The sequence below is a fragment of the Nocardia sp. NPDC051833 genome (genome assembly GCF_040681225.1).
Taxonomy (GTDB): domain Bacteria; phylum Actinomycetota; class Actinomycetes; order Mycobacteriales; family Mycobacteriaceae; genus Nocardia.
Window position 1 is genome coordinate 1,946,246 of the sequence record NZ_JBFAYK010000001.1, and the last position, 110,604, is coordinate 2,056,849.

Annotated in this window: 119 protein-coding genes and 4 tRNA genes (2 of these 123 only partly in view); 36 read left to right on the plus strand and 87 right to left on the minus strand. The window is 68.9% G+C overall.

Going from position 1 to position 110,604, the window contains the following annotated elements; genetic code table 11:
- Positions 1 to 567: the 3' portion of a hypothetical protein gene (locus AB0L91_RS08505; RefSeq protein ID WP_357342620.1), read on the plus strand. Its footprint begins 120 nt before the window's first position; 567 of the gene's 687 nt are visible here — the last part of the coding sequence; the start codon falls outside the window, past its left edge; the stop codon is at positions 565 to 567.
- Here AB0L91_RS08505 and AB0L91_RS08510 read toward each other — a convergent pair.
- Positions 564 to 1,094, minus strand: a complete 531-nt coding sequence (locus tag AB0L91_RS08510) for a CGNR zinc finger domain-containing protein (RefSeq protein WP_355273809.1) — start codon at positions 1,092 to 1,094, stop codon at positions 564 to 566. The genes AB0L91_RS08505 and AB0L91_RS08510 overlap by 4 nt on opposite strands.
- 38 nt (positions 1,095 to 1,132) lie before the next feature.
- Between AB0L91_RS08510 and AB0L91_RS08515 the strand changes: the two genes are divergently transcribed.
- Positions 1,133 to 2,125, plus strand: a complete 993-nt coding sequence (locus AB0L91_RS08515; protein ID WP_365008317.1) for a DMT family transporter — start codon at positions 1,133 to 1,135, stop codon at positions 2,123 to 2,125.
- Position 2,126: 1 nt separating this feature from the next.
- On the opposite strand, the gene cynS is transcribed toward AB0L91_RS08515, so the two are convergent.
- Complete coding sequence (gene cynS, locus AB0L91_RS08520; protein WP_365008320.1) at positions 2,127 to 2,576, minus strand: cyanase; 450 nt, start codon at positions 2,574 to 2,576, stop codon at positions 2,127 to 2,129.
- Positions 2,577 to 2,732: 156 nt separating this feature from the next.
- Between cynS and AB0L91_RS08525 the strand changes: the two genes are divergently transcribed.
- Entirely contained in the window at positions 2,733 to 3,557 is an 825-nt protein-coding gene (locus AB0L91_RS08525) for a formate/nitrite transporter family protein (RefSeq protein WP_365008322.1), read from the plus strand.
- A 9-nt stretch (positions 3,558 to 3,566) separates the two neighbouring features.
- On the opposite strand, the gene AB0L91_RS08530 is transcribed toward AB0L91_RS08525, so the two are convergent.
- The 6 genes from AB0L91_RS08530 to rplJ form a co-directional block, all read right to left on the minus strand.
- Complete coding sequence (locus tag AB0L91_RS08530) at positions 3,567 to 4,106, minus strand: hypothetical protein (RefSeq protein WP_365008325.1); 540 nt, start codon at positions 4,104 to 4,106, stop codon at positions 3,567 to 3,569.
- A gap of 135 nt (positions 4,107 to 4,241) precedes the next feature.
- A complete protein-coding gene (locus AB0L91_RS08535) occupies positions 4,242 to 8,195 on the minus strand; it encodes a DNA-directed RNA polymerase subunit beta' (protein ID WP_365008327.1) in 3,954 nt (1,317 codons plus the stop codon).
- 100 nt (positions 8,196 to 8,295) lie between these two features.
- A complete protein-coding gene (locus tag AB0L91_RS08540) occupies positions 8,296 to 11,796 on the minus strand; it encodes a DNA-directed RNA polymerase subunit beta (RefSeq protein WP_355273827.1) in 3,501 nt (1,166 codons plus the stop codon).
- A gap of 531 nt (positions 11,797 to 12,327) precedes the next feature.
- Positions 12,328 to 13,398, minus strand: coding sequence for an ABC transporter ATP-binding protein (locus tag AB0L91_RS08545; protein ID WP_355273829.1), 1,071 nt, complete (start codon positions 13,396 to 13,398; stop codon positions 12,328 to 12,330).
- Between the two features lie 243 nt (positions 13,399 to 13,641).
- A complete protein-coding gene (rplL, locus tag AB0L91_RS08550; protein ID WP_355273832.1) occupies positions 13,642 to 14,028 on the minus strand; it encodes a 50S ribosomal protein L7/L12 in 387 nt (128 codons plus the stop codon).
- A gap of 60 nt (positions 14,029 to 14,088) precedes the next feature.
- Positions 14,089 to 14,619 carry a 50S ribosomal protein L10 gene (gene rplJ, locus AB0L91_RS08555; protein WP_218719611.1) on the minus strand — a complete coding sequence of 177 codons (531 nt, stop codon included), beginning with the start codon at positions 14,617 to 14,619 and terminating at the stop codon, positions 14,089 to 14,091.
- Between the two features lie 403 nt (positions 14,620 to 15,022).
- On the opposite strand from rplJ, the gene AB0L91_RS08560 reads away from it, so the two are divergent.
- A complete protein-coding gene (locus AB0L91_RS08560) occupies positions 15,023 to 16,636 on the plus strand; it encodes an MFS transporter (protein ID WP_365008333.1) in 1,614 nt (537 codons plus the stop codon).
- Positions 16,637 to 16,714: 78 nt separating this feature from the next.
- Here the strand turns inward: AB0L91_RS08560 and rplA are convergent, their stop codons facing one another.
- From rplA to AB0L91_RS08610, 10 genes are all read right to left on the minus strand, one after another.
- A complete protein-coding gene (gene rplA / locus AB0L91_RS08565; RefSeq protein ID WP_336084266.1) occupies positions 16,715 to 17,428 on the minus strand; it encodes a 50S ribosomal protein L1 in 714 nt (237 codons plus the stop codon).
- Between the two features lie 80 nt (positions 17,429 to 17,508).
- The gene (gene rplK, locus AB0L91_RS08570; RefSeq protein WP_019049397.1) at positions 17,509 to 17,943 is read right to left on the minus strand and encodes a 50S ribosomal protein L11; all 435 of its coding nucleotides are present in this window, start codon (positions 17,941 to 17,943) and stop codon (positions 17,509 to 17,511) included.
- 239 nt (positions 17,944 to 18,182) lie between these two features.
- The gene (nusG, locus tag AB0L91_RS08575; protein ID WP_355273838.1) at positions 18,183 to 18,977 is read right to left on the minus strand and encodes a transcription termination/antitermination protein NusG; all 795 of its coding nucleotides are present in this window, start codon (positions 18,975 to 18,977) and stop codon (positions 18,183 to 18,185) included.
- Positions 18,978 to 19,089: 112 nt separating this feature from the next.
- On the minus strand, positions 19,090 to 19,461 hold the full coding sequence (gene secE / locus AB0L91_RS08580; RefSeq protein ID WP_357342609.1) for a preprotein translocase subunit SecE: 372 nt from the start codon (positions 19,459 to 19,461) through the stop codon (positions 19,090 to 19,092).
- Between the two features lie 31 nt (positions 19,462 to 19,492).
- Positions 19,493 to 19,565, minus strand: a tRNA-Trp gene (locus tag AB0L91_RS08585).
- A 197-nt stretch (positions 19,566 to 19,762) separates the two neighbouring features.
- A complete protein-coding gene (locus tag AB0L91_RS08590; RefSeq protein ID WP_365008338.1) occupies positions 19,763 to 20,830 on the minus strand; it encodes a fused (3R)-hydroxyacyl-ACP dehydratase subunits HadA/HadB in 1,068 nt (355 codons plus the stop codon).
- 144 nt (positions 20,831 to 20,974) lie between these two features.
- Positions 20,975 to 21,145: a 50S ribosomal protein L33 gene (gene rpmG, locus AB0L91_RS08595; protein WP_019049401.1), complete on the minus strand. Its 171-nt coding sequence runs from the start codon at positions 21,143 to 21,145 to the stop codon at positions 20,975 to 20,977.
- 36 nt (positions 21,146 to 21,181) lie between these two features.
- Positions 21,182 to 21,257 (minus strand) — tRNA-Met (locus tag AB0L91_RS08600).
- A 58-nt stretch (positions 21,258 to 21,315) separates the two neighbouring features.
- Positions 21,316 to 21,388: transfer RNA gene (locus AB0L91_RS08605), tRNA-Thr, on the minus strand.
- 309 nt (positions 21,389 to 21,697) lie between these two features.
- Positions 21,698 to 21,780, minus strand: a tRNA-Tyr gene (locus tag AB0L91_RS08610).
- Between the two features lie 177 nt (positions 21,781 to 21,957).
- Here AB0L91_RS08610 and AB0L91_RS08615 point away from each other — a divergent pair.
- Positions 21,958 to 22,449 (plus strand): YajQ family cyclic di-GMP-binding protein, encoded by a 492-nt coding sequence (locus tag AB0L91_RS08615; RefSeq protein ID WP_316576178.1) that lies wholly within the window; start codon positions 21,958 to 21,960, stop codon positions 22,447 to 22,449.
- A 19-nt stretch (positions 22,450 to 22,468) separates the two neighbouring features.
- Here the strand turns inward: AB0L91_RS08615 and htpX are convergent, their stop codons facing one another.
- On the minus strand, positions 22,469 to 23,332 hold the full coding sequence (gene htpX, locus AB0L91_RS08620) for a zinc metalloprotease HtpX (RefSeq protein ID WP_365008343.1): 864 nt from the start codon (positions 23,330 to 23,332) through the stop codon (positions 22,469 to 22,471).
- A gap of 37 nt (positions 23,333 to 23,369) precedes the next feature.
- Positions 23,370 to 24,392, minus strand: coding sequence for a polyprenyl synthetase family protein (locus tag AB0L91_RS08625; RefSeq protein WP_355273851.1), 1,023 nt, complete (start codon positions 24,390 to 24,392; stop codon positions 23,370 to 23,372).
- A gap of 145 nt (positions 24,393 to 24,537) precedes the next feature.
- On the opposite strand from AB0L91_RS08625, the gene AB0L91_RS08630 reads away from it, so the two are divergent.
- Genes AB0L91_RS08630 through AB0L91_RS08640 form a run of 3 tightly spaced genes read left to right on the plus strand, consistent with a single transcriptional unit; the run spans position 24,538 to position 26,698 of the window.
- A complete protein-coding gene (locus AB0L91_RS08630; RefSeq protein ID WP_365008346.1) occupies positions 24,538 to 25,803 on the plus strand; it encodes a geranylgeranyl reductase family protein in 1,266 nt (421 codons plus the stop codon).
- A 7-nt stretch (positions 25,804 to 25,810) separates the two neighbouring features.
- Positions 25,811 to 26,272 carry an AraC family transcriptional regulator gene (locus AB0L91_RS08635; RefSeq protein ID WP_365008349.1) on the plus strand — a complete coding sequence of 154 codons (462 nt, stop codon included), beginning with the start codon at positions 25,811 to 25,813 and terminating at the stop codon, positions 26,270 to 26,272.
- A gap of 9 nt (positions 26,273 to 26,281) precedes the next feature.
- Positions 26,282 to 26,698: a VOC family protein gene (locus AB0L91_RS08640; protein WP_365008352.1), complete on the plus strand. Its 417-nt coding sequence runs from the start codon at positions 26,282 to 26,284 to the stop codon at positions 26,696 to 26,698.
- Positions 26,699 to 26,740: 42 nt separating this feature from the next.
- Here the strand turns inward: AB0L91_RS08640 and AB0L91_RS08645 are convergent, their stop codons facing one another.
- Positions 26,741 to 27,238 carry a DUF2505 domain-containing protein gene (locus AB0L91_RS08645; RefSeq protein ID WP_355273860.1) on the minus strand — a complete coding sequence of 166 codons (498 nt, stop codon included), beginning with the start codon at positions 27,236 to 27,238 and terminating at the stop codon, positions 26,741 to 26,743.
- Positions 27,239 to 27,277: 39 nt separating this feature from the next.
- Here AB0L91_RS08645 and AB0L91_RS08650 point away from each other — a divergent pair, with 39 nt between their 5' ends.
- The 4 genes from AB0L91_RS08650 (at position 27,278) to AB0L91_RS08665 (ending at position 34,074) form a co-directional block, all read left to right on the plus strand.
- Positions 27,278 to 27,703 carry a DUF3592 domain-containing protein gene (locus AB0L91_RS08650; RefSeq protein ID WP_355274640.1) on the plus strand — a complete coding sequence of 142 codons (426 nt, stop codon included), beginning with the start codon at positions 27,278 to 27,280 and terminating at the stop codon, positions 27,701 to 27,703.
- Between the two features lie 72 nt (positions 27,704 to 27,775).
- On the plus strand, positions 27,776 to 28,918 hold the full coding sequence (locus tag AB0L91_RS08655; protein ID WP_355273863.1) for a glycosyltransferase family 1 protein: 1,143 nt from the start codon (positions 27,776 to 27,778) through the stop codon (positions 28,916 to 28,918).
- A 33-nt stretch (positions 28,919 to 28,951) separates the two neighbouring features.
- A complete protein-coding gene (locus tag AB0L91_RS08660; protein WP_365008355.1) occupies positions 28,952 to 29,665 on the plus strand; it encodes a demethylmenaquinone methyltransferase in 714 nt (237 codons plus the stop codon).
- Positions 29,666 to 29,850: 185 nt separating this feature from the next.
- Positions 29,851 to 34,074, plus strand: a complete 4,224-nt coding sequence (locus AB0L91_RS08665; protein WP_365008357.1) for a bifunctional nitrate reductase/sulfite reductase flavoprotein subunit alpha — start codon at positions 29,851 to 29,853, stop codon at positions 34,072 to 34,074.
- Here the strand turns inward: AB0L91_RS08665 and AB0L91_RS08670 are convergent, their stop codons facing one another.
- Positions 34,075 to 35,118, minus strand: coding sequence for an aldo/keto reductase (locus tag AB0L91_RS08670; protein WP_365008358.1), 1,044 nt, complete (start codon positions 35,116 to 35,118; stop codon positions 34,075 to 34,077). It abuts the gene before it with no gap.
- Positions 35,119 to 35,200: 82 nt separating this feature from the next.
- Between AB0L91_RS08670 and AB0L91_RS08675 the strand changes: the two genes are divergently transcribed.
- Entirely contained in the window at positions 35,201 to 35,812 is a 612-nt protein-coding gene (locus AB0L91_RS08675) for a TetR/AcrR family transcriptional regulator C-terminal ligand-binding domain-containing protein (RefSeq protein ID WP_355273874.1), read from the plus strand.
- 6 nt (positions 35,813 to 35,818) lie between these two features.
- Here the strand turns inward: AB0L91_RS08675 and AB0L91_RS08680 are convergent, their stop codons facing one another.
- Together AB0L91_RS08680 and AB0L91_RS08685 are read right to left on the minus strand one after the other, a co-directional pair.
- Positions 35,819 to 36,577 carry a hypothetical protein gene (locus AB0L91_RS08680; protein WP_365008361.1) on the minus strand — a complete coding sequence of 253 codons (759 nt, stop codon included), beginning with the start codon at positions 36,575 to 36,577 and terminating at the stop codon, positions 35,819 to 35,821.
- 43 nt (positions 36,578 to 36,620) lie between these two features.
- Positions 36,621 to 37,220 (minus strand): TIGR03086 family metal-binding protein, encoded by a 600-nt coding sequence (locus AB0L91_RS08685; RefSeq protein ID WP_365008363.1) that lies wholly within the window; start codon positions 37,218 to 37,220, stop codon positions 36,621 to 36,623.
- Positions 37,221 to 37,376: 156 nt separating this feature from the next.
- Between AB0L91_RS08685 and AB0L91_RS08690 the strand changes: the two genes are divergently transcribed.
- Positions 37,377 to 37,613 (plus strand): hypothetical protein, encoded by a 237-nt coding sequence (locus AB0L91_RS08690; protein WP_365008365.1) that lies wholly within the window; start codon positions 37,377 to 37,379, stop codon positions 37,611 to 37,613.
- A 10-nt stretch (positions 37,614 to 37,623) separates the two neighbouring features.
- Here AB0L91_RS08690 and menD read toward each other — a convergent pair whose 3' ends face one another.
- From menD to AB0L91_RS08705, 3 genes are all read right to left on the minus strand, one after another.
- Positions 37,624 to 39,255: a 2-succinyl-5-enolpyruvyl-6-hydroxy-3-cyclohexene-1-carboxylic-acid synthase gene (gene menD, locus AB0L91_RS08695; protein WP_365008367.1), complete on the minus strand. Its 1,632-nt coding sequence runs from the start codon at positions 39,253 to 39,255 to the stop codon at positions 37,624 to 37,626.
- A 264-nt stretch (positions 39,256 to 39,519) separates the two neighbouring features.
- Complete coding sequence (locus AB0L91_RS08700) at positions 39,520 to 39,831, minus strand: hypothetical protein (RefSeq protein ID WP_365008370.1); 312 nt, start codon at positions 39,829 to 39,831, stop codon at positions 39,520 to 39,522.
- Positions 39,832 to 40,209: 378 nt separating this feature from the next.
- The gene (locus AB0L91_RS08705) at positions 40,210 to 40,656 is read right to left on the minus strand and encodes a hypothetical protein (RefSeq protein WP_218719592.1); all 447 of its coding nucleotides are present in this window, start codon (positions 40,654 to 40,656) and stop codon (positions 40,210 to 40,212) included.
- A gap of 141 nt (positions 40,657 to 40,797) precedes the next feature.
- On the opposite strand from AB0L91_RS08705, the gene AB0L91_RS08710 reads away from it, so the two are divergent.
- The 5 genes from AB0L91_RS08710 to AB0L91_RS08730 all read left to right on the plus strand — a co-directional run bounded on the left by AB0L91_RS08710 (position 40,798) and on the right by AB0L91_RS08730 (position 45,395).
- Positions 40,798 to 41,691: a 1,4-dihydroxy-2-naphthoyl-CoA synthase gene (locus tag AB0L91_RS08710; protein ID WP_302875141.1), complete on the plus strand. Its 894-nt coding sequence runs from the start codon at positions 40,798 to 40,800 to the stop codon at positions 41,689 to 41,691.
- A 14-nt stretch (positions 41,692 to 41,705) separates the two neighbouring features.
- Positions 41,706 to 42,098 carry a VOC family protein gene (locus AB0L91_RS08715; RefSeq protein WP_365008374.1) on the plus strand — a complete coding sequence of 131 codons (393 nt, stop codon included), beginning with the start codon at positions 41,706 to 41,708 and terminating at the stop codon, positions 42,096 to 42,098.
- A gap of 279 nt (positions 42,099 to 42,377) precedes the next feature.
- Complete coding sequence (gene menE / locus AB0L91_RS08720) at positions 42,378 to 43,511, plus strand: o-succinylbenzoate--CoA ligase (RefSeq protein WP_357344191.1); 1,134 nt, start codon at positions 42,378 to 42,380, stop codon at positions 43,509 to 43,511.
- Between the two features lie 76 nt (positions 43,512 to 43,587).
- On the plus strand, positions 43,588 to 44,574 hold the full coding sequence (locus AB0L91_RS08725; RefSeq protein ID WP_365008376.1) for an ATP-binding cassette domain-containing protein: 987 nt from the start codon (positions 43,588 to 43,590) through the stop codon (positions 44,572 to 44,574).
- Positions 44,571 to 45,395 (plus strand): ABC transporter permease, encoded by an 825-nt coding sequence (locus AB0L91_RS08730; protein WP_365008378.1) that lies wholly within the window; start codon positions 44,571 to 44,573, stop codon positions 45,393 to 45,395. Before AB0L91_RS08725 ends, AB0L91_RS08730 begins: the two co-directional genes overlap by 4 nt.
- A gap of 30 nt (positions 45,396 to 45,425) precedes the next feature.
- Here AB0L91_RS08730 and AB0L91_RS08735 read toward each other — a convergent pair whose 3' ends face one another.
- Complete coding sequence (locus AB0L91_RS08735; protein WP_365008379.1) at positions 45,426 to 49,205, minus strand: BTAD domain-containing putative transcriptional regulator; 3,780 nt, start codon at positions 49,203 to 49,205, stop codon at positions 45,426 to 45,428.
- A gap of 116 nt (positions 49,206 to 49,321) precedes the next feature.
- Between AB0L91_RS08735 and AB0L91_RS08740 the strand changes: the two genes are divergently transcribed.
- Positions 49,322 to 49,780 (plus strand): SRPBCC family protein, encoded by a 459-nt coding sequence (locus tag AB0L91_RS08740; protein WP_365008382.1) that lies wholly within the window; start codon positions 49,322 to 49,324, stop codon positions 49,778 to 49,780.
- Between the two features lie 28 nt (positions 49,781 to 49,808).
- Positions 49,809 to 50,678 carry a 1,4-dihydroxy-2-naphthoate polyprenyltransferase gene (locus AB0L91_RS08745; RefSeq protein WP_365008385.1) on the plus strand — a complete coding sequence of 290 codons (870 nt, stop codon included), beginning with the start codon at positions 49,809 to 49,811 and terminating at the stop codon, positions 50,676 to 50,678.
- On the opposite strand, the gene AB0L91_RS08750 is transcribed toward AB0L91_RS08745, so the two are convergent.
- The 6 genes from AB0L91_RS08750 to AB0L91_RS08775 all read right to left on the minus strand — a co-directional run bounded on the left by AB0L91_RS08750 (position 50,675) and on the right by AB0L91_RS08775 (position 53,973).
- Complete coding sequence (locus AB0L91_RS08750) at positions 50,675 to 51,061, minus strand: phage holin family protein (protein WP_218716646.1); 387 nt, start codon at positions 51,059 to 51,061, stop codon at positions 50,675 to 50,677. The genes AB0L91_RS08745 and AB0L91_RS08750 overlap by 4 nt on opposite strands.
- A gap of 62 nt (positions 51,062 to 51,123) precedes the next feature.
- Positions 51,124 to 51,699: a Clp protease N-terminal domain-containing protein gene (locus AB0L91_RS08755; protein WP_365008388.1), complete on the minus strand. Its 576-nt coding sequence runs from the start codon at positions 51,697 to 51,699 to the stop codon at positions 51,124 to 51,126.
- Complete coding sequence (locus tag AB0L91_RS08760) at positions 51,699 to 51,920, minus strand: helix-turn-helix domain-containing protein (RefSeq protein WP_355273913.1); 222 nt, start codon at positions 51,918 to 51,920, stop codon at positions 51,699 to 51,701. Before AB0L91_RS08760 ends, AB0L91_RS08755 begins: the two co-directional genes overlap by 1 nt.
- A gap of 50 nt (positions 51,921 to 51,970) precedes the next feature.
- Entirely contained in the window at positions 51,971 to 52,513 is a 543-nt protein-coding gene (locus AB0L91_RS08765; protein ID WP_365008390.1) for a dihydrofolate reductase family protein, read from the minus strand.
- A 51-nt stretch (positions 52,514 to 52,564) separates the two neighbouring features.
- On the minus strand, positions 52,565 to 53,650 hold the full coding sequence (locus AB0L91_RS08770) for a PLP-dependent cysteine synthase family protein (RefSeq protein WP_365008392.1): 1,086 nt from the start codon (positions 53,648 to 53,650) through the stop codon (positions 52,565 to 52,567).
- Positions 53,647 to 53,973, minus strand: coding sequence for a DUF4229 domain-containing protein (locus AB0L91_RS08775; RefSeq protein WP_355273922.1), 327 nt, complete (start codon positions 53,971 to 53,973; stop codon positions 53,647 to 53,649). The genes AB0L91_RS08770 and AB0L91_RS08775 overlap by 4 nt, the downstream gene beginning before the upstream one ends.
- Positions 53,974 to 54,138: 165 nt before the next feature.
- Between AB0L91_RS08775 and AB0L91_RS08780 the strand changes: the two genes are divergently transcribed.
- The 4 genes from AB0L91_RS08780 to AB0L91_RS08795 all read left to right on the plus strand — a co-directional run bounded on the left by AB0L91_RS08780 (position 54,139) and on the right by AB0L91_RS08795 (position 56,242).
- A complete protein-coding gene (locus AB0L91_RS08780; protein WP_019049435.1) occupies positions 54,139 to 54,348 on the plus strand; it encodes a BldC family transcriptional regulator in 210 nt (69 codons plus the stop codon).
- 115 nt (positions 54,349 to 54,463) lie between these two features.
- The gene (locus AB0L91_RS08785) at positions 54,464 to 54,658 is read left to right on the plus strand and encodes a hypothetical protein (protein WP_355273925.1); all 195 of its coding nucleotides are present in this window, start codon (positions 54,464 to 54,466) and stop codon (positions 54,656 to 54,658) included.
- Between the two features lie 70 nt (positions 54,659 to 54,728).
- Positions 54,729 to 55,385 carry a hypothetical protein gene (locus AB0L91_RS08790; RefSeq protein WP_365008398.1) on the plus strand — a complete coding sequence of 219 codons (657 nt, stop codon included), beginning with the start codon at positions 54,729 to 54,731 and terminating at the stop codon, positions 55,383 to 55,385.
- A gap of 188 nt (positions 55,386 to 55,573) precedes the next feature.
- Positions 55,574 to 56,242 carry a Clp protease N-terminal domain-containing protein gene (locus tag AB0L91_RS08795; RefSeq protein ID WP_365008401.1) on the plus strand — a complete coding sequence of 223 codons (669 nt, stop codon included), beginning with the start codon at positions 55,574 to 55,576 and terminating at the stop codon, positions 56,240 to 56,242.
- An 8-nt stretch (positions 56,243 to 56,250) separates the two neighbouring features.
- Here AB0L91_RS08795 and AB0L91_RS08800 read toward each other — a convergent pair whose 3' ends face one another.
- The 9 genes from AB0L91_RS08800 to hemL all read right to left on the minus strand — a co-directional run bounded on the left by AB0L91_RS08800 (position 56,251) and on the right by hemL (position 63,367).
- A complete protein-coding gene (locus tag AB0L91_RS08800) occupies positions 56,251 to 56,556 on the minus strand; it encodes a hypothetical protein (RefSeq protein ID WP_365008403.1) in 306 nt (101 codons plus the stop codon).
- Positions 56,557 to 56,675: 119 nt separating this feature from the next.
- Complete coding sequence (locus AB0L91_RS08805; protein ID WP_365008405.1) at positions 56,676 to 56,891, minus strand: hypothetical protein; 216 nt, start codon at positions 56,889 to 56,891, stop codon at positions 56,676 to 56,678.
- 122 nt (positions 56,892 to 57,013) lie between these two features.
- Positions 57,014 to 57,979 carry a c-type cytochrome biogenesis protein CcsB gene (gene ccsB / locus AB0L91_RS08810; RefSeq protein WP_365008409.1) on the minus strand — a complete coding sequence of 322 codons (966 nt, stop codon included), beginning with the start codon at positions 57,977 to 57,979 and terminating at the stop codon, positions 57,014 to 57,016.
- Positions 57,979 to 59,613 (minus strand): cytochrome c biogenesis protein ResB, encoded by a 1,635-nt coding sequence (locus AB0L91_RS08815; protein WP_365008411.1) that lies wholly within the window; start codon positions 59,611 to 59,613, stop codon positions 57,979 to 57,981. Before AB0L91_RS08815 ends, ccsB begins: the two co-directional genes overlap by 1 nt.
- Positions 59,613 to 60,425, minus strand: coding sequence for a cytochrome c biogenesis CcdA family protein (locus AB0L91_RS08820; RefSeq protein WP_357342562.1), 813 nt, complete (start codon positions 60,423 to 60,425; stop codon positions 59,613 to 59,615). Before AB0L91_RS08820 ends, AB0L91_RS08815 begins: the two co-directional genes overlap by 1 nt.
- Positions 60,425 to 60,592, minus strand: a complete 168-nt coding sequence (locus tag AB0L91_RS08825) for a hypothetical protein (protein ID WP_355273943.1) — start codon at positions 60,590 to 60,592, stop codon at positions 60,425 to 60,427. Before AB0L91_RS08825 ends, AB0L91_RS08820 begins: the two co-directional genes overlap by 1 nt.
- Before the next feature lie 56 nt (positions 60,593 to 60,648).
- Positions 60,649 to 61,290, minus strand: a complete 642-nt coding sequence (locus AB0L91_RS08830) for a TlpA disulfide reductase family protein (protein WP_365008414.1) — start codon at positions 61,288 to 61,290, stop codon at positions 60,649 to 60,651.
- Complete coding sequence (locus AB0L91_RS08835) at positions 61,287 to 61,913, minus strand: histidine phosphatase family protein (RefSeq protein WP_355274646.1); 627 nt, start codon at positions 61,911 to 61,913, stop codon at positions 61,287 to 61,289. Before AB0L91_RS08835 ends, AB0L91_RS08830 begins: the two co-directional genes overlap by 4 nt.
- 107 nt (positions 61,914 to 62,020) lie before the next feature.
- Entirely contained in the window at positions 62,021 to 63,367 is a 1,347-nt protein-coding gene (hemL, locus tag AB0L91_RS08840; RefSeq protein ID WP_355273949.1) for a glutamate-1-semialdehyde 2,1-aminomutase, read from the minus strand.
- A 205-nt stretch (positions 63,368 to 63,572) separates the two neighbouring features.
- Between hemL and AB0L91_RS08845 the strand changes: the two genes are divergently transcribed.
- Complete coding sequence (locus tag AB0L91_RS08845) at positions 63,573 to 63,959, plus strand: hypothetical protein (protein WP_365008417.1); 387 nt, start codon at positions 63,573 to 63,575, stop codon at positions 63,957 to 63,959.
- On the opposite strand, the gene AB0L91_RS08850 is transcribed toward AB0L91_RS08845, so the two are convergent.
- The 6 genes from AB0L91_RS08850 to AB0L91_RS08875 all read right to left on the minus strand — a co-directional run bounded on the left by AB0L91_RS08850 (position 63,956) and on the right by AB0L91_RS08875 (position 67,953).
- Positions 63,956 to 64,177 (minus strand): hypothetical protein, encoded by a 222-nt coding sequence (locus tag AB0L91_RS08850; protein ID WP_355273954.1) that lies wholly within the window; start codon positions 64,175 to 64,177, stop codon positions 63,956 to 63,958. The genes AB0L91_RS08845 and AB0L91_RS08850 overlap by 4 nt on opposite strands.
- A gap of 83 nt (positions 64,178 to 64,260) precedes the next feature.
- A complete protein-coding gene (locus AB0L91_RS08855) occupies positions 64,261 to 64,530 on the minus strand; it encodes a hypothetical protein (protein ID WP_365008420.1) in 270 nt (89 codons plus the stop codon).
- Complete coding sequence (locus AB0L91_RS08860; protein WP_365008422.1) at positions 64,527 to 64,967, minus strand: hypothetical protein; 441 nt, start codon at positions 64,965 to 64,967, stop codon at positions 64,527 to 64,529. Before AB0L91_RS08860 ends, AB0L91_RS08855 begins: the two co-directional genes overlap by 4 nt.
- A 278-nt stretch (positions 64,968 to 65,245) precedes the next feature.
- A complete protein-coding gene (locus AB0L91_RS08865) occupies positions 65,246 to 65,758 on the minus strand; it encodes a hypothetical protein (RefSeq protein ID WP_365008424.1) in 513 nt (170 codons plus the stop codon).
- A complete protein-coding gene (hemB, locus tag AB0L91_RS08870; protein ID WP_355273966.1) occupies positions 65,755 to 66,732 on the minus strand; it encodes a porphobilinogen synthase in 978 nt (325 codons plus the stop codon). The genes AB0L91_RS08865 and hemB overlap by 4 nt, the downstream gene beginning before the upstream one ends.
- A gap of 42 nt (positions 66,733 to 66,774) precedes the next feature.
- Positions 66,775 to 67,953: a serine hydrolase domain-containing protein gene (locus AB0L91_RS08875; RefSeq protein ID WP_365008430.1), complete on the minus strand. Its 1,179-nt coding sequence runs from the start codon at positions 67,951 to 67,953 to the stop codon at positions 66,775 to 66,777.
- A gap of 222 nt (positions 67,954 to 68,175) precedes the next feature.
- Here AB0L91_RS08875 and AB0L91_RS08880 point away from each other — a divergent pair, with 222 nt between their 5' ends.
- Entirely contained in the window at positions 68,176 to 68,460 is a 285-nt protein-coding gene (locus AB0L91_RS08880; RefSeq protein ID WP_357342547.1) for a hypothetical protein, read from the plus strand.
- Between the two features lie 56 nt (positions 68,461 to 68,516).
- On the opposite strand, the gene AB0L91_RS08885 is transcribed toward AB0L91_RS08880, so the two are convergent.
- The 5 genes from AB0L91_RS08885 to AB0L91_RS08905 all read right to left on the minus strand — a co-directional run bounded on the left by AB0L91_RS08885 (position 68,517) and on the right by AB0L91_RS08905 (position 73,983).
- Positions 68,517 to 70,088, minus strand: coding sequence for a bifunctional uroporphyrinogen-III C-methyltransferase/uroporphyrinogen-III synthase (locus AB0L91_RS08885; RefSeq protein WP_355273975.1), 1,572 nt, complete (start codon positions 70,086 to 70,088; stop codon positions 68,517 to 68,519).
- Complete coding sequence (gene hemC / locus AB0L91_RS08890; protein WP_355273976.1) at positions 70,085 to 71,155, minus strand: hydroxymethylbilane synthase; 1,071 nt, start codon at positions 71,153 to 71,155, stop codon at positions 70,085 to 70,087. The genes AB0L91_RS08885 and hemC overlap by 4 nt, the downstream gene beginning before the upstream one ends.
- Positions 71,152 to 72,549, minus strand: coding sequence for a glutamyl-tRNA reductase (locus AB0L91_RS08895; protein WP_355273979.1), 1,398 nt, complete (start codon positions 72,547 to 72,549; stop codon positions 71,152 to 71,154). Before AB0L91_RS08895 ends, hemC begins: the two co-directional genes overlap by 4 nt.
- A gap of 76 nt (positions 72,550 to 72,625) precedes the next feature.
- The gene (locus AB0L91_RS08900; protein ID WP_355273982.1) at positions 72,626 to 73,495 is read right to left on the minus strand and encodes a redox-sensing transcriptional repressor Rex; all 870 of its coding nucleotides are present in this window, start codon (positions 73,493 to 73,495) and stop codon (positions 72,626 to 72,628) included.
- A 206-nt stretch (positions 73,496 to 73,701) separates the two neighbouring features.
- The gene (locus tag AB0L91_RS08905; RefSeq protein ID WP_355273984.1) at positions 73,702 to 73,983 is read right to left on the minus strand and encodes a glutaredoxin family protein; all 282 of its coding nucleotides are present in this window, start codon (positions 73,981 to 73,983) and stop codon (positions 73,702 to 73,704) included.
- 184 nt (positions 73,984 to 74,167) lie between these two features.
- Here AB0L91_RS08905 and AB0L91_RS08910 point away from each other — a divergent pair, with 184 nt between their 5' ends.
- The gene (locus AB0L91_RS08910) at positions 74,168 to 75,097 is read left to right on the plus strand and encodes an HAD-IB family hydrolase (RefSeq protein WP_365011223.1); all 930 of its coding nucleotides are present in this window, start codon (positions 74,168 to 74,170) and stop codon (positions 75,095 to 75,097) included.
- Between the two features lie 6 nt (positions 75,098 to 75,103).
- Here AB0L91_RS08910 and AB0L91_RS08915 read toward each other — a convergent pair whose 3' ends face one another.
- The 9 genes from AB0L91_RS08915 to AB0L91_RS08955 form a co-directional block, all read right to left on the minus strand.
- Positions 75,104 to 75,988: a lysophospholipid acyltransferase family protein gene (locus AB0L91_RS08915; RefSeq protein ID WP_357342544.1), complete on the minus strand. Its 885-nt coding sequence runs from the start codon at positions 75,986 to 75,988 to the stop codon at positions 75,104 to 75,106.
- A 128-nt stretch (positions 75,989 to 76,116) separates the two neighbouring features.
- The gene (locus AB0L91_RS08920) at positions 76,117 to 77,151 is read right to left on the minus strand and encodes an NAD-dependent epimerase/dehydratase family protein (RefSeq protein WP_357342542.1); all 1,035 of its coding nucleotides are present in this window, start codon (positions 77,149 to 77,151) and stop codon (positions 76,117 to 76,119) included.
- A gap of 236 nt (positions 77,152 to 77,387) precedes the next feature.
- Positions 77,388 to 77,489 (minus strand): AURKAIP1/COX24 domain-containing protein, encoded by a 102-nt coding sequence (locus AB0L91_RS08925; protein WP_003402602.1) that lies wholly within the window; start codon positions 77,487 to 77,489, stop codon positions 77,388 to 77,390.
- A 184-nt stretch (positions 77,490 to 77,673) separates the two neighbouring features.
- Positions 77,674 to 77,943: a helix-turn-helix domain-containing protein gene (locus tag AB0L91_RS08930; protein ID WP_355273993.1), complete on the minus strand. Its 270-nt coding sequence runs from the start codon at positions 77,941 to 77,943 to the stop codon at positions 77,674 to 77,676.
- Positions 77,944 to 78,105: 162 nt separating this feature from the next.
- The gene (proC, locus tag AB0L91_RS08935) at positions 78,106 to 78,924 is read right to left on the minus strand and encodes a pyrroline-5-carboxylate reductase (protein WP_355273996.1); all 819 of its coding nucleotides are present in this window, start codon (positions 78,922 to 78,924) and stop codon (positions 78,106 to 78,108) included.
- 28 nt (positions 78,925 to 78,952) lie between these two features.
- Positions 78,953 to 79,819 (minus strand): thioesterase family protein, encoded by an 867-nt coding sequence (locus AB0L91_RS08940; RefSeq protein ID WP_365008437.1) that lies wholly within the window; start codon positions 79,817 to 79,819, stop codon positions 78,953 to 78,955.
- 93 nt (positions 79,820 to 79,912) lie between these two features.
- Positions 79,913 to 80,752 carry a sugar phosphate isomerase/epimerase gene (locus tag AB0L91_RS08945; RefSeq protein ID WP_357344188.1) on the minus strand — a complete coding sequence of 280 codons (840 nt, stop codon included), beginning with the start codon at positions 80,750 to 80,752 and terminating at the stop codon, positions 79,913 to 79,915.
- Positions 80,753 to 80,794: 42 nt separating this feature from the next.
- The gene (locus AB0L91_RS08950; protein WP_365008439.1) at positions 80,795 to 82,588 is read right to left on the minus strand and encodes a hypothetical protein; all 1,794 of its coding nucleotides are present in this window, start codon (positions 82,586 to 82,588) and stop codon (positions 80,795 to 80,797) included.
- Entirely contained in the window at positions 82,585 to 83,568 is a 984-nt protein-coding gene (locus AB0L91_RS08955) for a Ppx/GppA phosphatase family protein (protein WP_357342535.1), read from the minus strand. Before AB0L91_RS08955 ends, AB0L91_RS08950 begins: the two co-directional genes overlap by 4 nt.
- 65 nt (positions 83,569 to 83,633) lie before the next feature.
- Between AB0L91_RS08955 and AB0L91_RS08960 the strand changes: the two genes are divergently transcribed.
- Complete coding sequence (locus tag AB0L91_RS08960) at positions 83,634 to 84,512, plus strand: hypothetical protein (RefSeq protein ID WP_357342533.1); 879 nt, start codon at positions 83,634 to 83,636, stop codon at positions 84,510 to 84,512.
- Positions 84,513 to 84,582: 70 nt separating this feature from the next.
- On the plus strand, positions 84,583 to 84,912 hold the full coding sequence (locus tag AB0L91_RS08965; RefSeq protein ID WP_357342531.1) for a hypothetical protein: 330 nt from the start codon (positions 84,583 to 84,585) through the stop codon (positions 84,910 to 84,912).
- Positions 84,913 to 84,971: 59 nt separating this feature from the next.
- On the opposite strand, the gene AB0L91_RS08970 is transcribed toward AB0L91_RS08965, so the two are convergent.
- The 3 genes from AB0L91_RS08970 to AB0L91_RS08980 all read right to left on the minus strand — a co-directional run bounded on the left by AB0L91_RS08970 (position 84,972) and on the right by AB0L91_RS08980 (position 87,411).
- On the minus strand, positions 84,972 to 85,661 hold the full coding sequence (locus tag AB0L91_RS08970; protein WP_019049472.1) for a response regulator transcription factor: 690 nt from the start codon (positions 85,659 to 85,661) through the stop codon (positions 84,972 to 84,974).
- The gene (locus AB0L91_RS08975) at positions 85,658 to 86,896 is read right to left on the minus strand and encodes an ATP-binding protein (protein ID WP_355274013.1); all 1,239 of its coding nucleotides are present in this window, start codon (positions 86,894 to 86,896) and stop codon (positions 85,658 to 85,660) included. The genes AB0L91_RS08970 and AB0L91_RS08975 overlap by 4 nt, the downstream gene beginning before the upstream one ends.
- Before the next feature lie 128 nt (positions 86,897 to 87,024).
- Positions 87,025 to 87,411 carry a helix-turn-helix domain-containing protein gene (locus AB0L91_RS08980; protein WP_365008446.1) on the minus strand — a complete coding sequence of 129 codons (387 nt, stop codon included), beginning with the start codon at positions 87,409 to 87,411 and terminating at the stop codon, positions 87,025 to 87,027.
- 111 nt (positions 87,412 to 87,522) lie between these two features.
- Between AB0L91_RS08980 and AB0L91_RS08985 the strand changes: the two genes are divergently transcribed.
- On the plus strand, positions 87,523 to 88,263 hold the full coding sequence (locus AB0L91_RS08985; protein ID WP_365008449.1) for an NAD(P)-binding domain-containing protein: 741 nt from the start codon (positions 87,523 to 87,525) through the stop codon (positions 88,261 to 88,263).
- A 40-nt stretch (positions 88,264 to 88,303) separates the two neighbouring features.
- Here AB0L91_RS08985 and AB0L91_RS08990 read toward each other — a convergent pair whose 3' ends face one another.
- The 7 genes from AB0L91_RS08990 to AB0L91_RS09020 all read right to left on the minus strand — a co-directional run bounded on the left by AB0L91_RS08990 (position 88,304) and on the right by AB0L91_RS09020 (position 93,014).
- On the minus strand, positions 88,304 to 89,008 hold the full coding sequence (locus tag AB0L91_RS08990) for an ESX secretion-associated protein EspG (RefSeq protein WP_365008451.1): 705 nt from the start codon (positions 89,006 to 89,008) through the stop codon (positions 88,304 to 88,306).
- Positions 89,005 to 90,372 (minus strand): hypothetical protein, encoded by a 1,368-nt coding sequence (locus AB0L91_RS08995; RefSeq protein ID WP_365008453.1) that lies wholly within the window; start codon positions 90,370 to 90,372, stop codon positions 89,005 to 89,007. The genes AB0L91_RS08990 and AB0L91_RS08995 overlap by 4 nt, the downstream gene beginning before the upstream one ends.
- A gap of 3 nt (positions 90,373 to 90,375) precedes the next feature.
- A complete protein-coding gene (locus AB0L91_RS09000) occupies positions 90,376 to 90,999 on the minus strand; it encodes a DUF3558 domain-containing protein (protein WP_365008455.1) in 624 nt (207 codons plus the stop codon).
- Positions 91,000 to 91,012: 13 nt separating this feature from the next.
- Entirely contained in the window at positions 91,013 to 91,375 is a 363-nt protein-coding gene (locus AB0L91_RS09005) for a hypothetical protein (RefSeq protein ID WP_365008457.1), read from the minus strand.
- Positions 91,376 to 91,554: 179 nt separating this feature from the next.
- Entirely contained in the window at positions 91,555 to 91,986 is a 432-nt protein-coding gene (locus AB0L91_RS09010) for a hypothetical protein (RefSeq protein ID WP_365008460.1), read from the minus strand.
- A 34-nt stretch (positions 91,987 to 92,020) separates the two neighbouring features.
- The gene (locus AB0L91_RS09015) at positions 92,021 to 92,449 is read right to left on the minus strand and encodes a hypothetical protein (protein ID WP_365008462.1); all 429 of its coding nucleotides are present in this window, start codon (positions 92,447 to 92,449) and stop codon (positions 92,021 to 92,023) included.
- A 217-nt stretch (positions 92,450 to 92,666) separates the two neighbouring features.
- Complete coding sequence (locus AB0L91_RS09020; RefSeq protein ID WP_365008465.1) at positions 92,667 to 93,014, minus strand: DoxX family protein; 348 nt, start codon at positions 93,012 to 93,014, stop codon at positions 92,667 to 92,669.
- 193 nt (positions 93,015 to 93,207) lie between these two features.
- On the opposite strand from AB0L91_RS09020, the gene AB0L91_RS09025 reads away from it, so the two are divergent.
- Positions 93,208 to 94,329: a serine hydrolase domain-containing protein gene (locus AB0L91_RS09025; protein ID WP_365008467.1), complete on the plus strand. Its 1,122-nt coding sequence runs from the start codon at positions 93,208 to 93,210 to the stop codon at positions 94,327 to 94,329.
- 57 nt (positions 94,330 to 94,386) lie between these two features.
- On the opposite strand, the gene AB0L91_RS09030 is transcribed toward AB0L91_RS09025, so the two are convergent.
- Together AB0L91_RS09030 and AB0L91_RS09035 are read right to left on the minus strand one after the other, a co-directional pair.
- Entirely contained in the window at positions 94,387 to 95,124 is a 738-nt protein-coding gene (locus AB0L91_RS09030) for a phosphoglyceromutase (protein WP_355274046.1), read from the minus strand.
- 71 nt (positions 95,125 to 95,195) lie between these two features.
- Positions 95,196 to 96,089 (minus strand): ROK family protein, encoded by an 894-nt coding sequence (locus AB0L91_RS09035; RefSeq protein ID WP_365008471.1) that lies wholly within the window; start codon positions 96,087 to 96,089, stop codon positions 95,196 to 95,198.
- Positions 96,090 to 96,290: 201 nt separating this feature from the next.
- On the opposite strand from AB0L91_RS09035, the gene AB0L91_RS09040 reads away from it, so the two are divergent.
- A complete protein-coding gene (locus AB0L91_RS09040; protein ID WP_365008473.1) occupies positions 96,291 to 97,466 on the plus strand; it encodes a lipase family protein in 1,176 nt (391 codons plus the stop codon).
- A 74-nt stretch (positions 97,467 to 97,540) separates the two neighbouring features.
- Here AB0L91_RS09040 and AB0L91_RS09045 read toward each other — a convergent pair whose 3' ends face one another.
- From AB0L91_RS09045 to AB0L91_RS09065, 5 genes are all read right to left on the minus strand, one after another.
- Positions 97,541 to 98,035 (minus strand): YbjN domain-containing protein, encoded by a 495-nt coding sequence (locus tag AB0L91_RS09045; RefSeq protein ID WP_355274055.1) that lies wholly within the window; start codon positions 98,033 to 98,035, stop codon positions 97,541 to 97,543.
- Positions 98,032 to 99,390, minus strand: coding sequence for a D-inositol-3-phosphate glycosyltransferase (gene mshA, locus AB0L91_RS09050; RefSeq protein WP_355274654.1), 1,359 nt, complete (start codon positions 99,388 to 99,390; stop codon positions 98,032 to 98,034). The genes AB0L91_RS09045 and mshA overlap by 4 nt, the downstream gene beginning before the upstream one ends.
- A 154-nt stretch (positions 99,391 to 99,544) precedes the next feature.
- Positions 99,545 to 100,489, minus strand: a complete 945-nt coding sequence (locus AB0L91_RS09055) for an alpha/beta hydrolase family protein (protein ID WP_365011225.1) — start codon at positions 100,487 to 100,489, stop codon at positions 99,545 to 99,547.
- 391 nt (positions 100,490 to 100,880) lie between these two features.
- Complete coding sequence (locus AB0L91_RS09060; RefSeq protein ID WP_365008475.1) at positions 100,881 to 101,903, minus strand: alpha/beta hydrolase family protein; 1,023 nt, start codon at positions 101,901 to 101,903, stop codon at positions 100,881 to 100,883.
- Between the two features lie 128 nt (positions 101,904 to 102,031).
- Positions 102,032 to 102,856, minus strand: coding sequence for an alpha/beta hydrolase (locus AB0L91_RS09065; protein ID WP_365008477.1), 825 nt, complete (start codon positions 102,854 to 102,856; stop codon positions 102,032 to 102,034).
- An 81-nt stretch (positions 102,857 to 102,937) separates the two neighbouring features.
- Between AB0L91_RS09065 and AB0L91_RS09070 the strand changes: the two genes are divergently transcribed.
- A complete protein-coding gene (locus AB0L91_RS09070; RefSeq protein ID WP_365008479.1) occupies positions 102,938 to 103,672 on the plus strand; it encodes an SDR family NAD(P)-dependent oxidoreductase in 735 nt (244 codons plus the stop codon).
- Between the two features lie 207 nt (positions 103,673 to 103,879).
- A complete protein-coding gene (gene mscL / locus AB0L91_RS09075) occupies positions 103,880 to 104,317 on the plus strand; it encodes a large conductance mechanosensitive channel protein MscL (protein WP_357344183.1) in 438 nt (145 codons plus the stop codon).
- On the opposite strand, the gene AB0L91_RS09080 is transcribed toward mscL, so the two are convergent.
- Complete coding sequence (locus AB0L91_RS09080; protein WP_365008482.1) at positions 104,314 to 105,753, minus strand: DHA2 family efflux MFS transporter permease subunit; 1,440 nt, start codon at positions 105,751 to 105,753, stop codon at positions 104,314 to 104,316. The genes mscL and AB0L91_RS09080 overlap by 4 nt on opposite strands.
- 5 nt (positions 105,754 to 105,758) lie before the next feature.
- Positions 105,759 to 106,361, minus strand: coding sequence for an NAD(P)H-dependent oxidoreductase (locus AB0L91_RS09085; RefSeq protein ID WP_357342496.1), 603 nt, complete (start codon positions 106,359 to 106,361; stop codon positions 105,759 to 105,761).
- Positions 106,362 to 106,538: 177 nt separating this feature from the next.
- Between AB0L91_RS09085 and AB0L91_RS09090 the strand changes: the two genes are divergently transcribed.
- The gene (locus AB0L91_RS09090) at positions 106,539 to 107,897 is read left to right on the plus strand and encodes an MFS transporter (RefSeq protein ID WP_365008484.1); all 1,359 of its coding nucleotides are present in this window, start codon (positions 106,539 to 106,541) and stop codon (positions 107,895 to 107,897) included.
- Between the two features lie 14 nt (positions 107,898 to 107,911).
- Here AB0L91_RS09090 and AB0L91_RS09095 read toward each other — a convergent pair whose 3' ends face one another.
- The 5 genes in view from AB0L91_RS09095 to AB0L91_RS09115 are tightly spaced (at most 60 nt apart) and all read right to left on the minus strand, a layout consistent with a single transcriptional unit that may run on beyond the window.
- Positions 107,912 to 108,208: a hypothetical protein gene (locus AB0L91_RS09095; RefSeq protein ID WP_365008487.1), complete on the minus strand. Its 297-nt coding sequence runs from the start codon at positions 108,206 to 108,208 to the stop codon at positions 107,912 to 107,914.
- A gap of 7 nt (positions 108,209 to 108,215) precedes the next feature.
- Positions 108,216 to 109,490: a hypothetical protein gene (locus AB0L91_RS09100; RefSeq protein WP_365008488.1), complete on the minus strand. Its 1,275-nt coding sequence runs from the start codon at positions 109,488 to 109,490 to the stop codon at positions 108,216 to 108,218.
- 8 nt (positions 109,491 to 109,498) lie between these two features.
- Positions 109,499 to 109,789 (minus strand): WXG100 family type VII secretion target, encoded by a 291-nt coding sequence (locus AB0L91_RS09105; protein ID WP_365008489.1) that lies wholly within the window; start codon positions 109,787 to 109,789, stop codon positions 109,499 to 109,501.
- A complete protein-coding gene (locus AB0L91_RS09110) occupies positions 109,786 to 110,121 on the minus strand; it encodes a WXG100 family type VII secretion target (protein ID WP_365008491.1) in 336 nt (111 codons plus the stop codon). The genes AB0L91_RS09105 and AB0L91_RS09110 overlap by 4 nt, the downstream gene beginning before the upstream one ends.
- Positions 110,122 to 110,181: 60 nt before the next feature.
- Positions 110,182 to 110,604: the 3' portion of an Ig-like domain-containing protein gene (locus AB0L91_RS09115; RefSeq protein WP_365008493.1), read on the minus strand. It continues 753 nt past the right edge of the window; the window shows 423 of its 1,176 coding nt (coding positions 754–1,176); its start codon lies beyond the right edge, outside the window — the gene reads right to left on this strand; its stop codon occupies positions 110,182 to 110,184.

Sequence of the window (110,604 nt, forward strand, 5' to 3'; positions counted from 1 at the left end):
GGCCACGGCGACCGGATCCCGTCCACCGCGACCAGGGTCCGGCTCGATCCCGGCGAGATCTGCTTCGCCGACGGCGGCGTGCAGTGGTTCACCTGGCGTGGACCGGGCACCGGCAAGTGGGTGCGCGGCCAGGTACGGGCCGACGGGCGGACCCCGCTCGGCGCCGTCGCGCACCTGGGCAACGCGGTGCGCAACGAGTCACGGCGGCTGCGGGCCGAGGCCGCGGCGCAACCGCGCTGGGTGGCCGAGCGCCCCGGGTCGGCGATGATCTCCGATCGGCGGATCCACCTGGCCAATCCGGAGCGGTCGTTCTCGCTGCACTGGTCGGCGCTGGAGAGCGTCGACCTGACCGCGCCCGATCTGGTCGGCTGCCGGTTCCCCGACCGCGGCGGGGCCATGCAGCAGTTGCAGATCCGGAGTGCTTGGGCGCCACTGATCTTCGTCACCGCGGCCCTGCGGCATTTCCCCCACCATCCCCTGCTGCGCACCGGGACGTGGCTGCCCGCCGGCTTCGAGGACAAGTGCCATCTGGCGGGCAAGAAGTGCCCGAAGGTGCGCTCGCTCTAACGCTGCCTGGCCCGATAGGCCGCGACCGCGTTGCGGTTGCCGCAGGCGGTGCTGCAATAGCGGCGGGACCGGTTGCGGGACAGGTCGAGGACCAGGCCGTCGCAGGTGTCGTCGGCGCAGATCGACAGGCGGCTCAGGTCGTCGGCGCGGATCAGGTCGATCATGGCCATCGCGGTCTCGACGGCGATGCGGACCGGCAGCGGGGCCTCGGGCGGGACGGCGTGCACGTGGTAGTCGACGTCACCGTGCCGGACCAGCTGCGGGACCGCGCGGTGCTCGGCCAGGGTCTCGTTCACCAGGACGACCGCGCTGTCCCGGTCGCTGGTGAGCATCCGGCGCAGCGGGGCGCGTAACGCCCGCACCGCGGCCAGTTCCGCGGCGTCGCCGGTGTGCACACCGGTGTAGACGTGCCGCACGAAGAACTCGTCGAGCTGGTCGGCGCCGGTGAGGGTGTCGGGGTCCTCCGCGGAATTGACCAGTTCGACCGCCGCCAGCAGCGCCGCCTCGGTGTCATGAGCGAAAACCACGTTGACATATTACCGCAGCCTCCTTACCGTCATTAGTCATGGCGACTTTGACTCATGACGGATTGGCGAGCAGCCGAATCCGCACCGGCCTGCTCTTCGCGCTGGCCTCCGCCACCTCGTTCGGCCTGTCCGGCCCGCTCGCGCGCGGCCTGATGAACGCGGGCTGGAGCGCGGCCGCCGTGGTCGCCGCGCGGGTGCTGCTCGCCGGAGTCGTCCTGCTCCCCATCGCCCTCCCCCAGCTACGCGGCAACTGGAATCTGGTGCGCGCCAACGCGACCCTGATCGGGCTGTACGGACTGCTCGCCGTCGCGGGCACCCAGCTGGCCTATTTCAACGCGGTCGCGCACATGGAGGTCGGCGCCGCGCTGCTGATCGAATACACCGCGCCGATCGCCGTCGTCGGCTGGATGTGGGCGCGCCACCGCCAGCGCCCCGGCGCGGCCACCCTCGCCGGAGCCGCGCTCGGCATCACCGGGCTGCTGCTGGTGCTCGACATCCTCGCCGGGGTGTCCACCGATCCCATCGGCATCACCTGGGCGCTGGCCGCGATGATCGGCGCCGCGGCGTACTTCGTGCTCTCCGCCCAGGGCGGCGAGTTGCCCGGCACGGTGCTGGCGGCGGGTGGCCTGCTGATCGGTGGGGTCACGCTGATCCTGGCCGGCCTGGTCGGCATCGTGCCCCTGCGCGCCACCACCGCGACGGTCGTGTTCGACGACTTCAGCACGCCGTGGTGGGTGCCGATCCTGCTGATCGGCGTCGTCACCGCCGCGATCGCCTACGTCACCGGCATCGCCGCCACCCGCCGCCTCGGCTCCCGGCTCGCCTCGTTCGTCGCGCTCACCGAGGTGCTGGCCGCACTGCTGTTCGCCTGGGCCCTGCTCGGCGAGGCACCGCGCCCGATCCAATTGCTCGGCGGGGCGCTGATTCTCGCCGGCGTGATCATCGTCCGCCTCGGCGAACCCGAACCGCTGCCGGTCGGCGATCCCGAGGCACGGGCCGTCGCCGAGGTGCCCGCGCGCCCCGAGGCCTGATCTACCAGCGGTAATCGAGGAACTTGCCGTCGAGGGTGATGACGACGCGGTCGCCGTCGGGGTGCGGGCGGCGGGCGATGTCGATGTTGAAGTTGATGGCGCTCATGATGCCGTCGCCGAATTCCTCGTGGATCAACGCCTTGAGCGCCGGGCCGTAAACCGAGACGGCCTCGACGAGGCGATAGATGGTGGGATCGGCCAGTTGCGCCGGGTCCGCGCCGCGCGACGGCTGCAGGCGCAGACTCTCCGCGACCGTCTCGTCGAGCCCGAGCAGCGCGCAGACCGCGGCCGCCTGCTCCTCGGTCATCGGGTGCTGACCGAGCAGGGCCGCCGTCGTCCAGACCAGCGGCGCGCCCAGCGATTCCGCGATAGCGGCCCAGGTCAGGCCCTTGCGGATGCGGGCGGCGACGACGAGGTCGGCGGCGGCGGACTTGCTCATGATCGGTTGCATTCGGGCTCCTCGGTCGGGGACCCCGCCAGCCTGCCATCCGCCCACACTCGACCGCCATAGTGGAATACCACTATTTACCGAGCGGCAACTTCCGGTGATCGCGAGGCAATCTCGACCGCGAAAACTACTGTGCTGGAAGCACTACGAAGGGGTCGTATGTCCTATCTCAAACCAGCGGACTTCGTCGAGAAGATGGTCGACGCGGGCGAAGCCAAGGCGTTCATGTCCACCAGGGACACCGTGATCCGCGCCTACATGGCGGGCGCGATCCTCGCCCTCGCCGCGGCGTTCGCGGTCACCATCACCGTCAACACCGGCCAGCCACTGCTGGGCGCCGTCCTCTTCCCGGTCGGCTTCTGCATGCTGTACCTGCTCGGATTCGACCTGCTCACCGGCGTTTTCACGCTGGTGCCGCTGGCCTTGCTGGACAAGCGCCGCGGCGTCACCGTGCGCTCGATGCTGCGCAACTGGGGCCTGGTCTTCGTCGGCAACTTCGCCGGCGCGTTCACCGTCGCCGTAATGATGGCGATCATCCTGACCATGGGCTTCTCCATGGACCCCAGCGCCGTCGGTCAGAAGCTCGGCGAAATCGGCGAGTCCCGCACACTCGGCTACGCCGAATACGGCGGCGCGGGCATGCTCACCCTGTTCATCCGCGCCGTCCTGTGCAACTGGATGGTCTCCACCGGCGTGGTCGCCGCCATGATGTCCACCTCGGTCTCCGGCAAGGTCATCGCGATGTGGATGCCAATCATGCTCTTCTTCTACATGGGCTTCGAACACTCCATCGTCAACATGTTCCTCTTCCCCTCCGGCCTCCTCCTCGGCGGCGACTTCTCCCTGGGCGACTACCTCCTCTGGAACGAAATCCCCACCGTGGTAGGCAACCTCGTAGGCGGCCTCACCTTCGTAGGCCTCACCCTCTACGCCACCCACGCCCGCACCGCCCCCACCCGCCAACCCAACCCAACCCAGACGTAACCGATCGGCCTACAGCTCTTCCGATGCATGTACGGACGGGTCGGGGTACTTGTACGCCGACCGAATCCACTCCACACGCGGACGGCCGCCGACTCCGTCGAACTCGAGAAAGACCGTGTGTTGGTAGCCGAGTTGCTGGCGGAACGCGCAAAGCTTCACGTAGTCGTGCTCGCGTCCCTTCTTCGTCACCCGCCCTTTCTTGGCTTCGAGTACCAGCAAACAGCGTGGTGATGTCAGCCCTCGGGGATCGTGGACGATCAAATCCGGTATCACCGCACGGAAATCGTCCTCGCCGTCCCCTTCTCGGAACTTCCAGAGCTTCTTCCGAATCGCACCAGTACCGTGACGCCAGATCCGGTCGTACTCGACATCCGCCCGCCAGCTGCCCGGAAGCCCCGCAATCCCCTGGTTGATCGCGGAGGCGATGTGCGCCACGACAGTGCGCTCGTGCACATCGTCTTGAACAAGGTCAGGACATTGCGCCCAGACCTGTCTGATCGCAGTATGAACCAGCCTTTGCACCTGTGGCTCACCGATGGAGTCCGTCACCAACGCATCGTCGCACGGCGTACAGACATATCGACGACGGTCACCGTGTGCGGCCAGGATGAATAGCGGCAACTACCAACCAAAACGGCCCCCGCTCCGGAGAGCGGGGGCCGAATTGTTGTGCCTGGCTAGGACTTAGCGGTAGTCGCTGAAGCCGTAGTCGTCCAGCGGCACCGCGGCACCGGTGGAGGAGCCGAAGCTGTCCGGCGAGTAGTAGGTGTCGTCGTAGGACGGCACCGCGTACGCGGCGGCGCGGGCTTCTTCGGTCGGCTGCACCTGGATGTTGCGGTAGCGGTTGATACCGGTACCGGCCGGGATGAGCTTACCGATGATCACGTTCTCCTTCAGGCCGATCAGCTTGTCGGAGCGGCAGTTGATGGCCGCGTCCGTCAGCACTCGGGTGGTCTCCTGGAAGGAGGCCGCCGACAGCCACGAATCGGTGGCCAGCGACGCCTTGGTGATACCCATCAGCACCGGACGGCCGGAGGCGGGCTCGCCACCCTCGGCCACCACGCGACGGTTCGAGGCCTCGAACTCGGCGCGCTCGGTGAGCGAACCGGGCAGGAACTCGGTCGCACCCGAATCGATGATCGTCACGCGACGCAGCATCTGGCGCACGATGACCTCGATGTGCTTGTCGTGGATCGACACACCCTGCGAGCGGTAGACCTCCTGGACCTCGTGGACCAGGTGGACCTGCACCTGACGGGGACCCATCACGCGCAGCACCTCGTGCGGATCGGCAGCGCCCTCGAGCAGCTGCTGACCCACCTCCACGTGGTCACCGTCGGCCAGCAGGCGCTCGGTGCCGTCGTCGTGCTTGAACACCCGCAGACGCTGACGCTTCGAGAGCTTGTCGTAGACGACCTCGTCCGACCCGTCATCAGGGATGATCGTGATCTTGTAGAAGCGGTCGTCGTCCTCGAGCCGCACGCGACCCGAGACCTCGGCGATGGGCGCCTTGCCCTTGGGCACACGAGCCTCGAAGAGCTCCTGCACGCGGGGCAGACCACCGGTGATGTCGTCACCCGCGACACCACCCTGGTGGAAGGTACGCATGGTCAGCTGGGTACCCGGCTCACCGATGGACTGGGCGGCGACGATGCCGACGGCCTCGCCGATGTCGACCAGCTTGCCGGTGGCCATCGAGCGGCCGTAGCAGGTGGCGCAGACGCCGGTGCCGGTGGTGCAGGTCAGCACGGAGCGGACCTTCACCTCGGTGATACCGGCCTCGAGCAGCGCCTCCAGGGCCGGGTCGCCGAGATCGGCGCCCTTGGCCACGACGACGTTGCCGTTCGCGTCGACCGCGTCGGTCGCCAGGGTGCGAGCGTAGGTCGAGGTCTCGACGTGCGCGTCCCGGATCAGCGAGCCGTCGGCCTGCTTCTCCGCGATCGGCACGACGATGCCGCGCTCGGTGCCACAGTCGTGCTCGCGCACGATGACGTCCTGCGAGACGTCCACCAGACGACGGGTCAGGTAACCCGAGTCGGCGGTACGCAGCGCGGTGTCGGCCAGACCCTTACGAGCACCGTGGGTGTTGATGAAGTACTCGAGCACGGTCAGGCCCTCACGGAACGAGGACTTGATCGGGCGCGGGATGAACTCACCCTTCGGGTTCGTCACCAGGCCCTTCATACCGGCGAGGGTACGGGTCTGGGTGAAGTTACCGGTCGCGCCCGAGTCGACGATCGTGATGATCGGGTTGTCGGCCGGGTAGTGCGAACGCAGCGCCGTACCGACCTCTTCGGTCGCTTCCTGCCAGATCTTGACCAGGGCGTTGTTGCGCTCCTGGTGATCGAGCGCACCACGCTGGTACTTCTTCTCGATCTGATCCGCCATGGCCTCGTACCGCTCCATGATGTCGGCCTTCTCCGGCGGAACGAGCACGTCCGACATGGAGACGGTGACACCCGAACGCGTGGCCCAGTAGAAGCCGGCGTCCTTGAGCTTGTCGACGGTCTGCGCGACGACGATCATCGGGTAGCGCTCGGCCAGATCGTTGATGATCGTGGCCTGCCGCTTCTTCGGCATCGGCTCGTTGATGAACGCGTAGTCCGCCGGGAGCAGATCGTTGAACAGCACGCGACCCAGGGTGGTCTCGGCCAGCCACGCGTCACCGCGGTGCCAGCCCTCCGGGAACAGCTCCGCCTCGATCTCGCGCGGCGGGCGCTGCTCGGTGAGACGCACCTTGATCATCGAACGCACGGTCAGCTCACCGCGGTCGACGGCCATCTGGGCCTCGGCGGGCGAGGAGTACACGCCCGACTCCGGCTCGTCCTTGCCGCCGGCCTGGTAGGTGCCGACACCCTTCTCGTCGAGACGAGTCAGGTAGAACAGGCCGGTCACCATGTCCAGACGCGGCATCGCCAGCGGGCGACCCGACGCCGGGGACAGGATGTTGTTCGACGACAGCATCAGGATGCGCGCCTCGGCCTGCGCCTCCGCCGACAGCGGCAGGTGCACGGCCATCTGGTCACCGTCGAAGTCGGCGTTGAACGCCTCACACACGAGCGGGTGCAGCTGGATGGCCTTGCCTTCGACCAGCTGCGGCTCGAAGGCCTGGATACCCAGGCGGTGCAGGGTGGGCGCGCGGTTCAGCAGCACCGGGTGCTCGGCGATGACCTCTTCGAGGACATCCCACACCTGGGGACGCTGACGCTCGACCATCCGCTTGGCGGACTTGATGTTCTGCGCGTGGTTCAGGTCGACCAGACGCTTCATGACGAACGGCTTGAACAGCTCGAGCGCCATCAGCTTGGGCAGACCACACTGGTGCAGCTTCAGCTGCGGACCGACCACGATGACCGAACGGCCCGAGTAGTCGACACGCTTGCCGAGCAGGTTCTGACGGAAACGACCCTGCTTGCCCTTGAGCAGATCGCTCAGCGACTTCAGCGGGCGGTTACCCGGACCGGTGACCGGGCGACCACGACGGCCGTTGTCGAACAGGGCGTCGACCGACTCCTGCAGCATCCGCTTCTCGTTGTTGACGATGATCTCGGGCGCGCCCAGATCGATCAGTCGCTTGAGGCGGTTGTTGCGGTTGATCACGCGGCGGTACAGGTCGTTCAGGTCGGAGGTGGCGAAGCGGCCACCGTCGAGCTGGACCATCGGGCGCAGCTCCGGCGGGATCACCGGAACGGCGTCGAGCACCATGCCCATGGGCGAGTTGCCGTTGGCCTGGAAGGCCGCGACGACCTTGAGCCGCTTGAGCGCGCGCAGCTTCTTCTGGCCCTTGCCCGAGCGAATGGTCTCGCGCAGGTTCTCGGCCTCGGCGTCGATGTCGAAGTTCTCCATCAGCTTCTGGATGGACTCCGCACCCATGGCGCCGGTGAAGTACTCGCCGTAGCGGTCGACGAGCTCGCGGTAGAGCACCTCGTCGACGATGAGCTGCTTGACCGACAGCTTGGTGAAGGTCGTCCAGATCTCGTCGAGGCGGTCCAGCTCGCGCTGGGCGCGGTCGCGCAGCTGACGCATCTCGCGCTCGCCGCCGTCCTTGACCTTGCGGCGCACGTCGGACTTGGCGCCCTCGGCCTCCAGCTCGGCCAGGTCGGCCTCGAGCTTCTGCGCGCGGGCCTCGAGGTCGGCGTCGCGCTGATCGGCGACGGCCTTCTTCTCGACCTCCATCTCGGCCTCGAGGGTGCTGAGCTCGTTGTGGCGCAGCTCCTCGTCGACACCGACGATGACGTAGGCGGCGAAGTAGATGATCTTCTCGAGATCCTTCGGCGCCAGATCCAGCAGGTAGCCCAAGCGCGACGGAACGCCCTTGAAGTACCAGATGTGGGTGACCGGTGCGGCCAGCTCGATGTGGCCCATCCGCTCACGACGCACCTTGGCGCGAGTCACCTCGACGCCACAGCGCTCACAGATGATGCCCTTGAAGCGGACACGCTTGTACTTGCCGCAGTAGCACTCCCAGTCCCGGGTGGGGCCGAAGATCTTCTCGCAGAAGAGCCCGTCCTTCTCCGGCTTGAGCGTGCGGTAGTTGATGGTCTCCGGCTTCTTGACCTCGCCATAGCTCCACTGGCGGATGTCTTCAGCGGTGGCCAGGCCGATCCGGAGTTCATCGAAGAAGTTGACGTCTAGCACGTAACTTCCTTTCCCCTGTTCGGGTCGAATTCGAGCAAAAGTTCACTAGTTGATCGTGCGCGGTGCGCGGTGCGGGACGAGCCCGCACCGCGCGTACCACCTAGTTCGCCAGATCGTCGACTGTGGCCGCTTCGTTCCTGGACAGGTTGATGCCCAGGTTCGCCGCGGCGCGCTCCAGATCCTCGTCGTCGCCGTCACGCATCTCGATCGCGGCGCCGTCCGAGGACAGCACTTCCACGTTGAGGCACAGCGACTGGAGTTCCTTGAGGAGCACCTTGAACGACTCCGGAATGCCCGGCTCCGGAATGTTCTCGCCCTTGACGATCGCCTCGTAGACCTTCACGCGGCCGACCACGTCGTCGGACTTGATGGTCAGGAGCTCCTGCAGCGTGTACGCCGCGCCGTAGGCCTGCATGGCCCAGCACTCCATCTCACCGAAACGCTGACCACCGAACTGCGCCTTACCACCCAGCGGCTGCTGCGTGATCATCGAGTACGGACCGGTCGAACGGGCGTGGATCTTGTCGTCGACCAGGTGGTGCAGCTTCAGGATGTACATGTAACCGACCGCGACCGGGTACGGGAACGGCTCGCCGGAGCGGCCGTCGAACAGGGTCGCCTTGCCGTTCTCGTCGACCATGCGCTCACCGTCACGGTTCGGCAGGGTCGAGCCGAGCAGACCGGTCAGCTCCTCGTCGCGGGCACCGTCGAAGACGGGGGTCGCGATGTTGGAGTCGGCCGGGGCACCCAGCATCTCCTCCGGCAGGTTGGCCGCCCAGTCCGGACGGGTGCCGTCGGTCGCCACGTCGACATTCCAGCCGGCCTTACCGATCCAGCCCAGGTGGGTCTCCAGGATCTGGCCGATATTCATACGACGCGGAACACCGTGGGTGTTCAGGATGATGTCGACCGGGGTGCCGTCGGGCATGAACGGCATGTCCTCGGTGGGGAGGATCTTGCCGATGACGCCCTTGTTGCCGTGGCGGCCCGCGAGCTTGTCGCCGTCCTGGATCTTGCGCTTCTGGGCCACGTAGACGCGGACCAGCTCGTTGACACCGGGCGGCAGATCGTCGTCGTCCTCGCGCGAGAACACGCGGATGCCGATGACCTTGCCGGACTCGCCGTGCGGCACCTTCAGCGAGGTGTCGCGCACCTCGCGCGCCTTCTCACCGAAGATCGCGCGGAGCAGGCGCTCCTCGGGGGTCAGCTCGGTCTCGCCCTTCGGGGTGACCTTGCCGACCAGGATGTCGCCGTCGCGAACCTCGGCGCCGATGCGGATGATGCCGCGCTCGTCCAGGTCGGCCAGCACCTCGTCGGAGACGTTCGGGATGTCCCGGGTGATCTCCTCGGCGCCCAGCTTGGTGTCGCGGGCGTCGATCTCGTGCTCTTCGATGTGGATCGAGGTGAGAACGTCCTCTTCCACGAGGCGCTGCGACAGGATGATCGCGTCCTCGTAGTTGTGGCCTTCCCACGGCATGACGGCGACAAGAAGGTTCTTGCCGAGCGCCATCTCACCGTTCTCGGTGCAGGGGCCGTCCGCGAGGACCTGCCCCTTCTCCACCCGCTGGCCCTCGTCCACGATCGGACGCTGGTTGGAGCAGGTGCCCTGGTTCGAGCGGTTGAACTTGCGCATCCGGTAGGACTTGCGGCTGCCGTCGTCGGCCATCACGGTGACGTAGTCGGCCGAGACCTCCTCGACCACACCCGGCTTCTCGTTCACCACGACATCGCCGGCGTCGACCGCGGCGCGCAGCTCCATGCCGGTGCCCACGATCGGGGACTCGGAACGGATCAGCGGCACGGCCTGACGCTGCATGTTCGCGCCCATGAGGGCACGGTTGGCGTCGTCGTGCTCGAGGAACGGGATCATGGCCGTCGCGACCGACACCATCTGGCGCGGCGAGATGTCCATGTAGTCGACCTGCGCCGGGGTCACGAACTCGACCTCTTCGCCGGCGCGCCGCACGAGGACCTTCTCCTCGATGAAGCGGCCCTGCGCGTCGACCGGGGAGTTGGCCTGCGCGCGGACGTAGCGGTCTTCCTCGTCGGCGGTGAGGTACTTGACCTCATCGGTGACGGCGCCGTCGACGACCTTGCGGTACGGGGTCTCGATGAAACCGAACGGGTTCACCCGCGCGTACACCGACAGCGAACCGATCAGGCCGATGTTCGGGCCTTCCGGGGTCTCGATCGGGCACATGCGGCCGTAGTGCGACGGGTGGACGTCGCGGACTTCCAGGCCGGCGCGCTCACGGGACAGACCACCCGGGCCCAGCGCCGACAGGCGGCGCTTGTGGGTCAGACCCGACAGCGGGTTGTTCTGGTCCATGAACTGCGACAGCTGGGAGGTTCCGAAGAACTCCTTGATCGCGGCGACGACCGGGCGGATGTTGATCAGGGTCTGCGGCGTGATCGCCTCGACGTCCTGAGTCGTCATCCGCTCGCGGACCACGCGCTCCATGCGGGACAGGCCGACCCGGATCTGGTTCTGGATCAGCTCGCCGACGGTGCGCAGACGACGGTTGCCGAAGTGGTCGATGTCGTCGATCTCGACGGGGACCTCTTCGCCACCGGGGGCGGTCATCGAGCGATCACCGGCGTGCAGACGCACCAGGTACTCGATGGTGGTGACGATGTCTTCCTTGGTCAGCACCGAGGAGGTCACCGGCTCGTGCACGTGGATGCCGAGCTTCTTGTTGATCTTGTAGCGACCGACGCGCGCCAGGTCGTAGCGCTTCTCCTTGAAGAACAGGTTCTCCAACAGGGTCTGCGCGGACTCCTTGGTCGGCGGCTCGCCCGGACGCAGCTTGCGGTAGATGTCGAGCAGCGCCTCGTCCTGGCCGGGGGTGCTGTCCTTCTCCAGGGTGGACATCATGATCTCGGAGAAGCCGAAACGCTCGACGATCTCCTCGGTGGTCCAGCCCAGCGCCTTGAGCAGCACGGTGACCGGCTGACGGCGCTTGCGGTCGATGCGCACGCCGACGGTGTCGCGCTTGTCGACGTCGAACTCCAGCCACGCGCCGCGCGACGGGATGACGCGCACGCTGTGCAGGTCCTTCTCGGTGCCCTTGTCGATGCTGTGATCGAAGTAGACGCCCGGGGAGCGGACCAGCTGCGAGACGACGACGCGCTCGGTGCCGTTGATGATGAAGGTGCCCTTGTCGGTCATCATCGGGAAGTCACCCATGAAGACCGTCTGGCTCTTGATCTCACCGGTGTTGTTGTTGATGAACTCCGCGGTGACGAACAGGGGCGCCGCGTAGGTCATGTCCTTCTCTTTGCACTCTTCGATGGAGGCCTTGACCTCTTCGAAGCGCGGATCGGAGAACGACAGGGACATCGAACCGGAGAAGTCCTCGATCGGCGAGAGCTCCTCGAGCACCTCCTCCAAGCCGCCTGCGAGACCGACGTCGCCGCGTGCGGCCGCCTTCTCACGCCAGTCGGGGGTACCGACCAACCAGGCGAACGAGTCCGTTTGTAGGTCGAGAAGTCCGGGCACCTCCAAGGGCTCACGGATCTTCGCGAACGAAACCCTCAACGGGGCTCCGGGGATTCCAGCCTTGGTCTGGGTGGAGACTGCCAAGATGCGTCCTTCCAGCACCTCACGCGCGTCGCGTGGTGGTCCGCGACCGTCGCTTGTCTGCTACGAATTCCGCTGGTTACAACCCGAACGAAACCCGAACAGGCAGCAGCGGAAGTAACACCGGAAGGTGGAACTTACGTGTGCGAATCAAGGTGTGGACAGGAGGCAGCCAGCGCAACGTCCAAACTTACACCCACATATAGAGGGGTGTCAACATACCATCCGTGCGACCGCTCACACGGCAAACGCGCCGAACTCCCGTGACGCTGGCCGCGTCGGTCGTTCTGGGCGCTGGGGCCCCTGCGCAGCTGACACTGCTGTGAATAGGGTGACGGTTCGCGCGCGCCTCGTCAAGTGGCGCGGCGCGGTCTGTCCGAGAAGTGAGATCGCCTGGCGCGCTGGGCATCCCCGGCCGGAACCGCGGCTATTTTACTCGCGACACGCCGAAGACGCCAACCCGGGAAATGCCCGTTCAGCGGCTGTTTTCCGACATGAACGCAGCGAGCCCCGGCCGTGACGGCCGGGGCTCGCTGGTATCGCCGGGTGCGCTCAGCCGTTGATCTGGCCGTGCGGAATCGTCTTGCTGTCGAAGGCCGCGGTGGGGTGCTCGCTGCCGTAGGCGGCCATCACCTGGGTGTCGTCGGACTGGTCCAGCGACTCGCGGATGGCGACCTGCGCCGCGTGCGGCAGGGTGTGCATGATCTCGCGCACCCGCGCCTGACGGCGGAACACGGCCTGGCGAACCGGCATGCCCGGCTCGGCCTTCATCTGCGGGATGATGCCCTCGATCTCCTCGGCGCCACCGTGGTGGTGACCGGCGTCGACGAGCGCCTGCTCGCGCGCCATCTGCGCCTCGTCCTTCTCCTCGGACATACCGATCGGGCCGATCATGCGGCCGTTGAGGAACTGCTTGACCACCGGCTCGTCGCTGGTCAGCAGCACTTCGCGGGGGCCGAACATGACCAGCTGGCGGCGGAAGAGCATGCCGATGTTGTCCGGCACGGTACGGGCCAGGTTGATGTTGTGCGTCACGATCAGGATCGTGGCGTCGATCTGCGCGTTGATGTTGAGCAGCAGCTGCGCCAGGTACGAGGTACGCACCGGGTCCAGACCGGAGTCGGGCTCGTCGACGAGGATGATCTGCGGGTCGAGGACCAGGGCGCGGGCCAGGCCGGCGCGCTTGCGCATACCGCCGGAGATCTCGCCGGGCAGCTTGCCCTCGGCGCCGAGCAGACCCGTCAGCTCGAGCTTCTCCATGACGATGCGCTTGATCTCGGTTTCCGACTTCTTCGTGTGCTCACGAAGCGGGAAAGCGATGTTGTCGAACAGATTCATCGAGCCGAACAGCGCGCCGTCCTGGAAAAGGACGCCGAACAGTTTGCGGATCTCGTAGAGCTCCTTGTTGGAGCAGGTGGTGATATCGGTGCCATCGATGAAGATGGAGCCGCGCTCGGGCCGCAACAGGCCGATCAGCGACTTCAGGAACACCGACTTACCCGTACCCGAAGGGCCGAGCAGGGCGCTCACCTCGCCCGAAGGGAGCGTGATCGACACGTCCTGCCAAATACGCTGCGACCCGAAGGATTTGGTAACACCCTCGGTCCTGACCTCGACGCCCACGCCTACCTCCATTGTTGCCTGCGAGCAGCCCACCCCGCTGACCGCGCGCTTACATCACGGCGGTGCGTCACGACACTGTGGGTCCGGTCACTGTATCCCATCAGTGAGACAGGGCACACCCTTCATCTGACTGAAGAGTAACCCACCCGGTTGATACAGCGCGTATCACCATCCCATGTCCGGATATATAACAAACGGGCGGCCCCCGGAGGGACCGCCCGTTCGCGAACGCGAAGCGCCGAATTACTTGACGGCAACCTTGGCGCCGGCCTCTTCCAGCTTGGCCTTGGCGGCGTCGGCGGCCTCCTTGGTGACCTTCTCCAGGATCGGCTTCGGGGCACCCTCGACCAGGTCCTTGGCTTCCTTCAGGCCCAGGCCGGAGACGATCTCACGGACCACCTTGATGACCTGGATCTTCTTGTCGCCGGCACCCTCGAGGATGACGTCGAACTCGTCCTGCTCCTCGGCGGCGTCAGCCGGAGCGGCGCCACCGGCGACCGCGGCGACGGCGACGGGGGCAGCAGCGGTGACCTCGAACTTCTCCTCGAACGCCTTCACGAAGGAGGACAGCTCCAGGAGGGTCATCTCCGAGAAAACGTCGAGCAGCTCTTCGGTGGACAGCTTGGCCATGATTGTTCCTTTCGGTAGTGAATGTCTGTTTGCGCGGGCGGTAACACCCACACGGGGGTATTACTCGGCAGCGCCTTCGGCCTGCTTCTTCTCCTGCAGCGCGGCGGCCAGACGGGCCACCTGACCGGCAGGAGCCGAGAACAGCCCGGCAGCCTTGGACATGTTGCCCTTCATCGCACCGGCCAGCTTGGCCAGCAGGACCTCGCGGGTCTCCAGGTCGGCGATCTTCTCGACCTCGGACACGGACAGCGCAGCGCCGTCCATGTAGCCGCCCTTGATGATGAGCGCCTTGTTGTCCTTCGCGAAGGTCTTGAGGGCCTTCGCGGCGTTGACCGGCTCACCCTGGATGAAGGTGATGGCGGTCGGTCCGACGAACAAGTCGTCCAGGCCCTCGACGCCCGCTTCCGCGGCCGCGAGCTTGACCAGGGTGTTCTTGGCGACGGAGTACGTGGCCTCGGCGCCGAGCGCGCGACGCAGCTCGGTGAGCTTGCCGACCGAAAGACCACGATATTCCGTGACAACAGTGGCCGTGGAGTTCTTGAACTGCTCCGCGATCTCCGCGACAGCGGTGACCTTTTCAGGCTTCGCCATACTTCGCCTCCTCTCTGATGTCGGTTCGTGAACGCGCACTACCGAATTCAGGGGCCGGCGACAAAACTAACGCCCCGGACGCAAGGCGTACCGGGGCGCGAAAATATCGGCCTCAGCTCTCCCTGCGTGGGCCGCCGGCAATGTCGCCGGACCTTCGATCGACACCGCGCAAGCGACATCGACGACCAACGGTCTTCGGTAGAACGAATGGGTAGTCATCGAACATGTCGATGACCGGAGTCCACTGTACCGGCACCTGCCCCGATCTGCCAAAACGCGCCCGGCGGTGCCGGATTCGCCGACTTTCGAAGTGACTCAGCCCACATTCGATGGTTCGAAGTGGCAGCAATCTCACCGGAAAGGTGTTACGTTCGGTGACAGTAACCTGCTTCACTTCTCAACTATGGCAACCTCCATAGTCGCTCCACCAGTGCTGCTGGACCGGCGTCCGCAGCGATTCCTCGCACTCGTCGTCATCTGCCTGGCCGAACTGCTGGTCGTCCTCGACAACACCATCGTCAACGTCGCCCTCCCCTCCATCGGCGTCCAGTTGCAGACCGGCGTCTCCGGCCTGCAGTGGGTCGTCGACGCCTACACCCTGACCTTCGCCGGATTGCTGCTCGCCGCGGGCAACCTCGGTGACCGCTACGGCCGCAGGCGGATCATGATCGTCGGCCTGATCGGCATCGCGGTGATGTCGGTCGGCGGCGCGCTCGCCGGATCGATGACGCAGGTCATCGCGGCCCGCGCGGCCATGGGCGTCTTCGCCGCCGCGGTCTTCCCGGCCACCCTGGCCCTGATCATCAACATCTTCACCGACAAGCGCGAACGCGCGCTGGCCATCGCCGCCTGGACCGCGATGGCGGGCTTCGCCATCGCCATCGGCCCGATCTCGGGCGGCTGGCTGCTCGAACACTTCAGCTGGCACTCGGTGTTCTGGATCAATGTGCCGGTGGCCCTGGTCGCGCTGATCGCGACGCTGATCTGGGTGCCGGAATCGCGCGCCGAACAGGTCGGCAGGCTGGATCTGCCCGGCATCTTCCTGTCGATCGCCGGCATCACGCTGGTGGTGTGGGCGATCATCGAGGCGCCGCACAACGGCTGGCTCTCGCTCACCACCCTGTGCACAGCGACCCTCGGCGCGCTGCTGCTCGCCGCGTTCGTCGTCTGGGAATTGCGTTCCGCCGCACCGATTCTCGATATGCGGCTGTTCCGGAATCGCCGATTCTCGCTGCCCGCCTTGGCCATCGCGATCGGGTATTTCTCGATGTTCGGCTTCCTGTTCCTGATCACCCAGTATTTCCAGGGCGTGCGTGAATACACGCCACTCGAATTCGGTATCGCGTCTTTGCCGTTCGCGTTCTCGGTCGCGATCGGCGCGCCGGTGGCCACGCTGCTGGCACAGCGGGTCGGTACGACCGCGGTCCTGGTGATCGGCCTGCTGCTCACCGGGCTTGGGCTCTATCTCGGCGGCCAGGTCACCGTGGACAGCACCTACCTGATCGGGGTGCTGCCGTCGATGGTGTTCATGGCGCTTGGCCTCGGCATCGTGCAGGGCCCCGCGACGGAATCGATCATGTCCTCGCTCCCGCTCGACGAGGCGGGCGCCGGGTCGGCGGTCAACGACACCACCAGGGAGATCGGCGGCACCCTCGGCGTCGCCGTGCTCGGCTCGATCGTGGCCTCGTACTACACCAGCCGAATCGGTTCCAGGATCGACGCCATCCCGGTCGGCATCATGAACGAGCGGGAGAAGGAACTGGTCAAGGCGAGTCCGCTCAGCGTGCTCGAGCTGCGCAAACGCGAACTGGCCCCGTTCTTCGAGACCCAGCGCGAGAACCTCATCGTCGCGATGAAGTCCGCGACGCTCCAGGGCGCGCACGCCGCCTCCCTCGTCGCCGCGGGCGCGGTGCTGGTGTGCGCGATCATCGTGGCGATCTTCCTGCCGTGGAAACCGCAGGGCGGCGATTCGGTGCTGCTCGGCTGGCGCACCACAACCGACGACGACCAGAACTGACCCGGAAAAACCGCGAGGGTGGGAACGCAGTGCGTTCCCACCCTCGTGGTCGATCAGGAGCTACCTGTCAGTCGAAGCTCACGCATCCTCGTCGAGGAGGTTGCGGGTGCGGTTCGGGTCCACCGGGATGCCCGGTCCGGTGTTGGTCGAAACCGTGATCTTCTTGACGTAGCGACCCTTGGCGGTCGACGGCTTCACACGCAGGATCTCGTCCAGCGCGGCGCCGTAGTTCTCCACCAGCTTGGCGTCGTCGAAGGACGCCTTGCCGATGACGAAGTGCAGGTTGGCCTGCTTGTCGACGCGGAAGTTGATCTTGCCGCCCTTGATGTCGTTGACGGCCTTGGTCACATCGTTGGTGACGGTGCCCGTCTTCGGGTTCGGCATCAGACCACGCGGGCCGAGGACACGCGCGATGCGGCCGACCTTGGCCATCTGGTCCGGGGTGGCGATCGCGGCGTCGAAGTCCAGCCAGCCGCCCTGGATCCGCTCGATCAGGTCCTCGGCGCCCACGGCGTCGGCACCGGCGGCCTCGGCCTCGGCGGCCTTCTCGCCGGCGGCGAACACGATGACGCGGGCGGTCTTACCGGTGCCGTGCGGCAGGTTGACGGTGCCACGGACCATCTGGTCGGCCTTACGGGGGTCGACGCCGAGACGAACGGCGACCTCGACGGTCGCGTCGGTCTTGGTGGTCGAGGTCTCCTTCGCCAGGCGCGCGGCGGCCAGCGGGGAGTACAGCTTGTCGCGATCGACCTTCTCAGCAGCGGCGAGATACGCCTTGCTTCGCTTTGCCATGATTCTCTGTCCTTAATGTTCTGGTGTCAGATGTGGTTTTCCGGGCCTGGCCGGCCCTCCCACATGGAGCGAGAGTTCGCTCAGCCCTCGACGGTGATACCCATCGAACGGGCGGTACCGGCGATGATCTTCGCGGCCTGATCGAGATCGGTGGCGTTGAGATCCTCGGCCTTGGTCTTGGCGATCTCCCGGACCTGGTCCATGGTGACCTTGGCGACCTTGGTCTTGTGCGGCTCGGCCGAGCCCTTCTGCACACCGGCGGCCTTGAGCAGCAGACGCGCGGCGGGCGGGGTCTTCAGCTTGAAGTCGAACGTCCGGTCCTCGTACACCGAGATCTCGACCGGGATGACGTTGCCACGCTGCGACTCGGTCGCGGCGTTGTACGCCTTGCAGAACTCCATGATGTTGACGCCGTGCTGACCGAGCGCGGGGCCGACCGGAGGAGCCGGGTTCGCGGCGCCGGCCTGGATCTGCAGCTTGATGATCCCGGCGAGCTTCTTCTTCTTGGGGGGCATCTTTCTTCCTTGGGTTTCGGGTTCCTTACGGTTGCCGTAAGCCTGTTGCGGGATCGCTCCCACGCCGGGTCCAAACCCGGCATTCGCGCACGACCACGACACCGGGCGGAAAACGCCTGGCGCGGGTCTACACACGAACTGTCACACTCTACCGAACCGCGCCGAAGCGGCCGCAGCCGGGAGGGTCGTTCAACGACAACGGCACCGCCGAGGCGGTGCCGTTGCGAAGCTGGTTCGAGCTAGATCTTGGAGACCTGGGTGAAGTTCAGCTCGACCGGGGTCTCGCGACCGAAGATCGAGACGAGCACCTTGAGCTTCTGCTGCTCGGCGTTGACCTCGCTGATGCTGGCGGGCAGCGTCGCGAACGGGCCGTCCATCACGGTCACCGACTCGCCGACCTCGAAGTCGACCTCGATGATCGGCTTGGCCGACACCTCGCCGGTGGACTCGGCACCGGTCGACGTCGTCGCCGCCGCGGCCGCCTTCTTCTGCTGCGCACCGGCCGGGACCAGGAACTTCACGACCTCGTTGATGGTCAGCGGGGTCGGCTTGGCGCCGGGGCCACCGCCGGTCATACCGACGAAACCGGTGACGCCGGGGGTGTTGCGGACCGCGCCCCACGACTCGTTGTTCAGTTCCATCCGGACCAGGATGTAGCCCGGCAGCACCTTGCGGTTGACGTGCTTGCGCTGGCCGTTCTTGATCTCGGTGACCTCTTCGGTCGGCACCTCGACCTGGAAGATGTAGTCCTCGAGGCCGAGGTTCTGCACGCGGGTCTCGAGGTTGGTCTTGACCTTGTTCTCGTAGCCGGCGTAGGAGTGCACGACGTACCAGTCGCCGGGGACGCGGCGCAGCTTGGCTTTCATCGACTCGACCGGGTCGGCTTCGGGGTCTTCCTCGGTGGCGACGGCCTCGACGACGGTCTCGTCGGCGTCAGCGAGCTCGGTGGTGGCCTCGACCTCGTCGGTGGCGTTCTCCGCCACGGCGTCGTCGACCGGGAACTCGTCGTTTGTTTCGTTCTCCGGGGTGCTCACTGGGGCACTCGCTTCCTGTGTCGTCACTACATCCTCTGGGCCGGGTCGGGGGCGCGGAGCGCACACTCCGCCGTTCCGGCCCGGGATCGGCTACCGGCGTCGGTGTCGGCGATCAGCCGAACAGCCAGTCGACACCCTTGATGAACGCCGTATCCAACCCGAATATGAACGCGACCATGAAGACCACGAACACCAGAACGACGGTCGTGTAGGTGACCATCTGCTTCCGGTTGGGCCAGATCACCTTACGCAGTTCCGCGATGACCTCTCGCAGGAACTTGATCAGCCGCTTGAACGGGTTGCCCGTGGACTTCCCCGCAGTCTTGTCCGCCTTGCGAGCGGACCGATCCAGCGTGGCCACCGAACCGGTGTCCACCGGCGCATCCGACGTGCGCGCACGGCGAGCTGTCCGCTTGCCGCTCGGCCGAGTGGCAGCGGCGGTATCGTCGCCGTCTTCGGCGCGAGTATCCCGCTCGTCGCTCACGTCGATCCTTCCTCGTCGCTGGCATTCAGGGCAGGGGCGACAGGACTTGAACCTGCAACCTGCGGTTTTGGAGACCGCTGCTCTGCCAATTGAGCTACGCCCCTTCGGTTGGACCAGCCTGAGCTGTAGTGCCCAACCACAGTCGATATTCGATTATCGAGCTCTGGTGCCACACAACATGCGCGCCGCTTCCATGGGGATCAGATCCCCGGGAAGATCAGCGCGCAGCAGCCGGTGACCCCAGAGTCCCGAGTGTACGTTACCGCGTGCGGTATTTGCCAATCCGGGACAGCCGACCAGGTCAGGACAGCTGAACGGTAGCCGTGGCCCGCCCGAAGATCTTCTTGCCCGCCGACTTCGCCGTGATGGCGACGACCGCGGTCCTGGTCTCCGGATCGACCGACTTCACCTTACCGGTGAACTCGACCTCGGCCGGTGCGTCGGACCCGACGTAGACCGGGCTGGTGAAGCGGACGTTGTACTCCTTGACCGCGCCGGGATCGCCGAGCCAGGAGGTGACGAAGCCGCCGCCGAGACCCATCGTGAGCATGCCGTGCGCGACCACGTCGTCGAGGCCGACGAGCTTGACGATCTCGTCGCTCCAGTGGATCGGGTTGGCGTCACCGGAGACGCCCGCGTAGTTCACCAGATCGCCACGGGTGAGCCGGACGGTGCGCGGGGGCAGTTCGTCGCCGGCCGTCACGCTGTCGAAGGACAGGGCGCTGACACTGAAGAACGGCTCCGGCTGCTTGGTGACCGGATCCGGGGTGATCTCGGTGGGCAGGTCGGCGGGCGCGTGATGCGCCGGCTCCTCGAGGCCGTGCATCAGGATGTTGCGCACCGCGTCCGACATCGTGGGATCGATGTCACCGCCGCTGCGGCCGATGAGCGTGGTGTAGGTGGTGAGCACCAGCTCGTCGTCCTGCGCGGTGACGATGTTCTTGGTCACGATGATGTCGCCGCCGAAGGCCTGCCGGAAGGAATGCAGGTACACATCACAGGTCAGCTGGTCGCCCACCCGGATGGGGCGGTGGAATTCCAGGATCTGGTCGGTCTGCATGATCTGGCTCAGGTCGTAGCCCGTGACAATCTGCTCGAACAGCTTGCGCTGGGCCAGGATGCCGACCAGCGAGATGAAGGTGAGCGGGGCGAGCAGGCCGTCGTGGCCGTGCTCGCGCGCGACCTCTTCCTCCCAGTGCACCGGGTGGTAGTCCTGGACGGCACGGGCGTATTCGCGCACCTTCTCGCGGCCGACCTCGTAGTAGTCGTCGACGCGGTAGTGGTGGCCGACCATCGCCGCGGCGTGCGCGGCGGGATCGACCGGTGCGGCGGCTGCGGCGGTGACCGCTTCGTCGGTTCCGGTGTTCACTGTCACACCGTGGACCTTACTCACACGTAGCCGGGTCACAACGTCGAGCGGGGTGTATTCACCCGCTCGGCGAGGTACTGTATCGCCCCCGCAAACGCACGAAAGGCCGGACTCTCGTCCGGCCTTTCGGCAAAGCTTGGTGAATCAGCGCGACTCGCGGTGCGCCCGGTGGGTTCCGCAGTTCGGGCAGAACTTCTTCAGCTCGAGGCGGTCCGGGTCGTTGCGCCGGTTCTTCTTGGTGATGTAGTTGCGGTGCTTGCACTCTTCGCAGGCCAAGGTGATCTTTGGCCGGACATCGGTGGACTTCGCGGCCACGATTTGCCTTCTTTCCGGTCTGGGCTGAGTCGTTATTGGTAGCGATGGCCGGACTTGAACCGGCGACACAACGATTATGAGTCGTTTGCTCTACCGACTGAGCTACACCGCCACGGCGGACCTGTTACGGTGGGCCGGCGGGAATGTCGGTCACCACCGGCAATCCGGCGAGCCCCCTAACGGAATCGAACCGTTGACCTTTTCCTTACCATGGAAACGCTCTGCCGACTGAGCTAAGGGGGCATGACTACGTGGCACAAGGTGTCTTGGTCGGCGAACCGATCCGAGCGACCCCGTGCTCCGGCGTCCTGAAAGAGATTACACACTTCCACCGAAGAGCACCAAATCGCCAGGTGAGACCCTATTTTTACCCGCTGGCAACCCACTGATCACGCACGAACATGGGTAACTCCCCCACCACCTCGCCCCCGAGCGAGAACGCCGCAAGCCCGAGAACGAACAGTCGACCTACCGGAAGACCCGCAAAATCGCGGAGAGGCGGAGGAGCACAGCAAAGAACCCCGCCGATCTGATGATCGACGGGGTTCGATGTGGCAGATGTAGGATTCGAACCTACGTAGGCTTTCACCGACAGATTTACAGTCTGCTCCCATTGGCCGCTCGGGCAATCTGCCTTGTGCGCCGTTTCCGGTGCGCTGAGCAGCTTACAACGAACCCACACCCACAATGCAAACCGCCTGCACAACGACCCTGCGAGCACGGTCGACGGGGGCATACGGGTACAACTGTCTCGGTGGCCGGCACACCTGTCGGCCCACCCGTTGGCAGACCGTGAGGGACAGGAGCGCAGTGTGGCTGATTCGTCATTCGACGTGGTGAGCAAGGTCGATCGTCAGGAGGTCGACAATGCGCTGCACCAGGCGGAGAAGGAGCTGAACTCCCGCTACGACTTCAAAGGCACCGATGCGGCGATCGCGTGGTCGGGCGAGGAAGCCATCGTGCTGACCGCGAACGCCGAGGAGCGGGTCAAGGCCGCGCTCGAGGTGTTCAAGGAGAAGCTGATCCGCCGCGACATCTCGCTGAAGGCGTTCGACGCGGGCGAGCCGCAGGCCTCGGGCAAGGTGTTCAAGATCACCGGCACGCTGGTGCAGGGCATCGACACCGAGAAGGCGAAGAAGATCTCCAAGAAGATCCGCGACGAGGGTCCCAAGGGCGTGAAGGCGCAGATCCAGGGCGAGGAGCTGCGGGTCAGCAGCAAGAAGCGCGACGACCTGCAGGCCGTGATCTCGCTGCTCAAGGGCGAGGACTTCGGCATCGCCCTGCAGTTCGTGAACTACCGCTAGATCGGCGGCACGGCGGCGCTCAGTGCCGGTGGGTGCCGCCCGCCATCTCTTCCAGTCGCTTGATCCGCTCCGCCATGGGCGGGTGCGTCGAGTACCAGCGGGCGATGCGGTCGCCCGCGCGGAACGGGTTGGCGATCATCAGGTGCGATTCGCTGGTGAGTTTGGGGTCCGGCGGCAGCGGGGCCACCTGGACGCCGCGTTCGATCTTGCGCAGGGCCGAGGCCAGCGCCAGCGGGTCACCGGTGAGTTCGGCGCCGGACTGATCGGCCTGGTACTCGCGGGAGCGGGACACGGCCATCTTGATCAGGCCCGCCGCGATCGGGCCGAGCAGCGAGACCAGCAGCACGGCGATGATGTTCGGCCCCTGTCCGTCCCGGCTGCCGAACGAACTCGCGAAGAAGGCCATGTTGGCCAGGCCGGTGATGATCGAGGCCATCGCGCCCGCCACCGACGAGATCAGGATGTCGCGGTTGTAGACATGCGACAGCTCGTGCCCGAGCACCGCGCGCAGCTCCCGCTCGTCGAGTAACTGCAGGATGCCGCTGGTACAGCACACCGCGGCATGGCGGGGATTGCGCCCGGTCGCGAACGCGTTGGGCGCGTTGGTCGGGCTGATGTAGAGCCGCGGCATCGGCTGCCGGGCCGTGGTCGCCAGCTCGCGCACGATCCGGTACATGACCGGCGCTTCCAGTTCGCTCACCGGTTGCGCGTGCATCGCCTTCAGCGCCAGTTTGTCGCTGTTGAAGTAGGCGTAGGCGTTCATGCCGACGGCCAGCACGATCGAGATGATCAGGATCGTCGGGCTGCGGAACATCGCCCCGATGGCGACGATGAGCGCCGACAGCCCGACCATCAAACCGAAAGTTTTGATCCCATTGGGCATGATCGGAGAACGTGTCTGCGGCCGGGATAGTTCCTGGTCAGCCGACCCGTTCGATGGTGTAGCGGACCAAGCGGGTGAGGGCCTCGTTGGCCGGGCCCGCCGGGAGGGCGGCCAGTTCGGCGTCGGCGAGGTCGGCGTATTCCTGGAGCTTGGCCTTGGCCTTGGCCATGCCGGGTGAGCGACGCAGCAATTCCAGCGCCTCCTCGACCTCGGCGTCGGTGTCCAGCGGGTGGTCGAGCAGCGTGCGCAGGCGGTCGCTGTCGGCGCCGGACTCGCGCAGGGCGTAGAGGACGGGCAGGGTGTGCACGCCCTCGCGCAGGTCGGTGCCGGGGGTCTTGCCGGACTGCTCGGCCGAGGACGAGATGTCGATGATGTCGTCGGAGATCTGGAAGGCGGTGCCGACGGCGTCACCGAGGCGGGCGAGCCGCTCGACGTGCTCGGGGCCGGCGCCGGAGAAGGTGCCACCGAAGCGGCCCGCGGCGGCGATGAGCGAGCCGGTCTTCTCCCAGACCACGCGCAGGTAGTGCTCGACCGGGTCCTGGGTCTGCTTGGCACCCATGGTTTCCCGCATCTGGCCGGTGACCAGCTCGGCGAAGGTCTCGGCGATGATCCGGACCGCGTCGGGGCCGAGCGTCGAGGTGAGGCGGGAGGCATGGGCGAACAGGTAGTCGCCCGCCAGGATCGCGATGTTGTTGCCCCACCGCGCGTTGACGCTGACCGCGCCGCGCCGCTGGGGCGCCTCGTCCATCACGTCGTCGTGGTAGAGCGTGGCCAGGTGCACCAGCTCCACCACCGTGCCCGCGGTGACCAGGGCCGGATCGGTGGGATTGGGACCGAGCTGACCGGTGAGCACGGTGAACAGCGGCCGGAAGCGCTTGCCGCCCGCGCGCGCGAGATGCAGCGCCGCTTCCTGCAGGAATTCCGCACCGTCGGAGAGTTCGTCGACGAGCAGTTTCTCGACCGCGGCCAGCCCGTCGCGCACGGTGGCGGCGAGTTCGGGATCGACGAGATCGACCCCGGCAACCACGGTGCTCTCGTCGCTCACAGCCGATGTGCTCATTATCTTCTCCCAGCGATGCGTCCGACCCCGACGGGTAGCAACCTAGCGTGTTCCGGCGCCAGGGCCGATGAACACGGTCACACAGTGACTATTCCCGGTGTACCCGACACTCTCGCACAGCGGCCGGGGGTGCCAGTATTGAGCCATGGGTTCACCGGATCTCACCCCCGCCGACCACGCGCCGCTGCCCGCCCACGTCGAGGTGCTGGTGGTCGGGGCCGGACCCGCGGGATCGGCGTCGGCGGCCTGGGCCGCGCGGGCCGGACGCGATGTCCTGCTGCTCGATTCCGCGGTCTTCCCGCGGGACAAGACCTGTGGTGACGGCTTGACACCGCGGGCGACCGCCGAGCTGGAGCACCTGGGTCTGGGCGAGTGGCTGCGCGCGCACACGGTGAACCACGGGCTGCGGATGGCCGGCTTCGGCCGGGAGGCGCTGCTGCCCTGGCCGGGCGGGTCGTTCCCGACCTACGGGAGTGCCGTTCCCCGAACCGAACTCGACGACAAACTGCGCGAGACCGCGATCAAATCGGGTGCGCGGATGGTCGACGGCGCCAAGGTCACCGAGGTGCTGCGCGAGGGCGAGCGGGTCGGCGGGGTGACCGTGCGGATCGGCGAGACCACCCACACCGTGCGCTGCCGGGTGCTGGTGGTGGCCGACGGAGTGCGCTCCCCCATCGGAAAACAGCTGGGCCGCACCTGGCATCGGCGCTTCGCCTACGGCACCGCCGCGCGCGCCTACATCAAGTCGGGGCGCAGCGACGATCAGTGGATCTCCTCGCACCTGGAACTGCGCAATGCCGCCGACGAGCTGGTCCCCGGCTACGGCTGGATCTTCCCGCTGGGCAACGGCGAGGTGAATATCGGCGTCGGCTCGCTGGCCACCGAGCAGCGGCCCTCGCACATCGCGCTCAAGCCGCTGATCGAGCACTACACCCGGTTGCGCCGGGAGGAGTGGGAGCTCGAGGGCGAGCTGCGCGCGGTCGCGTCGGCGCTGCTGCCGATGGGCGGTGCGGTCTCGAACGTGGCCGGGGTGAACTGGGTCCTGGTCGGCGATGCCGCGGGCTGTGTGAACCCGCTCAACGGCGAGGGCATCGACTACGGCCTCGAGGGCGGGCACCTGCTGGCCGGGCTGCTCGACGAGCCCGATCTGAGCCGGGTCTGGCCGCGCCTGCTGCGCGAGCGCTACGGCCGGACCTTCTCGGTGGCGCGCAGGCTGGCCGGGCTGGCCACGCACCCGAAGATGGTCCCGCTCGGCGGCCCGCCGGTGATGCGCTCGAAGTACCTGCAGCGCACGGCGGTTCGGGTGATGGGCAATCTGGTGACCGACGAGGACGTCGACCTCACCGCCCGCGCCTGGCGAGCCGCGGGCCTGGCCTCGCTGCGCGCCGACGAACTGCCACCGTTCAGCTGACGACGCCGTGAGCGGGACGGCGCGCCGACCGGTCCTGGCCCTGCTGCCGCATCTGCGCAGGGCCCGCGATCTGATCGATCAGCGCTACGCCGACCCGCTCGATCTGGACGACCTCGCCCGCGCGGCCGGGGTCTCCAAGTACCACTTCCTGCGGGCGTTCACGGCCGTGTACGGGCGCACGCCGGGCGCCTATCTGGCCGAGCGGCGGATCGAGCGGGCCCAGGACCTGCTGCGGGCGACCAATCTGACCGTCACCGAGGTGTGCATGCTGGTCGGGTACTCCAGTCTCGGCTCGTTCAGCAGCAGGTTCCGGCGGATGGTCGGGGTCACGCCGAGCGAGTATCAGGCCAAGTTCGCCGACGGCGCGCCGCACATTCCGGGCTGCTACGTCTTCATGCACGGGCTTTCCGACCGGGTCCGCCCAGACACCGCAATTTCGGAGAAGCCCGGCGGCACCGGCCCGTCCTAGCCTCGGGTCATGACAACGATCACGAACGTTTCCCTGGTCACCGTGTATGTGACCGATCAGGACGCCGCCAAGCAGTGGTACGTCGACAAGCTCGGATTCGTCGAGACGGCGGATGTGAGCATGGGCGACAACGGCTTCCGGTGGGTGACCGTCGCCCATCCGGAGCACACCGAACTCGAGCTCACGCTGATGGTGCCGGGGCCGCCACTGACCGACGACCTGGCCGAGGCGATCCGGCGGGCCCTCGCCGACGGCACGCACGGCGCGCTCGGGCTGCGCACCGCGGACTGTCAGAAGACTTTCACCGAGCTCACCGCCAAGGGCGTCGAGTTCATCCAGCCGCCCGCCGCGCGGCCGTACGGCACCGAGGCCATCATCCGCGACAACTCGGGCAACTGGCTGGTCCTGGTCGAACCGAGCGCGTGAGCGCGGTGCCGCCCGGCCCGGCGGGCGGCACCTTCCGGCGATCTACTTGGTGGCGAAGCGGTTCTCGATGAACTTGCGTTCACTGTTGAGCACGCGCTGGTGCAGCTGCTCGGCCAGCGGCTCGATCGCGCCGCCGACCAGCGGCACCTTCACGGTGACGGTGCCGACGACCTCGATCTCACTGCCCTCGGCGGTGGGCCGCAGTTCGTAGGTGCCCGACATCTCGGTATTGATGCCGCCGGTCTTGCCGGTGAAGCTGCCCTTGGCGATCTCGCCCTGCAGCGGCTGCCAGTTGTCGGTCCTGGACAGCACCAGATCGCTCTTGAGCACCTTGCGGACCAGACCGGGGACCTTGTCCCGGCCGGGCGTTTCGGTCATATGGAGGCGAATCGAACCCGGCCCGTCGGGATGGGAGAGTTCGAGGGTCGCGGTCTCGGCGGCAGCGAATCGCTCCTGCCAGACCGCATCGTCGACGAGTGCCCGGTGAAGATCTTCGACCGGGACTGCGTAGGGCACGGTGAAGCTGAATTTTCGGGACATGGCGGCAACGGTACTGTGTGCCGGGTGTCGGATGTGAGCCTGTCGGAGCGGCGGACCAAGCGCCTGCGACGGGCGCGGACGTCGGTGCTGGGCGTGGCCACCGTGATCAGCGTGCTGATGGTGCTGCTGGTTCTCGCGGCCTGGCGCAACGACTTCGAGATCGAGCATCATCGCGGCACCACCTCCGGCGAGGTGCTCTCGGCGGGCAGGCTGCGGTCGGCGGTCATGTACGTGACGCCGGACAGCGTCACGCACAATCCGAAGGTCGGCATTCTGTATCCGACCAATCTGACGGCCGGGCAGCGGATCAATGTCGAGTACAGCACCCGCGACCCCGATCTGGTCCGGGTCGCCGGGCGCGACGCCCGGGTGGCGATCATCCCCGCGGCGTCGGTGATCGTGGTGGTCTGGGCGCTGGCGCTGCCGGTGCTGTGGCTCATCCGGCGCAAGCAGCGCGAGGCGTAACTTCGCCTGCTGTTCGTCCCGGCTTCACGTCGGTGTGGGGGTGTCGCGCGGTGTGGCGGTCACCCTGAGGTGGTGCGCGTAGCCATCGTGGCGGAGTCCTTCCTGCCGAACATGAACGGCGTCGTCAACTCCGTGTTGCGGGTGTTGGACCACCTGGACCAGCACGGACACGACGCGATGATCGTGGCACCCGACACCCTGCGCGGCGCACCACCCGCACCCCGCTTCCACGGCCGCTTCCCGGTGCACCGCGTGCCCGCGATGATGGTGCCGAAGGTCAGCTCGCTGCCGGTGGGGCTGCCGCAGCCCGGGATCACCGCCGCGATCGCCGCCTTCGATCCCGATGTGGTGCATCTGGCCTCGCCGTTCCTGCTCGGCGCAGGCGGGCTGGCCGCGGCGACCCGGCTCGATCTGCCCTCGATCGCGGTGTATCAGACCGATGTCGCCGGTTTCGCCAAAAGTTACGGCCTCGGCCTGGCCGCCCGCGCCGCCTGGGCGTGGACGCGCCGGATCCACGAGGGCGCCACCCGCACGCTGGCGCCGTCCTCGGCGGCCGCCCAGGACCTGGCCGAGCACGGCATTCCCCGGGTGCACCGGTGGGGCCGCGGCGTCGACATCGACCGGTTCAACCCCGCCGCGCGCAGCGCCGACCTGCGGGCGAGCTGGCTGGGCGGCGAGGACCGGCTGGTGGTCGGCTTCGTCGGCAGACTCGCCCCGGAGAAGCACGTCGACCGGCTCGCGGCGCTGGCGGGCGATCCGTCGATCCAGCTGGTCGTGGTGGGTGACGGCCCGGAACGCGCGCGGCTGAGCAGGCTGATGCCCGGCGCGGTGTTCACCGGCGAGCTCGGTGGCAGCGAACTGGCCACGCATTACGCGAGCCTGGACGTGATGGTGCATCCGGGCGAGCACGAGACGTTCTGCCAGGGCGTGCAGGAGGCGCTGTCCTCCGGTGTGCCGGTGATCGGCCCGGACGCGGGCGGGCCGCGCGATCTGATCGCGCACTGCCGCAACGGCTACCTGCTGCCGGTCGACCGCTTCGCCGAACTGCTGCCCAGCGCGGTGTCGGCCCTGCGTGACCAGGGCCAGCGCGCCCGGTTCGCGACGGCGGCCCGCAAGTCGGTGCTGCACCGCACCTGGCCCGCGATCTGCACCGAACTGATGACCCACTACGCCGAGGTGACCGGCATGCGGGACCGCTTGCCGCGCTCGGCGTAGAGCGCCGGGACGCGCGCCGGATAAGCTCGAATCGTGGCGACAACAGAGCAGCGGGAACCGATTCGGGCATCGCTGGACAAGCAACCCCACGAGGTCGCGTCGATGTTCGACGGTGTGGCCAAGCGCTACGACCTCACCAACACGGTCATCTCCGCGGGCCAGGATCGATACTGGCGGTGGGCGACGCGCCGCGCGCTCGGATTGCGGCCGGGTGAGCGGGTTCTCGACCTCGCCGCGGGCACCGGCGTCTCGACCGTCGAACTCGGCAAGTCGGGCGCCTGGTGCGTGGCCGCCGACTTCTCCCAGGGCATGCTGGCTGCCGGTCGGTTCCGTCAGGTGCCGATGGTCGCCGGTGACGCGATGGCCCTGCCCTTCGCCGACGACTCCTTCGACGCGGTGACCATCTCCTTCGGCCTGCGCAATGTCGCCGATATCGACCTCGCGCTGCGCGAGATGCTGCGGGTGACCAAACCGGGCGGCCGGGTGGTGGTGTGCGAGTTCTCCACGCCGGTGTTCGGGCCGTTCCGCACCGTCTACATGGAGTACCTGATGAAGGCGCTGCCGCGGGTGGCGCGCGCGGTCAGCTCCAACCCCGACGCCTACGTCTACCTGGCCGAGTCCATCCGCGCGTGGCCGAACCAGCGCAGGCTGGCCCGGCGCATCGCCGACGCCGGGTGGGATTCGGTGCAGTGGCGCGACCTCACCGGTGGTGTGGTGGCGCTGCACCGCGGCTACAAACTGGGCTGAACCGCCCCGATCCCGGGGTGAGTCCCGTCACCCCGGGGCGGCGCGCGACGCTCGGCGATGCACCGGAATGCGCCCTGATCAGGCCCGATATTCGCGGCCGGACCTCACGACCGAAATTTTGACGTGTGAGGTCGATTGTCACCTGGACATAACGTTCGGTAAATCGAGCGCAACGACAGGTGCGGATGATCGAAGGCATGACAGGGGAAGCTGACATCCGCGACACGGACACTGTGCGTTCACAGTGCTCGTACTGCGGCGTCGGCTGCGGCATCACCGTCCAGACAAAGACCGATCAGTCGGGTGCACGGTTGATCGCCAAGGTCAGCGGCGACAAGCTGCATCCGGCGAACGCGGGCAGGCTGTGCACCAAGGGCGCGACGCACGCCGAGATGATGGCCGCCCCCGGCCGGATGGACACCGCCTACCACCGCCCCGAGCGCGGCCAGGTCCCCGTCCCGCTGCCGGTCGACGAGGCCGTCCACGAAACCGCCACCCGGCTGCGCGCCATCCTCGACGAGCACGGGCCCGACGCGATCGCCCTCTACGTCTCCGGGCAGATGTCGCTCGAGGCCCAGTACCTGGCGACCAAGCTGGCCAAGGGCTACCTGCGCACCAAGCACATCGAGGCCAACTCCCGGCTGTGCATGGCCAGCGCGGGCACCGGCTACAAGCAGTCGCTCGGTGCCGACGGCCCGCCCGGCTCCTACGACGACTTCGAGCACGCCGACCTGTTCCTCGTCTCCGGCGCGAACATGGCCGACTGCCACCCGATCCTCTACCTGCGGATGGCCGACCGGCTCAAGGCCGGCGCCAAGCTGATCGTGGTCGACCCGCGCCGCACCGACACCGCGGCCCGCGCCGACCTGTTCCTGCAGATCGCGCCCGGCACCGACCTCGCGCTGCTCAACGGCCTGCTGCACCTGCTCGTCGCCGACGGCGCGATCGACACCGCGTTCATCGCCGAGCACACCGAGGGCTGGGACGCGATGCCCGAGTTCCTCGCCGACTACCCGCCCGCCCGGGTCGCCGAGCTCACCGGCCTGGCCGAGGCCGACATCCGGACCGCGGCGACGATGATCGCCGAGGCGGGCGAGTGGATGTCGCTGTGGACGATGGGACTCAACCAGTCGACCCACGGCACCTGGAACACCAACGCCCTGGTGAACCTACACCTGGCGACCGGCGCGATCTGCCGTCCCGGCAGCGGCCCGTTCTCGCTCACGGGCCAGCCCAATGCCATGGGCGGACGCGAGATGGGCTACATGGGCCCCGGTCTGCCCGGCCAGCGCAGCCTGCTCTCCCCCGCCGACCGGACCTTCGTCGAGACCGCGTGGGACCTGCCCGCCGACACCCTGCGCACCGAGGCGGGCCCCGGCACCATCGACATGTTCCGCGGCCTGGCCGACGGCGAGATCAAGGCCGCGTGGATCATCTGCACCAATCCCGTCGCCACCGTGGCCAATCGCAAGACGGTGATCGCGGGGCTGGAGGCGGCCGAGCTGGTCGTGGTGCAGGACGCCTACACCGAGACCGCCACCAACGCCTACGCCGATCTGCTGCTGCCCGCCACGCTGTGGGCCGAGGCCGACGCGGTGATGGTGAACTCCGAGCGCAATGTCACCCTGCTCCAGCAGTCCGTCGATCCGATCGGTGACGCGCGGCCGGACTGGCTGCTGATCGCGCAGGTCGCCACGGCCATGGGCTTCCCCGGATTCGACTTCGCCTCGAGCGCCGAGGTTTTCGCCGAGATCCAGCGGTTCACCAATCCGGCCACGGGCTACGACCTGAGCGGCATGAGCTACGAGCGGTTGCGCGAAGGCCCGATGCAGTGGCCGTGCAACGACAGCGCCGCACCGCGCAATCCGATCCGCTATCTCAACGACGGCGTCCACCAGCCGCTGCACGTCGAATCCGACGGCACCACACCGCGACTGGCGTTCGCGACCCCGAGCAGGCGCGCGGTGTTCTTCCCCCGTCCGCACCTGCCCGCCGCCGAACTGCCCGACGACGACTACCCGTTCCTGCTGAATACCGGCCGGTTGCAGCATCAGTGGCACACGATGACCAAGACCGGCAAGGTCGCCAAGCTGACCAAGCTCAACGGCGCTCCCTTCGTCGAAGTGCATCCCGAGGATGCGCGAAATCTGGATCTGCAGCCCGGCGACCAGCTCGAAATCGCCTCGCGCCGTGGCCGTGCCGTGCTGCCGGTGCAGATCAGCGATCGGGTCCGGCCCGGCGATTGCTTCGCTCCTTTCCACTGGAACGACGAACAGGGCGAATATCTGACGATCAACGCTGTCACCAACGACGCGGTGGATCCCGCCTCGCTGCAACCGGAGTTCAAGGCGTGCGCGGTGGCGCTGCGCCGGGTCGGGCCCGCCGCCGCTCCCGAGCAGGCGCCGGCCCATCCCACCCAGCTGTCCGCCCCGCCGAGCGCGCATCCGCTGGCCGGGATCCTCGGCCTCGACGCGGGTAGCTCGCCGACACTCAGCGAGACCGAGCGCATCTACCTCGGCGGATACCTCGCCGCGTTGCAGTCGCTGCCGGTGTCCGGGCAGCCGGTGCTGCCCGCGAGCGCGCCGCTCTCGGCCCAGTCCCGTCTCTGGGTCGACGGGCTGCTGGCCGGGATGTACTCCCGCACCTCCGGCGCCACCGCCGACGCTCCGGCCGCCGATGCTCCGGCGGCCGCCCCGGTGACGGTCCTGTGGGCATCGCAGACCGGCAATGCCGAGGAACTCGCGGCCACCGTCGCCGCGCGCCTGTCCGCCGCCGGATTCCTGCCGTCGCTGCTCGACATGGATTCCTGTGAGCTGTCGGCGCTCACCGGCGACATCCTCATCGTCACCAGCACCTTCGGTGACGGCGGCCCGCCCGACAACGGCGCCGACTTCTGGAGCAGGCTCGAGGACAGCATCGTCCGGCTCAACGACGTCCGCTACGCGGTCTTCGCCCTCGGTGACTCCTCCTACGACGACTTCTGTGGTCACGGCCGCAAACTCGACCGCCTCTTCGCCGCGCGCGGCGCCAAGCCGCTGGTGCCCCGCGTCGATAGCGAACCCGACTTCGCCGATGCCGCCGAGCAGTGGCTCGACGACGTCCTCGCCGCGCTCGGCGGGTCGACGCCAGGCGACGACACCCCGCCGGAGGGGCCGGGCATCGACGCCCCGGAGCCGCACCAGGTTTCCGGCTCGTCGCTGCCCCAGCCGACCGGTCGCGGCGGCGCGATCGTGCTCGATCGCCCGCTCGCGCCGGCGCCCACTCGGGTCAAGCGCACCGCACCCGCGCCCTTCACCCGCCAGTCCCCGGTCCGCGCGATGCTGATGCGCAACGAGATCCTCAGCGCGCCGGGTTCGCCGAAGGAGGTGCGCCGCTTCGGTTTCGACCTGCACGACCTCGACGCCAGCTACGAGGTCGGTGATTCGCTGGGCGTCCTGCCCGCCAACGGCCCGGAGCTCGTCGAGGAGTGGCTCACCGCGACCGGCCTGGACGGCCGCCGCGTGATCGAGCTCGACGACCGCGAGCTCACCCTCGCCGAGGCACTGCGCACCCACTACGACATCACCAAGGTGAGCCAGGACCTGCTCGGCTTCATCGCCGAACGCAATCCGCACCCGCAGCTGGCCAAGCTGCTGCGGCGCGACAACCGCAACGAACTGGCCAACTACCTGTGGGACCGGCAAGCCGCCGACGTGCTGCGCGACTTCCCGGTGCGCACCGATCTGGTCGACTGGCTCGGCACCATGAAAAAGCTGCAGCCGCGCCAGTATTCGATCTCCTCCAGCCCACTGACCACCCCCGACGAAGTGCAGCTGACCGTCGGCGTCGTCCGCTACGGCGAGCCGGCGGGCAACTCCGCCCGGCGCGGCGGCGTGTGCTCGACCTTCCTCGCCGACCGGGCCGGCGCCGAGGTGCCGATCTTCCTGCAGCGCGCGCCGCACTTCCGTCCGCCGCTGGACCCGAACGCCCCGATGATCATGGTGGGCCCCGGCACCGGTATCGCCCCCTTCCGTGGTTTCCTGCACGAACGCCGGGCCATGGGCGCGACCGGACGCAACTGGCTGTTCTTCGGCGACCAGCACGCCGCCCAGAACTTCTACTACCGGACCGAGCTGGAGGACATGTTCCGCTCCGGCTTCCTCACCCGGCTGGACCTGGCCTTCTCCCGCGATCAGCGCGAGCGGGTCTACGTCCAGCACCGGATGATCGAGCACGGCGCCGAGCTGTGGTCGTGGCTGCGCGACGGCGGCCACTTCTACGTCTGCGGCGACGCGGCCCGGATGGCCAAGGACGTCGACGACACCCTGCTGCGCATCGCCCAGATCCACGGGAAGCTGGACGAGGCCGGTGCCCTGGCCTTCAAGAAGCAGCTGGTCGCCGAGAAGCGCTACGTCCGCGACGTGTACTGATCACGCCGCCCGGACGGTCGGCGGATTCAGCCGGGTGAAGTCGGGCAGCCGGTGGTACGGGTAGTACGGGTACGGCGGCGTGGTCGCGCTCGCGGCGTCGAGGGCGGCCCGATGCTCCGGTTCCAGCTCCCAGCCGACCGCGCCGAGGTTCTGGCGCAGCTGTTCTTCGTTGCGGGCGCCGATCAGCACGCTGGCGACGGTGGGGCGGGTGAGCAGCCAGTTGAGGGCGATCTGCGGGACGCTGCGGCCGGTCTCGGCGGCGATCCGATCGAGGACGTCGACGATGTCGTAGAGGTGTTCGTCGTCCACCGGCGGACCCGCTTGCGCCGTCTCGTGCAGCCTGCTGCCCGCCGGTAGCGGCTGGCCACGCCGGACCTTGCCGGTGAGCCTGCCCCAGCCCAGCGGACTCCAGACGATCGCGCCGACACCCTGATCGGCGGCGAGCGGCATGAGCTCCCACTCGTAGTCGCGGCCGACCAGCGAGTAGTACACCTGGTGCGCGACCGGCTTTTCCAGGCCGAGCGCCTCGGCGGTGGACAGCGTCTTCATCAGCTCCCAGCCGGCGAAGTTGGAGACACCGACGTAGCGGATCTTGCCCGCGCGGACGAGATCGTCGAGGGCCGTGAGGGTTTCCGCGAGCGGGGTGCCCGCGTCGAAGGCGTGCAGCTGGAACAGGTCGAGGTAGTCGGTGCCGAGCCGGCGCAGCGACGCGTCGACGGCGCGGATCAGCCGGGCCCGGCCCGCACCGGCCTCGTGTGCGCCCGGCCCGGTCGGCAGTGCGGATTTGGTCGACAGCAGCACCTGCTCGCGCCTGCCCTTGATCGCCGCGCCGAGCACCTCCTCCGAGGCGCCGTCGGAATACACATCCGCCGTGTCGAACAGGGTGACGCCCGCCTCCAGGCTGATATCGACCAGGCGCCTGGCCTGCGCCGCGTCGGTATCGCCCCAGGCGCTGAACAGCGCGCCCCGTCCGCCGAAGGTGCCCGCGCCGAAACCGAGCGCGGGAACGTGCAGACCCGATGCGCCGAGCCGCCGGTACTCCATGAGAACTCCTAAAGGGTCTATAGTTCCGTTAACACTTCGGACAGTACACCCGTTGCGCGCTAAATGAAACTGGAGTTCCGTTATGAATCACGACATCGCCTGGCCGGGGTCCGTTCGCCCAGGTGGACGCACCGCCCGGGTCCGCGAATCGGTCCTGCAGGTGGCGGGCGATCTGATCGCCGACCGGGGCTTCGTCAGCCTCGATCTGGCAGAGGTCGCCGCGACGGCGGGCGTCGGCAAGACGACGGTCTACCGGCGCTGGCGCACACCGGCGGGCCTGGTCGCCGATCTGCTCGTCGACATGGCCGAGCAGTCGCTGCCGCGCGCCGACACCGGCGCCCTGCTCGACGATCTGACCGCCAATGCCCGGCTGGTGGCGAAGACGCTCGCCGACCCGCGCCAGGGCAATCTGTTCCGCGCCGTCATCGCCGCGGCCACCGGAGACGAGGTCACCGCCACGGCGCTGCACACCTTCTACGACACCCGGCTCACCGAGTGGGCGCCCTGCGTCGAGGACGCCGTGGCGCGCGGCGAGGCGCCCGCGGGCACCGACGCGCGCGCGGTCCTGTCGGCGGTGTCGGCGCCGCTGTACTACCGGCTGCTCGCCAGCGGTGACCCCATCGACGACAGCGCCGCCGACCAGTCGGCGCGGGCGGCCACCCTCGCCACGATCGGCGGCGCCTTCGTCCGCTGAACCGGCCTACTTCGAGACGAATTCGGCCAGCGCGCGCTGGTATTCGGCGAGATCGGGCTCGGTGTGGATCTTCGGGTTGTCGCCCTTGGTGAGCGCCGAGAACGGGCAGTCGGGCGTCGACTTGCCCGCCAGTTCGACGGTCCCGACCGTGCGGCCGGTCCGTGCCTCGCGGATGGTCACGTCGTAGCGACCTTGATAGAGCGGCAGCGTGCTGCTGGTGAACTTGCAGTCGGTGAGGAACTTGCCGTCCTCGGCCTCGTCGAGGCAGGCGATGAGCTGCACGTCGGCGGGTTTCAGCCCGCGGCCGCCCCACTCGCGCGGCGCGTCGGAACCACCGATCTCGGCCTCCGAGGTCCCACCCACCTGCTCGTCGACGAACGCGACCACCGGATGCGGTGCGGGCCCGCCGAATTCGGCCGCGGACGGGAAGAACTTGCCGCCCATGTCATGGCAGGCCGACTCCATGTCGCGCACGTTCGCCAACTGGCCCTCGTACTCCTTCGGCGTCCAGAAGGTCCAGTACACCGCGTAGCCGACCGCCCCGATGACGGTCACCAGCGCGATCACTCCCACCACCCTGGACTGCTTGCCGAACAGCGGACCGGTGGCCCCGGTTCGCTTGCGCACCATGGCGACCACGATCGCGATCAGCGGCGCCAGCGCCAGCAGCGCGAAGATCACGGCGACCACCACGCTGCCGTTGGTGAAGGCCATCCAGGAGAACAGCCCGGCCAGGGCCATCAGGATCAGAACGAGTTGCAGCACAACGAAACCCCCCAGGTTTACCGTCAAACGTGCTGCGACCGTATCAAACCCGCCGGTCCGCTGCGATCGCAGCCGGACGCCAGCCCGGATCGCGTCCGGTCAGCCCGAGCAGGCGGTCGAACGCGGGCGCGGCGTCGGGCACGGCGACGACCGGACCGAACAGCCCGGGGGTGCCGTCCGGGTCGGTGTCGCGCAGGAAGTCGAGCAGGATCGCCAGATGGTCCGGATCGACAGTCACGGACTGTCCCGTGGCGACCGCGAGATCCCAGGCGTGCACGGTGACCTCGTCGAGCGCGACGGTGGCCATGATCGCCGCGGGCAGCACGATGCCACCGGCCTCGGCGTCGCCGTCCCAGGCCGCGGGGACCCGCCAGGCCTCGGTGAGCGCGGCGAGCTGGGCGGGGATCAGGGTGCGCCAGTCGACGGCCAGCGGGCTGTCCAGGATCGGCGGCTCCGAACGGCCGACGGACTCCTTGGTGGCGGCCTGCCGGAAGGCCTCGGTCAGCCCGACGACGTGGGCGAGCACCTGGCGCACGGTGGTGTCCTCGCACGGCGTCAGGGCGTCGAGCCGGTCGTCGGGGATCCCGGCGACGACGTCGGCGAGGGTGCGGGCGGCGAGGGCGAAGTCGAATTGCGGTTCCATGGACGCTCCTGGGCGAGGACGGACTCGGTCACCAATGCAGACGACACGAGCCGCGCGATCTCATCGGCGCGCGGGTTGCCGAGCGCTGCCGATCGGCGCACGCTGGATGGCGGAACGATCAGCGACACCGTGCGAGGCGACAACCGAGGAGCACCGATGATCGACTACACCGCCCGGCCGCTCGACGAAGTCCCCGAGGCCGATCGGATCGAACAGGAACAATCGGCCTTCGCCGCCGACGATCCCGACGACCCGGCGTTCTTCGATGCCGCCCGATACTCCGACGAGATGGCGGCCAATATCGACCGCGACGCCGACACCGCGAACGCCGCCGACGTGATCGAGCAGACGATCCCGGTCCCCTACGAGGACGAATTCGTCGAGGAGCCGTGACCGGCCACGCCTAGCCCGCGATCTTGGCGCGCACGGTGGCGTGCAGTTCGCGCAGGCTGGAGCGCTCCGTCGCGACCTCGAGCACGCGCAGTCCGTGCGCGTCGCCCGCCAGCTCCACGGCCAGCTCCGCCGGGTCGACCTGGCGGTGCGGGATGCGGTAGGCCGCGCACAGGGCGGCCAGGTCCATGCCGTGCGGGGTGCCGAAGACCCGCTCGAACACGCCCGCGTACTGCGGATCACCCTGTTCGAGCAGCTCGAAGATGCCGCCACCGTCGTCGTTGGCGACGACGATGGTGAGGTTGTCGGGTCGCGGCTCGCCACGACCGATCAGCAGGCCGGACGCGTCGTGCAGGAAGGTCAGGTCGCCCATCAGCGCCACGGTGCGGCCGGGATGGGCCAGTGCGGCGCCGACCGCGCCGGAGACGGTGCCGTCGATGCCGGCGACGCCGCGGTTGGACAGCACCCGGACACCGGGACGTGGATGCGAGACCAGCGCCGCGTCGCGGACCGGGTTGGAGGCGCCGAGCAGCAGCTGATCACCCTCGCGCAGCGCGTCCATGACGACGGCCGCGACGTGCAGGCCGGTGGCCTTCGGGTGGGTGGCCAGTTCGGCGCGCACCACCGATTCCGCCTGCCGGTTCAGATCGACGCAGCGTGCCAGCCACTCCGGCCGCGGGGCGCCGGTGGTGACCGCGCGGGTACCGGTGCCGACGACATTGCCGGAGACATCGGGCCAGCGCGGGCCGGTGGTGAGCGCGAAGACGGTGACATTCGGGTCGGCGAGCACCCGCGAGACCTGCCGGTGCAGGGTCGGGCGGCCGGTGATGATCGCCTGCGTCGGCTTCAGCAGCGACAACGCGAGCGGATGCAGGGCGGGACCGTGCATCGGTGCCGTCGGCTCGGCCACGGTCGGCAGCTCGGCGAGTTCGGGCAGCAGGCGCGCGCCGTGGCCGGAGATGACGACGGTGTCGGGCGTCAGGTCGATGTCGAGCGGCACGTCGAGGGTGGCGTACTGGGTGGCGGTCCAGGGCTGTTCGCCGTCGCGGCCGGTGGGCAGCGGATCGTCGGAGAGCTCGGGCACCAGCGGCTCGCGCAGCGGGATGTCGAACTGCACCGGACCGGCATTGCCCGACCTGGTGCCGCGCGCCGCGGCGAGCACCCGGCACACCGAGGAGCGCCAGACGCTGTTCTGGCGCGGATAGGCCGACTCCCCCGCCTCGGCTTCGGCGAGCCCGAGGCTGATGGTGGCCCGCACCTGGCTGCCGAACAGACCCAGCTGCTCGACCGTCTGGTTGGCGCCGGTGCCGAGCATCTCGTACGGCCGATTCGCGCTGACCACGATCAGCGGCACCCGGGCGTAGTTGGCCTCCAGCACGGCGGGGCCCAGATTGGCGACGGCGGTGCCCGAGGTCATCACGACCGGCACCGGCCGCCCGGAGGACACCGCGAGCCCGACCGCGAGGAAGCCCGCGGTGCGCTCGTCGATGCGCATGTGCAGCCGCAGCTGTCCGGCCACGTCCGCCGCCTGCAGCGCGAAGGCCAGTGGGGCGTTGCGCGATCCGGGGCAGAGCACGACCTCGCGGACGCCGCCGCGCACGAGCTCGTCGACGACCACTCGTGCCTGCGCAGTTGACGGATTCACAATCCCAGAGTGTCAGACCGGACCACACGCGTCTGCCCCCGGCCCGCGTTGTCTGCGTCACCGGCCGGGCGGACCGGCCACCGCAACCGGCGGATCGGCGGTACGGTCACGTGTTTCGACCGTCCGATATCGGCGCTCGCCGAAGCGTTTCCATAATGACGTGGGAGTTATTCGGCGACCGGGTGTCCGATATGCCGAAAAAAGGGAATTCGGCGACAGATTCACCACTGCCGCCGAATTCCGGAAAAACACACACAGATCAGCTCAGGACGCGGCGGGCGGGGGCAGCAGACCGTTGATACCGGTGATCAGGTCGATGACGTTGACCAGTGCCGAGGTCCCGCCGTCGAGCGCCGAGCTGCCCGAGTCGAGCACGCCGGCACCGGCGGCCGAACCGGTGGTCAGGGCGGCCGAACCCGAGGACAGGTCGGCGGAGCCACTGGCCAGATCGGCCGAGCCACTGAAGGATCCGGTCGCCGAACCCGAGTCGGCGCTCGCGACGGCGACGGGACCGAGGAACATCACGGCGGCGGCCGCGGCGGCACCGGTGGCGGCGAGAGTCTTGCGAGAGATCATGGGACCGAACTTCCTTCTCGAACCGAACCGAGCGGAAAAGTCATATTCCGCGTCGTGGTAATTCGCCTTCCGAATCACCTGAAATCGAACGTAATCGATTCGGAACGGAAAGAGTCAATCGCGCGGAACCGTCGCCGCGCGTCCGGAATTGTCGGCAACCTTCGATTTTCCCGCTGTTCACCGACGGCGTTGCCCGGCTCACAATCGCAGCTCCGGAATTTACCGCCGACCGGGAAATGCTGTGGCGGCGACCGCCCCATCCCCCGTTACGTGAGTGTGGTCACCCACCGACGCGAAAGGCCGGTGCGGACGGGTTCGCACCCGGGGCCGCACCGGCCTCACGTTCGATCTGACGCGGGGGCTACCCCGCCATGGGACTCAGCCCGCGTGCTTCTGCACCAGGTCGGCCACCCGCGGCAGGGCCTCGACGACGTGCTTCTTGGCCGAGCCACGCATGGAGGAGTACACCTTCTGCAGGGCGGGACGGCTCGACGCGTCGGCGCGGGCGTCGGTGACGGCCAGCAGCGACTCGGCGACCTCATCGGACTTCGAGGTCAGCAGGTCGGCGAAGGTGCCCGCACCCGAGGTGGTGAATTCGGCCCAGTACGGCTGGAGCTGATCGAGCAGCTTCGGCGCCAGCGAGGCCAGCGCATCGGGAACGATGGTCGGGCTGATCTTCTTGACCGCCGCGTAGCCACCCTTCACGGCCAGGCCGGACGCACCACCTTTGTCCGAGACCTCGGCGTCGAGAACTTCGACGGCGTCGGCGAGAAAAGCCGGACGCTTGGTGTCGTCGAGCAGGGATTCAGACAGCGCTGCAACCACTTTCAGGTTCCTCCGGATCGGTTCGTTGAACGAGCAGCCGCAACTATACGCACCGGGTCCGGGAAACACGCGCCGACCGCTCGAGCTGCGGTGTTACGACCTCGTACCGGTCCGCCGGACGGTAGGGCAATAATCAGGGTCGTGACTTTCGATCCGAAGCTGTGGCGGCCCGTCCCCGGGTTCGAGGACCTGACCGACATCACCTACCACCGACATATCGAGCAGGGCACGGTGCGGGTGGCGTTCGACCGGCCGGAGGTGCGCAACGCGTTCCGTCCGCACACCGTCGACGAGCTCTACCGCGCGCTCGATCACGCGCGGATGTCACCCGATGTCGGCGCGGTGCTGCTCACCGGCAACGGCCCCAGCCCCAAGGACGGCGGCTGGGCCTTCTGCTCCGGCGGCGACCAGCGCATCCGCGGCCGCAACGGCTACCAGTACGCCGAGGGCGAGACCGCCGACACCGTCGACACCGCGCGCGCGGGCAGGTTGCACATCCTCGAGGTCCAGCGGCTGATCCGCTTCATGCCCAAGGTCGTCATCGCGCTGGTGAACGGCTGGGCGGCCGGTGGCGGGCACAGCCTGCACGTGGTCTGCGACCTGACGCTGGCCTCGCGCGAGCACGCGCGGTTCAAGCAGACCGACGCCGACGTCGGCTCGTTCGACGGCGGCTACGGCAGCGCGTACCTGGCGAAGATGGTCGGGCAGAAGTTCGCCCGCGAGATCTTCTTCCTCGGCAGGCCGTACACGGCCGAGGAGATGCACCAGATGGGCGCGGTGAACAAGGTCGTCGACCACGACGAGCTGGAGAACGTCGCGCTGGAGTGGACCGCGGACATCAACGGCAAATCGCCGCAGGCCCAACGGATGCTGAAATACGCTTTCAACCTGCTCGACGACGGCCTGGTCGGCCAGCAGCTCTTCGCGGGCGAGGCGACCAGGATGGCGTACATGACCGACGAAGCGGTCGAGGGCCGCGACGCGTTCCTGGAGAAGCGCAAGCCCGACTGGGCGCCCTACCCCTGGTACTTCTGAGAACGGACGGCCCCATGGACATTCTCAACAGCCGGATCATTCTGCGGCCCAGCGACTATGCCACCACGCTGGCGTTCTACCGGGACGGCCTCGGCCTGGCGATCGCGCGGGAGTACCCGGGCGGCACCGTGTTCTACGCCGGACAGGGCCTGATCGAGGTCGCCGGGCACGGCGGCAGCGGCGAGCCGGGCCGGTTCGACGGCGCGATCTGGCTGCAGGTGCGCGATGTCGCCGACGCGGCGGCGGAGTTGGCGCTGAAGGGAATTGCCATCGAGCGCGCACCCGAGCTCGAGCCGTGGGGCCTGTGGGAGATGTGGGTGCGCGACCCGGACGGCATCGCGATCGTTCTGGTACAGGTTCCTGCCGAACATCCGATCCGGCGGGATCCGCGCTGGTCGGCGGAGTGAACGAGTGGTTATCGCGGCGGACCCGAGTTGCCGATCCGGGTCCGGCCGCGCACGATAGCTGCGAGCAAGCGCCCGACCGCCGTCGTCCGGAGCGCAGTGCGCGTCGTCGTCCATCTACTGAATCGCAGTCGCTATGCCTGCCTTGTGGCGAACGTTATCCCGGCAAACCGACCCGTTGGCCGGGTCTCGGCCGTCGCATGACACGATCGAAGCCGTGAGGGAGCGCAGCAAGCTGTATCCGGAGGTGGTGGCGTGAGTAGAACCCTGCGGACGCTGCAGATGCCGACCGGTTCCGGTGTCGGCGAAGTGCTTCCCCACCTGCGTCAGGCGCTCGACGGCAACGGCCCGGCGTGGCTGCCGATCCCGACCACCGATCGCCGCGAGGCGCGCAGGCTCTCCGACGCGCTCAAGCCCGGCGATCCGATCGACGACGACGTCGCGCTGGTGGTGACCACCTCCGGCACCACCGGTATCCCCAAGGGCGCGCTGCTCGGCGCCGAAGCCCTGCGGGCCAGCGGTAACGCCACCCACGACCGGCTCGGCGGACCCGGCAGCTGGCTGCTGGCCCTGCCGACCCATCACATCGCGGGCATCCAGGTGCTGCTGCGCAGCATCCTGGCCGGCACCGAGCCGACCGTGCTCGACGTGTCGGGCGGGTTCCTGCCCGAGGCGCTGGCCGGCGCCGTGGCCGCCATGCGCGGGCCGCGCCGCTACACCGCGCTGGTGCCCACCCAGCTGATCAAGTCGCTGGATTCGCCGGTGGCGGCCAAGGCGCTGGCCGAACTCGACGGCGTGCTGGTCGGCGGGGCGGCGACACCGCTGCCGGTCTACGAACGCGCGCGCGAGGCGGGCATCACCGTCGTACGGACCTACGGCATGAGCGAGACCTGCGGCGGCTGCGTCTACGAGGGCGTGCCGCTCGACGGCACCGAGGTGCGGATCGAGGACGGCCGGGTGCTGCTCGGCGGCGCCATGATCGCCCACGGGTACCGCAACCTGCCCGATCATCCGGCCTTCGCCGAACCCGGCTGGTTCCGCACCGAGGACGCGGGCGCCTACGAGGACGGCGTGCTCTCGATCAGCGGTCGACTCGACGAGGCGATCATGACCGGCGGCCTGCTGGTGATTCCGCAGGTGGTGGAGGCCGTGCTGGCCAACCATCCCGGGATCAGGGAGTGCATCGTGCTCGGGTTGCCCGACGAGCGGCTGGGTCAGCGGGTCGCGGTCGCGATCGTGCCGACGCCCGGCGCCGCGCCGACGCTGGACGAGATCCGGGCCCACGTGGTCGCCGAACTCGATTCCATCGCCGCGCCGCGTGAGCTGGCCGTGCTGACCGAGATCCCGCTGCGCGGCCCCGGCAAGCCCGACCGCGCCGCCCTGCGCGAACACCTGCTGGCCAACACCCGGAGCTGACGCTCACCGGTCCCTTGCGTGGCCACGCCATCGCGACGCAAGGGCCGTGCAAGGCGAGCCGGGCACCGTAGGTCCCATGACTTACACACCCACTGCAGCCCTCGCCGTCGAGGCGGACGGTCTGGTCAAGGTGTTCGGCAAGCAGCGCGCCGTGGACGGGGTGAGCCTGGCGGTGCCGCGCGGCTCGGTCTACGGGGTGCTCGGACCGAACGGCGCCGGCAAGACGACGACCATCAAGATGCTCGCCACGCTGCTGCGGCCCGACGGCGGCAGCGCGCGGATCTTCGGCCACGACGTCGTCGAGCGGCCCAACGCGGTTCGCTCGCTGATCGGCGTCACGGGGCAGTACGCCTCGGTCGACGAGGAGCTCTCCGCCACCGAGAACCTGATCATCTTCGCCCGCCTGCTCGGCCTGAGCAGGCCCGACGCCCGCCGCCGTGCCGTCGAGCTACTCGACGAGTTCGACCTCACCGAGGCGGCGAACAAGCCGCTGAAGAACTTCTCCGGCGGCATGCGCAGGCGCCTCGATCTCGCGGCCAGCCTGATCTCCACCCCGCCGCTGCTGTTCCTCGACGAACCGACCACCGGCCTCGATCCGCGCACCCGCGCCCAGATGTGGGACACCATCCGCAGGCTGGTCACCGAGGGCGCGACCGTGCTGCTCACCACCCAGTACCTCGACGAGGCCGACCAGCTGGCCGACCGGATCGCCGTGATCGACCACGGCCGGGTGATCGCCGACGGCACCGCCGACCAGCTCAAAGCCTCCATCGGCGGTTCCTCGGTGCACCTGACGCTGCTCGATCGCGAACAGCTCGAGGAGGCCAAGCGCATCGTCGGCGACTTCCTCGGCGTCGCCGCGCAGATCAGCCCCGAGGCGGGCAGGCTCACCGCGCCGCTGCCCGATCCGAACCTCACCGCCGACCTGCTGATCCGCCTGCGCGACTGGGAGATCGGCGTCGAGGAGATCACCGTCTCCAAGCCGACCCTCGACGAGGTCTTCCTCACCATCACCGGCCACCCGGCCGACGAATCCGACGACACCGAACGGAGCGCGGCATGACCGCTGTCCTCACCGCTCCCGCAGCCACCTCCGACGTCGCTCAGGTCAGCGACCGGGTTGGCCTGCGCGAGACGATCTCCACCTCGTTCACCATGGCCTACCGCGGCCTGCTCAAGATCAAGCACAATCCCGAGCAGCTCTTCGACGTGACCGTGCAACCGATCCTGTTCACCGCGCTGTTCACCTACATCTTCGGCGGCGCGATCTCGGGCAGCGTCGACAGCTACCTGCCCGTGCTCATCCCCGGCATCCTCGTGCAGACCGTCGTGCTCACCTCGGTGGTCACCGGCACCCAGCTGCGCGAAGACATGGACAAGGGCGTCTTCGACCGCTTCAAATCCCTGCCCATCGCCCGGGTGTCGGCCCTGGCCGGCGCGCTGCTGGCCGACATGGTGCGCTACGGCATCGCCTCCACGCTGACGATCATCGTCGGCCTGTGCCTGGGCTACCGGCCCGGTGGCGGCGTCGCCGGGGTCGTCGCGGCCTGCCTGGTGGTCGTGGTCTGCTCGTTCGCGATCAGCTGGGTGTGGGCGCTGGTCGGCGTCACCGGCAAGAGCGCCGCTTCCGTGCAGGGCATCTCGATGATGGTGATGTTCCCGCTGACCTTCATGTCCGGCGCGTTCGCCCCGGTGAGCACCATGCCGGGCTGGATGCAGGCGATCAACCACGCCAACCCGGTGTACTACATGGTCAACACCTGCCGGGACCTGATGAACGCCAACGTCTACAGCAGTGACCTGCTGTGGTCGCTGGTCGGTTCGCTCGTGGTCATCGCGGTGTTCGCGCCGCTCACCGTGCGGGCCTACATGCGCAGGGCCTGAACCCGCGCGGGCGCAACGGCATCCGATCCGTCAGGGTCGGGTGCCGTTGTCGTGTCCGTCCAGGTGCGTGACGAGCTCGACGATGCGGGTGGCGGCCGCGAGCCTGCGCACCCCCGCCGCCGCGCGCTCGGCCCGGGCCAGTGCTTCCGCGCCCACCCGGTCCCGGTGCAGCGCGCGGTGGCGGGCCAGTTCCATCGACGGATAGTCCTGCCTGGCCGCCGAAGCCGCGGCGAGCGTGAACAGTTCGAGTCCCTCGGGGCGCCGCGGATCAGTCGTCAGCAGGTAGGAGCCGACCGCGCAGGCCACCGCGCCGATCTGCGGCAGGTCCAGGTACTGCGAGAGCCTGCGATCGGTGGTCGCGACGATCTGCGCCACCAGATCGTCCGCCGCGCCCGCCCGGCCGTGCAGCACGTGGGCGCTGACCGCCGCCGCCGACACCATCAGCGCGCCGGGACCCGGACTGAGCTCGAAATCGGGCCAGCCGAGCAGCTCCAGCGCCCGGCGGTAGTGCCGGAGACCGGCGTCGATGTCACCGTCGGCCAGCTCCAGCTCGGCCACCGCGGTCGCGACGGTCGAGAGCCGGTGATTGCGGCGGATGGTGGGATCGTCGACCTGACCCAGCCCCGAATCCTCCGACCGCAGGACGAAACCGAGCTCAGCGCGAGCCTGCTCGCGCTGACCGGCGCCGATCAGGACGGCCGACAGGAAACACCGTCCCTCCAGGATCTCGTCGTCGACCCGCAGGCGGCTCATCTGCGTCAGCGCCCGGCGGTAGTGGGTGGCCGACTCGGCGTACCGGGCGGACTGACCGCACAGCTGGGCGAGATGCTGGCTCATCATCGCCGCGCCCCAGACGTCGCGCGACTCCATTTCGTCCAGCGCGCGCACCGCGTCGCGGGTCGAGCCCGCCACGTTCCCCGCGTTCTCCCAGAAGTTGGCCCGGGCGGCCAAGGCGGCCACCCGCGCGCTGCGCTCCGGCGAGTGGGCGCCCTCGGCCAGCAACCGGCCGAGGCGGAAGCCGTGCGGCCGCACCGTGATCAGCGCGCCGAGCAGCCGCAGACCCGGATCGAGCCCGGGATGCCTCAGCAGCCGACGAGCGCGCATCCGCGCCAGCGCCACCGGGCGCGCGTCACCGCCGTTGTGGAACATCAGGTGCAGGCAGGTCAGCATGTGGGTGACCATCTGGAGGTCGGCGGCCACCCCGGAGACGGGCCGCGGCGGCGCGATCGCGACCAGCCGCACCGCCCAGCCGATGAACTCCAGATGCGCGCCCCGCATCACCCACAGCGTCGCGACCACCGGGAACACGGTGTAGACCGTGTCCGCGTCGCCGTGCGCGGTGGCTGTGCGCAGGACCGCGACCAGATTGTCGAGCTCGGCGGTCACCGCGAGCACCACCGGCACCTGGTCGACGGCGGGGTAGTCGCGGACGGCCCCGAGCACGAATTCCCGTGCCCACCCGGCCATCCGCTCGCGGACCAGCGTGGTCTCGGCGCCGTCGGTCACGGCGTCGACGGCGGCCAGCTGCTCGGCGCCGAACTCGCGCACGGTCTCGAGCATGCGATACCGGATGCCGGTGCCGTCGGGATCGTCGAGCACGGTGAGCAGCGACTGGCCGACCAGCCCGTCGACCGCGGTGGCGACATCGGCGACCTCGGGTCCGGCCGCGACGACTTCGGCCGCGGACAAGATGAAGCCACCCGGGAACCGGGACAGCCTGCGCAGCACGATCTGCTGATCGAGGTCGAGCAGGTTCCAGCTCCACGCGATCACCGCGTGCAGCGTGCGATGCCGCTGCGGGGCGGCCCGATCGCCGCTGCGCAGCAGGGCGAATCGATGTTCGAGCCTGGATTCGATCTCGGCGACGCTCATCGTGCGCACCCGGGCCGCGGCCAGTTCGATCGCCAGCGGCAGACCATCCAGGGTGCGGCACAGCCGGGCCACGATCTCGGGATCGAGCCGGACATCGGGGCGTACCGCCCTGGCCCGCGCGGTGAACAGGTCCGTGGCGGGCGAGCCCGCCGCGTCGATCGCCAACGGGGCCAGCGGATAGACGGATTCGGCGGTGATCGCCAGCGGGGAGCGGCTGGTCGTCAGGACGGTCAGCTGGGCACAGCTGCCGACCAGATCGGCGACGACTTCGGCGGCCGCCTCGATCACGTGCTCGCAGTTGTCCAGGATCAGCAGGGTCGGCCGGGCGGCCAGCGCGTCACGCAGTCGGGTGCGCTGGTCGACCTGCCGGCCCAGGCGGAGACCGCCCGGCTCACGGATCACCTCACCCAGGCCCATCACGTGCCCGATCGCCGCTTCGATGTCGACCACGGCCTGCGTGCCCAGCGACTCGGCCCGCGCGCCTGCCGACTCGGCCCGCACGCTAGCCGACTCAGCCTGCGCGCCTGCCGACTCGGCCTGCACCGGGGCCAGCTCGACCAGCACCACCGGGAGGGTGCCGGTGAGTCGTTCGCCGACCGCGTTCGCCACCCTGGTCTTGCCGGTGCCGCCGGGGCCGAGCACCGTCGTCACCCGCGAGCGGCACACCAGATCGGTAATCGCGTCGAGATCGGCCGCGCGACCGAGCAGTTCGTTGGGGGCGGCACGCAAGCCGAGGGAGGTGGGCGGGAGGGTGCGCGGTTGGCCGTTGGCGCGGTCGGCCATCGGAGCGACCGCGCTGCCGGGTAGTCCTGCCGCGGGCGTGTCCCAGGTGCTCGCCGACCAGCCGTCCCGGGACCCGGTCGCACCTGTGGCGACTGCCAGCGCCGTGGGGTCGGCGATCGGGGTGCCGGGCAGTGCTGCCGCAGACGCGTCCCGGCCGATGTTCGCCGCCGACCGGTCGTCCCGGGAGTGCGGATCGTTGACGCCTGCCCGTGCGGCCGGGTCGACGATCGCGGTGTCGGCGGCCGGTGTTCGGTCGTCTATGCCAGGGTTCGCCGGTGCCGACCCCGCGGCATCGTGCTCCGGGATGCCGGTCGCGGAGGGCGCGTCGGAGGGCCGCTGCCTGGCACCGGGGAGCTCGATCGGATCGCCACGCAACACGGCGGTATTGAGCGCGAGCAGGGTCGGGCCCGGGTCGGCGCCGAGTTCCTCGATCAGCCGCAGCCGGTAGGTGGCGAAGGTTTCCAGCGCGTCGCTGGTGCGGCCCGCCGCGGCGAGCAGGCGGATGAGCGTGGTGTGGGCAGGCTCGTCCAAGGGATGTGCGGCCGCGTCGGCGGCAGCCAGCGGGAGGGCGGCGGCGAAGTCGCCCCGCGCGGTATGGGCGGCGAGTTCGGCGCGGTCGAGGTCGCGGCGCAGCTGGTCGGCGGCGGCGCGCAGGTCGTCGGCGGGGCCGGATTCGGGCAGGTCGGCGCCCGGTTCACCGCGCCACAGCACCCGGGCGGCGGCGATCGCGGCGAGGCTCGCCGCAGTGTCGCCGGTCGCGCGCAGGTCGTCGGCGCGATGGACCAGGGCGGCGGCCGCGGTCAGGTCGACGCTGTCGGCGGGCAGGGTCAGCCGGTAACCGGCCGGGCCGATCTCCAGCGCGCCGTCGGGCAGCAGCGCCCGCAGCCGCGACACCTGTGTGTGCAGGGCGTTCATCGGCGCCCGTGGCGGCTGGTCGCCCCACACCTCGTCGACGAGCGCCTGCGCGCTGCGGGCCCGGCCGGGACGCACGGCCAGCGCGGCCAGCAGCAGCCGGGCCCGCGCGCCGGGCAGCGCGAGCAGCGTCGCGTCGTCGCGGCGGATCGCGATCACGCCGAGCACCCCCACGACGATGGGGGCAGCGGCCACCGCGACGGTGGGAGGCGGCCCGTCGGGGCCGAGATGCTGTGCAGACATGCCGCAAGTCATCGTAGGCGAGCACGGCGACCGGCTCCTGTTCCACGCGGACGACCGGCGCGACACCACTGCCGCACGCCGCGAAAATGTCGGTACCCCGGCTTAGGCTGACCCGCATGGGCGACTTCGAGGTGACCCGGCGCACGACCATTGCCGCCGAACCCGCACGCATCCACGGTTTCATCGACGATTTCCGCCAGTGGCGACTGTGGTCGCCGTGGGAGGACGCCGATCCCCAGCTCGCCCGCACCTACACCGGGCCCGAGTCCGGCGTCGGCGCGCGCTACACCTGGCGCGGCAACCGCAAGGCGGGCGCAGGCGCGATGGAGATCAAGGCCGACGCCGCGCACGAGATCGGCATCGAGCTGGCGTTCGAGAAGCCGTTCAAAGCCACCAACTTCGTCACCTTCACCCTCACGCCGAGCGGCAGCAACACCGAGGTGACCTGGCGGATGACCGGCACCCACTCGGGCCTGATGGGCGTGCTCGGCAAGGTCTTCCCGATCGACAACATGATCGGCAAGGACTTCGACAAAGGGCTGGCCCGGCTCAAGACCGTCGCCGAATCCGCTTAGTACACCGGCCGGGGCTAGGCTTCGATCCATGGCTACAGCAGCGGAATGGATCGAAGGCGCCCGGCCGCGGACGCTGCCGAACGCGATCGCGCCGGTACTCGCCGGGACGGGCGCGGCGGCGTCGATCGACGGGGCCGTCTGGTGGAAAGCGCTGCTGGCGCTGCTGGTTTCGCTGGCGCTGATCGTCGGTGTGAACTACGCCAACGACTACTCCGACGGCATCCGCGGCACCGACGACGTGCGCGTCGGCCCGCTGCGGCTGGTCGGCTCGAAACTGGCCTCCCCCACCGCCGTCCGCAATGCCGCGGTGCTCAGCCTGGCGATCGGCGCGGTCGCGGGCCTGGTACTGGCCGTGACGACCGCGTGGTGGCTGGTCGTGATCGGCGCGGTGTGCCTGGCCGGCGCCTGGTTCTACACCGGTGGCAGCAAGCCCTACGGCTACAGCGGTTTCGGTGAGATCGCGGTGTTCGTGTTCTTCGGCCTCATCGCGGTGCTGGGCACCCAGTACGTGCAGGCACTGCGGGTGGACTGGGTGGGGCTGCTGCTGGCGATCGGCGTCGGTGCGTTCTCCAGCGCGGTGCTGGTCGCCAACAACCTGCGCGACATCCCCACCGACACCGAGTCGGGGAAGGTCACCCTCGCGGTGAAACTCGGCGACACCCGCACCCGCACGCTGCATCTGGTGCTGCTGGTCGCGCCGTTCGTGATCAGCCTGGCGCTGGTGGCCCGCACCCCGTTGGCACTGGCCGGACTGCTGGCGTTGCCGCTGGCGATCCGTGCCAATGCCCCGGTGCGCACGGGCAAGGGCGGGCTGGAACTGATTCCCGCCCTGCGCGATTCCGGGCTGGCGCTGCTGGCCTGGTCGGCACTGAGCGCGCTCGCCGTCGGACTGGCTTAGTCGTCGCCGTCGGGCACGAGGATGCCGAGCGCCCAGTTGACCAGCGAGATGATCACACCGCCCCAGAACGCCGCCCAGAAACCGTCGACCCGCAGACCGTAGTCGGACAGTTCGGTGATCTTCGCGGTGAGCCAGAGCATGCCCGCGTTCACCAGCAGCAGGAACAGCCCGAGCGTGAGGATCACGAACGGCAGGGACAGGAGCTTCACGATCGGCTTGATGACGGCGTTCACCGCGGTGAACACCGCCGCGACGATCAGGATCACCAGGGCTTTGCCCCAGTTGCCCGAATCGGCCGGGACCAGGATGTCGATCTTGTCGATCCACGCCGCCGCGGCCCAGATGGCAATGGCGTTGATGACCAGTCGAATGGCTAGCTGCATAGAGCCATGCTAGGCCGGGAATCGGACATTGCGGCGGGTCTGACACACACCCGACACGGAATTCACGCTGCGCGGTCGAGCATTCCGTAGACGTCGGCGCGCAAGGCGGCGGCCCCGTCACGGCCGCCGAGCAGGTCGGTGGTGGCCGGGTCGGCGCCGCGCAGAATGCCGAGCAACAGGTAGGCCGTGGAAATTTCGCGATCCTTGCGGTGGATCGCCTCGCGCAGTGCGAGTTCGAGCGTCTTCTTGGCCGGGTTCGTGAACGGGATGTGCCCGGCGCCGAGCAGCCGGCCGAAGACGCCGCGCCGGACCTCCGGTTCGGCCCGGTCCCAGGCGTCGGGGCCGAAGTTCTCGGTGACGCTGGCCCGCACCGCGTCCAGGTCGATCCCGATCGAGCGCAGGGCCTCGGCGTCATCGGCGCCCAGCGGCGGCGTGCCCGTCCGGGCGGCGAGCGCGGCCCGCGTCCCGTCGGCGGTGATGCCCCGCGCGTCGAGCACTGCCCGCAGGCCCGGTTCGGCGTTCGTGATCACGCCGAGCAGCACGTGCTCGGGACCGATCCGGCCGGCGCCGAGTTCCTTGGCGTCGTCCTGGGCACTGACGACCGCCACCCTGGCCTGTCGGCTGAACTTCTCGAACATCAGCGGGTACCGCCCTTCCGATTGTGTTTCTGATGCACCGCCTGCTTGCTCACCTCGAGCGCTTCGGCAATCGCCTGCCACGACCAGCCGTGGGCCCTGGCATTGGCCACCTGGATGGATTCGAGCCGGTCGGCCAGCCTGCGCAGGGCGAGTACCGCGCGCAGGCCGACCGCCGGATCAGGATTGCCCGCCGCCGAGGCGAGCGTTGTTGCATCGGTCATGGCGTCAATTTTGATTGACGATTTCGGCGGTGTCAACAAAAATTGACGAATCAGCGCAATCGGTAGACGAGCTTGGCGAACTGGCCCAGCTGTTCGACCGCGACCAACCGCAGCTGATCGGAGAGCAGGCGGCGCGGCAGCAGCGGAGCGCCGCCGCCGAGCGTCACCGGCGCGACGCCGACGATCACCTCGTCGAGCAGCCCGGCATCGGCGAACTGCCCGGCGAGATCGCCGCCGCCGATGATCCAGATATCGCGGTCACCGGCCGCGGCGACCATCTCCGCGTGCACGGACTCGACCCCGCCCGCGACGAAACGCACATTCGCGCCGGGGAACTCGGGCAGCACGCGATGGGTGAACACCCAGGTCGGACGATCGCCGTAGTTGTCGTGCCAGGACTCGGGCGGTTCGTTGGCCGCCATCCACTCGTAGGTCGTCGAACCGAGGCACAGCGCGCCGACGCCGCGCAGGAATTCGCCGACATCACCGGTCGCGGTGCCCGCGTCGGGGACGGCCATCAGCCAGTCCAGCGAATTGTCGGGGTCGGCGATGTAGCCGTCGAGGCTGGTAGCGGTGTAGTAGCGGGTCGTCATGGACACCGATCCTGACAGCGAAACCTGACACCTCCGGTCAGGTTTCGCCGGTCAGCCGTGCCAGCGACCGGTGGCGGCGAATTCGGTGAGCACGGCGGTGGGGCCGGCCAGGTCGAGGTGCTGGGCGTCGACCCAGGCGTCGTCGAAATACGTTCCGGCATATCGGTCGCCGCCGTCGCAGAGCAGCGTCACGACACTGCCGCGGCGGCCCGCGGCGAGCAGCTCGGACACCAGATGGAAGGCGCCCCACAGGTTCGTTCCCGTCGAACCGCCGACCCGCCTGCCCAGCACCGTGCTGGCGTGGCGAGCCGTCGCGACCGAGGCCGCGTCCGGGACGACGATCATCCGGTCGACGACCTGACCGACGAAGGACGGCTCCACCCGCGGCCTGCCGATGCCCTCGATCCGCGAGGGCATCCCGGTCTCGTAGCCCGCGTCACCGGTCTCGTAGCCGCCGAAGAACGCCGAGTGCTCGGGGTCGACCACGGCCAGCCGGGTCGCGTGCCTGCGATAGCGGATGTAGCGGCCGATCGTGGCGCTGGTGCCGCCGGTGCCGGCGCCGACCACGATCCACTCCGGGATCGGATTGGTCTCCAGGGCCAGCTGCTGGAAGATGGATTCGGCGATGTTGTTGTTGCCGCGCCAGTCGGTCGCGCGCTCGGCATGGGTGAACTGATCCATGAAGTGCCCGCCGGTCTCGGCGGCGAGCCGCTTGGCCTCGGGATACATGTCGGGTGCCCGCTCGACGAAATGACATCGGCCACCCTGCGCTTCGATCAGCGCGATCTTCTGCGGCGACGTGCTCGCCGGCATCACCGCGATGAAATCCAGACCGAGCAGCTTCGCGAAATACGCCTCGCTCACCGCCGTCGACCCCGACGAGGCCTCCACCACCGTGGTGCCCTCGGTGACCCAGCCGTTGCAGATCGCGTACAGGAACAGCGAGCGCGCCAGCCGGTGCTTGAGGCTGCCGGTGATGTGGGTGGACTCGTCCTTGAGGTACAGCTGCACCGGCCAGCCGGGGGGCAGCGGGTACCGCAGCAGGTGGGTGTCGGCGGAGCGCTGGGAGTCGGCGTCGATCAGCCGGACGGCGTTGTCGACCCAGTCACGCGGGGCGCTGCGGTCGAGGTACTTCACGCGGTCGGCCCGTCGTCGTCACCTCGCAACCGGGCCCGCAGCTGCGCCTTGTCCTGGCGGCGGCGCGCGTCGACGACGGCGATGTCCTCGTTGACCTTCGTGCGCAGCTTCTTGAACAGGGTGAGCGAGAGCGGCATCGCGACGATCAGCGCGAACAGCGCGGCCACGATGATCGGCACCTCGACGCCGATGAGCTTGGCGACCCCGACGATCACCGCCGCGATCAGCACGACCAGCCCGAGCCGGGCCAGCGTGTAGAGGGCCAGATTGCGGACCAGCCGCTTCCCCGCGCCAGAACCTTGCTGACCAGTTGCTTCACTCACGCCCAACAGCCTAACCCCGCCGCGGCCTGGCCCGATGCAGCCCCGTTCGCGGCTTTTGTCTATTACTTCCCCTTTACCAACAGTAGGTGGTTCGACTACGTGGGGGTCGCAGTGCGACGATGGCGCCATCTGATGAGGGAACTGTCGAGAACGGAGAGGTTAGCTATGACTGCGATCACCGTCGGCGGCCAGGACACTCTGCTGACACCAGGCCAAGTAGCCGCAATGTTCCACGTAGACCCCAAGACCGTCACCCGGTGGGCTCATGCGGGCAGGCTCGGTTCGCTGCGCACGCCGGGCGGACATCGCCGATTCCGCGAGTCCGAGGTCCTGCAGTTGCTGAAATCGCTCACCACGGAGGCAGCACCCCGCTGACCCCACCGGCCGGCGCGAGTCCGCCATGGGCTCGCGTTTGCCGGGAATTTCCCTTCCGTTACGGATGTGCACACGGCGCGGACACGGCTACCCTCGATAGCAGGAGGTGAGCGACGTGACGTACCTGTTGGCACTCATCGCGATCGTGGCCGTCGCGGTGTTGTGCTGGAAGGCGTTCGGCCCGGAGAAGATCGGCCCGAGTTCCGGCCCGCCGTCGCGTCGGCCGATCCTCGGCCCCGACGACGACCCGGAGTTCCTCTGGCGACTCGGTAAGCAGCACCGCGACGATTCGGGTCAGTCCGACTCGTGATCCGCGCGCGTGACCTTACCCACATACCCCCCGATGCACCGCGAAAAACCCGGGTAGATAACGTATTCCGGTGATCGATGTGCAGCAGAGTTCCATCCCGACCACCTGGCGCGCGGCCGACGGCAGCGCCGTGACGTTCACCGAGGCACGGTCGGCGTGGACTCGCGCGGCACACGAGGTGCTCGCCGACACCGCGACCAGGTTCAACAACTTCATCGTCAACACCGAGCTGGCCGAGCTGGTCCAGGAGGAATCCGGGATCCGCACCCAGGTGAAGTGGCAGCACTGGCTGCCGGTCGTGCTGGACAAGGTCGCCGAGCACTGTCACAAGAACAACGAGCCGCCGCTGAGCGCGCTGTGCGTGCGCAAGAACCAGACGGTGGGCACCGGCTACCGCTACATCCTCGAACTCGCTGGCCTGCCCATCCCCGACGACCTCGAGATGCACGCCGCCGCCGCCCGCTGGCAGTGCTACCAGCACTACGCCACCGACCTCCCCGCCGACGGCGGCCTCCCCACCCTCCCCCCGAAGGTCGCGGCCCTGCGCCACCAGACCACCCAGGACCTCGCCACCGCCGAAGCGGCCGAAGCCGCCGCCAAGCCCAAGCGCACCTCGACGTCCGCCCGCCGCAGCGTCACCGTCCCCAAGCCGGAACCGGTCCGCAAGCCCGTCTGCCTCAACTGCCACGTCGAACTCCCGGCCAACAAGATCTGCTACTACTGCTGATCCCGATCACCCCCCAAGGCCCGGCCGCTCCCCGAGCACCGGGCCTTCGCCGTATCCACCGCCGATCGCACTGCACACTGGGGTGATGACGCACGTCGACCACCGCCGGTATACGGGCGCCGCCCGCGCGGCGATGAAACGAGCCGCCGCGCAGACGGCCGACCGGGGCCGCCCCGTCGGTGACACCGATGGACCTGCTGCGCGCCCTGGTCGACGAGGACGCCACCGGCATGGCCACGGTGCTGCTCGAGTCGGATGATCTGGGTGTCCGGCGAAGCGATGTCCGACGCACCATCGCGCAACAACAGGCGGCTCCAGGCGCGCCAACGCTCGATTCCGTGCTCGACTACGCCATGCTGGAGAACCCCACCAGGCCGATCGGCACAGACCACCTCCTGATCGCCCTCCTCGAAGCCGACAATGCGACCGCCGACCTGCTCGCCGCGTCTGGAATCACGACGCAAGCGGTCCGTGCTGTGCGCGCGACCACGACGGATTCGCAGTGCTACGGCTGCACCGAAGCCGACGCACGGCCGACGAGATTCTCGATCCTCCGCCCGAACCTGCCGCCCGAACTCACCGCCGTCCTGCACGATGTCGAGCACTGGCGCAGGGAGAAGGAAGCCGCCGTCGACGCGAGCGATTTCGAGCGCGCGGCGCACATGCGGGATCAGGAGAAGACCGCACGCAGATCCATTGCCACCTGGGACGAGTCCACCCTCATCGCCCAATTCGGCAGCGCGATCGACGAAGTTCTCCGGCTACGCGCCGCAGTCGATTACCTCACAACCCAACTCCACGATGGCCATGCCGCCACCGGACCTGTTGGCGGAACGGCCGACTCGCCAGTCGAGTAGAGCTCGGATCACGTCTCGATGTCGGCCGTTCGGACCACGAACCGGACCTGATCGGTGATCGACTCCATCCAGCGGAGATCTATCGCAGTGCGATCGCCTTCGAGATGCTCGACGATGGCTATCTCGAGGGGACACGGGATCGGGTACGGCGAAGACCGGCTGGGTTCGTCATCGCGTGAGGTGAAGAAGATCGGCAGCTTGTCGATGACGGAATGCACGACGCCGTCCGCATCGGCGAACTGGACTTCGATGACGCCGCCGGCGGTGCAGTCGTCCTCAACCCACCGAACGGCTGTCCCTCGCAGTGTTGGCACCCACGGATTGTCCCATCGGGCACCCGCGACCGCCCGGTGCAGCCGGACGACCGCGAAGACCTATGCCAAAGGCCCGGCTGCTCGTTCAAGAGACCGGGCCTTGTTGTCCTGACCTGGGGTCAGACGCAGGTCGGCATCCCCATGGACACGCTGGTGCCGGTGCTCAGGCACCGCAGCAGCAAGCCGGGGAGCGCGGCCGAGCCCGAATCCGGATCAGCGGACGCGGTGTACGGGGTGGCCGAGCCCGAATCGACGGCGACCGGCTCGACCGGTACCGCGGGTGCGGCAGCCGCGATCGCCGCGCCCGACACACCGCATCCCAGCGAAATCGCCACGGCCGCAATCACACTTACACTCCGACGACGCATGTCTTCCACCTCTCGAGCAACCAACAGACACCGAAACGGTAGCGCTGCCCGCCAAAAGTGAAACGCCCATACTTCCGTGGGCGGTACGGCTAGTTCAGACCCGCGTAGCTGTGCAGACCGCTGATCACCATGTTGATGATGAAGAGGTTGAAGAGCATGGCGACGAAGCCGGCGATGTTGATCCAGGCGGCCTTGGTGTCGCGCCAGCCGGAAGTCGCCCGGGCGTGCAAATACGCCGCGTAGAGGACCCAGGCGATGAAGGAGCAGGTTTCCTTGGGGTCCCAGCCCCAGAAGCGGCCCCAGGCGGCTTCGGCCCAGATGGCGCCGAGGATGACGCCCGCGCCGAAGAGGGGGAAGCCGATGATGGTGGTCTTGTAGGCGAGCTGGTCGAGGGTGCGGGCGTCGGGGAGGCGGCGGGCGATGGTGCCGAAGATCGAGGTCGACTCCTCGCCCGCGGGCTGACGCATGCGGTACAGGTAGAGCAGGCTGGCGACGCCGGAGACCAGGAAGACGCCGCTGCCGATGCTCACGATCGTGACGTGGATCGGCAGCCAGAACGAGCGCAGCGCGGGGACGACCGGCGCGGCGTCGGCGTAGAGGACGGTGCCCGCCAGGAACATCAGGATCAGCACGGGGACCAGCAGGAAGACCCACATGGACCGGTAGCGCTGATCGCGCAGGAAGTACAGGCCGATCACCACGGCGGCCGCGGTGGCCATGGTGGTGAACTCGTACATGTTGCCGAGCGGGAAGCGGTGGGTGGCGAAGCCGCGCAGCACGATCGAGCCGACGTGCAGCACCGCGCCGACCAACAGCACCGAGAACGCCATGTTGCCGAGGCGCTCGGAGGTCGGCTTGGCGGCCGGTGTCTCGATGCGGCCGGGCAGCGACGGGTCGACGGGCGCGCCCGCGGTGACCAGCTCGCGCTCCGCGACCTTGTTGGCGCGCGCCGAGGCGTACTGCACCAGCAACAACACCAGCGCCAGGGCGTAGATCGCCATGGCCGACATGAAGGCGAAGTCGCTGTAGCGCGCCACCGTTTCGTCGATCGGCATCAGTTCTCCGTTTCCGCGTCCAGTACCCGCGCGCGCAGCCGGTCGAATTCGCTGCCCCAGCCCGCCTGATCGCTTCTGGCCAGACCGCCCATTTCTACTACGGTCCGTCGTTGATCCACGGTACCTGCCCCGGCCTCGGCGGGGTACGCCCGGATCCAGATTCGGCGCCGCTTGACCAGCAGCGACACCAGCAGACCTGCCATCATCGTCAGCGCGCTCACCAGCACCCACTGCTGGGCCGGGTCGTGCGAGACCTGGAGGTTCACGAATTCCTTGGCACCGTCGAAGGTGACCTTCGCACCGTTGGGCAGGGTCGTCGACTCGCCCGGCCGCAGGTTGACCCGCGCTTCCTTGGTGAGCCTGCCCTGTTTGATCATCTCCGGGTCCAGCGCGAACAGCGACTGCGACCGGCCGGTGTCCAGGCCGGTGTTGCCGCGGTAGATGTCGACCGCGACGGCCGGATCGTCCATCGTCGGGAACGACGAGGTGAGCAGGCTGCCGTGGAACAGTGCCGTCGGCGCGAACAGGCCCTCGATGGCGATCTGGTTCTGGCGGCGCTCCTCGTCGGTGGCGTACATGCCGCCGGGCGGGTCGATCCGCAGGACGCCGCTGGACAGGAAGGTCCTGGCGTCATCGGGGCGCCACTGGATGGTCTCGGTGCGGGTCTGCCCGTTCGGGAACGTGACCGTGAACGTCGGGGCGAAACCGTGGCCCTGCAGGTAGACGCGGTCACCGGCGACGCGCAGCGGATGGTTCACCCGCAGCTCGGTGGAACGCCAGGTGTCGGTGCTCAGATCCTCGCCCGCCTGGTACTCGATGTTCGAGGTGAACATCTCGGCCTGGCCGGTGGGCAGGTAGTCGGCCTTGAAGTCCTTGACGCGCACGCACAGCGGGGTCATCCCGGTGCCGTCGTTGACATTGCCCGCGCGGAACGAGTCGAACACCGCGGGCGAGGTGGTGCAGAAGCCGGCGCCGTTGTCGGCGATCACGATGACATTGCCCTCGTAGCCGAACAGCTTGCCCAGCGCGATCGAGGCCAGCAGCCCCACCAGCGACAGGTGGAAGACCAGGTTGCCGAACTCGCGCAGGTAACCCTTCTCGGCCGACAGCGTGACCTCGCCGGCGCGCTTGCCCGGCCGCACCTCGGTGCGCCAGCCGCGCAGCTGCCCGCGCGCCTGCTCGACGACGGCGTCGGCGTCGCGGTCGACGGTCTCGCTGAAGTGGTGCGGCAACCGGCCCAGGTTGCGCGGCGTCGGCACCGGCGGGGTGCGCAGGGCCCGGTAGTGGTCCAGGCAGCGCGGCAGGATGCAGCCGACGAGTGAGATGAACAGCAGCGCGTAGATGGCGGTGAACCAGAAGCTGCCGAACACGTCGAACAGCTCGAACCGGTCCATCCACGGGCCCAGCGTGGGCCGGTCGGCGATGTACTGCTCGACCTTCTGCGTGTTCAGGCTGCGCTGCGGGAGCAGGGCGCCGGGAATGGCGGCCAGGGCCAGCAGGAACAGCAGCACCAGGGCGGTGCGCATGCTGGTGAGGCCGCGCCAGGTATTGCGGACCAGGGCCCAGGCCCGGCCCGGCAGGGACTGCCGGACGGGCGGGTTGGGGGTGGTCGGCGGAGTCAGTGTGTCAGTCATCAGATCGGGAGAGTCACCTCGGAGACGAACCCGTCACGCACCCAGCTGACGAACTGGTCCCATGCCCCCGTGACCAGCGCGACGCCGACGGCGACGAGCAGAACACCCCCGATTACCTGAATGGTGCGCGAATTACGCCGCAGCCAGCCGACCCCGCGCAGGGCCCCGGCCGAGCCGAACGCCAGCACGACGAACGGCAGCCCGAGCCCGAGGCAGTACGCCACGATGAGCACGACACCGCGCACCGCGGTGGTGCCCTCGGTCCCCGCGGACACCGCCATCACCCCGGACAGCGTCGGCCCGAGGCACGGCGTCCAGCCCAGCGCGAACACCCCGCCCAGCAGGGGCGCGCCGACGATGCTGGTGAACCGGCGCGGTTCCATCCTGGTGTCGCGCTGCAACGCGGGCACCAGGCCGATGAAGACCAGGCCCATCAGGATCGTCACCACACCGCCGATGCGCTGCAGCAACTCCCGGTTGACGTTGAGGGTCTGGATCACACCGAACACGGTGGCCGTGGCCAGCACGAACACCACCGTGAACCCGGCGACGAACAGTCCGGCGGCACCGGCCACCCGCATCTTGGCACTACGGCGCTGCGCGGTGAGCGTGCTCACCTGCGCGGCGCTGGCCGGCGGCGCCTCGGCGCCGACCAGCCCGGCCAGATAGGACAGGTACCCCGGCACCAACGGCACGACACACGGTGAAGCGAACGACACCAGGCCCGCGAGCAGGCAGGCACCCAACGCCAACAGCAACGGACCCGATGCCGCCGTCTGCTGGAAGGAATCCCCGACTGCGGCGAGCACCATCACTCGGAGGTGTCCTCGTCACGCTGCTCGTCGCGGGGCAACGACAGGGTGCGCTCGGTCTCGGCCGGTTCGGCCGGGCCGAAATCGAACAGGCCCGCACCGGCGACGCTGCGCGGGACGGTCGCGATGCCCGCCCAACGATCGTCGACGGTCCACCCCGCTCCCATGCGGCGCGCGCCCTGACGGGGGCGACACGCGGTCAGATTTCCGGGACGACGACGGCTCACTGCTTCTCCTCGGCGGCGATGCGCTCGACCACGGGCTGCAGATCTTCTGCCAATAGCGAGCGAAGGAAGACCGCGGCGACCCGGTGTTGACGATCCAGGATCAACGTGGTCGGAATGACACTGGTGGGAAAGTTTCCGCCGAGAGCGAGCAAGGTTCGCATCGACGGGTCGTAGATGGACGGGTATTCGATCTTGTTGTCCACTACGAAGTCCTGGGCTTTGTCCCGCTGATGGTCGCGGACGTTGATTCCCAGAAACGCGACGCCCTTGTCCTTGGTCGCCGCGTAGACCTTTTCGAGTGCGGGCGACTCGGCGCGGCACGGGCCACACCACTGTCCCCACAGATTCACGACCACGATCTGGTTCGGGAAATCGTCGACCGAGACGGTCTTTCCCTCGTTCATCAGATCGGGCCCCGAGAGCTTGCCGATCGTCCCGCGCGTGGCGGGCGGGTCGTAATAGATATCGGTTCTACCACCGGGCGACACGAATTCGAAGGTGCCGCCGCCGGTTGCCACCGCATCGGTACCTGTCGAGCAGCCCGCCGCCGCGACGATCACGAACAGCGCGGACAGGACGGCAGTGATCGCCCGCAGCCGATGGCTGCGGGCGGGGCCCGACGCGGTGGAGCGTGTCATGCGCCGTGAACCGAAGGGTCGGAGGCGCCCGCTGGTTCGGAGTACACGATGTCCACCAGGGTATCCCCGTGGTAGACCAGCGAGGTCAGCGAGGCGAGCGAGCACTGCCGGTTGCGCGGGTCGTGCCAGAGCCGCTGGCCCTGCAGGAACCGGCGCAGCGTCCACACGGGCAGCTGATGCGAGACCAGCACGACCTCGTGTCCAGCGCCCTCGACCCGCGCCTTGTTGACCGCGGCCAGCATGCGGTGCGCGATCTGCAGGTACGGCTCGCCCCAGGACGGGGTGAACGGGTCGCGCAGCTTCCACCAGTGCCGGGGCTTGCGCAGCGCGCCGTCACCGACGGACACGCGCAGGCCCTCGAAGGTGTTGCCCGCTTCGATCAGGTTCTCGTCGGTGCGCACGATGACGTCGTGGGCGGCGGCGATCGGGGCCGCGGTCTCCTGGGCGCGCTGCAGCGGGGAGGCGATCACCAGGGAGACGTCGTGGTCGGCCAGCGAGCGCGCGACGGCGGCGGCCTGCGATCGGCCGGTCACCGAGAGGCTGAAGCCGGGCAGGCGCCCGTAGAGGATGCCGTTGGGATTGTGCACCTCGCCGTGGCGCAGCACGTGCACGATGGTTTCCACGGTCGCGGGGTCGTCGTCGAGGGCGGGCGGCGCGGCGGCGGGCGTGGGATGCGGCGCCTCGTCACCGTCGACCTGGGTGGCGAATTCTGCGTCGGGCTGGTCGGAGCTCACGCTAGGGATCCTTCGGGGGTTGCGGCCGCGGCCGCGAGGGCGGCGGCGGGCAGAGCGGCGGCGATACGGTCGAACGCGTCCTCGTCGAGCGCCGCGGAGACGAACCAGGCCTCGAACGCGCTCGGCGGCGCGTACACGCCCGCGTCGAGCAGGGCGTGGAAGAAGGCTGGGTAACGCCAGGTCTGGCTCGCCTTGGCGGCGGCGTAATCGGTCACCGGGCGGTCGGCGAAGAACACGCTCACCATATTGCCTGCGAACTGCACTTGATGCTCGACCCCGGCCTCGGTCAGGGCTTTCGCGAACAGACCACCGAGCCGATCGGCGTTGCGGTCGAGGGCCGCGTACACCTCGGCGTCGGCGGCGCGCAGGGTCGCCAGCCCGGCCGCGACGGCGACGGGGTTACCGGAGAGCGTGCCGGCCTGATAGACCGGGCCGAGCGGGGCGAGGTTGTTCATGATCTCGGCGCGACCGCCGAACGCGGCGGCGGGCAGGCCACCGCTCATCACCTTGCCGAAGGTGTAGAGATCGCCGGCGACGCCCTCGCGGCCGTACCAGCCCGACGCGCTGACCCGGAAGCCGGTCATGACCTCGTCCATGATCAGCAGCGCGCCGTTGTCGTGGGCCAGCGTGCGCAGGCCCTCGTTGAAGCCGGGCAGCGGCGCGACCGCGCCCATGTTGCCCGCGGCGGCCTCGGTGATGACGCAGGCGATCTGGCCGGGGTTGGCCTCGAACGCGGCCGCGACGGCGGCGAGGTCGTTGTAGGGCAGCACGATGGTGTCGGCGGCCTGGGCGCCGGTGACGCCGGGCGAAGTCGGCAGGCCGAGGGTCGCGACGCCCGAGCCCGCGTCGGCCAGCAGCGCGTCGACGTGACCGTGGTAGCAGCCGGAGAACTTGACGATCTTGGACCGGCCGGTGAAGCCGCGGGCCAGCCGCACCGCGCTCATGGTGGCCTCGGTGCCGGAGTTGACCAGCCGGACGCGCTCGACCGGCTCGACCCGGGCCGCGATGGCCTCGGCCAGCTCGATCTCCGCCTCGGTGGGCGCGCCGAACGACAGCCCGCCGGTGGCCGCCCGCTGCACCGCTTCGACGACGGCGGGGTGCGCGTGGCCCAGGATCATCGGACCCCAGGAGCAGACCAGATCGACGTAGTCCCGGCCGTCGGCGTCGGTCAGCGTGTAGCCGTTCGCCGAAGCGATGAACCGCGGCGTTCCGCCGACCGAATTGAACGCACGGACCGGGGAATTGACACCACCCGGGATCACCGAAGCGGCCCGCTCGAAGAGCCGAGCGGACATCGGAACCTGCGACGGACTGGCCTCGGCCGCGCGCGGAGAAGAACTCACGGATTCCAGTCTCTCAGCTCGCCTCGGCGCGCCGGACGACAGGGTGGAGCACAGTGACCCAGACCGCAGCGACCCACCGGCGACACGCCCGACACGCCGCCCCCAGGCGCGGATGATTTCGATCCGGGTGCGCTGGCCTGCGGCTACGCTGCGGGCTGCTCAGGCACTGAGCGGTAGACATCAGCTATCAGCGGAAGGGTATTTCATGCGTTTCGGCGTCACCAGCACTGCCCTCGGCGTGGGTTTCGCCGCGGCCGGAGTGGTCTTCGGCGCGGGCTCGGCCACCGCCTTCGCACCGCAGGTCCAGCCGGACCGGATCGGCGCCCAGCTGAGCCACGAGGAGACCGTCGCGCTCGGCGCCGGCCCGATCCCGGCGCTCACCGCGATGTTCGTCCCCGCCAACCGGATCGGCGCCGGGCTGCACGGGGACACGAATCTGCACCGCGACGCCGACGGCGGCATCCGCGCCACCCTGCGTCAGGTGGTCACGGAGGCGGCGAGCCATCCCGACGGCACCGTCACCGTGTTCCTGAACGCGCCGGGCACGCGCGGCGGCCGCGTCGTCGACGTCTACCAGCAGTGGGCCGGTTAGGTGTACATGCAGGGGACCTCGGCCGAGATCGTGTGCAGCTGGCACATGATGCCGTTGTAGATACCGCTCGAGCCGGTCTCCGGGGCGAAGCCACCGGCGGCCGGCTCGGCGATCATGGGGGTCAGGGGCAGGCCTGCGGCCTGGGCGGGTGCCGCTGCCAGGGCGATCGCCGCCGTGGCCGCGGCCGCGGTACAAAATCCTGCGATGAGCTTGGTCATCGGTGGTCCTCCGTGGTGCCCGCCGAGGCGGGCGGTCGAGATGTGTCCCGAATCCCAACGCGCGCATCGGGATTCGGCTGCACTCAGGACATCGGTTCGGCGGACCGCAGTGCTACAGATCCGGTCACGACCCGGGCGACGGCGTCGATCGCCAGCACCCCGGCGACGATGACCAGCGCCGTCGCGAGCAGCAGCAGGGGCGGCACGTAGCGAACGGCCTCGAATCCCGGGTGCTCGTCGGAGGTGACGAAGCCGGTGACCCGCCGTGCGTGGCTCCAGCTGTAGACCGCACCGGCCAGGCAGAGCACGGCGAGGCCCAGCTCGAACAGCGCCGCAGCGATCCAGCGTCTCATCCTTGCGATCCTGCCAGGGCCGAGCCGAGTGCGGCGCGCAGCCCGGTGTGGTCGATCGCCCATGCCTGCACGATCCGGCCGTCGACCAGGCGCAATCCGATGCCGCGACGACGCCGTGGCACGCCGCTGAGGGCGCCGAGCGCGCGGCCGTCGGCGGCGTCGTCGTCATCGGTGGGCAGCACGGCGGCGATCTCGGTCAGCGGCATCGACTCGACGCCCTGATGCAAGGTGGTGCCGGTCAGTTCGACCCGGGCGTGGGTGCGGCCCGCGATCACCTGCAGCACCGTGAAACCACCGATGGCGACGGCGCAGAACCCGAGGGCGAACCCGTGCAGGGTGCTGCCCGCGAGCCACTCGACCAGCAGGATCACCGCGCACAGCAGCGGGCCGTAGGCGACCGCACGCCACCGCGCGCCGGGCTCGGAGAACAACACCATGGGGGGACCGCGGCGCCTGGGCGCCCGAGGATCAGCCGACCAGGCTCGGCAACAGGATCAGGGCGATGGTGAGGACGGCCAGCAGGACCATCAAGCCGATGACCAACAGGTCGCGCCGCAGGCGGTGCTGCTGCTCGATCACCACGCGCATCATTGCCTCCGAATCCCCCGGTTCTGCCACCGGTCACATCACCGGGATTACCCCAAATCCCTGTGATCATGCTCACCATACACTGTGGCGTGTCAGTGACCAAAGACGTCGGCGTTCAACCTCGCGTTCACCGACGGTTCAGCTGGAAGTACTTCGTCGATTCCGGCCGGTAACTCAGGTACGCGGCGCCGACCGCCAGCACACCCTGCACGATGGCGGTGCCACCGGCGATCATCGTGGCCACCGAGGTGTCGCCGGAGAAGGCGAACATGGTGGCGATCGCGCCCATCCCCAGCCAGACCGCGACAACGGTGAGCACCGTGCGCGCCCAGGACTTGCCCTTGCCGAGCTGCTGCGCGATCAGCACGGTGACCCCGGCGAGCACGAGCCCGACGACCGCGGTCAACCCGAAGGCGAGCAGCACCATCACGTCGACCGTGGACGCGGGGAAATTCGGGTCGCTCTTGTGCATCTCGTCGAGGAACTGCTTGCTCAGCTCGTCGCGCTGCCCGGTCATGGTGGCGATGCCGGCGCCGGTGTAGACGACCCCGAGCCCGGACACGGCCCACCACAGCTGACGTGCGGTGCCGACATCCTCGGGCATCGGGCGGGATTCGGGTTTCTGCGGTGGAACGATCACGACAGCCAGTGTGCAGCCTCGGTCGCCCAATAGGTGAGCACGATGTCGGCGCCCGCCCGGCGGATGCCGATCAGCGACTCCAGGACCGAGGCCCTGCGGTCGATCCAGCCGCGCTCGGCGGCGGCGGTGATCATCGCGTACTCGCCGGAGATCTGGTACGCGGCGACCGGGACCGTGGAGCGGTCGGCCACGTCGCGCAGGATGTCGAGGTAGGACATCGCGGGCTTGACCATCACGATGTCGGCGCCCTCGGCGAGGTCGAGATCGAGTTCGCGCAGGGATTCGCGACGGTTGGCCGGGTCCTGCTGGTAGGTGCGGCGATCGCCTTCCAGCGACGAGCCGACGGCCTCGCGGAACGGGCCGTAGAAGGCGGAGGCGTACTTGGCCGCGTAGGCGAGGATGGCGGTGTCGGTGCGCCCGACCGCGTCCAGGCCGCGCCGGATCGCGCCGACCTGGCCGTCCATCATGCCGCTGGTGCCGAGCAGGTCCGCACCCGACTCGGCCTGGGCCAGCGCCATCTCGACATAGCGATGCAGGGTGGCGTCGTTGTCCACCGCGCCGTCGGCGCCGATCACGCCACAGTGGCCGTGATCGGTGAACTCGTCCAGACAGGTGTCGGCCATGACGACGGTCGCGTCGCCGACCTCCTCGGCCAGCGCGCGCAGCCCCCGGTTGAGGATGCCGTTCGGATCGCTGGCTTGGCTGCCGGTGGCGTCCTTGTCCTCGGGCAGCGGCACGCCGAACAGCATCAGGCCGCCGACCCCGGCGGTCACGGCTTCGACCGACGCCTTGCGCAGCGAGTCCAGCGAGTGCTGATACACGCCGGGCATCGAGCTGATCTCGCGCGGTTCGTCGATGCCGTCGGCGACGAACATCGGCAGCACCAGCTGACGCGGCTCCAGCGTGGTCTCGGCGACGAGCCGACGCAATGCGGGTGTCCTGCGCAACCGCCGCGGGCGGTCGAAAGCGGTCATAGACCGGAGAATACGCCTGCGCGCGGAGCCTCGCGTCGGCGCCTACGCGGGGTCGCCGGCGCGGGCCACCTCGCCCAAGATCGACTCGAACGTGGCAAACACCGGGAGCGGTCCGGCCGAGTTCCAGGTCTGGTTGGTGAGCAGGATTCCGGTCACCGCGCCATCGTTGGACCAGGTGGAGCCGAGGCCGCCGGACCAGCCGTAGGAGCCGGCGCGCGGGCCGTCGGGCAGGTCGCTGAGCTGGACACCGACGCCGTAGCCCCAGCCCGCGCTGCCGTCCGGGTTCGGCCCGCCGCGCGCGAGCTGTTCGGCGGTGAGGTGGTCGCGCGTCATCGTGGCCACCGCCGCTTCGGACAGGATCCGCTCGCCGTCGAGGACACCGCCGTCGCGCAACATCCGGGCGAACCGGTGATAGTCGGCGAGGGTGGAGACGAGTCCGTCGCCACCGCCCTCGAACGCGGGTGGCGTGCTCCACTGTCCGTCGACCGGGTCGAAGACGACGCGCGTGTCATCACGGTCGGCGTAGTGCGGACCGAAGCGGTCGAGCTTGTCGGCGGGGACGGCGAAACCCGTGTCGTCCATGCCGAGTGGACGCAGCACCCGCTCGGCCAGGAACTCCGAGAAGGGCGTGCCCGCCGCCCTGGCGACCAGGAATCCGAGGATCGGCGCGCCGACGTGATAGAGCCAGCGCTCCCCCGGCTGATATTGCAGCGGCAGCGTGCCGAGCCGGGCCAGCCAGACATCGGGCGAGGGCAGCCGGGCCGGGGTGGGCGGACCCCAGCCGAGGCCGAGTTCGCTCCAGGCCGCGTCCAGCGGCTTGGGCGTGAAGTCGGCGAAGTCCATCCCCCAGCCGAGCCGGAAAGTGAGCAGGTCGTCAACGGTGATCGGGCGCCGGGCCGCGACGGTATCGGTGATCTCGGCGGCCGGATGCGTCAGCACGCGGCGGTCGGCGAGCTCGGGCAGCAGCCGGTCGACGGGTTCGGCCGGGTCGAGCACGCCGTCCTCGATCAGGATCGCGGCGGCCACGGCGGTGAGCGGCTTCGTCATCGAGGAGATGCGGAAGATCGTGTCGGTGCGCACCGGGGCCGCGCGCGACTCGTCGAGATGGCCCGCCGTTCCGGTGCGCACCTCGTCGCCGACCGCGACCAGCCAGGCCAGGCCGAGCAGTTCCCCCGCCTCGACGTGCGTGCCGAGCCGTTTGCCGATCCCGTCCACCGTCATCGTGTCTCCTCCCGTGACATCGGTGCCCACTAGACCACACGGGTCCGACAGCCGCCCGGCGGCAGGCCGTTGCGAACCTGTGGATAACATCGAATCCCACTGGAGCTCAATGGCTTCCGCGAGAGATCGGCGAAACTTGTCGGACCCCCTCGCTACAATCGAAAGCGTGTTCGAGGGTTCCCGACGATCGGGGGCGGGACCCATTCGCGACGGGAGGACGCCATGAACGCCATTGCCGCAACGTCGAAGTCCGGTTTCATCACCGCACCGTATGTGCCGCTGGAGAAGAAGCGGCTGCCCGCGGGCAGGCCGCGGCGCTGGTACGTCACGCACAACCGCAGGCTCAAGGCCATGCGGTTGACGATCGCGCTGCTCGATTCCGGTGTGTACCTGCCGAATCAGGCGACCAACGAGACGATCCGGCGCACCGCCGAACAGATCGAACTGCGCCCGCCGTCGGACGCCACCTGCCGGCTGGTGCGCACGCTGCTGCGCTACAGCCGATGATTCCGATACGCCGAAGGCCCGCCACGGTGGGCGGGCCTTCGGGCGGTCTCGGCGGGCTAGCGGCTGCTGCTGCGGCGGCTCTTCTTCCGCGGCGGCGGCAGCAGGCCCTCCGCGCGCAGGCGCGAGGCGTGCTCGGCCAGCGCCTCCACCAGCGGGCCCACCTGCGCGGTCTCGGGCTGCACGTCCACGCGCAGACCGAATTCGATCGCGGTCTCGGCCGTCTTCGGGCCGATGCAGGCGACGATGGTGCGCGCGTGCGGCTTGCCCGCGATGCCGACCAGGTTGCGAACCGTGGAGGACGAGGTGAACAGGACCGCGTCGAAACCGCCGGTCTTGATCATCTCGCGGGTCTCCGCCGGCGGCGGCGACGCGCGCACGGTGCGGTAGGCGGTGACGTCGTCGATCTCCCAGCCGCGCTCACGCAGGCCCTCGGCCAGGGTCTCGGTGGCGATGTCGGCGCGCGGCAGCAGCACCCGGTTGACCGGGTCGAACACGTCGTCGTAGGGCGGGAAGTCGGCCAGCAGGCCCTCGGAGGACTGCTCACCGCTCGGCACCAGTTCGGGGTTGATGCCGAAGGAGCGCACCTTCTCCGCGGTGGCCTCGCCGACGCAGGCGATCTTCACGCCGGAGAACGCCCGCGCGTCCAAGCCGAACTCGGCGAACTTCTCCCACACCGCGCGCACCGCGTTCGTGGAGGTGAACACCACCCACTGGTAGCGGCCGTCGACCAGGCCCTTCACCGCGCGCTCCATCTGCGCGGGGCTGCGCGGCGGCTCGACCGCGATGGTCGGCACCTCCATCGGGATGGCGCCGTGGGTCACCAGCCGCTCGCTCATCTCGCCGGCCTGGTCCTTGGTGCGCGGCACCAGCACGGTCCAGCCGTAGAGCGCCCGCGACTCCCACCACGACATCTTCGAACGCTTGTCGACTTCCTTGCCCACGGTGACGACCAGCGGGCCGACCAGCTCGGAGGCGGCGTTGTTGAGCGTGGCCAGGGTGGCCTCGATGGTGCGCTGCTGCCGGGTGGTGCCACGCACCGTCACCGCGACCGGGGTCTGCGGGGCCAGCCCGTGCTCGACCAGCGCGCTCGCGGTCTCGGCCAGGTGGCCGGAGGTGGCGCTGAGCACCAGCGGACCGGGGGCGGCGGCCAGCGCCGCCCAGTCGACCTCGCCGCGCACATCGGCCTCGGTGTGCCCGGAACCGAGGGCGATGCCCGCGTAGCTGGGCACCGCGGAGCCGTTGGGCAGGCCAGGCAGCACCTCGAACACCATGTGCGAACGGGTGACGGCGTTGACCTCGTTGATCACCGAATCGGTGGTCAACGGATCACCGGCGACGACGCGCACCACGTCGTGGCCGTTGCGGGCCTCGGCGATCAGCGTCTTGGCCACCTCGGCGGGCTCGCCGAGCGCGGGCCGCACGTCCACCGGACGCTCGCCGTCCTCGGCCGCCTCCACGCCGATGCCGATCAGCGCGAGCACGCCCTTGTCCACGTCGGGGTCGGTGAACGCCAGCGTCGCCCGCTCGAGCACCTCACGGGCGCGCACGGTCAGCAGGGCCGGGTCGCCGGGGCCGGATCCGACGAAAAGGATCCGCCCTGGTTGCTTCTTGGTGCCTCGGCTGCTCATCGGTTGTTCTCCATCGGGCTGGAATTGGTGAAGTCTGGGGCGGGAGTGTTCACCGCCTGTGTGGGGGAACCGACCTCCGGTTCCGGCTCGTCCGCGACGCTCAGCAGTGCGCGAGCGCCCAGATCCAGCAGTTCGCGCGCGAGCGTGCGGCCGAGCTCCTCGGCATCGGCGGGCGCGCCGACGATCGAGGCGCGCAGCACGTCGGAACCGTCGATCGCGGCGGCACAGGCCCGCAGCGACAGCTCCTCGAAGATCCGGCCGTCCTCGTCGATCGACTCGACGACCTCGGCGATCGCGCCGATCGGAGCGGTGCAGCCCGCCTCGAGCTCACCGAGCAGCGCGCGCTCGGCCACGACCGCGGCCCTGGTCGGCGCGTCGTCGAGGCCGGTGAGGATCTCGATCAGCTCCGGGTCGTCGCTGCGGCACTCCACCGCGAGCGCGCCCTGCGACGGCGCCGGCAGCATCTGCACCGGCTCGAGCGATTCGGTGATCGCGTCGGTCCGCTCGATCCGGGACAGGCCCGCGCGGGCGATCACGATGGCGTCGAGCTCGCCCTCGCTCACCTTGCGCAGCCGGGAGTCGATGTTGCCGCGCAGCGGGACGATGTCCAGGCCGAGGCCGAGCGCGCGCAGCTGGGCGGCGCGCCGCGGCGCCGAGGTGCCGACCCTGGCGCCCGCGGGCAGCTCGCCGAGGACCAGGCCGTCGCGAGCCACCAGCGCGTCGCGCGGGTCCTCGCGGGGCGGGATGGCGGCGATGGTGAAGCGGGGGTCCTGGGCGGTGGGCAGGTCCTTGTAGGAGTGCACCGCGATGTCGATGCCGCCCGCGGCGAGCTCGTCGCGCAGCGCCGAGGTGAACACGCCGACGCCGATCTTCTGCACCGGATCCGACGACAGGTCGCCCGGCGTCTTGATGACGACCAGCTCGGCGGGCTGCCCCGCGGCGATCAGCGCGTCACGGATGGTGCCCGCCTGGGTCAGGGCGAGCAGGCTGCCGCGCGTGCCGATCCGCCACGGCGCACGAATGCTGCCTGCGGTCACGGTGTCCTCTTCCTGCACTGTCGTGGTCATGATGCGTCCTGCCCGTCGCCGAGGTGTCCTGCGGTGAAGTCGTCGGCCAGCGCGGACTCCGCCGCAGCGACCTCCATGGGAGCGGCAACCGCTTGCACCGCACCGGGTTTCAGTTCGAACAGCTCACGCAGCGCCTCGGCGTAGCTGTCGCCGCCCGGCGTGGAAGCCAGCTGCTTGACCCGCACCGTCGGCGCGTGCAGCAGCTTGTCGACGACGCGGCGCACAGTGCGCGCCACCTCGTCGCGGGCCGGGTCGGCCAGGTCGGGCAGCCGCGAATCCAGCCGCAGCAGTTCGGCTTCCACCACTTCGGCGGCCCGCTGCCGCAGCGCGGCCACCGTGGGGGTGACCTCCGCCATGCGTTGCCCGGCAAGGTATTTGGCGAGTTCGTCGGCGACGATCTGACGCGCGGCGGCGGTGTCGTCGGCCGCGGCGCCCGCGGCCGGATCGCGCTGCAGCGATTCGATGTCGATGACGGCGACGCCGGGCAGCCCGGCCACCGCGTGCTCCACGTCGCGCGGCAGGCCGAGGTCGCAGAAGACCAGCGGCCGGTCGGCGGCTTCGGTGTTGACCCGCCCGGCGAGCGCGCGGTGGGTGTCTGCCAGGGTGACGACCGCACCGACCGCGCCGGTACAGGTGATGACGACATCCGCGGCCGCCATCGCCTCGGTCAACCGCGACATCTCCACCGCTTCGGCGTCGACGCCGTGCATGCTGCGGCCGGTCTCGGCCAGGCGCTGCGCGCGGTCGAGCGTGCGGTTGACGACCACGATCCGGCCGATCCCGGCCCGCGACAGATGCGCGACGGCCAGGCCGCCCATCGCGCCGGCGCCGAGCACCACCGCGGTGCGCCCGGCCAGCTCGCCGACGACGCCGCGCGCCCGGTCCAGCGCCACCGACACCACCGACGCGCCCGCCCGGTCGATGCCGGTCTCCGAGTGCACCCGCTTGCCGACCCGCAGCCCGTGCTGGGCCAGCTCGTGCAGGGTGCGCCCGACCGCCTGCTGCCCGTCGGCGCTGGCGTACGCGCTGCGGATCTGGCTGAGCACCTGCTGCTCGCCGACGACCATCGAGTCCAGGCCGCTGGCGACCGCGAACAGGTGCTCGGCGGCGGCCTCGCTGTAGCGCACGTAGGCGTGCCGGGTGAGATCGCCGAGTGGCAGCCCGGAATGCTTGGTGAGCAGTTCGCTGACCTCGCCGAGCCCGCCGTGGAAGGCGTCGACCACGGCGTAGACCTCGACGCGGTTGCAGGTGGAGACGATCATCGCCTCGGACACGTGGCTGGAGGCGAGCAGCCGGTCGACCAGCTTCGGGCGGTCGGCCTCGCTGATCGCGACCTTCTCGAGCACCGAGACCGGCGCACTCCGATGAGAAATTCCGACGAGCAGGACGCTCATGACCGCACCTCGCTTGCGCTCGGCGCCGTCATGCGCGTCCGCGCGCTGGCCTGCTGATTCGCTCGCTGGCGCTCGCTCATGGCGTGATCACCGATCCCTTGGTGCTTGGCTCCGTTGCCGAATGCGGGGTGGCCGAGTGCGGCGCGGTGCGTCGCGTAGGCCTGCCGCGCGCCGGTTCGACCGGCGCGGGGTGCGTGAGGGCGGGATGGTTCTGCGCCGGTACCCGGCGGGCGATCCGGCCGGATCCGGCCTGGGCCACCTCGGGCAGGGCGGGCGCGTCGTTGCGAGCGGCGTCGAAGGAGAGCATCTGCAACTCCATCGCCAGATCGACGCGGCGGACCTCCACGTGGGCGGGTGCGCGCAGTTCACACGGGGCGAAGCTCAGGATCGACGGGAGCCCGGCGGCGACGAGCCGGTCGCACACGTCCTGGGCGGCCTCGTCCGGCACGGCGAGGACCGCGATGGTCGGCGCGAGCGCCGGGATCTGCTCGGTGAGCTGGTCGACATCGCGCACGACGAGACCGGCGTACGCCTGGCCGATCACCGCGGAGTCGTTGTCGAAGATCCCGACCACGGTGAAGCCACGTACCCCGAAACCGCCGTAGCCGACCAGGGCGCGGCCCAGATTGCCCGCACCGATCAGCACCACCCGATGTCCCTGTGACAGACCGAGCACATCTTCGATCCTGGTGCGCAATTTGGCTACGTCATAGCCGACACCCCGCACACCGTTGGGTCCGAGGAAGGAAAGATCCTTGCGCAGCTTGGCCGAATTGACACCCGCCGCGACAGCCAGTTCCTCACTCGATACGATGGCTACACCCTCGTCGGCCAACCCGGCGAGAACCCGGAGATAGGTAGCAAGACGAGTCACCGTGGCCTGGGGGATATCCCTCTGAAGAGCCTTGCCGGAGACGCCACCTGGCGTCTCATGCTGCTCTGTCACGTCGTCGGCTCCTCGTGCCGGGCCTGATCGCGGTCCGGTTTCTGTCGTTCGTTCACCGGTGGGGGTCACTGCGTCGCGAGAGCGCGACCGGTGCCATGGGGGGCTGTACAAACCCGGTCACCGCCGCTGCTGAGCGCGGCGGTGCGGATTGCGTGCCACCACCGTAACCGCTTGTGCAGGCGTTCACAAAGTCGGTGAAATTGGCCTCATTTTCCGCCGCGACCAGCGAAACGGCTCAGGTCGGCCCGCAAACGTGGCTCGTCGACGTCGAAATAGCTGTGTTCACGGCCATCCAACAGGACCACGGGCAGCCGATCGCCGTATTCTGCGCGTAGTCCGGGGTCGTCGGCCGCGGCCTCGTCGACGTCGACGGTGTGCACCGGGAGACCGAAATCACCACAGATCGTCTCCAATTGCGCCAGTGCCGTGGTGCACAGGTAGCAACCGGCGCGCGTCAACAGGGTCACGGTGGGTGTGGGATTAGTCATGAGCCCTATTTAATCCTCGAGCCCGCCGCGGCTTGTCGGTGAATCCGGTTACTGTGGACATGGTTCGCGCGACTAGCGGAGGGTACTGGTGCCGGAACGTTCGAAGGTGGCTAGGGCCGGATTCGTCGCAGGGCGATTCGGGGAGTTCCCTGCGCGGTGGCAACCCAGCCGCCTGGGCCAGGAACTGCAGGAACAGTTCGCACGGCTGCCCCGCAGCCCGTTCGGGCCGAGCGAGGAGGAGCTGCGCGCCAACCTGGCCGGTGAGGCCAGCGCCGACGCCGCGCTCACCCTGCACGAGTCCGAACTCGCCGAACAGGGCGAGCCGACGGGCCAGGAGGTACCCCGCGATCTGACGGCGGCGGCGTTCTTCGACGTCGACAACACCCTGGTCCAGGGCGCCTCGATCGTGCACTTCGCCCGCGGGCTGGCCGCCCGCAAGTACTTCAAGACCTCCGATCTGGTCGACGTCGCCTGGAAGCAGGTGAAGTTCCGGGTCACCGGCAAGGAGAACTCCTCCGACATGGCCTCGGGCCGGGAGAAGGCGCTCAGCTTCATCGCGGGCCGCCCGACCGCGGAGCTCGCCGCGCTCGGCGAGGAGATCTACGACGAGATCATCGCCGACAAGATCTGGCCCGGCACCCGCGCGCTCGCCCAGATGCACCTGGACGCGGGCCAGCAGGTGTGGCTGGTCACCGCGACGCCGGTGGAGCTGGCCAATGTCATCGCCAAGCGGCTCGGGCTCACCGGCGCGCTGGGCACGGTGGCCGAGAGTGTCGACGGCAAGTTCACCGGCCGCCTGGTCGGTGACATCCTGCACGGCCTCGGCAAGGCGCACGCGGTGCGCACCCTGGCCATCCGCGAGGGCCTCAATCTCAAGCGCTGCACGGCCTACTCCGACAGCCACAACGACGTGCCGATGCTCTCGCTGGTCGGCACCGCGGTGGCGATCAACCCCGACTCCGACCTGCGTGAGGTCGCCAAGAACCGGGGTTGGGAGATCCGTGACTTCCGCACCGGCCGCAAGGCCGCCAAGATCGGCGTGCCCACCGCGCTCGCACTCGGCGCGGCGGGCGGTGCGGTCGCGGCGGCGGTCGCCCGCCACCGGGAGCGCTAGGCGCCGCTACCCCAGCACGGTGTTGCGGCGCTTGGCCAGCAGCTTGTAGAGGGTCTGCTGGATGGTCTCGCGGACCTGGTCGGTGACCTCGAACATCGTCATCGGGTCGTCGGCCTCTTCCGGCTCGTAGGCCGTGGTGGCGATCGGCTCACCGAATTCGATGTACCACTTCGAGGGCAGCGGCACGGCGCCCAGCGGGCCCAGGTGCGGGAACAGCGGGGTGACCGGGAAGTACGGCAGGCCGAGCAGGCGGGCCAGCGGCTTGATGTCGGCCAGCTTCGGGTAGATCTCCTCCGAGCCGACGATCGAGCACGGGATGATGGGCACACCCGTGCGCACGGCCGCCGAGACGAACCCGCCGCGCCCGAAGCGCTGCAGCTTGTAGCGGTCGGCGTAGTTCTTGCCGACGCCCTTGAAGCCCTCCGGGAACACACCCGCGATCTGGCCGGAGCGCAGCAACCGCTCGGCGTCGGGGTGGCAGGCCAGGGTGTGCCCGGCCTTGCGGGCCAGCGCGCCGAGCAGGGGCAGCTCGAAGATCAGGTCGGCGGCCAGCAGCCGCAGCGCCCGGTGGCTCGGGTGCTTGTCGTGGATGGCCAGCTGCAGCATCAGCCCGTCGAGCGGGACGGTGCCCGCGTGATTGGCGACGATCAGCGCGCCGCCGGTGGCCGGGATGTTCTCCAGGCCCGCGGCCTCGACCCGGAACCAGTAGTCCGACAGCGGCCGCAGCGCGGGCAGGATGACCGACTCGAGCAGATGCTCGTCGTAGCCGAACTCGTCGACCGAGTAGTCGCCGGTGAGCCGGCGCCGCGCGAACTCCGCGGCGTTCTCGATCTGGCCCGCGACGGTGTCGCGGACGAGGTCGGACAGGGTCTTGGGTGGCCGGGTTGGCATCCCCGGCCTGCGTTCACTCAGCGAAGTGACCGGGGTGGCTTGCCTCGGCTGGTCTGGCCAGCGGCGCGCCTGCGGTCGTTGTCGGGTCTCGACATTCACGTCGAGACGAATGACTTTCGCTCCCTCGTTCATGTATGCGCTCCCGAACCGGCCCCGATGAGGCCGAGCAGTTTGGTTTCCGCGGCGTCGATCCATGCCGGATCGAAGACGGGCCGCAACGCTGCGCCCGCGATGAAGTCGTCGAATGCCTGGACCGTGGTCCAGCGGGGGGTGAAACCGAGTTCGGTCCGCATGCGGGTGGTATCCAGCCCGCAACCGAAGTAGAAGTAGTCGGGTTGTTCACCGCTGAATCCGCGCATGACCGGGCCCATCAGCGTGCGCCCGACAGTGCGGAAAACGAAGAACGGCACCGGCGCGACAATGCGGCCAGCCCTGCGGATCGCCTGGGACATGGCCAGCGCGCCGTCGCCCGCGATATTCACCGTGCCGCCGTGTGCCCGAAATGCCGCGTGCACCAGGACGGCGACAGCGTCTTCTTCATGCAGCAATTGCAGCCTGGCTTCGCGTCCGAGGACGGTGGGGGTGATCGGCGAGCGCAGATATTGCACTCCGCGATCGGCCAGCCGGGGACCCACGATCGGCGCGAAACGCAGAATCGAGGCGGAAATATCGGGCCTGCGTCGCGCCATTCCGCGCACCAGTGCCTCGATATCGATCATGTCGCGCGCAAACCAACCGGCCGGTGGGGTACGCGCGCCCATTTCCTCGGTGAATTTCGCCGGGTCCTTGGCACTGCAGCCGTACACCGCCGAGGACGACCGGACGACAACGCGCCGCACCGACGGCGCCTTCTGACAGACCGCGAGCAACTGCATCGTGCCGAGGACGTTGAGATCCTTCATCACCGCGCGTCCGCCACCGGCGGGCGGACGGGTGAGCACGGCCGCGTGGACGACGGTGTCGACGTCGTTGCCCTCGACGACCTTGCGGATCAGCGGATTCCTGATGTCGGCGCGCACGAACTCGGCGCTGCCCATGCGACGGCGGAGCTCCCGGCTGGGGGTCATCGTGTCGACCGCGATGACGCGCTCGACACCCGGTTCCGCGGCGAGCCGGGACGCGACATTGCCACCGAAGAAGCGGCTGGCTCCGGTCACCAGCACTACCTTCGGTACGTGTCGTTCCCGTGTATCGGAACTCGGTCCTGGCCCCACTCAAAGCCCCCTGCTTCTCATGTTTTCCCGCGTACCAGAGTAGCCGCATTCGTGCCACCCACCGACACGATCAACAAGCTTTTAACGAGGTCGACTCGTCAGCGCATGACGAGATTCACAAACCTGATCTTTTCAAAACGAGAGCCCGCCACCTCGAAGGTGACGGGCTCGCGTGGCACGCAGGCTTACTTGCCGAGTTTGCGCCGCTGAACACGCGTGCGGCGAAGCAGCTTGCGGTGCTTCTTCTTCGACATACGCTTGCGGCGCTTCTTGATCACAGAACCCATAGGGTTTCCTCGCGTTTCTCTTCTCGGCATACACACGCGGTGTCGCGTGCGTCGTCTGGTGTCCGCGCCGCCGGGGCGCACCGGACACCACGAAGCGGTGCCACCGGCAGGCGGACACGAACCGAGGGTTCATGCTACCGGGACACCCGAGCAGCGACGAAACCGCCCTTGTGGCCGACCTGGGTCAGCCGGCGTCGAAGTACGACGTCTCCAGGTAGTCGTGCACCGCCTTCGCGTGCACCCGGAACGAGCGGCCGACCCGCACCGCGGGCAGTTCACCCGAGTGGACGAGCCGATACACCGTCATCTTGGACACCCGCATGAGATCGGCGACTTCGGCGACGGTGAGAAACTGTGTGCCACCGCCGATCACCGGTTGTCCCTGTGTGGAGCCGACCCGCGGACTCGGCGAACCCGATCCGCCGCCCGACGCCGGTGAATTGCTTGCAGACATTCTGTTCGCAGACATCATGGCACCATTGACCTCCGGCACGTCCGCGCCGCCGGCTTCCCCACCGGCGGAACAGACACGCACGTGCTTCTACGAGCTTAGCGGGACCAGTGGGATTACTGCGACGGGTGTGAGAAATCGGTTTTCATCCCGGGTACCCGATCGTCATTCGTTCGACGCGCCCTGTTCCGCGGAGCGTTGCTTGGAGGCGTGCAGCGCCTCGATGAACGTCGAGCGCAACGCGCCGCGCTCGAGCACCCGCAGTGCCGCCGCCGTCGTACCGGCGGGCGAGGTGACCGCGGCCCGCAGATCGACCGCGTTCTGCCCGGTCTCGTCCAGCAGCGCCGCCGAGCCGATCATGGTCTGCACGACCAGCTGGGTGGCCACATCGCGCGCCAGCCCCAGGCTCACACCGGCATCGATCATCGCCTCGACGACGAGGAAGAAATACGCCGGTCCGGAACCCGACACCGCGGTGACCGCGTCCATCTGCGATTCGGCCACCGTCACCACCTTACCCACGGCCTCGAGCATCTCGCCGACGAGCTCGAGCTGCTCGGCGTCGGCGTAGCGGCCCGGCGCGAGCACGCTCATGCCCTGCCCGACCAGCATCGGGGTGTTCGACATGACCCGGACGACCGGGAAGCCCGCGGGCAGCTTGGACTCCAGCCGCGCGGTGGTGACACCCGCGGCCAGCGACACCAGCACCTGCTCGCTGCCGGTGTCGAGATCGGCCTTGGACAGATCGGTGAGCACCGAGTCGACATCGCCCGGCTTGACCGCGACGACGACGATGTCGGCCCCGACGACCGCCTCGACGACCGAACCGCTCACCCGCACCTTGAAACGCTCGGCGAGCTGCGCGGCCCGCGCGGCGACCGGCTCGACGACGACCAGGTCCTTGGTCGCCCGGCCGGACTCCAGCAATCCGGCGACCAGCGCCTCACCGATCCGACCGCCACCGACTACCGCAATTCTCGTCATGGAATCCAGGTTAGTGGTGCCGCACCCCTCAGCGCGCCGCCGGGATCAACGCCAATTGGCGACTCTGCGCGACGACCGCGCCGGTGGAGTCGATGACCAGCTGGTCCTCGTCGAACATGCGCTCACCGACCTCACGGGCGGTCGCGATGACGCGCAGCCAGCCGGGAGCGGGGATGCGGCGCAGGTAGGTGGTCATCTGGACGGTCGGCGACCAGCCGAACTGGCCCAGGTTGATCGGCACCGGCGGGCTCATGTCGGCGGCCATCATGGCGAAGGCGGCGCGCACGCGCGGGTCGGCCTCGTCGCCGTCGAGCGGGCGGATCCACAGCCGGGCCCGGGGCGCGCCGGTCTCGCCGCGGGCGAAGTCGGCCCACTTCGCGTCGAGGTAGACCCGGGCCACCTCGCCGACGTGCACGATCTTGCCCATCGGCGAATCGGGGGTGTACTCGAGCGCGGTGGCGTCGGGCTCGGCGGGCATGTCGGTGCCGGTATCGCTCCAGCGGGTGCCGTCGACATCGAGGTGACCGAAGGTGAAGGCGGTGCGCACGAGGGTGCGGCCGTTCTGGATCAGCTCCGCGTCGGCGAGGCAGATCTGGCGCCCCTTCTTGCGGATGTGGACCGCGTACTCGACCTCGCCGGGCTCGGGGGCGCCGAGGAAGTCGGAGCTGGCCGCGATCGGCGCCATCTGCGCGAGCGAGGCGTCGGACTCGGTGAGCCAGCGGGTGGCCGCGGCGGCGCTGGCGGCGACCATGGTGCCGCCGTGCACTTTGGGACCGATGGTCCAGGCGGGCGCGATGATGCCGACGTAGCGCCCGGTCTCGGCATCGGTGGTGGGGAGTTCGGTCAGGTCGACGACCTGACCGAACGGCGCGTCGGTCGCGAGTTCTCGCGTCATCGTCACTCCTGGTCGCGGTTCACTTCGGTTCGTACAGCGTACAAGCATGCTATGCAAGGCACCATACTGCGGCGGTGTGACGTAGCAGATGCCTCAGCTGAGGTCGGCGTGGGTGGCGCCGGTGAGGTGCCTGCGCGCGAAGTCGAGCGTGCGGCCGAGCAGGGCCGAGCGCTCGGCCGTGGTGCGCGCGGTCTGGGTGTTGATCTCGGCGACGGCGTGCCCGGTGAAACCGGTGTGCACCAGGTGCTCGCACAGCTGCGCGCACGGCTGGGTGCCGTCGCCGGGGACCAGGTGCTCGTCGTGGGCGGCGCCGCGGCCGTCGGCCAGATGCAGGTGCACCAGGCCCTCGCCCATCCGCCGGGCCAGCTCGAGCGCGTCGGCACCCGCGGTCGCGGTGTGCGAGAGATCGAGGGTGTAGTGCTCGAAGCCGATGTCGGTCGGATCGAAGGACGGGCTGAACGCGCTCACCGCCGGACCGGGCCCGGAGCGGCGTTCGAGCCTGCGCACCGCGCCCTCGCGGAACAGGGTGTCGGCCCGCATCGGGAACATGTTCTCCACCGCGACCTTGACCGGGTAGTTGGCCTCCAGCTCACCGACCTGGTCGGCGAACCCCTTGGCGTAGCGGCGCTGCCAGCGGAACGGCGGATGCACCACCACGGTGTCGGCGCCGAGCGCCTGCGCGGTGCGCACACTGCGCTCCAGCTTGGCCACCGGGTCGGCGCCCCAGACCCGTTGGGAGATCAGCAGACACGGCGCGTGCACGGCGAGCACCGGAACGCCGTAGCGCTTCACGTAGGACTGCACGGTCGCGATGTCCTGGCTGGCCGGTTCGGCCCACACCATCAATTCCACACCGTCGTAACCCAATTCGGCCGCGTAGCGGAACGCCGCCTGGGTGTTCTCCGGATACACCGACGCCGTCGAGAGCCCGATTCCGATATCCGCCCGCGCGTTCCCCACAGCCCACTCCCTGCTTCAGCTGGTACTGAGGAGAAAGGCTAGCGGTCCGAGCGTCACGAAGACGCCTACGACGACGGCGATCACAGTGCTGTAGATGTCGTCGGTGCGGCGCAGTATCCGCACCAGCGCCACCAGCCCGAGGATGACGACCATGGCCAGGGCCAGCGCGACCCAGGGCAGCGTCTCCCACATCGTCTCGAAACCCTTGAACAGCAACATTCCGGCGATCGCCGCGCCGACGCTCTGCCCGCCGAGGATCAGCCACTGACGGCGGTTGTCGTCCTCGGTGGCGCCGCGCGCCAGCTGGGAGAAGCGCCCGCTCGCGCGGGTGGCCGCGACCCGGCTCGCCGCCCGCGACTTGGCCCGGCTCGCCACCTTGGACGCGGCGGCCTTGGTCGCGGCCCGCCTGCTCGCCCTGGTCGGCTTCGGTTCGGGCTCGTAGTCGTCGTAGTCGTCATCGTCGTAGCCGGTGTCGTAGTCGCCGGTGGTGTAGTCGGTGTCGGAGTAGTCGTTGTCGGCGTAGTCGCGGTCGACGTAGTCGGACTCGGCGTAGTCGTCGGTGTCCGGCTCGGCGGCGCGGTTACCGCCGACGCGGTAGACCTCGGTGCGGGCGTCGGCGTCGTCGGCCTGCTGGCGCAGCAGGTCACCGGCCACCGACTGACCCGAGATCAGCGGCTGCTCCTGGCTGACCGGCGACCAGGCGGCCGTCGGGAAACCGCCGCTCTCGGGCGCGGACGGCGCCGGGTCGGGCCGGTGCCTGCGCGCCGACCAGGACGGCAGCCCACCGGTCTTGCCCGCGTCGGGCCCCGGCCTGCGCCGATCCAGCGACGGCCGCTGCTCGGCCTCGGGGGCGGGCCAGCCGGTCCCCCGCGCCTGCGGGACGTCGGGGGCGGGCGGGGCGTTGTAGGCCTGCGTGGCGTCGATGTCGGCGCGCGGACCGAACTCGGGGAACGCGTTGAAGCCGGGCGCCGCGCCACCGGGAGCGGGGAAACCACCGAAACCGGATCCCGAGTCCTGGCGGCCGGGGAAACCACGGGCGGTGTCCGGGGCGGGAGCGGGGGGTTCGAATCCGGTCGGCGCCGCGTATCCCGACGCGTCCGGCGTCCACGGCGCGGGTGCCGCGGCGGCCTCCTCGGCGGCTTCGGCCGCGCGCCTGCGGGCAGCCCGGCCACCGGTGGCGGGCGGCGCCTGCGGCGGCTCGGGCAGCGGAGCGGGTTCGGGCGCCTCGTCCGGCTCGGCCCGGCGGCGACGGCCGCCACCGACCGCGGGCAGCGCGCCCGAGCCGAACATCTCGGCGATGCCGGGATCGACCGGCTGGGCCGAACTGGGCGCGCCCAGCCGGCCGGGACCACGTCCGGCACCGCGCGAGCCCGAGTCGCGCGCCTCGGCGCGATACGGGCCGAACGGATCGGCCGACGGGCGCTGGCCCGCCACGCCGAGCGGATCGCTCGGATCGGGGGCGGAGAACCCGGACTGGGGATCGAAGCGGGTGATCGGCCCCGACATCGGCGAGTACGCCGGCTCGGCCGGGCCCGGCGGCGGATACGGCGCGGGCTGATAACTCGCGGGCGGTTCGTAGGCGGGCGCCGGCTCCGGCTGATAGGCGGGCGGCTCGGGCTCCGCGCTGGGCGCCGCGTGCGAGTTCGGCCGGACGGCCGCGTTCTCCCCCGTCAGATCATTGACCGAGAGCCCGCGACCACTGCGCCGCCGTCTGCCGCCCCCACCGCTCGCCGGCGGCGACGCGCCCTGCGCGGCATTGCGCGCGAGTAGTTCGGCGACCGATAGCTGTTTCGAATCGTCAGCACTCATGCCGACTCCGCTCTCGCCACCGACGCGACCGGCGGGACGATGGACGGCCCCCCGTTCGGCTCGGTATCCAGCTTGCGCAGGATCAGGCCTTCACGCAGCGCCCATGGGCAGATCTCGATGCTGTCGAGCGACAACGCCCGCATACTCGCCTCCGCGACCAGTGCGCCGGCCACCAACTGCTGGGACCGGTCCGAACTCACGCCTTCCAGCTCCGCGCGGTCGGCCGCGGTCATCCGGGAGATGAACGCGATCAGCTGGCGCAAACCGGAGCTGGTCAGTGTACGGCGCACCCGCGGACCGGCGGCCGAGGGTGCCGCCCCGGTCAGCCTGGCCAGCGAGCGGAAGGTCTTCGAGGTGCCGACGGCCAGGTCGGGCTTGCCCGCTTCGATGATGGTCCGGGTGGGCGCGACGAGCTCGGCGTCGAGCCAATCGCGCAGGACCGCGATCTTGCGCTTGCTCGGCGGATCGTCGCGCAGCCACTCCCTGGTGAGCCTGCCCGCGCCGAGTTGCAGCGACAGCGCGACGTCGGGTTCCTCGTCGCCGCCGTTGGACATCTCCAGCGAGCCGCCGCCGATGTCGAGGTTGATGATGCGGCCCGCGCTCCAGCCGAACCAGCGGCGCACCGCGAGGAACGTCAGCCTGGCCTCGTCGTCGCCGGAGAGCACCTGCAGATCGACTCCGGTCATGCCGCGCACCCGGGCCAGCACCTCGTCGGAATTGGTGGCCTCACGCAGGGCCGATGTGGCGAACGGCATCAGCTCGACGCACTTGGAATTGCGCGCCAGATCGGCGAATTCCTCGATGGTCGCGATCAGCCTGGCCTCGCCCGCCTCGGTGATGCGGCCGTCCCCGTCCATGTTCTCCGAGAGCCGTAACGCCGACTTCGACGAGCTCATCGGCATCGGGTGACCACCACGATGCGCGTCCACCACGAGCAGGTGAACGGTATTGCTTCCGACATCGAGAACACCAAGCCGCACAGGAATACGGTACTTGGTGATCCGGTACTACAGGTCAGGCGACTGAACTGTTAGCGTCACAAGTTGTGACCGAAGGCGCATCTGGCACCGCGGAGACCGGGCTCCGACCTGGGCGAAAGATCGATCCGAGCCCCGAGGTCGAGCTCGACTTCCCACGCGAATGGATCGAGTTCACCGACCCAGCAAACGACGAGCACCAAATCGTCGCCGATCTGACCTGGCTACTCTCCCGCTGGTCGTGTGTATTCGGCACACCCGCCTGTCAGGGCATCATCGCCGAACGCCCCGACGACGGGTGCTGCTCGCACGGCGCTTTCCTCGCCGACAAGGACGACCGCAAGCGGCTGGCCGGTGCTGTGAAGATGCTCACACCCGAGGACTGGCAGCTGATGGGCGAGGCCACCGAGAAGGGCAAGGTCGTCAAGAAGGGTTACCTCGAGCTCGACGAACTCGAGGACGAACCGGCCCTGCGGACCCGCCGCTTCGACGGCGCCTGCATCTTCCTCAACCGCCCCGGTTTCGCCGCGGGCCCCGGCTGCGCGCTGCACATCATGGCGGTGCGCAAGGGCATCGAACCGCTCGAGGTGAAGCCGGACGTCTGCTGGCAGCTGCCGATCCGCCGCACCCAGGATTGGGTGGAACGTCCGGACGGAGAACAGATCCTGCGCACCGTGGTCACCGAATACGACCGCCGCGGCTGGGGTCCGGGCGGCCTCGATCTGGACTGGTACTGCACCGGTTCGCCCGACGCGCACGTCGGCGCCAAGCCGGTGTGGCAGTCCTACGGCCCCGAGCTGCGGGAACTGCTCGGCGCGCCCGCCTACGAGGAACTGGCCCGGCTGTGCCGCCGGCGCGAGGGCCTCGGTCTGATCGCGGTGCATCCGGCGACGGTGGAGGCGGAACGCATCCACCCCGAGGCTCACATTTCGGATCAATCGGCGTGAAAACCTCGTAACCTGCTGGTTCACCCCGTGGTCATGCGGAAGTCACTCCGATCGGGTTGGATCGTTATCCATGTCGAAGAAAGCGCTCTCCCTGGCGACCCTCGTGATCGGTGCCACCCTCTCCATGACCGGCCTGGCCAACGCCGAACCGAACGGTGACCCGGCCAAGTACGCGGACTTCACCTCGAGCTTCGTGAACTACAACTCCCCCGAGGCCCTGACCGCGGCCCAGGACGGCAAGTACATCATCGTGAGCCCCCAGGGCACCACGACCACGATCGCCTGCCGTGGCACCGGCACCGACGTGGCGATCTACGACTGCATGCAGGAAGACCAGTTCGGCTGGTACAACCTGCGCAAGATCGACACCCCGCTCGGCCCCGCCTGGAGCTCCGTCTAAGTCCCTCCGAACACGAGAGCCCCGTCGGCGGACCGACGGGGCTCTGTTCGTTCGCGGGATCAGGCTTCGAGCTTGTACCCGAGGCCACGCACGGTGACCAGGTGCTCCGGCTTGGCCGGATCGGCCTCGATCTTCGAGCGCAGGCGCTTGACGTGCACGTCCAGGGTCTTGGTGTCACCGACGTAGTCGGCGCCCCACACCCGGTCGATCAGCTGCCCGCGGGTGAGCACGCGACCCGAGTTGCGCAGCAGGTATTCGAGCAGGTCGAACTCCTTGAGCGGCAGGGTCACCTGCCCGCCGTTGACGTGCACCGTGTGCCGGTCCACGTCCATCCGCACCGGACCGGCCTCGAGCACGCCGTTCTCGCTGCCGGAATCCAGCTCGTCGCCCGCGCCGCGGCGCAGCACCGCGCGGATGCGGGCGATCAGCTCGCGCGCCGAGTACGGCTTGGTGACGTAGTCGTCGGCGCCCAGTTCCAGGCCGACGACCTTGTCGATCTCGCTGTCGCGCGCGGTCACCATGATCACCGGCACGCCGCTGCGGGTGCGCAGCTGCTTGCAGACATCGGTGCCGCTCATGCCGGGCAGCATCAGGTCGAGCAGCACGATGTCGGCGCCGGAACGATCGAACTCGGCCAGCGCGGACGGGCCGTCGCCGACAACGGTGACGTCGAAGCCCTCCTTGCGCAGCAGGAACGCCAGCGGATCGGCCAGCGACTCCTCGTCCTCGACGATCAACACACTCGTCATCTGCGTGCCTCCACACCGTTCGTTCGTCCAGCGGGGGTGCGCTGGACAATGGTTTCTCTCGTGGCGAGCTCCGGCCCCTGCTCCGCGTCCTCGTCCCCATCGGTTTCCAGATGGGCGGGGATGCGCAGCGTGAACGTCGAGCCGGTGCCCAGTTTGCTCCACAGGGTGATCTCACCGTTGTGGTTGGCCGCCACGTGTTTGACGATGGCCAGGCCGAGCCCGGTGCCGCCGGTCGACCGCGAGCGGGCCTTGTCGGAGCGGAAGAACCGCTCGAACACCCGCTCCTGGTCTTCCTTGGCGATGCCGATGCCACGGTCGGTGACGGCCATCGCGACGTGATCGCCGCGCAGCGACCGGCTCACCGACACGTGCGACCCCTGCGGCGAGTACGCGATGGCGTTCTCGACCAGGTTCGACAGCGCGGTGACCAGCAGCGTCTCGTCGCCGAGCACTTCCAGCCCACTGGGCCGGTCGGTGCTGACGGTGATGCCCGCGGCCTCGGCGGCGGTGCGCGACCGGTCGACGGCCTGCTGCACCACGGTGTCGACGTCGACCACGGCCAGATCCGGCAGCTTCTCGGCGCCCTGCAGGCGCGAGAGCGCGATCAGCTCGGTCACCATCTTGCCGAGGCGCCGCGATTCGCCGAGCACGCGCGAACCGAAGTGGCGCACGGCCTCGGGATCGTCGGCGGATTCCAGCATGGCCTCGGCCAGCAGGCTCATCGCGCCGACGGGGGTCTTGAGCTCGTGGCTGACGTTGGCGACGAAATCGCGCCTGGTCGCCTCCATGCGCGCCTGCTCGGAGTCGTCGTCGGCGAACAGCACGACGAAGCTGGTCTCCTCGCGCGAGAGCTTGCGGGCGACGCCGCGCACGGCGATCCGGCCACGGCCGGGCAGCGGGTTCTTGGCGGTGAGGTCGTATTCGGCGGACTCACCGGTGGCGAGCACCTTCTCCACGGCGGCCCACGCGCGTTCGTCGAGCAACCGGTTGCGGACCAGGCCGAGTTCCTCGGCGCGCGGATTCACCAGGACCACGTCGCGGTACTCGTCGACCACGGCGATGCCGCTCTCGGAGGCGAGCACGATCAGGTCGAGCACCTGGGACATGGTCAGCCCGGTGTCTTCCTGGGTGCGGGCGGCCTGCCTGGCGTTGACATACGGGATCAGCAGGCCCCCGACTGCCAGTCCGACGACAGCCGCGAGGACTGCCAACAGCACGGCCTGCGGAACACTCACGCTTTGATCGTACGAGTGCCGACCGACGTATCGGTGGCGGGTCGTCGAAGTTTCGCGCAGGTCACAGGCCCTTGGCGTGGCGTTCTCGTGCCGTTCACCCGGCGGGCACCTGGAGTGTCCTCGGCGTGTCAGTCCGGCGGTTCGCCGTACATCGCGAGGGTCACCGCGGCCCCGTGCCGGTCGACCCATGCGCCGAGCGCATAAATCGGCTGGAGCAGATCGCGGCCCGCTTCGGTGAGTTCGTATTCCACCCGCGGCGGCGCTTCGGCATACCGCTGCCTGCGCACGAGCGTCATCTGTTCCATCCGGCGCAGCGTCTGGGTGAGCATCTTCTGGCTGATGCCCCCGACGGCGGCGCGAAGGTCACTGTGACGAAGCGGACCATCGCGCAGCATGTACACGATCACGGGCAGCCAGGAATTCCCGAACAGATCGACGCCCATCCTGGCGGGGCAGTCGGACTCGTAGTCGCCGTACGGCGCGTAGTCGACCCGTTCGGCCGGTTCCGCGGTCATGCGATCCAGCCTGCCACCGCCGATAGGCACCCGGGAGTGCCTATCGGAATTCCTACCGTCGGTGTGGTCGATGCCATCGGGCGTCGGCAACCGCGAACCCTGGGAGTTCTCATGCGAATCGGAATCATCGGCGCCGGTGCGATGGCGGCCGCGCTCGGCGGCGGCTGGGCGGCGGCTGGCCACGAGGTGCGGATCGGCGCGCGGTCGGCCGAGGCCGGGCGCGAGCTCGCCGCCCGGATCGGCGCGGCACCGGGCGGCCCGCGCCAGCCGGTGCGTCGATCCACCGAGGTGCCGGGCATCGGCTCGGCGGCGACGCCCGTGGTCAGCGCGGGCGACATCGTCTCGGCGATCACGGACGCCGACGCGGTGCTGCTGGCGGTGCCGGTCGACGCGCTCACCGCCGTGCTCGGCGAACACCGCGACGCGCTGGCGGGCAAGGTCCTCATCGATTGCACCAACGCCTTCCTGCCCGACGCGGCCGCGCCCGAGGGCGTCACCGCGTTCGTCCTGAGCGAGGACGCGGTGGCCGAACGCATCGCGGCGACCGTCCCGAAAGCCCACGTGGTCAAGGCTTTCAACCTGCTCGCCGCCGAGGTGTGGGCCGGACCGGACCGCGTCTTCGACGGCGAGCGACTGGCCGTCCCGCTCTGCGGTGACGACGTCGACGCGCTGCGCACCGTGGCCTCCCTCGCCGAAGACCTTGCCCTGCAACCCTTCCCGGCCGGTGGCCTCCATCGGGCGAAATACCTGGAGGCCACCTCGGTCTTCACCGTCGGCCTATGGTTCGCCGGGGCGAACGCGCGGGCCATGCTGCCACCGCTGTCCGCGGCGTTCGCGGTGGCCGACGCCTAGGTCCAGCCACAAAACCACAGTAGGACAAGCGTTCCGGATCTCAGTCGCCGCGCGCGGGGGCGGTCGCGATGGCTTCGATGGCGTCGATCAGGCGTTGCTTGCCCGCGGGTTCGATATGCAGATCCTGGAATCGGCGATAGCTCAGGTAGCGGCCGTCGTCGGTGACGTCGAGCCAGGTCAGGTACCGGGCCGGGGTCGCGCGCTCGGCGTGCAGACCCACCCTGGCCTCGATGTACCCGGAGGCCGCGCGCGGCGACGCGGTGAGCCGGTGCATCCGCTCGGCGACGGAATCCGCTGCGCGCTGCCAGGATTCGAAGTGCGCGGCCAGGCGGTCGACGTCCTCGACGAGGTGGCCGACCTGTCCCGCGGGCAGCTCGCCGAGGAAGGAGGCGAAGGCGCGCGTCACCATCCCGGCGCTGCCGGAGAACACCTCGACGCTGTTGTCGTCGTACTGCCGGATCACGACACCGCGTTCCCCCGACCGCGCGCCATAGGCCCGCAGCCGGGGCCCGGCCTGATCGAAGACCGCCATCGCGGTGTCCGGTCGGGCCGCGTGCCGCAACACCGCGGTCAGGTCGGGGTCGGCGCCGGTGGGCCAGCGCTGCGCCGCGGCGCGGGCCAATTCCTCGTAGCCGCCCTGGGTCGGCGCGTCCGAATACACGGTCAACGGGAAGGGGTACCGGTCGGCGCCGGTCTCCCCCTGCCAGACGAAAGCGAATTCGTCGGCGGTGAAGGTCCAGCTCACGATGCCCCCGCGCCGCCCTCGCCCTGGTCCGCGACCCGCGTCGACGGCGCGTCCGAGCCGATCGCTTCGGGCACCGCGGGAATCTCGTCCCCGAACAGCTCCGGCTGCACCCGGCGCAGATAATCGGGCGCGCTGTGTTCCTGCTCGTCGTCCTTACCGCCGCCGCGCGCACCCGGCGCGCCCATCATGCCCGGACTCATGCCACGCCCGGCCGCCGCGCCCGCCGCACCGGAAAGCCCTGCGGCAGCGAGGTTCTGGCCGACACCCGCCGGCGCCCGACCGGCGACGGACCCACCCGGCGTCAACGTGGCGCCACCCGGGCTCGAACCACCCGGCGACCCCGACCCCGGCGAACCGCCACCACCCGGGCTGGTACCCGGGGTGGTCGACGCCGGTGTCGTCGAAGCGGGCGTGGTGCCCGCCGGGTTGGTGGTGCTGTCGTCGCCCTGCGAGTCGTCGGAACCGCCGCTGTCCTCGGTATCCGTACCCGCCGTGGTGGTCTCGTCGTCATCGGTCGTCGTCCCGGGTTGCGTGGTTTCCTCGGTGGTGCCGGGGTCCTCGCCGGTCGTCGTCCCGTCGTCGGTGGTGGTTCCGCCCCCGCCGTTGGTGGTGCCACCGTTGTTCGAGCCGCCACCGCCGGTGCCCGGATCGTTGGGGTTGACGGTGCCCGGCTGGGTGGGTGCGACGAAGGTCGGCACGTTCTCCCCGGCGGGGCCGTAGGTCGGCTTGTAGGTCAGGTTCATCGCGGTGATCGCCTGCTGATGCAGTTCGGTCTTCTTCCGCTGGGTGTCGGCCGCCGTCCCCGGGGTCGCGAGATCCGCCAGGTCGGCCAGCACCGGAGTCATCGACGTGTCCACCGCGCCGCCACCGGTCTCGGTGAGCGGTGCGGGCACAGCGGCTTTCACCGCCTCCGCACCGTACGCCGCGGACTTCACCCGATGCCCGACCGCCGACAGCACTGTATAGACGTCGGTCGCCTCGGTGATGAACTTCCGCCCCGCGGCCTCCCCCGCCGACGCGAACGAGCCGTGCAGACTCGAGGTGGCCCGCGCCGTCTGGATCATCAGCCCGGTGACCGCACCGGAGATCTCCGTGAACATCGTGACCCACTGATCACCGAAATGCTGCATCACGCCCGGCTGCATCTGCTGCACGGCGTCGTAGATCTCTTGGTGCGATAGCCGCTCGAACGTCTCAAAACTCGTGTCCGGAACGTAGGCAGGATCGACACCCCCGTGACTGAGCGATGCCTGCTGCTTCTCGGCACCGGACAACTGCTGTTGCCCGCTGACCCGCTGATCCAGACCCGGCAATCCCGCCAGAATCGGACTCAGCGGATTCTGTGCCCCTCCCCCGTCAGCCATTGGTCAGTTCTCCTTACCGATGGATTTCTCCACGACCGAGGCGATTTCCATGATGTTGGCGCAGGGGTCGAGGTTTTGGGCCTTGCCGAGACTCAGAACCAGGTTCCCGACGATGACGACACCGACCTTGGACTGCATGTGGACCTGGCACGCATCTTCACCCCCCGGCTGGCCGCGCACCAGTCCCGCCTGGCGACCGTTGACGGTCGTCGACTGCAGCCAGGCGCCGTTCTTCCGCAGGTTCTCATCCCACGAGATATTTCCCGAGTCCACGTTGAGCGACATGGTGTTGTCCGGATTACGGAAGATGCAGGTCAGGTACGTGTACTCGGCGACCAGGTCGGGACCACGCCGACGGGACTCGGAGCGCAAGCCCACCGACTCGATATCGGCGGCGCCGATCCAGGTACACGGATCGAAGACGACCTTCTGTCGGCCGGTCGATTGCGTGTACTTGTTGTCCTGCGACGGTGGCTGCAACTTCGCATCCGTCAACGTCGGGCGGGCCGATTGGGAAGCCGGCGCGCCGGACGAACCACTCGGTACCGAGGTCTCGGGAACGGCGGTGCCGCTCGACGAACTGCACGCTGACGCGGCCAGCGCGACGAGGACGCACCCCGCGATCACTCCCGATTTCATCTCATGCCTGCCTGTTGATCACGCGGATCGCATCCGAGTTGAGTTGGTCCGCTTCTGCCAGAAGTCCTGCGGCCTGCAAGTATCCATCGGCCATGCTTCTCGCCGCTGTCGCCATTTGCCCGATGACGTCCTTCGCCCCGCCGGCCTTGTTCGCGAAGCCTTCCTGCAGCTTCAACGACGAGTCCAGCGTTCCGAAGCCGTGAATGGTCCGCAGCACCTCCGCGTCTTCGATCCACAGATCGCACATCGCCGCGAACCGCAGATACGCCTGCGCCACGTCCCGAGCCGCATCCGGCTCCATCGTCAACTGCCCCGACGACGCCGCATTCCACAGCTGCGCGGCAGCATCCCCACCGATAGCCACAGGATCCCCTCCCAACGATGCCCACCCGCATCCTAGCGCCCGATCTTCCGCACACGGTATAGCGGAGGCTGACCCACTACCAGGTCTGAGCCCGCCTCACCGGGCGACCGTGCCCCGACCCCCTCCGCGCCCACGCCTCCGAACGGCCGGAGCTCAAATTGGCCGCGGATTTATTCGGATCAAATCGGCAACCAAGCCGGCCACCATGGCGGAATATTCCCCGGCGGACAGATCGGAATCCGCGCAGACTGACCGGAATCATGCAGCCAGAACATCGTGAACCATAGAAGCCCGAGTGATCCGAGCAAGCAAACCAAGAACGTCAAGGCACCGCGAATCACTGCGGGCGCCCTATCTCGAAAACGCCTACTGATCGTCAGCGTGGCGCCCCACCAAAGAGCGGATGCGATGACATTCGGCACCAGGAGCAGCAGCAACGTGATGCCTTCGCCGGCGCCGGCAACCCCGCAATCACGCCATGATCGCGTAATAGTGCTGTTGATCGCGCTCGAGGTAATCGCACCTGCTACGAGGCTGATCACGACATAGGCCACAATGGCTCGGGCGGGCGGACGCACCAGCCTGTCAGCAGAATCGAAACTCTCAACCATCAACTAGGCGGGTCCGCGATCCGGCGGATGCCGGTCAGGCGAAGACTTCCTCGAGGGTGTCGGCGGTGAGTACTCGCCGCGCCCACAGACGCAACCGATCCAGATCCGCGGCCCGAACCCGTGCCGACAGCTCGGCGGGCACAGTGCCGAACTTCTCGATCAGCAGCTCGACCAGGATCTCGGCTCTGCCCCGCGCTTCACCGCGAGCCTCGCCCCGTGCCTCGCCCTCGGCGCGCAGGCGCTCCGCTGTCGTCATGATCGCCTCCTTGGCGCGCGGACCGAGCTGTTCGATCACCGGATCCAGGTCTTGTTCGGGCGTATCGCCCACGATCAGGATATAGCTGAATGTCGGGCGGAGGTCGACGGTGGGATCGGCCTCCATCGCGCGTAGGTCCTCGACCAGCTCCAGCATGTCGTCACCGAGGTGGGCACTGCCGGGAGCGATCTTGTGCAGGATCAGCATGACGCGGGTGGCCGGGGGTCAGGTCGCTGCTGGCATCGGCGGGACGGGCCATGACACACCGGAAGTAGGCGTCGTGTGGATTCGACGGCGGCGAGACCATGTGAGCGAACCTACGCCGACAGTAATTCGGATTGCGAACCACTCAAATCGACCATGCGCCAATCGAATACGAAAGACCACCGGGGATCCGACAGTTCGGATCCCCGGTACGGGTCACTCAGGCGACTGCGCCTAGGCCCAGGGCTACCGCGACCGGGAGAAGGTACAGGACTGGGAAAGCGACGGTTTTGTACGAGCGGGCGCGGAGGACCGTGATGACCGCGCCGAGGAAGTAGAGGATGAGGGCGATGGCTGCGGTGATGCCGAGGGCAGGGATCCAGATGCCGATGATCAAGCCGAGGGCGCCTGCGGCTTTGGCGAGGCCGAGGGGGGTCCACCAGGTTGGGGGGACGCCGTAGTCGATCAGGGGGTCGACTACGAAGGGGGCTCGGCGCAGGAGTGAGAAGGCCGAGAAGCCGACCCAGAGGGCGGCGACGACGGTGACGATGATGTACGCGGTGTGCATGGGGAGCCTCCTTCGGCAGCCGCGTTGTTCGCGGCGTCTACCGAGGTGACGACGTAGCCGGGGTGGGTGTGACATCGCGGGGGCGATCGCCGAATCCTGGGGTGGCGCCTGGTGATTCCCGTACTCCGGTCCGAGACGGTGGCAGTACCGCAGACCGATGCGCGTGGCGGTCGGCGATTTCTACCGTCGGATCATGCGTACCCGAGTTCTCGCTCTCGCGATCTGCACAACCGCCGTGCTGCTGTCGTCCTGCACGACCGGTGCGGCGGAGCAGCTGCCCGCACCTTCGGGGGTCGCCACCCGCGCGGACACCGTGCAGGCTGATCTCGATGGGCTGATCGGCTCCGGCGCTGTCGGCGCGCTCGCGACGCTCACCGACAACGGCACCATCGTCCTGGCCGCGGGCACGACCGACCTCACGACGCCGATGCCCACCGATCCGCCGCAGCATGTCCGGGTCGGCAGTATCACCAAGACCTTCACCGCGGCGGTCGTGCTGCAACTGGTGGCCGAGGGCAAGGTCGAGCTCGATCGGCCGGTCGATGAGTACCTACCCGGGCTGCTCACCGGGGACGGCATCGACGGTCGCGTCATCACGGTCCGGCAGATCCTGGGTCATCGCAGCGGGCTCCCCGAGCCGATCGATGCCCTGGGCGTGAACGAGCACACGGCGGCGCGGCTCGGCCGCACCTTCACCCCCGCGCAGGAGATCGCCCTCGCTCTGCGGTACCCGGCGCGGTTCGGTCCGGGTGCGCGGTTCGAGTACACCAATACCAACTACATCGTCGCGGGGATGCTGATCGAGGCGGTGACCGGACGCGGCTACGGTGACGAGCTGCGTGAACGGATCTTCGCGCCGCTGGGGCTGTCGGGCACGTATCTTCCGGCTACCGGCGAGACCGGCCTGCGCGATCCGCATCCGACCGGCTACACCACCGTCGACGGCACCGTCACGGACGAAACGCTGATGGAGCCGTCGGTGCCGTGGGCGTCCGGCGCGCTGGTCAGCACCGGGGCCGACCTCAATCGCTTCTACACCGCGCTGCTGGCCGGTCGGGTGGTGTCGCTGACGCAGCTGCTGCCCATGCTCGACGGGGTCGACATGGGCGGCGACGACGGCATGTCCTACGGCCTCGGAGTCGGCTACACGCGGCTACCGTGCGGCGCCCGCTTCGTCGGCCACGTCGGCGGCGTGCGGGGCTTCACCGCCGTCGCCGGGGCCACCGAGGCCGGGCGAGCGGTCACCTTCTCGTTCACCGGCACACCCACCGCCACGGAGATCGGCACGCTGCTCACCCACGCACTGTGCGACTGACCGGCAACGGAACGGCCCCGCACCGTGGGAACGATGCGGGGCCGGTCCGGGGAACGACTACTTGCCGCCCTGGCTGGCGACGGCGGCGGCGCCCGCGGCGGCGGCCTCCGGGTCCAGGTATTCGGCGGGCTTGACCGGGCGCAGGTTCTCGTCGAGCTCGTAGCGCAGCGGGATGCCGGTGGGGATGTTCAGGCTGGAGATGTCCTCGTCGGAGATGTTGTCGAGGTGCTTGACCAGCGCGCGCAGCGAGTTGCCGTGGGCGGCGACCAGGACGGTCTTGCCGGTGAGCAGCTCGGGGGCGATGGTGGTCTCCCAGTACGGGATCATCCGGGCCACGACGTCCTTGAGGCACTCGGTCTTGGGGACCTCGATGCCCGCGTAGCGCGGGTCGCCTTCCTGGCTGTACTCGTTGTCGTCGGCGATCGGCGGCGGCGGAGTGTCGTAGCTGCGGCGCCACAGCATGAACTGGTCCTGGCCGTACTGCTCGCGGACCTGCTCCTTGTTCTTGCCCTGCAGGTCGCCGTAGTGGCGCTCGTTGAGCCGCCAGTCGCGGATGACCGGGATCCAGTGCCGGTCGGCGGCGTCGAGCGCGTTGTTGGCGGTGCTGATCGCGCGGCGCAGCAGCGAGGTGTAGACGATGTCGGGCAGAACGTCGTGCTCGGCGAGCAGCTCGCCGGCCCGCTTGCCCTCGGCGATGCCCTTGTCGGTCAGGTGCACATCCACCCAGCCGGTGAACAAGTTGAGGGCATTCCATTCGCTCTCGCCGTGGCGCAGCAGCACGAGGGTGTAGGTCATGGGGTCATTCTGGCATTTCGCCGATACTTCCGGCCCACCCACCTGCTATGCGGGCGCAATGGCCCCGCGGATCACGCCGCGTCCGCCTCCACCGCCAGCACCCCGGCGCCGACGAGCGTCGCGCCGTCGGCCAGCGTCGACAACTCCACTGTGAGCCCGCGGACGAACTCCAGCCGCGCGTGCCGGGCGACCGCGGCGCGCAACGGCCCCCACAGCGGCTCGCCCGAGTGCGCGAAGCCGCCGCTGATCACCACCCGGTCCACATCGAGCAGGGCGGCCGCGCTGGAAACCGCCTGTCCGAGTGCGGTTCCCGCCCGCGCCAGCGCGGCGGTCGCCACCCGGTCGCCCCGGTGTGCTGCCTCGGCGAGCTCGATGCCGGTGGTGCCCGCCCAGCCGTGCTCGCGCGCCCAGCGCACCGCGGACAGGCCGCTCGCCACCGCCTCGACACAGCCGAACCCGCCGCAACCGCACGGGGTGTCGTCGCCGGGGACGACGATGTGCCCGAGATGACCGCCGTTTCCGGTGCGCCCCAACAGGACTCGCCCATCCGCGATGATCCCGCCGCCGACCCCGGAGGACACCGTCAGCGCCAGCCCGTCGGCCACCCCGCGCAGCCCGCCGACCCGATGTTCGGCCAGCGCCAGGCACGCCCCGTCGATAGCCAGCCGCACTGCCGCGACCGGGAACAGCGCCCGCACGTGCTCGACGATCGCGAATCCGTCGCGCCACGGCGGCAGGTTCAGCGGCCGGACGACACCGGCGGGCACGTCGACCGGGCCCGCCGAACCGATCCCGACGGCGGTCACCTCGGTGTCGCCCGCCACAACGCGCAGCAGGTCGCGACAGGCCGTCCACGGGTCGTCGGTCGCGGTGGCCGCGCGGCGCACGCCACGCAGCGTGAAATCCGGATCGACCAGTCCCGCAGCGAATTTCGTCGCCCCGATGTCCAGTGCGAGTGCCGTCATCACCCCTCCTGTCCGCGCGGTGCCCGGCACCTTGTCGTCGCAGCCCAACAGGGCCGTGCGGACCACGCGATGTGAGGGATCACAGCATGTGGCACACGACACTTTGACTACTGGTTGGTACGCACGGCCCATTTTCGTTAGATACTTCGACGCGGGTCGGGTCTAGTCAGCTGGGCAGCACAACTCTGATGAAGGATAGCTGTGTCGAAATTTGTCGTATTGGTGTTGAGCTTGCTGTCGGTGGGCTTCCTAGCCGCACCGGCGGGGGCGAACCCGTTGTATCCGACCCCCGATCCGGATCCGTTCTTCGCGGCACCGAGTGACATCGCGGCGCTCGCGCCCGGTGACGTCGTGCGCAAGCGTCGCATCGACACCATGCTCTACCCCGGGACCGAGGGCTGGCAGATCGCGTTCCGCTCCACCAACTCGGCGGGCAACGCGATCATGGGCGTCACCACCGTGCTGATGCCGATCGGCGTGAAGAACCCGCCGCTGGTGTCGTACCAGGCGCTGATCAACTCGATCGGCACCCGCTGCAACCCGTCGCAGTCGCTGTTCAACGGCGAACTGCAGGACGCGCCCGGCGCGATGCTGCCGTTGCAGCGCGGCTGGGCCATCTCGGTCCCGGACTACCTCGGCCCGACCGTCGCCTACGGCGCGGCCAAGCTCAGCGGCATGGTCACCCTCGACAGCGTGCGGGCCGTGCGGAAGGTCACCGAGCTGGGTGTCGAGAACTCGCCGGTCGCGATCGCCGGGTACTCCGGCGGCGGCATGGCCACCGCCTGGGCGGGTGCGCTGCAGCCGACCTACGCGCCGGAGCTGAAGCTGTCGGCCGTGGTCGCCGGCGGCATCCCCGCCGACCTGGAGCTGATGGCCGACGCCCTCGGCTTCGCGCCGCACCCCGGCTTCGGCCTGGCCTTCGCCGCGGCGATGGGCATCGAGCGCGAGTACCCGGAGCAGGTGCCGGTCTCGGACCAGCTCAACGAGAACGGCCTGTGGTTCCGTGAGTTCACCAAGGACGCCTGCCGCCGGTTCCTGCTGTTCCACGGCATCTTCCGCAACGCCGAGCAGATGGCGGCGTCCAAGGAACTGATGACCAGCCAGGTCGCGCGCGGGGTGCTGCGCGAGAACAGCCTCGTGCACTTCACCGGCGCGCCCACCGCGCCGACCTACATCTGGCAGGGCAAGTACGACACCCTGACCCCGTACGGTCCGGTCGCCGAGTCGGTCGCGCACTTCTGCTCGAAGGGCGCCCCGGTGCAGTTGCAGACGATCGAGATCTCCGAGCACATGACCGCCGCCGCGGCCGGTTTCGTGGACGCCTGGAACTACGTCGAGTCCCGCTTCCGCAACGAGCCGGTCCCGTCGAACTGCTGACGTCGAACCGCTGACGTGACGAGGCCCCGCCGGTCGGTGACCGGCGGGGCCTCGTTGTCGGTGCCGAGCGACCGTCAGACCTGGTCGGCCTCGTCGATCAGGTGCTCGAAGGCGCGCAGGTTCTTGAGGGACTCGCCGCGGGAGACGCGCCACTTCCATTCCTTGCGGATGGATTCGGCGAAGCCGAGTTCGAGCAGGATGTTGAAGTCGGTGTCGACGGCCTCGAGGATCTGGCCGAAGACGCGGTCGAGCTCGTCGGGGGTGACCGACTCGGCCGACATGCGGCCGACGAGGTAGATGTCGCCGACGTTGTCGAGGGTGTAGGCCACGCCGTAGAGGCGGCGGTTGCGGCGCAGCAGGTACTTGTAGACGCCTTCGAAGTTCTCGTCCGGCTTGCGGCAGACGAACGACTCGATACGCACGCCGTGCTTGCCGACGGTGAGCATCACCGTGGTCTTGAGCTTGCGTTCGCCGGGCAGCACGACGATGAAGGTGTCGTCGGTGTGGCGGGTGTATTCGATCTCGCGGTCGCGCAGCGTGTCGTCGATGACCTGCGATACGGCGCTCACCTGCGTACTCCCGTCCGGCGCCGCCACAGCGCCCGCGATCTGGCCTGGCTGGTCTCGCCCGCGTGCAGGGCGATCGGGCCGCGTTCGGCGCGGAACCCGGCCATGGCGGCAGCGTAGCTGTCGAGCAGCCCCTCGGCGGTGTGCGCCCAGGAGAACTCGCTCGCGTGCGTGACGGCGGTGGCGCTCATCCGCGCCAGGCGATCGGGGTCGTCGAGCAGGGCGGCCAGCGCGTCGGCCCAGTCCGGGGTGCGGTGTCCCGGCACCAGCAGACCGGATTCGCGGTGCCGCACGGCGGTGCCGAGGCCGCCGACGTCGGCGGCGAGCACCGGGGTGCCGCTGGCCTGCGCCTCGATGGCGACCAGGCCGAAGGATTCGTTGTAGCTGGGCACGGCGACGACATCGGCCGCGCGATACACCTGCACCAGCCGGTCCGCGGGCTGCGGCGGCAGGAAGGTGACATGGTCGGTGATGCCGAGATCGGCGGCCAGCTCGATCAGCGCGTCGGGGCGGGCCAGGCCGGAACCGGACGGTCCGCCGACGATCAGCACCCGCAGCTTGCGGCGGGGGTCGCGGCGCAGCAGCGCGGCCGCAGCGCGGACCAGCACGTCGGGGGCCTTGAGCGGCTGGATACGGCCGACGAAGGCGACGACCTGCTCGTCGGCCCGCAGGCCGAGCTCGGCGCGGGCCGCGAGCTTGTCGCCGGGCCGGTACCTGGTCAGATCGGCGCCGGGCGGCACCACGTCGATGCGATCAGGCGAGGCGCTGTACAGGTCGACGAGCTGGCGGGCCTCGTCACCGGTGTTGGCGACGAGCCGGTCGGCCTCGGCGATGACCTGCTTCTCGCCGATCACCCTGGTCTCGGGTTCGGGGGCGTCGCCCTCGGCGAGCGCGGCGTTCTTCACTGCGGCCAGCGTGTGCGCGGTGTGCACCAGCGGCACCCGCCAGCGGTCACGGGCCAGCCAGCCGACCTGGCCGGAGAGCCAGTAGTGGGAGTGCACGAGGTCGTAGTGGCCGGGCAGGTGGCGTGCCTCCTGGCGCAGCACCTCGGCGGTGAACGGGCACAGCTGGGTGGGCAGGTCGTTCTTGTCCAGGCCCTCGAACGGTCCGGCGACGACGTGGCGCACCAGCACGCCGGGCCCCGCCTCGGCCACCGGCGGCAGATCCGACGAGGTCGCGCGGGTGAAGATCTCCACCTCGGTGCCCCGTTTGGCGAGCTCGAGCGCGGTTTGCAGCACGTAGACGTTCATGCCGCCCGCATCGCCGGTTCCGGGCTGCGCCAGCGGTGACGTATGCACCGAGAGCACCGCGATGCGGTGGGGCAAAAGTTCCGGACGACGCTGACTCACACCCTCCAGTGTGCACGCCGCGACGCCGCCGCCGACATCCCTACCGGGATCGGTGACGGTCGTCACAGCGTATTCGTGAGTGAGTTCACGTGTGTGTCGACACGAGCCTGCCGGATTCGCGAGATCGGTGCCAGCGAATTCCGGACATCGCGTTCGCGGCGGGTCAGCGGCGCAGCGCCTTGTCGAACATCGGCCAGGACTTGTGCAGATCCTGCTGCCAGTAGCCCCACGAGTGGGTGCCGTTGGGCCGCAGATCGACGGTCGCGGGGATGCCGAGCGATTGCAGCCGGTCGCGCAGCTGCTGGGTGCACGCGCCGGTGACCGCCTCCAGCGACGCGCCGAAGAGCAGCTCCATGGTCCGCTGCACCGGGTCGTCCTGGACGCCGATGGTGTCGAACGGCCCGGGAATCCCGTTGCCGGAGGACAGATACACCTCGGTGCCGCGGAAGGTCTCGGCGTGCAGGTAGGGATCGTGCGCCGTCCACGCCGGATCGGTCGGCGGCCCCCACATGTTGCGGACGTTGCCGAGCCTGCTGCCGACCACCGCGCTCACGATCGCCTGTCCGCGTAGGTCACTGGTGCGCACGCACCCGCTGTAGGACCCGATCGCCCGGTACAACCCCGGTTCGGCGAGCGCGAGCTGGAACACCGCGGTGCCCGCCATCGACAGTCCCGCGATGGCGTTGGCGCCGGTGCCGTCGAACGCGGCGTCGATGACCGGCGGTAATTCCCTGGTGAGGAAGGTGGTCCAGCGCTGCTTGCCGAGCACCGGATCGTCGGTGCGCCAGTCGGCGAAGTAGCTGCCGGCGCCGCCGAACGGGATCACCACATTGACCTGTTTGTCCTTGAAGAACTCGACGACATCGGTGCGATCGAGCCAGTTCCCGTCGCTGCCGCCGCCGACCCCGTTGAGCAGATACAGCGTCGGCGCAGGCGAATTCGGGTCAGCGGCCCGCAGCACCCGCACCCTGGCGACGGTATCCATCGCGGGCGAGTACACCCCGATATCGATGGTGTGATCGGCCTCGATCCGCCGATCCTCGATCCGCGCCGTGGGTTCCGCCGCGGCGGGACCGGCGGCCATCGTCCCGGCGAGCACCGCCAGCACCACCCCGGCGATCCGAGTGCCCACTGCCCGACCGAACATCATCGAACTCCACTCTCGACGCCGAACCCACTTCCTCTGCGATCAAACGGCATTCCCGAACGCTACACACGAATTCACCGAAACATTGTGACGATTACCAGAAGATTTATCGGTGCCCTGTGTGTTCGAACTCCTTAGGCCCGAAGCACAATCACAGTCGTATCACATCAGCGTCCGGCACCAACCCGACCTGCTGAAACATTGCCGACGACCTGCGCCGAAACCGTTCCCATAGAGCGCAATATTGCGAACCCAGCGGACAGCCGGAATCGCCTCGCATTTGCTGTGAAAAGACTCACCGGACTCTTTTCCGGGGACCGGCGAGCACGCGATCCGGCAGCAAATATCCGATTCAGCCCACGCGCAGGGCGCGGGCGAACAGCGGCCAGGAGCGGTGCAGGTCGTCGGTCCAGTAGCCCCAGGAGTGGGTTCCGTTGGGGCGCAGGTCGACCGTGGCGGGGATGCCGAGTTCGCCGAAGCGGACGGCCAATTGGCGCGTGCACAGCCCGGTGACCGCGTCGAGCGCACCGCCGACGAGCAGCTGATCGATCAGCTTCATGGTGTCGCCGCCGATGCCGGGGCCCGCGGTGGTGTCGAGGTCGCCGGGCAGGCCGGTGCCGGAGGCCACGTAGATGGCCAGGCCGCGCAGCCGATCCGCGTGCAGGAAGGGATCGTTGGCGGCCCAGAGCGGGTCGCCGGGTTGTCCCCACATGTTCACCGGGTCACCGTTCTGGCCGGAGACGACGGTGTTGACGATGGCGTGCCCCTGCGGACCGCTGGTGGAGACGCAGCCACTGTAGCTGCCGACGGCGCGGTAGAGCTGGGGCGCGGCCAGGGCCAGCTGGAACGCGGCCGTGCCCGCCATCGAGACGCCGGCGATGGCATTGGCTCCGGTGCCGTGGAATTCGGCGTCGATCACGCGCGGGAGTTCGCGGGTGAGGAAGGTCGTCCAGCGCTGGCGGCCGAGCACCGGATCGTCGGCGCGCCAGTCGGCGTAGTAGCTGCCGGCGCCGCCGATCGGCATCACCACGGTGACCTGCTTGTCGGCGAAGAAATGCTCGGAGTCGGTGCGGGTCAGCCAGTTTCCGCCGTCGCGCCAGTCACCGGTGGTGCTGCCGCCGTCGACCCCGTTGAGCAGGTACAGCACCGGCGCCGACGAGGCCCGGTCGGCGGCGGGCAGCACGGCGACGTGCACCGGCTTGCCCATCGCCCCCGAGTAGACGACCAGGTCGACGACCCGCCCCTGCCCCGGCGTCGCCGAGATGAGCCGCGCGGCATCGATGCCGCGCGGATCGGGCGGCGCCGCGCCGGCGACCGCTTGGACGCAGACCAGCCCCGCGACGAGAAGCAACCCACACCGTGCCAGGACGCCCATGCGTCACCTCCCTGCCCGGCCGAGAACGAGACCGTGCGAGAGAGGTTAGGCAGGTCAGGCTGCCCGCACCCGCATTTCTGAAACATTGATAGTTCACAGCAAGGGAGGCGCGGCGCGGGCGCCGGAACTCAGTCCAGCGCGTCGATGAACGCGCTGACCTCGGCGAAGAAGCGCGGTCGATCCTCGATGAAGAGCCCGTGCTGGGCGCCCTCCCACAGCGAGATGCGGGCGTTAGGGGCATTGTCGGCGATGTACTGCCCGTTGGCCGCGGGCACCACCGGGTCCTCGGTGCCGTGCAGGACCAGGACCGGGATATCGAGGCCGCGCAGGGTGCCGGTGTTGTCGGCGGTGCGGTAGAACAGCGCCTTGCGGACCGAGGGCGGGGTGGCCAGGCTGGTGCCGAACAGCCGCTGGGCGTCGACCCCCTTGTCCGCGCCGGGACCGGTGTTGGCATTGCCGAACACCGAGAAGCCGCGCACCGCGCGACCGGCCGCCTCGTCGAAGACACCCGGAATCGCCTTCTCCATGGCCGGTCCGGGCGCCGCGCCGGGCACCTTCGGGCCGATACCGGCCTGCGACCCGCAGTAGACGGCCGCGGCGACGGCGGCGCTGCCGTGCGTGGCGAGGTAGTCGGTGGCGACGATGCCGCCGTAGGACCAGCCCAGCAACACCGCGCCCGATTCGATGCCCTCGGCCGACAGCACGGCGGCGACATCGCCCGCCCACGCCTTGGGATCGTCGTAGCCCGCGCCCGGATCGTCGGAGTAGCCGTGCCCGCGCAGGTCGACGGCGATGACCCGGTAGCGCTGGGCCAGATCGTCGGCCGCCCCGCCCCAGCAGCGCAGATTGCCCGCCCAGCCGTGCAGCAGCACCAGCGGCCTGCCGGTCTCCGGGCCGCTCACCCGGTAGACGATCCTGGTTCCGTCGGCACTGACAGCATCGCGAATAGCCATGCCGACAGGCTAACGCCGGTACACATCACGGTGATCCCAGCCATGGCGACGGCGAATCCACGGCGAATAGGATCAATCCACATGAGCACTCGCACCGCCGTCGTCACCGGAGCCAGCTCGGGAATCGGTGAAGCCACCGCCCGGGAACTCGCCAAGCAGGGCTACCACGTCTACGTGGGCGCCCGGCGGTTCGATCGGGTGCGGCGCCTCGCCGAGGAGATCGGCGGCACCGCCGTCGAGCTGGATGTCACCGTCGAGGAGTCGGTGCGCGCGTTCACCGATTCGATCGACCGGGTCGACGTGCTGGTCAACAACGCGGGCGGCGCCAAGGGCCTGGCCACGGTCGCCGAGGCCGACCTCGACGACTGGCGCTGGATGTGGGAGACCAACGTCCTGGGCACCCTGCGCCTGACCAAGGCGCTGCTGCCGAAACTCGTCGGCTCCGGCGACGGCCTGATCGTCACCATCACCTCCATCGCCGCCTTCCACGCCTACCCGAACGGCTCCGGCTACACCTCGGCCAAGCACGCCCAGGCCGTGCTGCACCGCACCCTGCGCGACGAGCTGCTCGGGCAGCCGGTGCGGCTCACCGAGATCGCCCCGGGCGCCGTGGAGACCGAGTTCTCCCTGGTCCGCTTCGACGGCGACGAGGAGCGCGCCGCCAAGGTCTACCAGGGCATCGATCCGCTCTACGCCCAGGACATCGCCGAGATCGTCGGCTTCGTCGCGAGCAGGCCCGCGCACGTGAACCTCGACACCATCGTCGTCAAGCCCCGTGACCAGGCGGGCCCCGGCAGCTTCGCGCGACGCTCCTGACCTGCGGCGTTCAATCCCCGGACCGGGCAACCGAATCCGGGGACCAGCGCCGCCCGAGTGGCGGCCCGGCCCGTCGGGGCCGATACTGCCCAGGACCGGCCGACGGCATAGCTACGAATTCGCTACCAGTTGGGGCGGTCGCTAGCATCACCACGTTTGCCGATAGCCAGTCTTAGGAGTGCTCCACCGATGCGCAGTATCAAGTCCGTGTTCGACGGGTTCAAAGACTTCCTGATGCGCGGAAACGTCATCGATCTGGCGGTCGCGGTGGTCATGGGCACCGCCTTCACCGCCGTCGTCACCTCGTTCACCAAGGGCATCGTCAACCCGCTGCTCGCGGTGTTCGGCTCGTCCAACGAGCTGGGCCTCGGCGTCCAGCTGATCGCCGACAAGCCGGCCACCTTCATCGCGCTCGGCCCGATCATCACCGCGTTCATCGACTTCTTCATGGTCGCCGCGGTGCTGTACTTCGTGCTGATGCTCCCGATGAAGTCGCTGAAGAACCGCTTCGGCACCACCAAGGCGGCCGAGCCCACCGAGACCGAGCTGCTCATCGAGATCCGCGACCTGCTGGCCAAGCAGCAGGGGCTCAACACCGATCAGACCGAGACGCTGAGCAAGGAACGCGCGAGCGAGTCCGCCTAGCGACGCGGCAGCAGTAGCGCCGGGATCATCGCCAGCGCGATCATGACCGGGGCGATCCAGTAGGTGTGCTGGAACGCCTCGGCCAGGGCCGGGGCCAGCTCGGCGCGTTCGACCTGGTCCATGCCGTGCAGGGCCTGGAGCCCGCCGGTCACCGGGAGCAGCGCACCCAGTGTCACCGAGCTCACCGCGGTGCCGACCGCCATGGCGGTGGTGCTGATCATGTTCAGCACCGTCGACCCGGCCGGCTGCTGTTCCCGGCTCAGCGGCCGGGTGGCGGTGGTGATCACCGGCATCATGGTGCCGCCGCCACCGGCGCCCATCAGCAGCATGGTCAGGCCGAGCGCCCAGTACGGCGCGTCCGCGTCGAGCTGGAGCACGAACAGCACGAAACCCGTGAGCGCCACCGTGATCGACACCGGCAGGTAGCGACCGGGCGGAATCCGATCGATCAACCGGCCCGCCACCTGCATGGTGGCGCCCGACGCCAGCGCGAACGGAATCCCGAGCGCGCCCGCCACCAGGGCCGATTCACCGCGAACCACCTGGAAGTACAGCGGCAGCAACAGCATCGACCCGAAGTAGCCGCTCGCGAACAGCGCGAGCAGGGTCGCGGAGATCCCGGTCGTGCGGTTGCCGAGGACCCGCAGATCCAGCAGCGGCACCGGCGTGCTCAGCGAGCGCAGCACGAACGCGACGATGAGCCCGGCGCCCGCCAGCAGCGGCACCAGCACCGACGCCGAGACGAAGCCGGCGTTCTCCCCCGCGGCGGTCACGCCGTAGATCACCAGCGCCAGGCCCGGCGACATCAGCAGCAGGCCGATCACGTCGAGCGGCCGCGGCGGCTCCGGCGCGTCGTCGGGCACCACCCTGGCCGCAAGCACCAGCACCAGCGCGCCCAGCGGCAGGTTCAGGAAGAACATCCAGCGCCAGGACACCTCGTCGATGAGGTAGCCGCCGATCACCGGACCCAGCAGCGGGCCGACCAGGATCGCCAGGCCGAGGGTGCTCATCAGGCGCCCCAGCCGCTCCGGTCCGGCCGCGCGCAGCAGAATCGTCATCGCGACCGGCATCAGCAGGCCGCCGCTCGCGCCCTGCACCAGCCGGAACGCGATGAGCGACTCGATGTTCCAGGCCAGCCCCGCCAGCACCGAGCCGACCGCGAACGCGGCGATCGCCGTCAGATACAGCCGCTTGGCGCCGAAGCGGCCGACCAGCCAGGCCGAGGTCGGCACCACGGCGCCGAGGGCGAGCGAGTAGCCGGTGGCCACCCACTGGATCGTGCTCAGTCCCGCGTCGAACTCGACGGAGAGCTTGTTGATGGCGACGTTGACGATCGTCTGGTCGAGCGTCGCCATGATCATCCCGACCACCAGCACCAGCGCGATGCGCATGGGGTCGCGGGTGCCGGGCGGGGCGGTCGCGGTCCTGGTCAGCACGGCGATCACTTCCCGTACGGGCGGACGGCGCGGGCGGCGCGCAGGGCTTCGGCCCACCAGATCAGCTGGTCGAGCAGGACCGCGGCGGCGGCTTCGGCGGCGTCCGGATCGGTCAGCGCGCCCGCGTCGTCGAATCTGCCCCAGGGGTTGGGGAGGGCGACCGAGTCGCGGACGGTGACCGCGTGCAGTTCGGCGAAGACCGGCCGCAGGTGTTCCACGGCCCGCAGCCCACCGGAGATGCCGCCGTAGGAGACGAAGCCGACCGGTTTCGCCTGCCACTCGGTGTGGTGGGTGTCGATCAGGTTCTTGAGGGTGCCCGGGTAGCTGTGGTTGTACTCGGGTGTCACCACGACGAAGGCGTCGGCGCGGGCGAGCTTGCCGGTGGCCTCGGCCACGGACGGATGCTCGGCGGTGGCGCCGAAGGCGCTGGGCAGTTCGACCCGACCGGTGTCGACCACGTCGACCTCGATCGTGTCGCGCAGCGACGCCAGCCGGACGAACCAGTCGGCGACCGTGGGACCGAAGCGCCCCTCCCTGGTACTGCCGATGACGACGACGACCCGCAGCGGGCGAATGGCGGTGCGGGCGTGCTCAACCGTGGCGCTCATGTGTTCCTCCGACTAGGTGGCGGCCGCGTGGCCGCCGCTGCGCACAACGGTGCTACCTCAACTTCCCTTCAGGTCAAGCGGAGACTTCCCACCCCTTGACCGGAATACCCCCCATGGGTATATAGTTGCATCAGTACGCAGATAACAGACCATGCATGTCCGGGAGGGACGACCATCATGACCACCTCACTGTTCGCCCACCGGGACTACCGCCTGCTGTTCACGGCGCAGGTCGCGGCCCTGTTCGGGACCGGGCTCACCACGGTCGCCCTCGGCCTGCTCGCCTACGAGCTGGCGGGCGGCAACGCCGCGATCGTGCTCGGCACCGCGCTGACGCTGAAGATGGTCGCCTACGTCATCGTCGCCCCGATCGCGGGCGCCTACGCGGGGCTCCTACCGCGCAGGCAATTCCTGATGGCGCTCAACGGCATTCGCGGCGGCATCGTGCTGGCGCTGCCGTTCGTCGACCAGATCTGGCAGATCTACGTGCTGATCACCCTGTTGCAGATCGCCTCGGCCGCCTACACCCCCACCTACCAGGCCGTGCTGCCGGACATCCTGCCCGACGAGCGCGACTACACGAAGGCGCTCTCGGCCGCCCAGCTGGCCGCGACCATGGAAACCCTGCTCAGCCCGATGCTGGCGGCGCTGGCGCTGAGCGTGATCAGCTTCCACTGGCTGTTCGTCGGCACCGGTATCGGCTTCGCGGTCTCGGTCGCCCTGGTACTGGCGGCGCGCATCCCGAACGCGGTGGTGGGCGACGGCGCGATCGGGCAGCGGCTCGCCGCCGGCCTGCGGCTGTTCGTGGCGACCCCGCGACTGCGCGGCCTGCTCGGCCTGAACCTGGTGGTCGCGGCCGCCGGCTCGGTGGTCATGGTCAACACCGTCAACTACGCCCGCGACGTGCTCGGCGGCGATCAGTCCGGCGTGGCGCTGCTGCTGGCCGCCAACGGCTTCGGCACGATGCTCGTCGCGCTGACCCTGCCCAAGATCCTGGACCGGCGCGGTGAACGTCCGGTGATGCTGTCCGGCGCGGCCGTGCTGGTCACCGGCCTCGTCGCCGCGATCACGCTGTCGACCACGAGCATCGGCGACTGGAGCTGGGCCGCCGCCCTGGCCACCTGGGCAACCATCGGCGTCGGCACCGCCCTGGTCCTCACGCCAACGGGCCGCGTCCTGCGCCGCTCGGCCCAGCCCGAGGATCGCCCGGCCATCTTCGCCGCCCAGTTCTCCCTGTCGCACCTCGCCTGGTTGATCACCTACCCGATCACCGGCTGGCTGGCCACCACCGCCGGCTTCACCACCACCTGGGTCACCCTGTCGGTCATCGCCGCCCTCGGCGCCGTCGCGGCGATCCGGCTGTGGCCCCGCCAGGATCCCACCGAGATCACCCACATCCACGAGCTCGGCACCGTCGACCCGGCCATCCTCACCGATGCCGTCGAAATCACCCCCGGCCGCTTCCAACACACCCACCCCTACGTCATCGACATTAACCACAGCCGCTGGCCCACCCGCGTCCCCGCCCCGGCCTGACTTCACGAGGGCTGTCAGTCACCGATGAACAGGAGATATCCGTTGGCGCGCAGCGCGATCGACGCCGTCCGACGCAGCAGATCGACAGCCGCCCGCTCGGCATCGGTCCCCACCTCGATCCGCTCGATTTGATCGAGAATCATTTCGAGTTGGTGCCGGTTGAACATGGTGTCGGCGTAGCGATAGACCCCCCGCAGCCAACTGGTCTCGGGCTGGGCCGCGCACAGCCGGAACAACGTTTCATCCGCATCGTCACCGAAGCGCTGCATTTCGGCGTGGTTCATGTCCTGCACAACGATGTCTAGAGCCACTTGATCACTACCCGTCTCCCTCTGGGTGCATCGTAATTATCGCACCGAACCTGTCTTGCACGACGATATACCGCTGCGTCGCAGCACCGCCAAGCATCTTCGACTCGTTGCCGATATATCGGTCGGGCACCGTGACCTCCCGTCGGTATGTGCCGTTACCCTGATAGATCGCCGGACTGTTCTTCGCAGCCTCGACTAGCTTGTAGGGGTCTTCGGTGGCGTAGAACGTGCTCTTCCGGTCCGTATTGAGTGGGCCATTCGGATAATGCTTGTCCCGCACATACCGCTCACTCGCAGTCGTCATTATGGGTGCCGGAATATCATTTTCGCCACCAGGCTTTTCGCCCGAGTCGGAATCGTCCTCCATCAATACGATCGGCAACGCTATGATGTTACGCAACTGCGAGGAGTGGAAGTCCAGGTCTGGCAATGCAGCGAACGGCAGGCTGGTCACCACGACGACGAAGCGGCTGGCCGTCACCGTCAGGTAGACCGGATCCTCTAGATCCTTACTGAAGATCGGTGCGGCACATTTGACCACTACCTTGGCCGATTCGATCGTGACCGTCACACTCGAAATCGCGGCCTCCAGTCGAGCTTTTATCGAGGTACGCAGCTTCTCCAGCGTATCGCGATAGTCGCCAACAGAGAACTCGATGATCTTGGAGGCACCGGCAATACCAATCGCCGCCTCCTGGAGCGTCTTCAATCGCACCAGAATGTCTTCGACATTGGCCTCGGTCGAATAGTCAAAATTGTAACCGATCTCCTTGATGCGATCTCCGGCATCCGCCAGATCAGGATGCAAGGCGTGCTCCAGCCACGCACTATCCTTTGCCCGCCGAAGTTTGTCGATGTCACCGTTGGGAATCGGTTCAACTTTCGACAGCCCCACGCCCTTGATTTCTATCCCATCACCATTCGACCCTTTGGCCATATGCTGTTCCGTGTACGGATTACCACTGGATGGAGAGGGAACTGGACGATCGGGATGCGGCAGAGTCTGGTTCGAGATATCCCAGTTGTATGCCATAGCCGCGAGCACGTCACCATACCGGGTCAACGCATCGGCAAGGAGGGTTCCTGTCGAAACCCATTTGATGGTTGCGGATTCGTACGCCGAAATCCACTGTTGCGAAGTGGAGTAGTCGCCAGCCATTCCTGTGCACGATCCGGTCAGTTCCTTGTGCAACGCACCGACCCGGAAGAGGACCGTCGTCGCCAGGTCGTGACACCCCTTCGCCGCCTTCTGGTAGTCCTTGGCATCGATGTCCCAGCCCATAGCCGCCCCTATGACATCTGACGGTTGAGATCGGCGGCTGCGACATAGCGGTCCCGCGCCTGTTGCGCCTTATTGCCCGCTGTCCGCACGTCAGCAACGAATCCTCTTGCTGCGGCCACCCATTGACGTTGGGCGTCGTCGAATGCCGCGGCGGCTACGCCACTCCAGCTATCCGCCAGAACCGCGGCGACCCGGCCGTCGAGACCGTCGAGCTGGTCCTCGAGGTACCCCGCCAAACCGGTCAACTGGGTGGCTACCTGCTCCAGCCGATCGATGTCGACACTAAATCTGCTGCTCACAGATTCAGGCTCGCCGTGCCCAGCTCGGCAGCGTTGTCGTTGTCGCGCCGCTGATAGCTGTCGACCGTCACACCGAGCGAACCAGCCAGGGCAGCCAGGGAATTCAGCAACCGAGTGCCCCCGTCGTACACAGCGGCCCACTCATCGCTGAAGGAGTTCGCGGCCGTGCCGGTCCAGCTGTCTGCGAGGCCATCGACCTCACGCCCGGCGGTATCGACAGCCGATCTCAATGTCTGGACCAGATCGGACAGATATTGTCCGAGGCCGCTTACCTGGTCGGATACGACAGATAGGCCGTCACCCGGATTTGAGGTCCCCCCAGAGGTGCTCACACCGGCCAATACTATTCGCAAATCGGCATGTTGGGCAGGCCGGAGAAGAGCGTGGGCGGCCTACCGCGGCGCGGCCACTCCAGTGGTGGGCGCCCCCGCGGGCAACGCCGACATGGACTGCCAGGTCGGCCAGTCGATGGCCCAGTCGTAGATGTCGCCGTCGGCCTGGGAGAGCTCGATGGAGGTGCCGGTGACCTCGACCGGGTCGCCGTAGCGGGCGGTCGGGAAGTAGGCCTGGGCGTCGGCGGGTGAGAGGTTGATGCAGCCGTTGGTCACGTTGGACGAGCCCTGGGCGGACAGGGATTCCGGATTGGCGTGGATGAATTCGCCGTTGTTGGAGATCCGGACGGCCCAGCGCTCGCGAACGTTGGTGTAGTACGGCGGATTCGACATCATGAAGTCCTCGTACTTCTCGGTGACCACGTGGGTGCCCGAGCGGGTGACGTTGCGCGGCTCGTTGCCCTCGCCGTAGGACACGGCGAA

Excerpts from the sequence above, each read along its gene's own strand:
- AB0L91_RS08515 (WP_365008317.1), top strand. The coding sequence starts at position 1,133 with ATGGCGACTTTGACTCATGACGGATTGGCGAGCAGCCGAATCCGCACC.
- cynS (WP_365008320.1), bottom strand. The coding sequence starts at position 2,576 with ATGCAACCGATCATGAGCAAGTCCGCCGCCGCCGACCTCGTCGTCGCC.
- AB0L91_RS08525 (WP_365008322.1), top strand. The coding sequence starts at position 2,733 with ATGTCCTATCTCAAACCAGCGGACTTCGTCGAGAAGATGGTCGACGCG.
- rplL (WP_355273832.1), bottom strand. The coding sequence starts at position 14,028 with ATGGCCAAGCTGTCCACCGAAGAGCTGCTCGACGTTTTCTCGGAGATG.
- rplJ (WP_218719611.1), bottom strand. The coding sequence starts at position 14,619 with ATGGCGAAGCCTGAAAAGGTCACCGCTGTCGCGGAGATCGCGGAGCAG.
- AB0L91_RS08560 (WP_365008333.1), top strand. The coding sequence starts at position 15,023 with ATGGCAACCTCCATAGTCGCTCCACCAGTGCTGCTGGACCGGCGTCCG.
- rplA (WP_336084266.1), bottom strand. The coding sequence starts at position 17,428 with ATGGCAAAGCGAAGCAAGGCGTATCTCGCCGCTGCTGAGAAGGTCGAT.
- rplK (WP_019049397.1), bottom strand. The coding sequence starts at position 17,943 with ATGCCCCCCAAGAAGAAGAAGCTCGCCGGGATCATCAAGCTGCAGATC.
- htpX (WP_365008343.1), bottom strand. The coding sequence starts at position 23,332 with ATGCCCAATGGGATCAAAACTTTCGGTTTGATGGTCGGGCTGTCGGCG.
- AB0L91_RS08625 (WP_355273851.1), bottom strand. The coding sequence starts at position 24,392 with ATGAGCACATCGGCTGTGAGCGACGAGAGCACCGTGGTTGCCGGGGTC.
- AB0L91_RS08630 (WP_365008346.1), top strand. The coding sequence starts at position 24,538 with ATGGGTTCACCGGATCTCACCCCCGCCGACCACGCGCCGCTGCCCGCC.
- AB0L91_RS08640 (WP_365008352.1), top strand. The coding sequence starts at position 26,282 with ATGACAACGATCACGAACGTTTCCCTGGTCACCGTGTATGTGACCGAT.
- AB0L91_RS08645 (WP_355273860.1), bottom strand. The coding sequence starts at position 27,238 with ATGTCCCGAAAATTCAGCTTCACCGTGCCCTACGCAGTCCCGGTCGAA.
- AB0L91_RS08665 (WP_365008357.1), top strand. The coding sequence starts at position 29,851 with ATGATCGAAGGCATGACAGGGGAAGCTGACATCCGCGACACGGACACT.
- AB0L91_RS08670 (WP_365008358.1), bottom strand. The coding sequence starts at position 35,118 with ATGGAGTACCGGCGGCTCGGCGCATCGGGTCTGCACGTTCCCGCGCTC.
- AB0L91_RS08675 (WP_355273874.1), top strand. The coding sequence starts at position 35,201 with ATGAATCACGACATCGCCTGGCCGGGGTCCGTTCGCCCAGGTGGACGC.
- AB0L91_RS08685 (WP_365008363.1), bottom strand. The coding sequence starts at position 37,220 with ATGGAACCGCAATTCGACTTCGCCCTCGCCGCCCGCACCCTCGCCGAC.
- AB0L91_RS08690 (WP_365008365.1), top strand. The coding sequence starts at position 37,377 with ATGATCGACTACACCGCCCGGCCGCTCGACGAAGTCCCCGAGGCCGAT.
- AB0L91_RS08700 (WP_365008370.1), bottom strand. The coding sequence starts at position 39,831 with ATGATCTCTCGCAAGACTCTCGCCGCCACCGGTGCCGCCGCGGCCGCC.
- AB0L91_RS08715 (WP_365008374.1), top strand. The coding sequence starts at position 41,706 with ATGGACATTCTCAACAGCCGGATCATTCTGCGGCCCAGCGACTATGCC.
- menE (WP_357344191.1), top strand. The coding sequence starts at position 42,378 with ATGCCGACCGGTTCCGGTGTCGGCGAAGTGCTTCCCCACCTGCGTCAG.
- AB0L91_RS08725 (WP_365008376.1), top strand. The coding sequence starts at position 43,588 with ATGACTTACACACCCACTGCAGCCCTCGCCGTCGAGGCGGACGGTCTG.
- AB0L91_RS08730 (WP_365008378.1), top strand. The coding sequence starts at position 44,571 with ATGACCGCTGTCCTCACCGCTCCCGCAGCCACCTCCGACGTCGCTCAG.
- AB0L91_RS08735 (WP_365008379.1), bottom strand. The coding sequence starts at position 49,205 with ATGTCTGCACAGCATCTCGGCCCCGACGGGCCGCCTCCCACCGTCGCG.
- AB0L91_RS08740 (WP_365008382.1), top strand. The coding sequence starts at position 49,322 with ATGGGCGACTTCGAGGTGACCCGGCGCACGACCATTGCCGCCGAACCC.
- AB0L91_RS08745 (WP_365008385.1), top strand. The coding sequence starts at position 49,809 with ATGGCTACAGCAGCGGAATGGATCGAAGGCGCCCGGCCGCGGACGCTG.
- AB0L91_RS08750 (WP_218716646.1), bottom strand. The coding sequence starts at position 51,061 with ATGCAGCTAGCCATTCGACTGGTCATCAACGCCATTGCCATCTGGGCC.
- AB0L91_RS08755 (WP_365008388.1), bottom strand. The coding sequence starts at position 51,699 with ATGTTCGAGAAGTTCAGCCGACAGGCCAGGGTGGCGGTCGTCAGTGCC.
- AB0L91_RS08760 (WP_355273913.1), bottom strand. The coding sequence starts at position 51,920 with ATGACCGATGCAACAACGCTCGCCTCGGCGGCGGGCAATCCTGATCCG.
- AB0L91_RS08765 (WP_365008390.1), bottom strand. The coding sequence starts at position 52,513 with ATGACGACCCGCTACTACACCGCTACCAGCCTCGACGGCTACATCGCC.
- AB0L91_RS08780 (WP_019049435.1), top strand. The coding sequence starts at position 54,139 with ATGACTGCGATCACCGTCGGCGGCCAGGACACTCTGCTGACACCAGGC.
- AB0L91_RS08795 (WP_365008401.1), top strand. The coding sequence starts at position 55,574 with ATGGACCTGCTGCGCGCCCTGGTCGACGAGGACGCCACCGGCATGGCC.
- ccsB (WP_365008409.1), bottom strand. The coding sequence starts at position 57,979 with ATGCCGATCGACGAAACGGTGGCGCGCTACAGCGACTTCGCCTTCATG.
- AB0L91_RS08815 (WP_365008411.1), bottom strand. The coding sequence starts at position 59,613 with ATGACTGACACACTGACTCCGCCGACCACCCCCAACCCGCCCGTCCGG.
- AB0L91_RS08820 (WP_357342562.1), bottom strand. The coding sequence starts at position 60,425 with ATGGTGCTCGCCGCAGTCGGGGATTCCTTCCAGCAGACGGCGGCATCG.
- AB0L91_RS08825 (WP_355273943.1), bottom strand. The coding sequence starts at position 60,592 with ATGGGAGCGGGGTGGACCGTCGACGATCGTTGGGCGGGCATCGCGACC.
- AB0L91_RS08830 (WP_365008414.1), bottom strand. The coding sequence starts at position 61,290 with ATGACACGCTCCACCGCGTCGGGCCCCGCCCGCAGCCATCGGCTGCGG.
- AB0L91_RS08845 (WP_365008417.1), top strand. The coding sequence starts at position 63,573 with ATGCGTTTCGGCGTCACCAGCACTGCCCTCGGCGTGGGTTTCGCCGCG.
- AB0L91_RS08850 (WP_355273954.1), bottom strand. The coding sequence starts at position 64,177 with ATGACCAAGCTCATCGCAGGATTTTGTACCGCGGCCGCGGCCACGGCG.
- AB0L91_RS08855 (WP_365008420.1), bottom strand. The coding sequence starts at position 64,530 with ATGAGACGCTGGATCGCTGCGGCGCTGTTCGAGCTGGGCCTCGCCGTG.
- AB0L91_RS08860 (WP_365008422.1), bottom strand. The coding sequence starts at position 64,967 with ATGGTGTTGTTCTCCGAGCCCGGCGCGCGGTGGCGTGCGGTCGCCTAC.
- hemB (WP_355273966.1), bottom strand. The coding sequence starts at position 66,732 with ATGACCGCTTTCGACCGCCCGCGGCGGTTGCGCAGGACACCCGCATTG.
- AB0L91_RS08875 (WP_365008430.1), bottom strand. The coding sequence starts at position 67,953 with ATGACGGTGGACGGGATCGGCAAACGGCTCGGCACGCACGTCGAGGCG.
- AB0L91_RS08880 (WP_357342547.1), top strand. The coding sequence starts at position 68,176 with ATGAACGCCATTGCCGCAACGTCGAAGTCCGGTTTCATCACCGCACCG.
- AB0L91_RS08885 (WP_355273975.1), bottom strand. The coding sequence starts at position 70,088 with ATGAGCAGCCGAGGCACCAAGAAGCAACCAGGGCGGATCCTTTTCGTC.
- hemC (WP_355273976.1), bottom strand. The coding sequence starts at position 71,155 with ATGACCACGACAGTGCAGGAAGAGGACACCGTGACCGCAGGCAGCATT.
- AB0L91_RS08895 (WP_355273979.1), bottom strand. The coding sequence starts at position 72,549 with ATGAGCGTCCTGCTCGTCGGAATTTCTCATCGGAGTGCGCCGGTCTCG.
- AB0L91_RS08905 (WP_355273984.1), bottom strand. The coding sequence starts at position 73,983 with ATGACTAATCCCACACCCACCGTGACCCTGTTGACGCGCGCCGGTTGC.
- AB0L91_RS08915 (WP_357342544.1), bottom strand. The coding sequence starts at position 75,988 with ATGCCAACCCGGCCACCCAAGACCCTGTCCGACCTCGTCCGCGACACC.
- AB0L91_RS08925 (WP_003402602.1), bottom strand. The coding sequence starts at position 77,489 with ATGGGTTCTGTGATCAAGAAGCGCCGCAAGCGTATGTCGAAGAAGAAG.
- AB0L91_RS08930 (WP_355273993.1), bottom strand. The coding sequence starts at position 77,943 with ATGTCTGCAAGCAATTCACCGGCGTCGGGCGGCGGATCGGGTTCGCCG.
- proC (WP_355273996.1), bottom strand. The coding sequence starts at position 78,924 with ATGACGAGAATTGCGGTAGTCGGTGGCGGTCGGATCGGTGAGGCGCTG.
- AB0L91_RS08940 (WP_365008437.1), bottom strand. The coding sequence starts at position 79,819 with ATGACGCGAGAACTCGCGACCGACGCGCCGTTCGGTCAGGTCGTCGAC.
- AB0L91_RS08950 (WP_365008439.1), bottom strand. The coding sequence starts at position 82,588 with ATGAGTGCTGACGATTCGAAACAGCTATCGGTCGCCGAACTACTCGCG.
- AB0L91_RS08965 (WP_357342531.1), top strand. The coding sequence starts at position 84,583 with ATGTCGAAGAAAGCGCTCTCCCTGGCGACCCTCGTGATCGGTGCCACC.
- AB0L91_RS08970 (WP_019049472.1), bottom strand. The coding sequence starts at position 85,661 with ATGACGAGTGTGTTGATCGTCGAGGACGAGGAGTCGCTGGCCGATCCG.
- AB0L91_RS08980 (WP_365008446.1), bottom strand. The coding sequence starts at position 87,411 with ATGACCGCGGAACCGGCCGAACGGGTCGACTACGCGCCGTACGGCGAC.
- AB0L91_RS08985 (WP_365008449.1), top strand. The coding sequence starts at position 87,523 with ATGCGAATCGGAATCATCGGCGCCGGTGCGATGGCGGCCGCGCTCGGC.
- AB0L91_RS08995 (WP_365008453.1), bottom strand. The coding sequence starts at position 90,372 with ATGGCTGACGGGGGAGGGGCACAGAATCCGCTGAGTCCGATTCTGGCG.
- AB0L91_RS09010 (WP_365008460.1), bottom strand. The coding sequence starts at position 91,986 with ATGGTTGAGAGTTTCGATTCTGCTGACAGGCTGGTGCGTCCGCCCGCC.
- AB0L91_RS09015 (WP_365008462.1), bottom strand. The coding sequence starts at position 92,449 with ATGCTGATCCTGCACAAGATCGCTCCCGGCAGTGCCCACCTCGGTGAC.
- AB0L91_RS09020 (WP_365008465.1), bottom strand. The coding sequence starts at position 93,014 with ATGCACACCGCGTACATCATCGTCACCGTCGTCGCCGCCCTCTGGGTC.
- AB0L91_RS09025 (WP_365008467.1), top strand. The coding sequence starts at position 93,208 with ATGCGTACCCGAGTTCTCGCTCTCGCGATCTGCACAACCGCCGTGCTG.
- AB0L91_RS09030 (WP_355274046.1), bottom strand. The coding sequence starts at position 95,124 with ATGACCTACACCCTCGTGCTGCTGCGCCACGGCGAGAGCGAATGGAAT.
- AB0L91_RS09035 (WP_365008471.1), bottom strand. The coding sequence starts at position 96,089 with ATGACGGCACTCGCACTGGACATCGGGGCGACGAAATTCGCTGCGGGA.
- AB0L91_RS09060 (WP_365008475.1), bottom strand. The coding sequence starts at position 101,903 with ATGGGCGTCCTGGCACGGTGTGGGTTGCTTCTCGTCGCGGGGCTGGTC.
- AB0L91_RS09065 (WP_365008477.1), bottom strand. The coding sequence starts at position 102,856 with ATGGCTATTCGCGATGCTGTCAGTGCCGACGGAACCAGGATCGTCTAC.
- AB0L91_RS09070 (WP_365008479.1), top strand. The coding sequence starts at position 102,938 with ATGAGCACTCGCACCGCCGTCGTCACCGGAGCCAGCTCGGGAATCGGT.
- AB0L91_RS09085 (WP_357342496.1), bottom strand. The coding sequence starts at position 106,361 with ATGAGCGCCACGGTTGAGCACGCCCGCACCGCCATTCGCCCGCTGCGG.
- AB0L91_RS09090 (WP_365008484.1), top strand. The coding sequence starts at position 106,539 with ATGACCACCTCACTGTTCGCCCACCGGGACTACCGCCTGCTGTTCACG.
- AB0L91_RS09100 (WP_365008488.1), bottom strand. The coding sequence starts at position 109,490 with ATGGGCTGGGACATCGATGCCAAGGACTACCAGAAGGCGGCGAAGGGG.